Genomic DNA, 115,048 nt, shown 5'->3' with positions numbered 1-115,048 from the left:
GCCGCCCACTATGCTGGCATTCCGTTTGAAAGCGTCGTCGTCAACACCTCGGCGGAACCCGAGAACCTCATCCATGCCAATCCACTCGGAAAAATTCCGACGCTGGTGACGGATGATGGCAAATCGGTTTTCGACAGCCGTGCAATCATCCAATATCTGAACCGGGTTTCGGGTAACAAGCTCTTCCCGCGTAATGCCGAAAAGCGCACCGATGCAGAGCGCTATGAAGCCATCGCCGACGGTCTCTGCGACGTGCTTCTGGCACATGTCTATGAACGCCGTATGCGTCCCGAAGAAAAGATTCATCAGCCCTGGCTCGACCTGCAATGGCGCAAGGCTGAACGTGCGCTCGATCTTCTGAACGAAGCACCGCCACGTCTGGCGGGCAAGCTGCATGGCGGTCATATCGCTGTCGCCGCCACGCTGGGCTATCTGGCGTTGCGCTTCGAGGGCAAATGGGAACGTAACCGTCCCAAGCTCAAGCGCTGGATGAAGCGCTTTCAGGAAGTGCATCCGGAATTGACGGAACTGCTGCCGCGCGGTTGATCGGTCTGGAAAGAAAAAACCCCGGATTTTCCGGGGTTCTTTTTTGCGGTCTATTGCTTCTTGTCGAGCGCCTGCAATATCCGATAGGCAGCCTTTACGCGCTCATCAATCGGATAGTTCCGGTTGGCAAGCAGAACAATTCCGGTCTTCTTCGCAGGAATAAAGGCCGCATAAGCGCCAAAGCCGTTGGTTGAGCCTGTCTTGTTGAGCCACACATCAGCTGACGGTTGGCTAGGTGTATCGAATTTCTCGATTTTGTGCGACTTCAGCGCCATGTCCGACGAGTTGCCCTCAAGAAGCGTCTTGAGCGCGGTCGGATAGTTGTAGAACTCCCAGCCAAGCCCCTGATTGTTCGCTCCGACATGGTAGTAACCGGTATGCGTTGCGGCGACGGCTTTCTGGAAATCAGGCTCCAGAGATGAGCTGTCGATGTTCAGTTCGACGAAGCGGGCAAGATCAAGCGCGGTGGTCTTGATGCCATAGGCCTGCGCATCCAGCGCGCCGCCAGACACCTGGATCGGCTTGTTGGCTTTGGAATAGCCGTAGGCGTAGTTCTTCATCTGGCTTTCCGGCACATTGATGAAGGTGTTCTTCAGGCCGAATGCAGGCAGAAGCGTTTGTTCCATCAAAACGTCGAACGGCTTGTCCATGCTTCGTGCCGCCAGATAGCCGAACAGGCCGATGCTGGGATTCGAATAGCGACGCTGCGTGCCTGCCGGATAGTCCGGCTTCCATTTCTTGAAATATGCCAGCATCGAACTGTCATCGGAGACAGCATCGGGAAACTGGAGGGGCAATCCGCCCGGCGTGTAGGTCCCAAGATCAAGCATGGTGATCTTGTCGAAGCTGCTGTCTGCCAGTTCGGGGGCCCATTTGGTCGCGGGATCGGACAGGGAGAACGCGCCTGTCGCCAGCCCGTAGCCGCCGAGCATTGCAGTGAAGGTCTTGCTGACCGAGCCGATCTCGAAAATCGTGTCTTCGGTGACTTTTTGCCCGCTTTCCTTCGATGCCACACCATAACCGAAGAAGTGGCTCTTGCCGTCGATGGTTATAGCGACGGCCATGCCGGGGATTTTCTGCTCGGCCATGAGCGGGCGCACCGTTTCATCGACAATACGGCGCAAGTCGCCATCATTCACCTTGCTCGCAGCCAGCGCGTCGTTATTCGGGATAATAGCGGCAGTGGTGAGGAAACCGATCAAAAGTGTCGTAGATGTTCTCATGACAGATAAATAAACCTCATGATTATGCGTTCCGCTGCATCTTTCTCAAGACATAGCCGGTATTGCGCGGTCCATTATATTGAAGCCCGCTTTGCGGGATATAAGCCTTTCAGGCCCAGCTTATATACGATGCTTGCACTGGCGCGACAAACGACGTTATCTAGCACTTGGCATTAGAAAAATTTGGGGCAACATGGTTCGACCGCATCTCCCGCTCAATTCCCTGCGCGCCTTCGAGGCATCGGCGCGCCATCTGAGCTTTACGAAGGCCGCGATTGAACTTTGCGTCACGCAGGCAGCTGTCAGCCATCAGGTCAAGAGCCTCGAAACCCGTCTGAACGTGACATTGTTCGAGCGCCTGCCCCGCGGGCTGATGCTGACCAGCGAAGGAGAAACGCTGCTTCCCACACTGAAGGACGCATTCGACAGGATTGCCGGAACGCTAGAACGTTTCGAAGCGGGGCATTATCGGGAAATCTTGCGTGTGGGTGCTGTCGGCACCTTGGCCGTCGGCTGGCTACTGCCACGTTTGCGCGATTTTCAGAATCGCTACCCGTTCATCGACCTGCGGCTTTCGACCAACAACAACCGGGTGGATATTGCGGCGGAGGGACTGGATTACGCGATCCGTTTCGGGAGCGGCGCCTGGCACGGCATCGACGCAACCCGATTATTGGAAGCGCCCCTGTCGCCACTTTGCATCCCGGAACTGGCGCGCGAATTGCGAACACCGGTCGATCTCGCACGACATATTTTGCTGCGCTCCTATCGTGCCGATGAATGGACGCAATGGTTTCAGGCAGCAGGCGTCACGGGCGACATGCCCCTGCCGCGAAGCATCATGTTCGATTCGTCGCTCGCGATGATGGAAGCCGCCATGCAGGGAGCGGGTATTGCGCTTGCCCCGCCACTGATGTTCTCCCGGCAATTGCTGTCGGAAACCATTGTCCAGCCGTTCGAGACGACGGTGACGATGGGCAGCTACTGGCTGACAAGGCTACAGTCGCGGACGGAAACGCAAGCGATGGCCGCATTTCGCGACTGGCTGACAGATGCCGCGAACAACTGAGCTAAACAGCGCAACAAAAAACCGGGCAGTTGCCTGCCCGGTTTTCCGTGTTCAATTATCAGATAATTAGAACTTGTAGCCAACGCCGACGCGGATGTCGTGGGTGTCGAGCTTGTTACGAACCGATTCGTTGCCGAGGTCGTAGGTCTTGTTACCGAATTGGGTGTAGCGGTATTCAACGCGGCCCAGGATGTTGTCCGTGAGCTTAGCTTCCAGACCGGCACCAGCAGTCCAACCAACGCGGAACTTGCTTTCGTCGTCAAAGCCGTTGTCGAGCTTGACCTGCGAACCGGCAACACCAGCCGTGATGTACGGCATAACCGGGTTCAGGTCGTAGCCGAGACGTGCACGCAGCGAGCCTTCGAAGCCCTGCTTAACTTCCAGACCATCCTTGGTCTTCTTGGCCCAGGAGTAGCCGGCGTCGCCTTCAACACCATATACGAACTGGTCCTGCTGGAAGTTCCAGCCAGCGTAAGCGCCAGCCTTCATATCGTCAGGCTTAACGGTGCCTACGGTGTCGGTCTTGGCCTTGTTCCAGCCGTAGCCGAGGTACAGACCGGTGTAGCCACCAGCCCAGCTGTACTGCGGAGCCATTTCGACCGGAGCCGGAACAGGAGGCTGTTCCTGAATGGCATCAGCAGCGAAAGCAGTCGCAGAGAACGGCAGCAGCGCAGCCGAGGCGATTACGAGAGACTTAAGAGTGCGCATAGCATTCTCCTTACACAAATTACCTTTAGCGCGGTCCCTTATCGGGCGGGCGATGTTGGGAGCAAATCGTCCATGCCGCGCTGACAGGATCGACATATCGGCGGTAATTGCGGCACGAAATGCCCGCTTCTGTGGAGAGAACCTGACGAGAACATGGCAAAAATACGATGTTGCATTATCGCAACGCCGAATTCAGCCACCTATATAGTGGGATAACGTCGATTGCAGTGACGGCAACGCGCGGCGAAGTGACACGAAGCCGCTGAAATCTCTACAAATTTGTCAGTTGTGAACATTGCAGGCGCTGTTTTTAGCTGCAATCTTCCGACCGAAATGGCATGAAATCGATTGAAGAATCTCGATAAGAAAGTGTTTACCGTGTTGAACGATCAAGAGCCTCGCCTGCTTGCTAAATGCCCGGTTCTGGTCACCGGCGGCGCACGGCGCATTGGGAAGGCAATTGTCGAAGACCTTGCCGCCCATGGCTTCCCGGTCGCCATACACTATAATCACTCCATCGATGAAGGCGCCGCCCTTGCAGCGTCTATAAACGAACAAGGCGGCAAAGCCTGTGTCGTGCGCGCGGACCTTTCGTCCGAATCTGATATTCGCAATCTTGTGCAAGATGCGTCGCGCCAGATCGGGCCGATCCAGCTCCTCGTCAATAATGCATCGCTCTTTGAAGATGACCGTATCGGCCAACTGGACATGACGCTGTGGGACAAGCACTTTGCCATCCACCTCAAGGCGCCTGTCCTGTTGGCTGAAGAAATGGCAAAAGCCCTGCCCGATGGTGAAGAAGCGCTTGTCGTCAATGTCATCGACCAGCGCGTCTGGAAGCTCAATCCGAACTTCTTTTCCTACACGCTTTCAAAGACGGCCCTCTGGAATGCCACCCGAACGATGGCACAAGCGCTTGCTCCGCAGATTCGGGTCAATGCAATAGCACCTGGTCCAACATTGCCGAGCGAACGGCAGAAGCCAGGCGATTTCGAACAGCAGGTCGAGAAACTTCTTTTGCAACGTGCGCCGGAATTGTCGGAATTTGGGCGTACTGTTCGCTATTTCTGGGAAAGCCGCTCCGTCACCGGCCAGATGATCGCACTTGATGGCGGACAGCATCTGGCGTGGGAAACCCCGGATATTGCAGGAATCACCGAATGACCGGAAACCGCAAGAACAATGAGGATGCCGTTGCAAACCTGCCGTCAGATGACGAGCAGGATGTGGCCGGTATTATCATTGGTGATGCGGAAACCGACGATGATGACGAGACGGACGATATAGTCGACGTTCCTGCCTCGCCGTCCGCTGCCGATTCCATTCAATGGGATTCTTCGGATGGCCTGCCGGACATTGAAGGCCTGAGCGGTCAGGACATCATCAATGCTTTCGTGAAGCGCCTGCCGAACAATCCGGGCGTCTATCGCATGTTCAACAGCGATGGTGACGTGCTCTATGTCGGCAAGGCACGCAATCTCAAGAAGCGCGTCTCCAATTATGCGCGCGGCATCGGCCATTCTAACCGCATAACAAGGATGATCCGCGAAACGGTGACGATGGAATTCGTCGTCACCCGGACGGAAACCGAGGCCTTGCTGCTGGAAGCAAATCTCATCAAGAGATTGCGTCCGCGCTTCAACGTGCTGATGCGCGATGACAAGTCGTTTCCCTATATTCTCCTGACTGGCGACCATCGAGCACCCGGCATTTTCAAGCATCGCGGTGCACGGTCCCGCAAGGGAGACTACTTCGGCCCATTCGCCTCCGCCGGTGCTGTCGGTCGCACGATCAACGCGCTTCAGCGCGCCTTTCTGTTGCGGACATGCACGGATTCGGTTTTTGAGACACGCACCCGTCCCTGCCTTCTCTTTCAGATCAAGCGTTGTTCCGGCCCCTGCACGCACGAGATCAGCGATGAGGACTATGCCGAACTCGTCAACGAGGCCAAGGCGTTTCTGTCCGGCAAGAGCCAGTCGGTAAAAGACCACCTTGCAACGGCAATGCAAGCCGCATCGGCTGATCTCGATTTCGAACATGCAGCGGTTTACCGGGATCGTCTGGCTGCGCTTTCACACGTCCAGTCACATCAGGGTATCAATCCACAGACGGTCGAAGAGGCTGACGTTTTCGCCATCCATCAGGAAGGCGGCATGACCTGCATTCAGGTTTTCTTCTTCCGTACCGGCCAGAACTGGGGCAATCGCGCCTATTTCCCCAAAGCGGACAGTTCGCTCGGCCCGGCAGAGGTTCTGGGGGCATTCCTGTCCCAGTTCTATGACGACAAGCCATGTCCGCGTCTGGTTCTCTTGTCCGAAACGGTTGAGGAGCAATCGCTTATTGCCGAAGCGCTCTCGACGCGAGCGGGCCACAAGGTGCAGGTCAACGTTCCACAGCGCGGCGAGAAAAAAGACCTTGTCGATCACGCCCTGACCAATGCGCGCGAAGCGCTTGGACGGCGGCTTGCCGAAACATCGTCACAGGCGCGCCTGTTGCAAGGCATGGCTGAGACCTTCGGCCTGTCCCAGCCCCCGCGCCGCATCGAGGTCTACGATAACTCGCATATCATGGGCACGAATGCCGTCGGTGGCATGATCGTCGCCGGGCCGGAAGGCTTTGTCAAAAACCAGTACCGGAAGTTTAATATCCGCTCGACCGACATTACGCCGGGCGACGACTTCGGCATGATGCGCGAGGTTATCGAGCGGCGCTTCTCACGGCTGGTCAAAGAGCATGGCACGCCGGAAGAGCCCGCTGACGCAGAAGTAACCGATACATTTCCCGCATGGCCCGATGTCATTTTGATCGACGGCGGTCAAGGCCAGGTCGGTGCGGTCAGGCAAATTCTCGGGGAGCTTGGAATCAGCCATCTCGTCAATGCAATCGGTATTGCCAAGGGCGTCGACCGTGAAGCGGGGCGCGAGCGTTTCTTCGTGGAAGGCAAACAGGCCTTCACGCTGCCGCCGCGCGATCCTGTACTTTATTTCATCCAGCGCCTGCGCGACGAAGCGCACCGGTTTGCCATCGGCACACACCGCGCCCGTCGCAAGAAGGAAATGGTCAAGAATCCGCTCGATGAAATTGCGGGAATCGGCCCATCGCGCAAGCGTGCCCTGCTGCACCATTTCGGGACTGCAAAAGCGGTTTCCAGAGCCGCGGTTGCCGATCTGATGCAGATCGAAGGTATCTCGGAGGCCATGGCCAAGACGATTCACGATCATTTTCGTGACAGATGACGCAATTTTGTCCGGGATTTATGCACAAGCGTCATTAGGTCCCGGCAGAACATATTCGCAGGTGTTGATTTTATCGGTCATCCCTGTTGATGTGCGCTAACAACGACGTGGCGGAACAATGCAGAAAAATCATACCCTCTCCTTGCCCAATATCCTCACCTACGGCCGGATCATCGCCGTTCCCCTTGTGGTATTGTGCTTCTTTGTCGAGGGGCGGCTGGAATCAAGCGATTTCGCCCGATGGACAGCTCTGGGATTGTTTATCGTCGCCAGCATTACAGACTTTTTCGACGGTTACCTCGCCCGCATCTGGAAGCAGACATCGACCATCGGTCGCATGTTGGACCCGATTGCCGACAAGCTGCTCGTATCCGCCATCCTGCTGCTTCTGGCAGCTGATGGCACGATCGCCGGCTGGACGCTATGGGCCGCAATCATCATCCTTTGCCGCGAAATCCTTGTTTCGGGGTTGCGTGAGTATCTTGCCGAACTGAAGGTCAGCGTTCCCGTCTCCCGTCTCGCCAAATGGAAGACTACAGCACAAATGGTTGCTCTCGCTTTTCTGCTCGCAGGCCCTGCTGGTGACAAAGTCGTGCCCTATGTAACCGAAATGGGTATTGTCCTGCTTTGGATATCGGCTCTTCTGACGCTTTATACGGGCTGGGACTATTTCAAGGCGGGCCTCAAACACGTAATGGATTGATCCAGTGACGGTAAAACTCGTCTATTTTGCATGGGTGCGCGAGAAAATCGGCAAGGGTGAAGAGTTAATCGAACTTCCCTCGCCCAAAACGACAGTGGCTGACCTGATCAGCCACCTGAAATCGCGCGGTGATGAATATGAAGCCGCCTTCGAGCACGAACATGTCATCCGTGCCGCGATCAATCAGGAACATGCCGAGCACGTTGAACTCGTGAATGACGGCGATGAAGTTGCGCTCTTTCCGCCCATGACGGGAGGATGAAGTGAGCGGGCAAGAGCATTTCCAGCAAAAGTGCGGAGCGGTTTTGCGTAGGATAATGCGTAAAAGAAAAACATAGGCCATTTTCAATGATTCAAGCAAAACTGGAAATGCCCTAATGACATGCCCACTTTTCGTCGGCATAAGAAGTGAAGACTTCGACACGGCAGCGGAACTGCGCAAGCTTGAGCATGGGCGCACGGATATCGGCGCTATCGTCACCTTTATCGGGTTGTGTCGCGATGAAAGCGGCTCGCTTTCCGCTCTGGAACTGGAGCATTATCCGGGCATGGCCGAAGCTGAAATCACCCGCATCGCCCGACAGGCCATCGAGCGCTGGCCGATAACAGCCCTCACGATCATTCACCGTTATGGACTCATCAAACCGGGCGAAAACATCGTTTTGGTTGCAGCAGCGTCGTCGCATCGACATGCGGCTTTCGAGGCCGCCTCATTCCTGATGGACTACATGAAAACCGACGCCCCCTTCTGGAAGCGGGAACATCTCGCAGATGGTTCGGTTGGTGGCTGGGTGTCGTCCAAAGAGGAAGACGAAAAGATCCGCGAACGCTGGAAACAGTCGTAATCTTTCGATTGCCAGCTATTCTGTTGATCTCTATTTCTCATTTTAATCGTGAATTAACTATTTAACCCCCTAGAATAATGACTAATTTAGGTGGTGTGTTCTTGCGCTGCCACAATTTTCACATGAAGATTTCGCTAATGTCGGCATGATGAATCAGACGCTGACAAGCGATAATGAAAGACAGATTGGAAACCGCATCAGCGCCATCTGTCTTGCAACAGATGACGCGTGCGGGAACGGAAGTTTCGGGCTTTGACGATGCGAAATGGACTGGCAAAAACCCTTTCAATTGCTGCGGCACTCGTGGTCGGCATTGGCGCGCTTGGTGGCGCTGCCTTGTTCCTGACCACGTCGATGCCGACGAGCAGCATTGCCGCGGAAAAAACCGTCAGCGGCAAGGTGATGTATCGTGAGCGTATCGCGCTGCCACCGGAGGCAAACCTGACGGTTCAGCTTTCCGATGTCTCGCTGGCCGACGCTCCTTCCAAAGTCATTGGCGAAACGCGGATTGAATCCGTTCAGGGATCGCCGATCCCGTTTGCCATCAATTTTGATACGGACCAGATTCAGCCCGGTCATACCTATGCCCTGCAGGCGCGCATTTCGGCAGGCGATACGCTATGGTTCGTCAATGACGAGCGCTATACCATCGATCCGGAGAACCCCGGAGAACCGGCAGAAATCAAGGTTGTGATGGTTCGCAAGAGCGGTGATGAAGGCGTTGCCATCGGCATCGAGGGCAAGGACTGGCTCGCGGAAGACATTCAGGGCGGCGGCGTGATCGACAATGCCCAGACGACGCTGACGGTTTCGAGCGACGGTGCCGTCAGTGGCTCAGGCGGCTGCAACCGTTATTTCAGCAAGGCGGTCGTGACCGGGGAAAACATTTCCTTTGCCGATATCGGATCGACCTATGTCCAGTGCCCGCCTGCCCTCATGAACCAGGAACGCAAGTTCCTCGATGTGCTCGGCAAAACCAAGTCCTACAAGATCGACATGGGCAAGCTTGTTCTCTTCGATGACGAAGGGAAAGAGATGGCAAGGCTCGCACAGAGCCTCTGAGATTTGCTTCTGCGCGTCATCCCACCCAACAAAAAAAGCCCGGCAATGCCGGGCTTTTTCTTTGAATTCTCGTTGGGATTAGCCGACGATTTCGGTGCCCGAGAACCAGTAAGCGATTTCTTCTGCAGCGGTTTCCGGAGCGTCCGAACCGTGAACCGAGTTTTCGCCGATCGACAGGGCGAATTCCTTGCGGATGGTGCCTTCGTCAGCGTTGGCCGGGTTGGTTGCACCCATGACTTCGCGGTTCTTGGCGATGGCGTTTTCGCCTTCCAGAACCTGAACGATCGTTGGGCCGGAAGACATGAATTCGGTCAGTTCGCCGAAGAACGGGCGATCCTTGTGAACAGCATAGAAGCCTTCAGCTTCACGCAGGCTCATCCAGACGCGCTTCGAAGCGACGACGCGCAGGCCAGCTGCTTCGAGCTTGGCGGTGATTGCGCCGGTCAGGTTGCGGCGGGTCGCATCGGGCTTGATCATGGAGAAGGTACGTTCGATTGCCATTATGACACCTTGTTCGCTGGAATTTTTAGAAAAGTGAGGCTCTATACCGTCGATAGGCCGAATTGCCAAGAGGCCGTTCAATTTAGAACACATCGCATACCGCCTAGCAGCTTGAGACGACGGAAATTTGAAGGCATAGATAATGCCACTCTGATTCAGGCTATCGGGTAGCGGGGAACTTGTATGGAACAGCATTTTCAAATGTTTGCGTGGTACAATCGCTGGGCCAACGAACTGCTCTATGCCGCTGCTGCCGATCTGAGCGACGAGGAATACCGGCTCGATCTTGGGCTGTTCTTCGGTTCGATCCATCGCACGCTCAACCATCTTCTGGTCACCGACCGCATCTGGATGAAGCGGTTTACCGGCGAAGGCGACCATCCAAAGCAACTCGACGCCATCATCACCGACAATTTCATCACGCTGCGCGATCTGCGTCATGCCGAAGATGAACGCATCTGCCGGTACACCGACTCCTTGAACGCCGACAAGCTTGCTGGACGTTTTACCTATACGACCGTTTCGGACATGCGCACGATGAGCCAGCGGCTTGCGCCTTCGCTGGCGCATCTGTTCAATCACCAGACCCATCATCGCGGCCAGATCCACGCGGCATTGACGCGGCTCGGTACCGACGCTCCGTCGCTCGACCTCTCACAATTCCAGCGAACCGAAGGCGGACGCCGCTTCGCCTGACTGATGTTGATACTTGCGGAAACGCTTCAAGCCGTGCAAAAGCGATTTCACCATGCTTATCCTTGACGACATCTCCGTACGAATTGCCGGACGCCTCTTGATCGACCACGCCAGCGTAACGCTGCCTGCGGGGTCGAAGACGGGTTTCGTCGGCCGCAACGGCACCGGCAAATCCACGCTGTTTCGTGTGATCACGGGCGATCTTGCGCCGGAAACAGGTAGCATCTCGCTTCCGAAAAATACTCGTATCGGTCAGGTGGCGCAGGAAGCGCCCGGCACCGAGGACGCACTGATTGAAATCGTCATGAAGGCGGACAAGGAGCGCACAGCACTTCTTGAAGAGGCCGACACGGCAACCGACCCGCACCGCATTGCGGAAATTCATACACGCCTTGCCGATATCAATGCGCATTCGGCGGAAGCTCGCGCAGGCGCCATTCTGTCCGGTCTCGGTTTCAACGCCGAAGCACAACGCCAGCCTGCGTCCGCGTTTTCCGGCGGCTGGCGCATGCGCGTCGCTCTGGCAGCGGTTCTTTTTGCCGAGCCGGACCTGCTGCTGCTCGACGAACCGACCAACTATCTCGACCTTGAAGGCGTGCTGTGGCTGGTCGACTATGTGAAGCGCTATCCGCACACCGTCATCATCATCAGCCACGACCGCGATCTCCTGAACTCGGCGACCAGTTCGATCATGCATCTCGACCAGAAGAAGATCAGCTTCTGGCGCGGCAATTACGATCAGTTCGAGCGCCAGCGTCACGAAATGCTGGAATTGCAGCAGAAGGCCCACGCCAAGCAGGAAGCCCACCGCAAGCACATGGAATCCTTCGTGGAACGGTTCCGTGCCAAGGCCACCAAGGCCCGTCAGGCACAATCGCGCATGAAGGCTCTGGAAAAGCTCAAACCAATCGAGCTTTATGTTGAAAGCAATGTGCAGCCGTTTCGTTTTCCAGACGCTGACAAAAAGACGGCATCGCCTGTCATCGCGCTTGATAATGCCGATGTCGGTTATGTGCCCGGCAAGCCGGTCCTTCGCAATGTGACCTTGCGCATCGACAATGACGACCGCATCGCCCTCCTCGGCTCGAACGGTAACGGCAAATCAACGCTTGCAAAGCTGATTGCCGGTCGCCTGACGCCGGAAAAAGGCACGCTCACGCTTTCGCCGAGCCTGAAAGTCGCATTCTTCGCACAGCACCAGATGGACGATCTGATTCCTGAAGACAATGCCATCGAGCATGTGCGCAAGCTGATGCCGATGGAACCGGAAGCGAAGGTGCGCGCGCGCGTTGCGCAGATGGGCCTGTCGACCGAGAAGATGCTGACGCCGGCCAAAGACCTGTCCGGTGGCGAGAAAGCGCGCCTCCTGATGGGACTTGCGACCTTTCATGGTCCCAACCTGTTGATCCTCGACGAACCGACCAACCATCTCGACATCGACAGCCGCGAGGAGCTTGTGCATGCGCTCAACGCTTTCAACGGCGCGGTTATCCTGATTGCCCACGACCGCCATCTTATCGAAGCCACGATGGAACGACTCTGGCTGGTCCGCGAAGGCGGCGTGAAGGCGTTTGAAGGCGATCTCGATGAATACCGACAGATCGTTCTTGCTGATGCCAAGGGAGAACCGGCTGCCGACCGCGACGATAACGCCAAGGTCAACAAGGCTGAACAGCGAAAGCTCGCCGCCCAGAAGCGCGAAGCCATGGCGCCGCTGCAGAAAAAGATCAAGGAAACCGAAGCCTTGATTCAAAAACTGCAGAAACAGATTCAAGGCTTCTCGTCGCAACTGGAAGACCCGGCGCTTTACGAGAAGGAACCTCAGAAGGCGGTCCGGATCAACAAGGACATGAGCGATACCCGTTCTGCACTTGCGGATGCAGAGGACAAGTGGCTGGAGCTTTCCACCGAATATGAAGAAGCTATGGCCGATTAAAAATCGGCCTTCTGTCTGTCGGCAGAGTCCTACGTGAACATAAGCAAGATCACGACCCCCAACACGATCCAGCCGATGACACGCATGGCAACCGGCAGAGGACGGGGCATGAACCGCACCGCGAGAAGCGCGAAAATGACGGTCAGAACGGGAAACCCGAAATAAAGGGCGGCGTAACCGCTCTGCCCTTCAAAAGAAGAGCCGAAGACGCCAAGCTTTTCGAGCGGTATCAGCGCAACCAGCGCTGCAAGAGCCGAAAGCAGCAACAGCAGCAACCTGTCGGAAATTTTGCAGAGCATCGTCATCAATCAGCTCTGGGGACGCAAACGCGTGCGCATCAAAGCATAAAGACCGAATGCACCGAGGATCAGACCTATGGTCGTATAGACCTCGTCCGGCGTTTCCGCTCCCCGACGCAATACGAGATCGGCTTTTGAAAGCTGAAGCCCATCCGTGTTTCCCTGCACCAGACGGAACGCATAAAGCCCCGGAATGACTGGATCGATATCGCCCGCACTCTGGCGCAGAACGCTGCCATCCTGCGGGCGGTCCGTATTGATGGAACCGCTCGTCGAGGCGAAATCGAGCCCCTGAGAGAGAACCGGCTGGCCGTCGCGGCTGACCGCAAGGGTCACCGCCGAGCGCCTTTCCGCAGGTACGTAACCCGGCAAAGGCGTTGCATCAATGAACACACGCACCGGCCCATCGTCCGCCGACAGCCTGACTTCCTGTATCTTGAAGCCGCTTTGGCGGTTTTCAAGCATGGTCCAGCGCCCGATTTCGCTGCCAGTGAAATGGCGCATATACCAAGGATAACCGATGGCGAGCCCAAAACCGGCGACGATCATCAAAATGAATAGCACTCGCGTCACGCTTTGCGCTCCCAACGGCGATCGGGCGTCTGCTGCCAGTAAGTCAAGTCGTGGCCCCCCGCCTTGAAATTTTTCCACTGCCCTCGGGCAATATCGAGCTGATCCTGATCGTGGCCATCGAACATGACGACAAGACGTTCATAGGCATCCGCCCGTTCCAGTCCTGCGCCTTCAACGAGAAAGCGCACCGTCGCTCCATTCGGATTGGCTTCACTGGTCGTCAGCAGAACCGGCTGGTGTTCGGGATGAGGCTCTTTATCGGTGCCATGCGCCACGAAGGACGTATCGGAGAAGGTCCAGAGCAAACCATCCAGCGCATCGCGTCTTTCCTCGCTGACAGTCTGGATCGTGACGCGCCAGCCGCGCCCGAGCGAGCGCTCGACCAGACCGGGCAAGGCCTCATCGAGTGTCGATTCCGTCAGATGGTAGAAGAGAATTTCCGCCATGCACTATCCGTTTCGGGAATGGGTGAAGAAATTGATTCCGCTTCTCCACCCATCCTTTTGTTTGGAAAAGATTTTAGCTTTCAAAATGATCCCGGACAAGGCGGTCCAGCAGGCGGACGCCATAGCCGGAAGCCCATGTCTGGCTATACTCGTTTGCTGGCGACCCCATAGCCGTTCCGGCAACGTCGAGATGCGCCCAAGGGGTTTCGCCGACAAAGCGCTTCAGGAACTGTGCCGCCGTGATCGATCCGCCGTAACGGCCAGCGCTGTTCTTCATATCGGCAAACTTCGAATCGATCATCTTGTCGTATTCGGTGCCGAGCGGCAGGCGCCACAGCTTTTCGCCGGTCAACTGGCCTGCATCATAAAGCTGATCCGCAAGCTCGTCGTCATTGGAGAAGAGGCCGGCGTGATACTGGCCGAGAGCAACCATGACAGCGCCCGTAAGGGTGGCCAGATTGATGATGAAGCGCGGCTTGAAACGGTCATTCGTATAGTGCAGCGCATCGGCGAGAACGAGACGGCCTTCGGCATCGGTGTTGATGACTTCAATCGTCTGTCCCGACATGGATGTAACGATGTCACCCGGGCGCTGGGCATTGCCATCCGGCATGTTTTCAACAAGGCCGATAATGCCGATGGCATTGACCTTTGCCTTGCGTCCAGCCAGAGCGCGCATCAGACCAGTAACGGCTGCCGCGCCACCCATGTCGCCCTTCATGTCTTCCATGCCAGCAGCAGGCTTGATGGAAATACCGCCCGTATCGAACACCACGCCCTTGCCGACAAAGGCAACCGGCTTTTCCTTGCTCTTCGCGCCCTGCCATTCCATGACAACCAGTCGCGGCGGGCGAACGGAACCCTGTGCCACGCCGAGAAGCGCGCCCATGCCGAGCTTCTTCATTTCCTTCTCGCCGAGAACCTCGATCTTCACGCCAAGCTTTTCGAGCTTTTCAGCTTCCTGTGCAAATTCGACCGGGCCGAGAATGTTCGCAGGCTCATTGACGAGATTGCGCGCCTGGATAACACCGTCCGCAACCGCTTCAGCAACTTCAAAAGCCCGCTTCGCCGTGTGCGGATCAGCGACGCAGATGCTGATCTTGGCAGCGTGTTTCGGATCGCCATTTTCCTCATTGTTCTTGCGCGTCTTGTAGCGCTCGAACTTGTAGGAGCGCAGAATCATACCAAGCGCGAGATCAGCTGCTTCGTCACCGGCAATGGTGGTTTCAGGCAATGCAAGCGTCACCGTTGCGCGCTCGGCTTTACCGATTCGTGAAAATGCAGCGCCGCCGATCTTCAACCAATCGTCATTGCCAAGCTTGCCCGGTTCACCGACGCCGACCAGAACAATCTTGTCGACACCGCTGGACGTGGTTTCGATCGCCTCAGCGGTCTTGCCGAGAGCACCGGTGAATCCGGAAATTTCGGCAATGCGCTTGATCTTTTCCGCACCGCCAGCAGCCTGAGCCGCCTCATCCGCAAAGCCGCCGCCCTTGGCGACGAGGACGATGGACACGCCTTTTTCCGGTGCTGCAAAATCGCTGAAAGAGATCGAAGGACGTTTAGACATGACAACTCCAAACTTGGTGTCGATTTGAGAATGACACGATTGTGTCGCGACTTTTCCCTACTCATGTGAGACGAATATGGCGAAACAGCAAGAGTTGATGCCAGATTGTCCAGTTTTAGCCCGAGGAAAACCGTGCAGGACACAATTGCAAACCCGTCTTACCTGCTCCGCACAAAAACTGGTTGCCATGAGCCGACTCATCGCTCATTAACAGGGCCCATTAATGGGAGTAGCAGAGCTGGCATCTTCCTAATGCTTTTAGTAGTCTGTTAACCGCGTTTATTGGGCCAATCTTAGCCAAGCGTCATTAAGTTTAATGATTATCACGAGTGCTGCTGCCCTTTCGGGTGCGCGCTCCTTCAACGGAACCGGGATGTAGACTCCACCTATGCGATTGATTGAGTTGTACATCTTGCGCCGGGTGGCGATCATGTTCCTAGCAGTGCTCGGGGCGGCGGTCGGTATTACCTGGACTGTGCAGGTGCTCCAGCGCATCGACTTTCTGACCACAAGCGGACAGACATTCCAGACGATCATCCAGTTCAGCTCGCTCTTGATCCCGTCGGCCATCCCTCTCGTGATGCCGTTTGCGCTGATTATTGCAATCACTCAGACGCTTTCGACCATGAACCAGGATTCCGAGCTTGTCGTCATCAATGCGTCGGGCGCACCGCGCAGCGCGGTCATGCGTCCAATCCTGATTCTTGCAGCCGTCATTTCCGTCGTCTCGTTTCTCGTCGCCAATTATGTCGATCCCTATGCGCGCATGAACATGCGCGCGATGATTGCCAATGCCAGCGCCGACCTGATGAATGTCATCGTTCAGGAAGGCAACTTCCGGAAACTGGCGGATAATCTCTATATTCAGGTGGCTGAACGACGCGCCGACGGCAGCATTGGCGGGCTTTTCATTGCCGATTCACGCGATCCGTCGCTCGACCTCATCTATTACGCCGCAGATGGCGCGATTGCGTCGACGCCGACCGGCGACATGCTTTTGATGCAGAACGGTGAAGTGCAGCGGCGTGATGTGTCGGATGGCACCGTCTCGATCATCAAGTTCAATTCCTACGCATTCGATCTCAGCCAGTTCGCCTCGGCTGGCGACGATTTCGTTATCTACGCGAAGGATCGTCCGCTTTCCTACCTGTTGAATCCGGACCCGAACGATCCGATCCTTCAGACCCGTCCATTGCGCTACAAGGCCGAATTGCATCGCCGTCTGACGCAATGGCTCTATCCGGTTGTCTTTGCAATGATCGCACTGGCTTTTGCTGGCGATTCCCGCTCGCATCGCGAAGCCCGCGTATCGGCGTCCTTCTCGGCGATCAGCACCGCCCTTCTCGTCTATTGGGCAGGCTATTTCGCGTCCGATCGGGCCGACAAGGATGCAGGCTATATCGTCGTTATGTATCTCGTTCCTGCCGCCGTCATTCTTGTGACGGGCTTTGCGCTCGCTACCGGGCGACGGATCGGCCTGCCGGACAAATGGAACGACCGTATTCTCGACAATTTCGACAATCTGAGAAACAGTGTCTCAGAACGCTATGCCCGTCTCACTGGACGTTCGCGCAATAAAGCCGGAGGTCAGGCATGATTGGCTGGACGCTTGGACGCTATTTCTTCATCCGCTATGTGCAGATCACACTCTATTTTCTGCTCGGTATCTTTGCATTGTCCCTGCTTCTCGATTTTACCGAGAATGCGAGCAAGCTTTCAAACCTGCCGGACTATTCGGTATGGGCTGCGCTTGGCCTTTCCGCCATGCGCGTTCCGTTCATCATGCAGCAGATGATCCCGTTCGTTGCCCTGTTCTCCGCAATGGCGACACTCATCTCGCTCAACAGGAAATACGAACTCGTTGTCGCCCGCTCCGTCGGCGTTTCCGCCTGGCAGTTCCTTCTTCCTGCCTGTTTCGGCGCTTTCCTGTTTGGCCTTGCCACGATCTTCATCCTCAATCCGTTTGCTGCCTACGGCTTTGCCAAGGCCGACGAGATTGCATCGACATGGAAGACCGGGAAGGTTACCGACGTTTCCGCCTTGCGCGACCCATGGCTTCGCCAGAAAACGGATGAAGGTGAAACCATCATCGGCGCAAAAAGCATTCTGGATCAGGGCGCTACGCTTGCTGACGCGACATTCATTCAGTTCGATGAAAAGAAGAACATCAAGGTCCGTTACGATGCGCGGACTGCGCAGCTGAAGGACGGTCATTGGGAGCTTACCGACGTGACGCGATTCGCGCGCGGCGAAGAACCCCAGAAAATGGCGAGTTTCCAGATAGAGACGCAGCTGCGCCCGGAATATGTGGAAGAGAAGCTCGCGACGCCCGACACGATCCCCTTCACGCAGTTGCGTCACAAGATCGAAGTCGCGCGTTCGTTCGGTTATTCGGCAAACGCATTTGACATGCAATACCAGTCACTTCTGGCATTGCCGGCATTGCTGATGGCGATGACTCTCATTGCTGCAACAGTGTCGTTGAAATTTGTGCGATTTGGTCAGTCAGGAGCGATGATTCTGGGTGGCGTTATCGCAGGCTTCATGCTTTATGTCGTTTCGGTGCTGGTGAAGGCATTCGGGAATGCGGGATTCGTTCCGCCGTTCGTGGCTGCCTGGGTTCCGGTTGTTATCGCGACATTCTTTGGTGTCTCCTTTCTGTTGCATAAGGAGGATGGTTAGTGGGTTTGAGTAACGCCCGCATGGTATTGCCCCATTTGCTCTCGCGTCTTGCGCGCGGGACGGCCTTGGCGTGCGTCCTTGCTTTACCTTTCATTTCTGTCGCAGCCCTGCCCTCTCCTGCATCGGCACAGGACGCTCTCGCATCCAATTATGAGAGCGATCCGAATGCGCGCATGCTTCTGCAAGCAGATGAGCTCGTCTATGATCGCGACATCAATACCGTCACGGCTCAGGGCAAGGTGCGCATCGAGTATGACGGCAACCATCTCGTCGCAGACAAGGTAACATATAACCAGCAGACGCGGCGCATGACCGCGACGGGTAATGTTGAGATCGTCGAACGCGACGGCAACAAGATCTACTCCGAACATATGGATGTCACCGACAGTTTCCGCGACGGCTTCGTAAACGGCCTTCGCGTCGAGACGACGGACAACACCCGCTTTGCCGCCGAAAGCGCTGAACGCAGCAACGGCGAAATCACAACATTCAACAACGGCGTCTATACGGCCTGCGAACCCTGCGCGAAGAATCCGGACAAGCCTGTTCTCTGGCAGATCAAGGCACGCAAGATCATCTGGAACAGCACGACGAAGACGGTCCGTTTCGAACATGGCCGCTTCGAGTTCTTCGGCATGCCACTTGCCTATTTCCCGGCATTCGAGATGGCAGACCCGACAGTGAAGCGCAAGAGTGGTTTCCTGTTTCCGGGCTTCTCCTACAAGGACGATCTCGGCTTCGGCATCAAGAACTCGTATTTCTGGGCACTTGCGCCGAATTACGACGTGACCCTTTCCACAACCGCTTACACCAAGCAGGGCTTCCTGACCGAGGCCGAATGGCGTCATCGCCTGGAAAACGGCACCTACAATCTTCGCATCGCTGGCATTCACCAGAACAAGCCGGGCGAATTCGATGTGGACACAGTTGACCGCGAAGAAGACAATCGCGGCATGGTCGCATCGAAAGGCGATTTCAATCTTAATTCGCGCTGGCGTTTTGGTTGGGATGTGATGGCACAGACCGACCGGAATTTCAGCCGCACTTATTCTCTTGACGGCTACGGTGCCGAAACTCAGGTTTCCAAAATATACCTCACGGGTATTAATAACCGGAATTATTTCGACCTGAACTTCTACCGTTTCAATGTGCAGGAATCTCTCTTGTCGGATAATCCGAACGAGATGCATTCGAAGCAGCCTTGGGTTTTCCCAAGTCTGGATTATTCCTACACGATGCCTGAGCCGGTCTATGGCGGTGAGCTGAACTTCAATACCAATCTGCAGGCTTTGTATCGACAGAATGCAAATTATACGGTGAAGCCGAACAATGATTTGCCTTACTACGCTCGTATTCCCGGCTTTAGCGGCACTAATGTTCGCCTGACCACCGAAGCGGAATGGAAGCGCACATTCATCACGCCTGCCGGTCTGGTCATCACGCCGTTGCTGGCACTGCGCGGTGACGCCATTGGCGCCAATACGAACTTCAATCTGGCAGATGCTGGCTATACGGATGCACTCGTGCGTTCGGAAGCGCTTCGCGCCATGGCAACCGCAGGGCTTGAACTGCGCTGGCCGATCCTGTTCTCGACCACCAGCTCAACCCATATCATCGAGCCGATTGCCCAGCTTTATGTTCGCAACAACGAACGCTATGCAGGCGAGTTGCCGAATGAAGATGCCCAGAGCTTTGTCTTCGACGCGACGAACCTGTTCTCGCGCGACAAGTTCTCCGGTTATGATCGTGTTGAAGGTGGCACCCGTGCCAATCTCGGCGTCCGCTATTCGGGCAACTTCAACAATAGCGATTGGGCGCTTTATGCTCTCGGCGGTCAGTCATTCCAGCTGGGTGGCGTAAACTCCTACGGCACAAGCGATTTCGTGAATGTCGGCGCAGATTCCGGCCTGCAAGATGCCCGCTCCGACTATGTTGCCATGATCGGCACGTCCAACTCGACAGGACTTGCTCTGGCTGCGCGCGGACGTTTCGACAAGGACAGTTTCGCAGTTCAGCGCGGCGAGCTTGAAGCCCAGCAGAGCTGGCAAAAGCTGACAGTTTCTGCACAATACGCCTATATCGCGCCGCAGCCGGCCTACGGATATAGTGATCTTCGTCAGGAAGTTACGGGTTCGGCAACAGCGCGTATCAATACGAACTGGCGCGTTTTCGGCTCAGGCACCTACGATATGGTATCTGAAACCTTGGTCCGCGCATCGTCAGGCCTCGCCTATGATGATGAGTGCTTCACGTATTCCATGGCTTATGTCCAAACCCGCAATCCGGGTGATGATAAAGCGTCCCATAGCGTTGGCTTCAACATTTCGCTGCGCACCCTCGGCGACATAGGCAGCGGTAATCAGACTTTCTAATCTTGATGGACCGGAAGCGTTGGAAATGCTTCCGGTCTTTCCATTTAATGCGACAAAGAAATTTGCTCATCAAAGCCTGATTTGGCATCCATTCTTCAGTATTCAGACGATACAAGCTTCCTAAAATAGCTTTTGGGTCATTGTTTCGCCGCACTAGCTCATCTATACAGGCAGCTTATGATCAGCCGCTGATATGATTGCTTGTTGGGCTGAATAGCGGCAATGACTATAATGGGATATGTCCGGTAAGGATTGTCGTTCGTCGACCGGAAGGAATCGGGAAAGAAAGATGATGATTGCAAGACCTCTCTTCGCCTCCATGCTGAGCGCCGCAGTTTGCCTGACGACGCTTGGAACCGTTGCGGTTCCGGCATTTGCTGCAGGTGCAGGGTCCGAGGTCAAAGTCATCGTTTCCGGCAATGCCATCACGAACAGCGACATTCAGCACCGCGTCGCGTTCCTGAAGCTGCAACGTAAGGGTGGCAATCTCAGTCAGGTCGCGAAAGAAGAACTGACCGATGAAATGTTGAAACGCATCGAAATGAAATCGCGCAGCATCAACATTACCGACCAGCAGGTCGATGAGGCTTATGCCGGGTTTGCCAGCCGCAACAAGATGAGCCTGGCTCAGCTCAATCAGTTGATGAACCAGTCAGGTGTTACGCCTGACCATTTCAAGAAATACATCATGGTCCAGATGGGCTGGGGCCGCCTCGTCAGTGCCCGTTTCCGCGCGACCGGCATGGTCAGTGAACAGGAAGCCGTTCAACGCATGTTGAAGGATGGCGGTAAGAAGCCTGTGGCAACCGAATATCGCCTTCAGCAGGTCATTTTCGTGATCCCCGCTTCCAAACGCTCTCCTGCCCTGCTTTCCAAGCGCAAGCAGGAAGCCAATGCGCTTCGCTCGCGCTTCCAGAGCTGTGACGCAACCCGTCAGCAGGCCAAAGGCATTCTTGACGTGACCGTCCGTGATCTCGGCCGCATCATCGAACAGCAGTTGCCGAACGAGTGGGCGAAAGCGGTCAAGGCAACATCCGTCGGTGGCACGACCCCGCCACAGGAAACCGAAAAGGGCGTGGAATTCCTGGCAGTCTGCTCGACCCGCCAAATATCGGATGACCGCGTTGCTCAGTTCGTCTTCTCCATGGAAGGTGCGGATTCCCCTGCCGGCCAGGAAAAGAAAGCCGAACAGCTCAGCGAGAAATATCTGAAGGAACTGCGCGAAAAGGCGACAATCGTTAATCGCTAAACCGACCGGACGGTTCATCCGTCCTCCATGGAATATGACGTGATGTCCGCCGCACCTGTTCCTCCCCTCGCCATCAGCATTGGCGACCCTTCTGGCATCGGCCCCGATGTTGTGCTTGCAGCCTGGCTTCGGCGCAGCGAGCTTTCGCTGCCGCCTTTCGCCTTGCTGGCAGATCCGCTGCAACTGGCTGCCCGTGCGCGACACCTCGGTCTTGATGTTGAGATAGAGGTTATTTCCGCTATTTCTGCCGCAAGCGGTGTCTTTTCTCGTGCGTTGCCGGTGCTTCCGCTCGGGAACAAGCTGACGGATAATGTCGGCAAGCCGTTGCCAGAAAACGCTGCAGGCATCATCGAAGCCATCGAGCGCGCGGTCGCGCTCACACTGAATGGTGAGGCTTCGGCAGTCGTTACCTGCCCAATCTCGAAGAAGCCGCTTTATGAAGCCGGGTTTCAGCATCCCGGCCATACGGAATTTCTGGCGGAACTGGCAAGCAAACATCTTGGAAAGCTTGTTACGCCGGTCATGATGCTGGCCGGGCCACAGCTTCGCGCCGTTCCGGTCACCATACACATTCCGCTTTCCGAAGTACCCGTACGCTTGCGTACTGCCGATATCATCGAAGTATCGCGGATCACCGCCACCGAACTGCGCGAACGGTTCGGCATCGCATCACCCCGTCTGGCTATATCCGGACTCAACCCGCATGCGGGCGAAGGCGGAGCCATGGGCAAAGAGGATGATGCCGTCATCCTTCCCGCAATCGAGGCGTTGCGCCGTGAGGGGATCAATGCGCGCGGCCCCCTGCCCGCTGATACGATGTTTCACGCGCCAGCCCGCGCAACCTATGATGCTGCGGTCTGCATGTATCACGATCAGGCTCTTATCCCTGCCAAAGCGCTGGCTTTCGACGAAACCGTGAATGTGACGCTCGGGCTTCCCTTCATTCGCACATCGCCGGATCATGGCACGGCCTTCGACATTGCGGGCAAAGGCATCGCTCGCCCGGACAGCCTTGTCGCGGCTATTCGCCTTGCGCAAGAACTGGCTGAGAATGCAGCCAACGGACATTAACGAGTACAAATGGCATGAGTATTGATGGCCTTCCCCCGCTTCGCGAGGTAATCGAACGGCACGATCTGATGCCGAAGAAATCGCTCGGCCAGAATTTCCTTTTCGATCTCAATCTGACATCGAAGATCGCCCGGCAGGCGGGCAATCTGCAGGACCAGCCCATCATCGAAGTTGGTCCGGGTCCCGGCGGACTGACCCGCGCACTTCTTGCCCAAGGCGCTTGTGTCACGGCGATCGAGCGCGATGAACGATGCCTTGATGCTCTTGCCGAAATTGAGGCCCATTATCCGGGTCGTCTGCGCATCATCTCAGGCGACGCTCTTGAGCAGGATTTTTCGACATTATTTCCAGATGGGCCAAAGCCGCGCATCGTTGCCAATCTGCCTTACAATGTTGGCACGCAGCTTCTGCTCAACTGGCTGCTGGTCGAGCCATGGCCACCTTTCTATTCGTCGATGACGTTGATGTTCCAACGGGAGGTCGCCGAGCGTATCGTCGCGACGCCTGACAGTGATCATTATGGACGCCTTGGTGTGCTTGCCGGGTGGAGAACTGTTTCGAAGATCAGCTTCGATGTGCCGCCGCAAGCATTTACACCACCGCCGAAAGTGATGTCGTCGGTCGTCCATATCATTCCGCGTGAAGACCCGCTGCCTTGCAATGCGAATGCGCTCGGGCAAATTACGCAGGCCGCCTTTGGACAGCGCCGCAAGATGTTACGCCAGAGCCTGAAACCGGTTGGCGGGGCCGAGCTTCTTGAGAAGACAGGCATCGACGGAACACGCCGTGCCGAAACGCTCAGTGTGGAAGAATTCGTCGCGCTGGCAAACGCCTATCGCCCGATCAAATAGTTAGAGCGGTTTACTCCTCTAATGACGGTCACTTTTCCCGGTGGCTGCCTTCGCCGCTTCAGGCGCAGCAGGCATGACTGGCAGCTTCATTTCATTGACGATCTGCCCCACGTGGTCGATCTCTTCACGGAAGCTGTTCAGGGACGAGCCAGTCAGTTTTTCACCAGCGTTGAGACGCGCCGTCAACGGATTGACATACTGATCGCCGACCTTGAGCTCATAATAGAGGTGCGGGCCTGTTGAATACCCCGTCGACCCGACATAGGCGATTACTTCACCCTGCTTGACGTGTTCGCCAACCTTCAGGTCTTTTCTGGACGCTGAAAGATGCGCATAGGTCGTGCTGTAGCCACCCTGATGACGGATACGGACATATTTTCCATATCCCTTCTGATACGAGATAAGCTCCACCACACCGTCACCCGCCGCAACGATGGGCGAGCCGATCGGCGCATCGTAATCCACGCCATTATGGTGTTTGCGAACATGCAGAACGGGATGTATGCGCCAGCCAAAACCATCATTGAGACGGCCATTCGGAAGAGGTTTCTGCATGAGATATTTCGTCATGGAGGAGCCGTCTTCATTAAAGTAATCCGCACCGCCATTGCCTTCATGACGATACAGGCGGCGGCTATTCCCATCCGTTGTGAACTCGACAAAAACCAGTTCCGGTTCCGTCTCCGCACTTTTGCGGAAAAGAAGGTCGATCAAGTCCGGCCTTTTACCACCATTCAGCGAAATACCATTCTGTGAAGCCAGCCTCTCGACTTCACCGACGATTGCTTTCGGTGCGCCCGCCTGTGCCAGCCGGGACGGAATGGAGCCGCTACTGCTGACCTCATTTTGTGGGTGGTAGGCTGTCAGCATCGCATCGCGCGACAGTCGTGCAAAAAGGCGTTCATTGCCGGTAGCGCGAAAAACGCCATCGTCGGCACGTCCGTAGACAGCTTTATCGATATCGCCATGCTCGAAGCGCGCAAGCGCGATGTGCTGTTCGCCATCAGCGCCAGCGTCTTGCCCCGATTTATCGACCAGCAGTTCCAGACTGTCACCGGGTACCAGTTCAGTTCGAGCCAGAGCCTCCTCAAGCCGCTTGCTGTCCTCGATTGCTATGCCTGCTGCCTGCAACAACGCGCCCAATCGTTCGCGTGACTGCGGCGCGACGATAATCTCATGAACCTTGGCTTCTGTTCCTACGGCCGGTCTGGCGAGACTGACATTGACCGGAATACCCCGCTCCATTGCTTCTTCGGCTGGTTCCGAACGAGATTTCAGCGAGGAAATTCCTCCGCGAAGCGCATCATCAATCACGGCGCGTTTCGAGCCTTTGACGTCAAGAACCACGTGCTGGTAGGTGTAAAGGCGCGCGTCGCCGTCCTCGACGCCTTCAGCTATGTCGATGCGTCTTGATACCCGACTTCCGGGGGTAATACTCCCTTCCGGCACCAGTCGTGCTTCTTTCGGTGCAGCGCGGTTCCTTCTCAGTGTAGTTGTATTGAACATGACCGGTTGTGCAGGCCGCCCATGCCGCACCAGCCGCCCTGTCGTAAACAAAAATCCGCCCCCGGCAATGACGGTAGCGGCTGCCAGTGCCAGACAGAACCGCAGATGTGTATGCAGGGAAAACCGGACCTGCCGGAATGGTCTCAGACTGTGGGAAGAAAGTGGCTCGCCCTTGAGGGCAGCTCCGAAGGACGCAAAATCTGGCTCCGCCGTCGCAGCAACTAGTCTTTCGTTTGCTGGCGCTGACCAGAAGACCATTTTAAATAATTCTCCGCCAAGGATTATCGGCGGAAGAGTGGCAAAGACAGCGGCCAAAATAAGGCTTCTGGCGGGATATCCACCAGAAGAGAATCACATTCAGCGAATTGTGAAGATCAGGCCTTCACCCGTCCCCGGCGATGTTCGACCAGCATCGACCACGTATAGAGCGCAAGACCGGCCCAGATCAGCGCGAAAGCACCGAGCTGTGCTGTCGAGAACGGCTCATGGAAGATGAAAATCGCAAAGAAAAACAACATCGTCGGCGTCATGTACTGCATGAGGCCGAGCGTCGTATAGCGCAGCAATTTGGCACCACCTGCGTAAAGGATCAACGGGATGGCTGTGAAAGGCCCGGCCAGAAGCAGCATTGTCACGTTAAACGCTGGGCCGGTCGAGAAATGGTCCTGACCGTTTGCGGCCAGCCACAGCACATAGCCCAGCGCCGGAATGCACAGGATGAGCACTTCAAGTGTGAAGCCCTGCAACGGCGGCATTGGCAGTGACTTGCGGAAGAATCCATAGAGGCCGAAAGTCAGTGGCAGCGCCAGCGATACCCATGGCAGACCACCTGCATTGACGGTCAGCAGTATCACTGCAGCGAAAGCCAGTCCCACGGCAACATATTGAACCCTGGTCAGCCTTTCGCCGAGGAAGAGACCGCCGAGGACGACATTGAACAGTGGATTGATGTAATAGCCGAGCGCTGCACCCATCACCTGATCATGAGCCACAGCCCACACGTAGATCGACCAGTTGATGGTGATAAGCCCGGCTGTCAGAGCGGCCATGGCCAGCATGCGTGGCTGGCGTACAGCGCTGAGAATGCCTTTGAACTGACCCAGAGCCAGCAAAAGCAGCAGCGCGACCGGAACCGACCAGATCACGCGGTGCGATACGACTTCCATTGCCGGGATGTGGCCAAGCGCCTTGAGATAGAACGGCAGTGCGCCCCAGAGCCCATAGGCTGCCAAAGCCATCAGAAAACCGCGCGACCCGTCAGAAAGGCGCGTATCGGTGATGGTCTGGTCGGACATGCCTCTCTCCTCGGCGAAACTGAAGATGTCGCAAACCGATTGCGGCAGGCGAAGCATCAAACTTCACCTGCTATGCGCCCAACAACCCATAAAATCCATTCAATTAAACTGATCGAAGCATCAATCGCCGTGAACAGATGGGTTTACTCAGCAGCAGCCAGTCCGGCCATCGCGCGGTTCTTCATCAGCTTGTAATTGACCGAATCCATCAGTGCCTGGAAGGATGCGTCGATGATATTGTCCGAGACGCCAACCGTGCGCCAGCGGGCACCGGTCGCATCTCCGGATTCTATCAGAACGCGCGTGATAGCCGCCGTACCGCCATTGAGGATACGCACCTTGAAATCCACCAGTTCAAGATCCTCGATATCGGCCTGAAAACGCCCAAGGTCCTTGCGCAATGCAATATCGAGCGCGTTGACCGGGCCATGTCCTTCGGCGACCGACATGCGAACCTCGCCATCGACCTCAACCTTGACCACGGCCTCGGAAACGGTCTTCAACATGCCGTTGGCATCGAAACGACGCTCGACGAGGCAGCGGAAGGATTCGACCTTGAAGAATTCCGGCTGTGGCGTCAGCATATTGCGCGCAAGCAGCTCGAAACTCGCATCCGCGCCTTCATAGGCATAGCCTTCGGCTTCGCGTTCCTTGACCACGGCAATCAACGTATCGAGACGCACATCGTCCTTCGCAACGCGAATGCCCCGGCGTTCCAGTTCGGCGATGAAATTGGACTTTCCACCCTGATCCGACACCATGACACGCCGGCTGTTACCGACGGATTCCGGTGGCACATGCTCATAGGTCTGCGGTTCCTTGAGCAGCGCGGAAGCATGGATTCCGGCCTTGGTCGCAAATGCGGAAGTGCCAGTATAGGGCGCTTGCTCCGTCGGCGGACGATTCAGGATATCGTCGAAGGCGCGCGAAATCCGCGTGATCCCCTTCAGCGCAGCTGGCTTGATCCCCAGCTCAAAACGCTCGGCCCAATAGGGTTTCAGCGCCAGTGTAGGGATCAGCGAAACGAGATTGGCATTGCCGCAACGCTCGCCTATCCCGTTGAGGGTCCCCTGCACATGGCGAACACCCGCATCGATAGCTGCAAGCGAGACGGCGACCGCCTGCTCGGTGTCGTTATGGGCGTGGATGCCAAGGCTCTCTCCTGGAACTACAGCCGTCACGGCGGCAACAATTTCGGCGATTTCCGACGGTTGCGTGCCGCCATTCGTATCGCAAAGCACAACCCAGCGCGCACCTGCCGAATAGGCAGCCTTGGCACAGGCAAGCGCATATTCGGGATTGGCCTTGTATCCGTCGAAGAAATGCTCGCAATCGACCAGCGCTTCCCGTCCTGCCATACGCGCAGCAGTGACGGAAGCGGTGATCGACTCCAGATTTTCCTCATTGGTACAGCCCAGCGCCAAGCGGACGTGATAGTCCCAGCTCTTGGCAACGAAGCAAACAGCATCGGCAGAGGCCTGAAGCAGACTGGAAAGGCCGGGATCATTGGATGCCGAAACGCCTGCACGCTTCGTCATGCCAAAGGCCACGAACTTGGCGCGAGCGGTCTGGCGACGCTTGAAGAAAGCGGTATCAGTCGGGTTGGCTCCCGGATAACCGCCTTCCACATAATCGACGCCGAGCTCTTCCAGCAGCGCGACAATCGACTTCTTGTCCTCCACGGAAAAATCAATGCCGGGTGTCTGCTGTCCATCCCGCAGAGTGGTGTCGTAGATATAGATGCGTTCGCGTGCCATTATTCTGCTCCCCGCATTCGGGCTGGACAACAACCTCCCGTTTCAAGTTTTGTCCGTCCTCGCACGCTTCGCGGCTGCGGGCGGACGGTAAGCGTCTGCTGCCCATCCCGCAAAGTGGTGTCGTAGATATAGATGCGTTCGCGTGCCATTATTCTGCTCCCCGCATTCGGGCTGGACAGCAACCACTCGTTTCAAATTTTGTCCGTCCTCGCACGCTTCGCGGCTGCGGGCGGACGGTAAGCGTCTGCTGCCCATCCCGCAGAGTGGTGTCGTAAATATAGATGCGTTCGCGTGCCATTGTGCCTGCCTGTCGGTGGGTCTGCGGTCCGGTCAACCTTGCTGTTGCGGCCAGCTTTCAGTGTCGTAATCGGGATGCTGGTAGGAAATCATCGTTCGTACAAATTCGATGGTCTCCGGATCGCGTTCCGTTGTGTAGCCGGGAAGATTTGCAAGTTCCGGCACATAGGGCAGCTGCTTTTCGATGCCCCACTGAACCGTCGGCTCGATTTCCTCCGGCGCATCGAAAGCGCCTATGGCAAGCGCGATCCCGTCGGGCGCTTCGTAGGTAAGCGGCGTGCCGCATTCGGGACAAAAGCCCCGCTGTACATGATTGGACGAACGAAAGCGCTTCGGCTCGTTGCGCGTCCATTCCAGTTTCGCATCGCTCACCGAAACCAGCGGCGCATAGAAATTACCGAACGCTTTCTGGCACATGCGGCAATGGCAGATCGATGCAGCGCCCATCGCGCCGTCGACGCGAAAGCGAACCGCACCGCACTGGCATCCGCCGGTATAGATCGGTTTGTTATCAAGCGTCATATCATCCTCCCTGCTCCATAAGCTTGTTAGCCTACCACATCCCAGCTGGTTGTGCGTTCGCCCGTTGCCGGGTCCTTGCCATCCTTAAGCTGAACACCTTCCTGAAGCAGTTCGTCGCGAATGCGATCAGCCTCGGCCCAGTTCTTCTCATTGATGAAGCGCAGACGCTCCGCGATACGTGCTTCGATGGCTTCACGATCCACTTCCGCCTTTGCAAAGACAGGAATATCTTCAGCCATAACGAAATGCGGATCCAACAAGCCCAGCAGCGCCATGCCCTCGCCTAATCCGGTGATATCGCGTGCTTTGAAAGCCTTGCGCAATGCGGTGATCGCCGTCCAGCTGTTCAAATCGTCAGACAAGGCCTCAACGACTTCACCAACTGCAGTCAGCGTTTCCGGTACAGTGAACTTCCTGTCGCGCAGCAAGCCATACCAGCGATGCAGTTCGTCGGCGGATTCTGCCAGACGCTGCGCCGTCCAGTTGATCGGCTCACGATAATGCGTCTGTAGCATCGACAGGCGTGCCGCCAGACCGATCCAGCGATCACGCGCATCAACGTCATCCCATACGCCCAGTTGCGGCAGGCCTTCGTTCAGCACATCGCGAATGGTGATGAAATTGCCGAGCGATTTCGACATCTTCTGCCCTTCGACCTGCAAGAAGCCGTTATGCATCCAGATGTTTGCCATCCGCTCAGTGCCGAATGCGCAGCATGACTGCGCAATTTCGTTCTCGTGATGCGGGAAGACGAGATCGATGCCGCCGCCATGAATGTCGAACTGGTTCTTCAGCGGATCATCGCACTTCAATCCGCCACCAAACGGCTCAAGCAGCTTGGCCATCGACATGGCCGAGCACTCGATGTGCCAGCCCGGCCGGCCCAGCACCGCAATCCCCGCAGGAGACGACCAGCCCGGCTCGCCCTCTTTCGACGGTTTCCACAAGACGAAATCCATTTCGTCCCGTTTGTAAGACGCGACGTCAACGCGGGCGCCAGCCAGCATTTCATCCAGCGAACGGCGGGCGAGCGCACCATAGCGCGGCCCCTTCCGTTCATTCATGGCGGACGGCGAGAAGAGGACATGGTCCTCAGCCACATAGGCCACACCAAGCTTCACGAGACGATCGATCATCGCGCGCATCTCGTCCATATGCTCGGTTGCACGCGGCTGAACACTGGGCTGCAGATTGCCGAGTGCCGTCACGTCAGCCTGAAACTGCGCATTGGTGCTTTCCGTCACCCGACGAATGGCTTCATTGAAGGCAAGATCAGGGTAATCCCGCGCGGCACGGGCGTTAATCTTGTCATCAACGTCGGTAATGTTGCGCGCATAGGTGACATGTTCTGCGCCATAGACATGACGCAGCAGACGAAACAACACGTCGAAAACGATCACCGGACGGGCATTGCCTATATGCGCGAAGTCATAAACCGTTGGTCCGCAGACATACATGCGCACATTGTCAGCATCGAGAGGAGAAAACTCCTCCTTCGTGCGGGTCAGCGTGTTGTACAGACGCAGTTGTGGCGCATAAGCCATTGTAAATATTCCCCAAATAGACCTGTGAAATCAGTGCGCAACTGACCGCAGCCGACTGGCCGGGGCGTTATCATCCAATTTTTATGAAAGGGAGACGAAAACGGCCGGGCCAGCAAACTGCTAGCCAATAATAATCGCACAAATACAAATGATCGTGGTCGGCGTTTTCATGGCTGCACTTATCCTCAGCAGGAGTGCTTCCGTCAAGAACTTTCGCTAAGCGGCTGATAGTTTAGTGAGATCACCAAGCATGTTGTATTTTTGCAACCTGCATATCCCCCTTTCCCGCGTTAACCGGAAAACCGCAAAACCGGCTCCAAACAGCCTTCATTCGGTCTCAATCAATCACAAAATGGTGAGCAGGCATTATCGAAAGGAAGGACCAATGTCTAAGAGTGAACTGCAACCCCGCCAAGACCGACTGGTTGATAAATACCGCGAAATCGGGCCTGCCGTGCTTGTTGCAGCATTGCTGAACGCAACGCGGCGCAGCAGCGACGGTCGTAACGACAATCGCCGGCGTTCCATTCTCGCCGTCAAGAAGACAGGCTGAAGAAGCTGATGTCGTTCAGCGCCGAGCCGCGCAGGCTCGGCAATCAGAGTCGGTGGATGCGTAACAAATAGCGCCAGTTCAGCAAGACTGGCGGTCACGGTCAGAACATCGAAAGCTGCCCGCCATTTCCGTCATCGGTTTCGGGCTTGTTCTTTCGCTTTGGCTTTGCATGCTCCGAAGGAACCTGTTCCTCTACACGCTCCTGCAAATCGGGCGTTGTGTTGGCCACCTTGTTGACCTTGTCCGACACCGGAATTGCTTCAAAGAAATCATCCTGAGCCGGACGCATGATATCCGCTACTTCGCGCGGCAGAAAACGTTTGCAGTCCAGCCAGCGGGCAAAATCTTCCGGCTGCACAACAACAGGCATCCGTTCATGGATCGGCCGCAACAGGCCGTTGGCACTCGTCGTCAATATGCCTCCGGTATCGATCTGCGATCCGTCCGCACTGCTCCATGTCTCGATCAAGCCGCCAAAAGCGACAATTCCGCCCTTTCGCGGGCGCACCCAGTAGGCTTGAGCCTTGTTCTTCCCCTCACGGCGCCATTCATAGAAACCCGATGCCGGGATCAGGGCTCGCCGATGGTTCAGCGCCGCACGGAACGAATTCTTCTCTGCAGCCGTCTCGGAGCGGATGTTGAACATGAGCGGCCAGTCGTTCGGGTCTTTGACCCATGACGGGACAAAGCCCCATCGCACCAGCAAGCCGACGCGATCCGGCCTGTTGCTGCCCGGCGGTAGCGTTTCCCCGCCCAGAATAGTCAATATGGGTTGCGTTGGCGCGATGTTGTATCGTGGAGGAAAATCCTCTGCGATCAATGCGGCCGCGAAGGCTTCCAGCTCCTCCCGGCTTGCAGTCAATGAAAAACGTCCACACATGGTAGCCATGTTTAGCGTTTTTCTGCGCCGGTCAAGGGGTGCTTTTCCATTACCAACGGTGTAGCTCTAGCGTGATGAAAACAGTTCCCGTAGTTCCGATACCTCTGAAGATTCATGGTGTTTCGCTGATCTGCAGACGCGAAGGGCGCTTCCTTCTGGTCGAGCGCGGGAAGGAGCCGTGGAAAGGCTGGCTTGCCTTTCCGGGAGGAAGTATCGAACCGGGCGAAACACCCGAACAAGCCGCGATCCGCGAACTCAAGGAAGAAACGGCGCTTGATGCAAGGGCGCTATCTCACGTCATTACTGTAGATCTGGCGCTTGAGGGAAAGGCATATGACAAGAGCTATTATCTGTCTGTGTTCCGGGCCATCGAAGTTTCGGGGCAGGAAATTGCCGGAGACGACGCCGCATCCATTCACTGGCTGACAATAGAAGAAATGGCGTCCGCAAAGGTGACGGACAGTACCCTCGATGTCGCCCGCACGGTGGCGGAAAATGAAGACGAGCGCTTGGATATTAATCCTGTTTAGCGATCTGCCTTGAAGAGGCCCCGATTTATAGCAATAGCTCATTTTCAGGTGAGAGGTTTTCGATTGAAAAGCATTCCGTTTTTTCGACCGGCTATCTGCTTCTCGATCGCTTTATGGGTCGGGGCGGCATGTCCGGCTTCCGCTCAGGACGCGCCCTATGAAGGGAAGATGTTGCGGCTCGCCGAAATTCTCGGCTCGCTTCACTATCTGCGCAATCTGTGTGGCGAAGCTGGCAGCGAATGGCGCGATCGGATGGATGCGATTGTGACGGCGGAAAAGCCTTCCGAAGCCGAACGGGTGCGGCTCATTTCGAGCTTCAACCACGGGTATCGCGTGTTCAGCGACAATTATACCCGCTGCACCCCTTCGGCGCTTGCGGCGATTGATCGCTACATGAAAGAAGGCGAGGACTTGTCGAACGAGATCATCTCGCGCTATGGAAATTAACCAATCATTCACTCTTGTGCGGATTGACAGGATTAGTTCGTTCAAATCCGTGATAATCTGTTAACACTGTCTTAAGAAGGCAGTCACGTTGCCAGATGGTTGAGCTCCCGCGAAACGGTGAGACACCGACAGTGCAACAGAAAGGCGAAAGCCAGGATGAAGTCTATGGAACATGCACCGGCCGATCTGGACGAAATGATTGCGCGCGAGAAGAAACTCGTCGCGATCGAATATCACAACGAGGCCTGGGCAGACGGTATCTCTGAAGGTATCGAACCGGAAATCCTTGCCGAAGCAGCCTTTACGACCGCGCTTACTGAACTGATCCGTGAAGCGGGCGACGATTGTGCGCTGGAGCTGATTGAGAAAATGCGCGAACAGATTGTAGCGGGAACCTTCCTGCCGCAGCGCATTCTTCAATAGCATCGATAGAACGCCGGTCGCGGGACCAGACCGGCGTAGCAGTTCCCTCCCGGCGTCCCTCTTCTTGCGCCAAATGTCATTCCCGATCAGGAACTTCGCCTCGCTCCGAGCTTTATTGGCCGGGTTATTCCTTGCCTGTGGCATTGCCTTGCCCGCAGCCGCGGCAAGCTCTTTTGACCTCGCGCTGGCGGACCAGTCGGACTTCCTGCAACGCCCCGGCGGCCGTGCAGTGACGGATGAAAGCGACAGCTCTTCCCCTATTCCCCTGCCTGGCGCGCTTCCTCGCGCGGTGCCAAGAGTGTCGCCGGACAACGCACCTGCCCCGGCTGCATCCTCCAAGCCCATGCCGGAAATCCACCGCGATTTCGACAAGCTGCCCGAGCCTGTGAGGCTGACGCGTGAGCGCATGCTGGAAGCTGCCCGCTCCGGCGACATTGAGCAATTGCGACCGCTCCTCGGCGTCGAGGACAAGGCCACCCAGCTCTCGCTTGAGGATCATGAGGAAGACGTTATCGATTTCCTCAAATCGCTGTCGGGCGACGAAGCAGGCCGTGAAGTTCTGGCAATCATCGTCGATCTACTGGATACCGGCTATGTGCATCTGAATGCAGGCAAGGACGACGAGGTTTATGTCTGGCCCTATTTCTACGCCATGCCCCTCGACAGACTGACGCCGCCGCAGATCGTGGAGCTTTTCGAAATCGTCACCGCCGGTGATTTCGAGGATATGAAGAAAGCAGGCGGCTATATCTTCTACAGTATCGGTATCGGGCCGGACGGTAGCTGGCGCTTTTTCACTGCGGGTGAATAGTCAGACCCCGAAACGTACCCGGCTCGGCGGCTCGTTGTAGATGCGTTGCCAGACCCGGCGAAACTGCCGTGCGGAAGCAAAACCCGCTTGCGCCGCTACATTCTCGATATCGAGCTCGGAATTCAAAAGCATCTCGCGCGCAAGGCTGATCTTGAGACGATTGACATAGTCGGTCACCGTCATTCCGGCATATTCATTGAACAGACGCGAGAAGTTGCGCGGACTCGCACCGCCAATATCCGCCAGTCGTTCCACCGACCATTCCGCCGCCGGATCGTGCGCGATGGCATCCTGTGCGCGATGCACAACCGGATTCATATGGTTTCGCCCATCAAGCCAGGGCGATAGTTGCGGATCACTGCCACTGCGCCGCAGATAAACGACCAGATAACGCGCAACCGCCAGCGCCGTGGCGTGATCGGTCAGCCCTGCAACGATGTGCAGCATCAGATCGATGCCTGCAGTGATGCCCGCGCTCGTCAGCCGCTCGCCGTCTTCAACGAACAGCCTGTTCTCATGCACGCGTGCAGCAGGCGCCAGCCGTTCGAGTTCACCAAGCGTTAGATGGTGCGTGGTGCAGGAATAGCCGTCGAGTAATCCCGCGCGCGCTGCGAGCAGCGCACCGGAACAGATCGTCACCAGCCGCACACCGGGGCGAACTGCCCGGCGAAGCCATAGAACGATTTCATTTTCCAGTGCCGCATCAGCGGATCGGTGGATCTCCGCGTTTCCAAGCGGAATATCGGCAGCACCCGAAACAATGACCAGTGCGTCATCTGGCAAGGCTTCTGGCAAAGGCTCCACCCCCGCCACTGGCAGACCGATGGAACTAAGCACGGTCGATGCTGGCCCGATATAACAAACGTCGAACCGTAACTTATGCTGTTCAAGATTTGCCTTGCGCAAAACCTCCAGCGGTCCCGCCACGTCGAGCAGAAGCACACGCGGCGGGATTACGACATAAACCGGAACTACCCGGACAATGTCCGCTTGGTCACTCATGCTGCCTTCCGTTCTCCGGACGTGGCGAGCGCCTGTTCCACAGTTACGAGACGAGCAAAGCGATTGACCAGAACAAGCTCCGTGCGAGCCTTGATGTCCGCAGCGCTCCACTCATGGCCGCTTGCGTCAGTCATGGGAAAGGTCAATGTCGCTTCACTGACGAAATCGACGTGATATCCAAAATCCGATGCCTGCCGTGTTGTCGTCTCGCAGCATTGCTCTGTGCGGATACCCGAAACCAGCACACGGCGGATACCATTGGCAACCAGCCACACATCAAGCCCGCTTCCCACCAGCGCGCTGTGGCGACGCTTGCGGAAAACCGCGTCGGGTTCAATCGACAGGGGCGAAATCGCCTTCACCAGACCCGATGCTTCCGAGAATGGGCCTTCATTCTCGACATGGAAAATCTGCACCACCGGAATACCGGCACGCTTGGCGCCATCGATCAGCGCCTGCTGGCGTTCAATATAGGCGCCAACCTCTTCGTCCCGGTAGTAAGGCCGGTGGCGGAATGACTCCTGAGCGTCGATAACCAGCAAAGCAGTATCTTGAGCGGACATTTTTGTTCTCCTGGTAAAAAGACTATAGGGAGAGAATACGCCTTGCAACTTGGATCAAAAGCCACCTGACGGACAAAGAGCGGACAGATTACGCCAATAGGTTACCAGCTCCTTACCTTAAAGAAGATCACCAAGAGGAGGCGCATACTTTGCTGGCGTAAACTCGACGACGTCATAAGTTGCCAGTCCGTGTTGCCTGAAAGGATCAAGCCTCAGTATCGCGTCCAGCTCGCTCTTGCTGACTTTACCGCTTGCGAGGATCACGCCGCCGTCTCGTGGGTTTTTCGGCCCGGAAGCCAGGAAGACGCCATCCGCATATTGCCGGTCCAGAAATTCCCGATGCGCTTCGAGATGCCTCCCGATCTCCTCAAGAGGCTTGATGTAGGTCAGGTTGACAACGAACATGAGACGACCTTCAGCGATGCGGCAATGCCTCGAGGAATTCCACCGGCTCGCCCTTGTTGGCGTTGACGATCTCCGCTTCCCACATCACCTTTATGCCGCGCACGAAAGTGCCAATCGGCCATCCGGTAACAGTCTTGCCATGATAGGGTGTCCAGCCGGCTTTCGAACCGGCCTGCTCATGCGTGATCGTTTCGCGGCGCTTCATGTCCACGATGGTCAGGTCGGCATCGTAGCCGACTGCAATACGACCCTTGCGCGCCATACCGAAAATACGGTTCGGGCCATGGCTGGAAAGATCGACGAAGCGCTCCAGCGTGAGCCTGCCCGCATTGATGTGATCAAGCATGATCGGCACCAGTGTCTGCACGCCTGTCATGCCGGACGGGGAAGCCGGATAAGGCTTCTGCTTTTCTTCGAGTGTATGCGGAGCGTGGTCAGAACCGAGCACATCGACAATACCCTGATCGATGCCCTTCCATACGCCATCGCGGTGACGCTTGTCACGGACAGGCGGGTTCATCTGGATGAGATTGCCGAGCGTCTTGTAATCGTCTGCCGACAAGGTGAGATGATGCGGCGTTGCTTCGCACGTCGCGACATCCTTGTGATCTTTCAGGAAGTCGATTTCTTCGGCTGTGGAGATATGCAGTACGTGAATGCGGGCGCCGGTATCGCGTGCGATGCGCACAAGCCGTTCCGTGCATTGAAGTGCTGCAACTTCATCGCGCCAGACCGGATGGCTCGACGGGTCACCCTGCACGCGCAGGCCTTCGCGTTCTTTCAACCGGAACTCGTCTTCAGAGTGGAAGGCCGCGCGACGGCGCGTATTCTTCAGGATCGAACGAACGCCATCATCGTCTTCAACAAGCAGATCGCCGGTGGACGATCCCATGAAAACCTTGATCCCGGCAGCGCCCGGCAAGCGCTCCAGTTCAGCAACGTCGTTTGCATTGTCGCGCGTACCACCGACCCAGAAAGCGAAATCGCAATGCATGCGATGGCGGCCACGACGAATCTTGTCTTCCAGCGTCTCGGCGGAAGTGGTGAGCGGCTTGGTGTTCGGCATCTCGAACACGGAGGTCACCCCACCCAGCACGGCTGCGAGTGAACCGGTTTCGAGATCTTCCTTGTGTTCAAGGCCAGGTTCGCGGAAATGGACCTGGCTATCCACCACGCCGGGCAGAATATGCAGGCCGGTGCAGTCGATCACCTCACCTGCCGTATGTGTGGAAAGAGAGCCTATGGCAGCGATGCGACCATTGCGAATACCGACGTCGCGTTGGCCTATACCGTCGTGATTGACGATGGTTGCACCCTTCAAAATCGTATCGAATGTTTCGGCCATAGTTGTCTCCTGCCAGATTGATAGGACTTGCGAGCCTTTCCATTGGGGCTTACGTAACGAAGGCGCGAAAGGCAAGGACGAAGCGATGACGACGGCAGTTGAAGTGGTAAATCTTTCAAACAGGGCTTTGGTTCATATCACTGGCGAAGAGGCGGAAAAATTTCTGCAGGCTGTGATTACCACCGACCTCGACAAGCTTGGACCGGACAACCTGAAACCGGGAGCATTGCTCGCTCCGCAAGGGAAAATCCTGTTCGATTTTCTCGTTTCACGCATTGATGGCGGCTTGCGTTTCGATCTCCCGGTAAGCATTGCCGCCGATTTCATCAAACGTATCACCCTCTATAGGCTGCGTGCGAAAGCCGAAATAACGCAACTACCAGAATCGCTTGTCAGTGTTTCCTGGCAAACTGAATCACATCCTTCACAGAATGATTCAATCAAGCGGGACAGCCGCTTTCCGACCGAGCTGAACGTACACCGGATTTACGGTCCGGCCGATGGCACGACCGATGAAAGCGCATGGACAAAGCTGCGCGCAGAGTATGGCATAGCGGAAGGCGAAACGGATTTCGCTTATAATGACGTATTCCCGCATGACGTCAATTTCGACCAGACCGGCGGCGTTTCCTTCCCGAAAGGCTGTTTCATCGGGCAGGAAGTCGTGTCGCGCATGCAGCATCGCGGTACGGCTCGGCGGCGCGTTCTGGTGGCACACTCCGATGGAAATCTGCCTCCGATGGGTACGCCTATTACCGTTGATGGGCGCGAGATCGGCACGACAGGAAGCTCCGCTGACACTATCGGCATCGCGCTTGTGCGCATCGATCGCGCCAAGGATGCGATAGATGCGGGTAGTCCGATTCTGGCTGGCGAAGCGCCCATAACACTTACCTTGCCGCCTCACGTGCGGTTCGGGTTTCCGGAAGCTGAAGCGGGTAACGCCTGATGGCAAGCGCCGACCGATCTTCCGGCAAGACACGTGCCTGGCAACGCATGTTGTCGGGACGCCGTCTCGACCTGCTTGACCCCTCGCCGCTCGATATTGAAATCGAAGATATTGCTCACGGCCTTGCCCGTGTTGCGCGCTGGAACGGTCAGACTGTTGGTGAACATGCTTTTTCGGTCGCACAGCATTCGCTGCTCGTGGATCAGATATTCAACCGGCTGGTGCCCGATGCCAGCGTTGAATGGCAGCTATTGTCACTCCTGCACGACGCACCGGAATATGTGATCGGTGACATGATCTCGCCCTTCAAGGCGGTGATGGGTGGCAACTACAAGATAATCGAAACGCGGCTGGAAAACGCAATTCACCTGCGCTTCTCGCTGCCGGTAACTGTGCCTGCGCAGCTCAAGACGCTGATCAAGCGCGCGGATCAGGTTGCCGCTTTCTTTGAAGCCACGCGACTTGCCGGTTTCACCGAGACCGAGGCCGTTAAATATTTCGGGCGCCCGCGTGGCTTCGACCCCGCAGGGCTGGATATCGCACCGCGCCCCACACAAGACGTGCAGATGGATTTCCTGGCGCGATTTGCGGCATTGGACAAGGCACGACACCCCCGATGAGCCGGATCGTCGTGACGCCCTTGTCGCAACTGGCAACACAACTCGCATCGCACCAGCCCAGCCATGTCGTGACGCTTGGAAGCGAGGCCCCGGCGGCTCTGCCTGATGGCTACGATGCCGTCCGTCTGTCGCTGACATTCAACGATATTATCGAATTGCGCGAGGGGTTGGTCGCCCCCGATGAAACCCATGTGCGGGGACTTCTGAACTTCGCGAAGAGCTGGTCCATGGATGCGCCTTTGCTCATCCATTGTTATGCTGGCATTTCTCGTTCTACGGCCGCGGCTTATATCATCGCTTCGGCTTTAAACCCGGCGCTGGATGAAAGCGAGCTTGCCGCGCTTGTTCGCAGCCTGTCACCATCTGCGACGCCGAATATCCGGCTCATATCGCTCGCAGACGAAGTTCTGGGGCGAAACGGACGAATGACTGCGGCCATACGCGCAATCGGACGCGGAGCGGATGCCTTCGAAGGTGAGGTTTTCAGCTTGCCTGCGAGACATTGATCGCTCGCCCGAGAGCATTCAAAAACCCGCCGCGCGCATCAGGCGGTGTTACAGCACGCGGCTCCCAGACATGCCGCATCAGAAAATAGCCGGTCATCGTGAAGGCATGATCGATGTCGTCATAGGACGACGCGCGAACAGCAGTATTGTTGACGAAGCCGGGCAGCAGCAGCAGCTTGTCGGCCCAAGGCGCCCCGGCATCACGGCAGACCGCGCGCCCGGATTTCGGCGACACATAGATCAGGTCTTCCTTGACGCCTGTTGCCGCGCATTTCTTGAGATCAAGGCCGAAGCCCAGCTCTTCAAGCATCATCACTTCGAAACGCAGCACCAGTTCGCCAGAGGCCAACGGATCGTCAAAATGTTCGATGATGAGCCGCAATGTCTCATAGAGGCCGCGATGCGGATCGCGTTCCGGCAGGAGACGCAAATGGGAAGCCGCCAGTTGGATACCGTATAACGCCACTGGCGTTTCGATGAGGCGGGCGGCGGCAAATTCCAGCGGTTCGATGGTAAAACTGCCCATATGCTCGTCCAGCCGCGCCCACCATGTCACGTCCACATGATTGCCCGGCTGTAGCAAAGGCTGCATGCGGCGGGAACGCCCGCCGCGCACCATACCCATATGGCGGCCATGCTCACGGGTCATCACTTCCACGATGGCGCTTGTCTCGCCATGGCGTCGTGTCCCGAGAATTATGCCTTCATCGCGCCATTCCATGGCCGCCAGTCTTATAATTTAGGTTGGAAAATCAAGACCCATTTCACGATAGCGTTCCGGGTCGTTGCCCCAGTTCTCACGCACTTTCACGAAAAGGAAGAGATGAACCGTCTGTTCCAATATCTCGGAGATTTCCTTGCGCGCGGATTGCCCGATTGCCTTGATCGTCTCACCCTTGTGGCCAAGCACGATCTTCTTCTGGCTTTCGCGCTCGACATAGATCACCTGCTCGATGCGGACTGATCCATCCTTGCGCTCTTCCCAGCGTTCGGTTTCCACCGTCGACGAGTAAGGCAGTTCTTCATGCAGGCGCAGATAGAGCTTTTCGCGCGTGATTTCGGCTGCAAGCTGCCGCATCGGCATGTCGGAAATCTGATCTTCCGGATAATACCAAGGACCGTTCGGCACGTTCTCTGCGAGATATTTCGCAAGATCCTTGCAGCCCGATCCGTTCAGCGCCGAGATCATGAAGGTCTGGTCGAATGCGACCAGCTCGTTGGCCTTGCGGGCAAGGTCCAGCAAAACCGGCGGATCGACACGATCAACCTTGTTGAGCACCAGAACTTTCTTCTGGCGCACGTCCTTCATGCTCGAAAGCAGCGCTTCGGCGTTCTCGTTCAAACCGCCTTGCGAATCGAGAAGAACGAGAATGATGTCGGCATCTTTCGCACCGCCCCAGGCCGTGGTGACCATGGCACGGTCGAGCCTGCGCTTCGGCCGGAAAATACCAGGTGTGTCCACCAGGACGATCTGCGCCTGATCTTCAATGAATATGCCGCGCACAAGAGCGCGTGTCGTCTGCACCTTGTGCGTGACGATAGAAACCTTCGTTCCCACAAGCTGGTTGACCAGCGTGGATTTCCCCGCATTCGGCGCCCCGATCAACGCCACGAAGCCGGACCGGGTCTGGCCTGCCTCGTTTTCGCCGTCAGCCGGCGTCGTCCGATTGTTCATTTTTTATCCTTCCAGACGATATTTCCTTGCAGAACGCCGCCGTCCCCTGCGTACGGCATTCCGGATACGACAAAACCGCCGACGAAAGCGACACATCGTAATTGATTGATTATAACCGATCTCGACTTAAAAAACGCCAACTCTTGCATCAAGCGGAATCGTCACGCTTCCAGACGCCTTCGCGATAAAGCATCGCTTCCGCCGCATTCTGTTCGGCTATTCTTTTGGAACGCCCCTCACCCGTTTCCGTGGCAAAGCCCTTGACCGTAACCTCCACCGCAAACAGCGGATCATGGTCCGGACCGGTGCGGCTTATGATGGCGTATGAAGGATGGACGTTGCCCTGCTGGTGTGCCCATTCCTGCAATTCCGTCTTGGCGTCACGGCGGGCAGCGCCCGTTTGCAGAGACCGCTTCTCCCAGTAGCGCTTGACGAAAGGCCGCACGGCCTCCAGTCCGCCATCGAGATAGATCGTGGCGATCAGTGCTTCGACAACATCGGCGCGGACATTCAAAAGACGCTTGTCATTCAGCGACTTGATATCGGAACCGGTATGGATGAGGTTAGCGAGACCGATCTCATCGGCAATCGCCGCACAGGTTTCTGCGTTCACCAGCGCATTGAGGCGAACCGACAGTTCACCTTCGGATGCGTCCGGAAACTCATCGAACAGCATTTCCGCGACGGTCAGTCCCAGAACGCGGTCACCGAGAAATTCGAGACGTTCATAATTTGCGCGCGATGGCGCCTGCACACTTGAGTGGGTGAGCGCACGATCCAGCCGTTTCAAATTGAGAAAACGGTGTCCGGTGCGCTCCTCCAGGATTGCTGCTGCCTGATTTGCCGAAGCCATTTCAGTTTCCGGTTACAGCTGTATGCGGCGCGGCATTGACTGAACTGAACAGTCGGCCAAAGCGCACATCAGTCGGCCATTTCCAGATTTCCAGCGGGCTCGCCTTGTCGGCAATGGAGAAGAAGATGATGTTTGCGCGCCCGACAAGATTCTCAAACGGAACATAGCCAACGCCGAAACGGCTATCGAGCGAGTTGTCACGATTGTCGCCCATCATGAAGTAATGACCGGCCGGAACCTCGAAAACACGCGTATCGTCACCGATGGAGTTTGGCGACAGATCAAGCGTGTCGTAGGTCACGCCGTCCGGCAAGGTTTCACGATAGACTTCGACGGGGCGGTTCTGTTCGGTGACATCGGGATTGTTGATCGTGCCGATGCGATCGCGCTTGACCGCCTGATCATTGATATAGAGCACACCACCGCGCATCTGCACACGATCACCCGGCAGGCCGATCACGCGCTTGATGTAGTCGACGGAAGGATCGCTCGGCAGCTTGAACACCACCACGTCACCACGCTTCGGTTCGGCACTCCAGATGCGACCTGAAAACAAATCCAGTCCGAACGGCAGTGAATAGCGCGAATAGCCATAGGCATATTTCGAAACAAACAGATAATCGCCTTCGAGAAGCGTGGGGCGCATGGAGCCCGACGGTATGCTGAAAGGCTGGAAAAGAAGGGTGCGGATGACCAGTGCCAGCAGCAGCGCCTGCACGATAACGCTGATGGTTTCGCCAAGGCCGCCGGATTTTTTTGTCTCACTCTTGCTGGACACGCTCATTGTATCTCCGCTTCCGATAACGCGATCTAATAACGACTATGAATGCATGACGCAATCAGGCCACCGGCAGAACGCCGGTTTATCGCACGATTATGAGCAGGAGTTTACCTGTCACAACCACAACTATTTCGTCTCTGTGCCTGATCCAAAAGCCGCTATGCCTTGCTGCAAATGGCATTTTTCTGCGCTTCCGGTGCTCATGTACCTTTAAGTACACTGCGCTCCGGTTCTCGAAAATCACCATTCTCGCTGCCGCCTGACGCATTTTGATTCAGACACTCAGGCAGGGCTTCGATGATCACGAACGCCTGCGCGAGAGGAAAATCATCGGTAATTGTCAGATGTATGGCGGCGCGTGTTCCGGCGGGCAAGAGTTTCTGCAGCTGCTTTGCGGCACCACCGGTCAAATGCATGGTGGGCTTTCCGGAAGGGGCATTGACCACGCCCATGTCCCGCCAGAAAACGCCCTGAGCTATGCCAGTTCCAAGCGCCTTCGCACAGGCTTCCTTCGCCGCAAAGCGCTTTGCATAAGATGCAGCAAGCTGCTTGCGCCCGTCCGATTTTTTCTGCTCGACCTCGGTAAAAACCCTGTTGCGAAAGCGATCGCCGTGTCGTTCCAGCGCGCTTTCGACACGACGAATATCGATGAGATCGCTGCCTATACCGACGATCATACTTTCTGAAGCTCCTGTTCGCGGTGCAGGCGATGTTTTTCGGCAAGGCGTTCGATACGGCGACGGCGGAAGGCCGAAACGGCAAACCGGGTAACGAAATAGACCACGACAGCGAATGCTGCGCCCAGAATAGTTGAGCCGAATAGCATCGGCTTCAAAAGCGGCGTCCAGATTTCATCGAAATGCATGGTTTCCAGTGCCCGCCCGAGATGAACTGGCGGAGCATCGTCGATGCTTCCATTCATGATGAAGCGGCCCAGCTCGAATGTGCTGCCCCAGATGAATGGCAGGGTCAGCGGATTGGCAAGCGTCGTGCCAAGTGCCGCGGCGGCAATATTTCCGGCAAGGAAATAGGCCAGCACGATTGCGATGATGAGATGGAAGCCAAAGAAAGGCGTGAACGCCGAAAACACGCCCACGGCCAGACCGGCTGCGACAGCATGAGGCGAGGCAGTGATGCGCAGAATCCGCTTTCCACCGTACCGGAAGGAACGGGAGAAGGAGCGGCGCGGCCAGACCAGAAGCCTTAAGCGCTCTTTTCTGGTCGGAGGATTACGGCGTTGAAACAGCATGCGCTTCTATTAATGCTCTCCCATCGCGGAGACAATTGTTATTATTCGGCCAAAACTGCGGCGTTGTCGCTGCGCTCAAACGGAACAGTGTCCAGTCGAGGCAAATAAAACCGCGGCGAAACACCGAGCATCCTGCGGAACATCGTCGTGAAAGCGGAAACGCTGTCATAACCCAGATCCAGTGCCACGCTCGTCACCGCCTCCCCTTCTGCCAGGCGGGGAACTGCCGCAAAAAGACAGGCCTGCTGGCGCCAGACTGAAAGGCTTACGCCAGTCTCCCGTTGGAAATGCCGGGTGAACGAGCGCCGGCTCATCGCCATCCTGTCCGCCCAGTCATCAATTGTGGCGCGCGAAGAAGGCTTTTTCACGAATTCACGACACAGTTTCTGCAAGCGCGGATCCGATGGAAAAGGCAGGCCCAGCGAGCGTTGCGGCAATGTGTGAAGGTCCCGCAGGATCAGTTCGATTACCAGAGCATCGCGACTATCCGGTTCCGGCGTGCTGTCCTGCGTCGTTGCATCCGTTATGAGGCACCGCATGAGATCGGTAAGCCCGACCACGTGGAGATAATCCGGTACGCCCGAGACGGCATCGACGCAGATGTAAATCGATCGCATAAAGACTTCGCCGAGGATTTCAACCGAGTGCTCCACACCTGCCGGTATCCACATGGCGTGGTCACTGGGAATCATCCAGCGTCCAGCATCCGTCGTCACCAGCACCACTCCTTGTGAGGCGCAGAGAAGTTGTGCCCGGCTATGGCGGTGGCGCGGCACAAAATAGCCGTCGGGATAGCGTGTCGGCAAGGCAATCACTGGCCCGCTCATGCCCTCCAGCATGGCAATACGCTGCTCGTGGAACTTCTGCAGCTCCTCGCTTCCCGGCAGTAAAAGCCCCGGCGGAGACTTTGGTTTCATTGCAGTTCTGCCCTGCGTTTGGCCCACTCTCGAAACTACTGGACCAAATCACGAAAGCGGGCGAGAGGCAATAGTCCTATTAATGGCTTGCTGAGAATGGGTCGCGACATTCGCTGGCGGAATGAATTTGACGTTTGAATCGGACAAGTACCGGTTCAGACGTCAAATTCGTGAATTTTCGTTGGTTCCTCATCAACACCCCGTAATTTTCTTGAGGGTCTTGTTTCCTGTTTTCGGATGGTATCTGCAGGAAATATGCCTGAGAGCCTGGATCAAAAAGCGTCATGTGTGTGCGAAAATGGTGATTTTCGAGTACCGGAGCGCAATGTACTTCTAAGCATGGTCCCGAAAAGTTGCAGACTTTTCGGGTAAGACTACGCACCAGAGAAAGCTACATGAGCACCGGAACGCAGACAAATTGCCATTTGCAGCCACACAGGGCGACTTTCGGAACAGGCTCTGAAGACCGGCTTTCATCTTCGGAGAAGTAGTATGAGCATGAGTGCTGCACAGCAGCCATCAAACAGCGGCGCGGATAATACTGTCCTCGCTATTATTCTGGCCACAAGCATGGGCCATTTCCTGAACGACATGATGCAGTCGCTCCTTCCTGCCATCTATCCGATGCTGAAGGATAACTACAGCCTGTCATTCTGGCAGATCGGCCTCCTGACATTCACTTTCCAGATGACGGCATCGATCCTGCAGCCGCTCGTGGGTATCTATACCGACCGCAAGCCGATGCCTTATTCCCTGCCTTTCGGAATGGGCTGTACGCTTGTCGGGCTGATCTTTCTGGCAACGGCACATCACTATTCGATCTTGCTTCTGGGGGCGGCTTTTGTTGGTTTCGGCTCGTCCGTCTTCCATCCGGAAGCAGCTCGCGTGGCGCGTCTGGCCTCGGGCGGGCGTCATGGCTTTGCGCAATCCCTGTTTCAGGTGGGCGGCAATTTCGGCTCGTCGATTGGCCCGCTTCTGGCAGCGTTCATCGTTCTGCCTTTCGGCCAGATCAGCGTGTCGTGGTTCTCCGTCGCCGCACTGATCGGCATGATGCTGCTCTGGTATGTCAGCAACTGGTATAATCGCTACCGGATTGCCAATGCCAGCAAGGCGAAGCCCGACAAGACCCTTCCGCTTCCACGCAACAAGGTTCTGGTGTCCGTTGGCGTTCTGGCAATGCTGGTCTTCACCAAGTACATCTACATGGCCAGCCTGACGAGCTACTACACCTTCTACACCATTAGCCATTTCGGCGTGACGGTGCAGGCATCGCAGCTGCTCTTGTTCCTGTTCCTCGGTGCGGTAGCTGCGGGAACGATCATAGGTGGCCCGATCGGCGACAAGATCGGTGCGCGCAAGGTGATCTGGGCATCGATCCTCGGCGTCCTGCCGTTCACGCTGGCCCTGCCCTATGCGAACCTGGAAATGACGGCGATCCTGACGGTTATCATCGGCCTGATCCTCGCCTCGGCCTTCCCGGCAATCGTGGTGTTCGCACAGGAATTGCTGCCAGGACGCGTCGGCATGGTGTCGGGCCTGTTCTTCGGCTTTGCTTTCGGCATGGCCGGTATCGCAGCCGCCGTCCTCGGTATCGTGGCCGATCACAAGGGCATCGAGTATGTTTACACCATCTGCTCGTATCTGCCGCTGCTCGGCTTGCTGACGATTTTCCTGCCCAAGCTGGAAAAGAACCGCAAGGCCTGACCCATATGAAAACGCACAGCCCGAGAAGCAATTCACGCTCCTCGGGCTGTGCTCAAAATAGTGGAGCACCGCACGTCCCCCAACGGCGGTGCTCCCATGCTACTGACCTTTTGACGGCCCGGTGCAGCAGCATTCTCTTGATAGAGCATCTTCCGCTCTATCTCTTTGTTCCAACGCAAGTTCAGACGGCGAAACTGAAGCCGTGCATCGTCTCCCTGCGAAATTCATCGAAAGCAGCCGCAACCAGACGGATCAGCGGCTTGCCGTCGCTTGTTGCGCTGATGACACCACTGCGGACTTCCACCAGACCATCAGCCACCAGAGGCCGCAACAAGGCCAGCTCGTCGGAAAACTCCACGCCCGGCGCCGTGGTATTCAGATCGACCCGGAAATTGCACATCAGGGCTGTGATGATTCCGGCACGGATACGGTCACTTTCGCGCATGGCATAACCGCGAACCGTTGCAAGGTCGCCCGCTTCAACCCGCTTGGAATATTGCTTCACGTCCGAGATATTCTGGGCATAACCACCGGGGAATTGCGAAATCGATGACGGTCCGAGACCGATCAATGTCTGGCAGCGATCATCCGTATAGCCCTGGAAATTCCGGTGCAGCGTTCCATTGCGCGCAGCGACGGCCAGATTGTCATCCGGCAATGCGTAGTGATCGATCCCCACCGGCTCGTAGCCGAAACCGATGAAGCTGTCCGCCACCACACGTGCCTGAGCGAAGCGCTCGTCAGCATCGGGCAGAAGGCTTGCATCGATCAGGCGCTGATTGGCGCGCCGCTGCGGAAGATGCGCATAGCCATAGCAGGCAACACGGTCAGGCTTGAGCACCGCAACCTTTTCACAAGTCTCACGCAATGTCTCGACGGTCTGCAACGGCAGGCCGTAGATAAGATCGAAGTTGAGGCGATCAATGCCGACTTCCCGCAGCAGAGTTGCAGCCTTAGCAACCGTTTCTATCGGCTGAATGCGACCGATGGCTTTCTGAACCTCGGCATCGACATCCTGTACGCCGAGGCTGGCGCGGTTGACTCCCATGAGCGCAAGCGTTTGCACCAGCTGTGGGGTAACCGTGCGCGGGTCAAGCTCGATGGCGTGTTCCATCTCAGGCGCAAAATCGAACGCAACGCGCAGAGCGGCCAGAATGCTCGTAAACTGACGCGGGTTCAAAATTGAGGGCGTACCACCGCCCCAATGAAGATGGACGACACTGGGCCGTGCTGTCAGGCTCTTGCTGACAGTTTCGATTTCGCTGAGCAAAGAAGTGCTGAAGTTTTCGACCACGTCGTTGCGGACCGCCATCTTGGCATGACAACCGCAATAATGGCAGAGCTGCCGGCAATAAGGCACATGGATGTAAAGGGAGACGCTTTCTTCCGGTCCGATCTGGCGCAACCAACGATGAGTCGTATCGACCCCCACAGGCATGAAATCAGCAGCTGTCGGAAAGGACGTGTATCTGGGAACCGCCAACGCGGCGTAGCGTCTTATCGCTTCTTCATGCATAGCGCGTCCACCTTAAGCGTCGGGCGCTCCGGCGAGGCCCTGCCGGATATGCGCGCACCAGAACCGGGGCGACATTCCGCGGGGCAAGACGGCATGATGCGGCAAGGAAGCCCGCATGCATGACAGCCGATATTGCAATTCCCAGCCACAACAGCACCTGTTTTCCCCATTTTGAACGTGCAATCCTGCAACGGATCGCATCAATCTCTATGATCAGGAATAGGCTGTTCTGCCGGGTGCTGCATTGATTTGAATCAACGGAAATACACCCGGCTTTTAGGGATGGCAGCTTGAATTCAGAGGTTTTCCGGGTCCATTCCGGCAACGGCCGCCAAAGACCGGCGGGACAGGATCTCAACCGTATTGGCGTCAAGCAACTGGATCAGCCCCTGAGTCTTCAGCTTTGTGAAGCTCCGGCTGACAGTTTCAATGGTCAGGCCGAGATAATCGGCAATATCGGTACGGTTCATCGAGAGATGCACCGGGTTCGGCTTCTCGCCGCGCTTTTCAGCCCGCGCGGACAACATCAGAAGAAAGCTCGCAAGCTTTTCCACCGGTGCAAGGCGCCCGAGAACCAGCTGATTGTCGCGCGCCGTGCGAAGAGCTGCCCGCGTCATCTGGTGCAGACGCTCCTTCAATTTCGGGAAACGCTCCATCAGATCATCCATCTCTCTGGTGGAGAAGGCGCACAAAACCGACGGTACGACCGCTTCAGCAGACTGGGAGTACGTCTCGTCGTCAGCCAGACCGAGATAGTCGCCAGGGAACAGGAAACCTGCAATCTGCCGACGTCCATCCGGAAGCGACGTGTAGATTCGCAGCATGCCGGAGGTCAGGCTGAAGACACGGCGCTTCGGCTCCCCCTCTTCCACCAACTGCTCATTGGCATCGAGACGCTTAGACGTCATGATTGCTTCGAGAGCACCGAGATCGCCGTCGTCAAGTGCCGCACAAACCGCCGTTCGTCGGACATCGCAATCCACGCATACCCCACATGGCGCACGGTAAAGCGATCTGGGGTCGAATCTGATAGGCGCTACACTCACGATGGAACCCTGTTTGTGGAAGCTGGAAGAACGTTTTTGCAGTTACCCCTTAAATAGGTAACTAGAACGCGTCCTGCAAAGCGGAATTTCGCCGCAGGGGTGTATCGTCCCCCGCAGCGTTTCAAAAGCCGTCGGTGTACTTGTTTAAATGTTGCGGCTACCGGGCTTCACAGCCGGAATTGCAGCAAGCTCCGGCGGCAATTTATCCGCAGGATAGGCCGGAACTTCATATTCGGCGAGAGCAATCAGCCTCGTGCCAACATCCGCCTTGCCCGCCGAGCGGTCGACGATGCAGGCCGCAGCCACAACTTCAATGCCGAGGTCCTTCATGCAGTCGATCGTTTCGCGGATGGAAAGTCCGGTCGTGACGATATCTTCCACGATAACGACTCGCGCGCCCTTCGGCACATCGAAACGACGCAGGCGGAACACACCGTTCTCGCGCTCTACCCAGACCGACGGAACACGCAGATGGCGTGAAGTTTCGTAGGAGGGAATCAAGCCACCAATTGCCGGACCAACCACATAATCGATAGGTCCAAGATCTGCCGCCTGGATTTTCTCTGCAAGCGCTTTGCATAGCTTTTCCGTCTTGTCGGCATGCATGAAAACACGCGCCTTCTGAAGGAAAACAGGACTGCGCAGGCCTGACGTAAGAATAAAGTGGCCTTCAAGGATCGCTCCCGCTTCGCGGAAGACGGCAAGCACATCTTCGGTGTTCATCTTAGTCCTATCCGTTCACGCGTTTCGCGCCGCTGACGCTCGCGCTTTCTTTCAATTGGGAAATGATACGGTTGAGATGCTTGAGGTCCCAAACCTCGACATCGATAATCATCTCGGTGAAATCCGGTGCGGTGCGTACCATGGAGAGATTGTGAATATTCGCGTCGTTAGCAGCCACGATCTGCGCGATCTCCGCCAGAGAGCCGGGCGAATTGATGGCCGATACGCTGACGCGAGCCGGGAAACGCTCACTCATCTGATCATCGATGTCCCAGCGCACGTCGATCCAACGTTCCGGCTGATCGTCATAGGCTGTCAACGCAGGCGACTGGATCGGATAGATCGTTATACCGGCGCCGGGCTGCAGGATACCGACGATGCGATCTCCTGGCACGGCCCCCTCCGGGGCAAAGCGCACCGGCAAATCCGAGTTGGTGCCGCGTATCGGCAGCGCCTTTTTCCCGGGCTTCGCCACGGCATCCGCATCGGTCTTCGCTGCATCCTCACTGCCCTCAGGCACCTTGAAGATCATGCCGGCAGCGTTCTGGATGTTGAACCAGCCCTTTTCGCCAGTCTTCGCCGGACTATTCTGCGATGTGACGCGTGTGTCCTGATAGTCCGGATAGACCGCCTTGACCACATCGGTGGACGGCAGCTCTCCGCGTCCGACTGCGGCCAACACATCCTCTACATCCTTGCGTGCCAAACGCGGAAGTCCTGGCTTCAGAATATCCTTGCTGAACGGCTTACCGGCACGTTCGAATGCGCGTTCCAGAATGCGCATGCCAAGCCCCGAATACTGTTTGCGGACAGCCGAGCGGGTCGCGCGGCGAATGGCTGCGCGCGCCTTACCGGTTGCAACAAGCGACTCCCATGCCGCAGGGGGAACCTGCGCCTTGGAACGGATGATATCGACCTCATCGCCGTTCTTCAGTTCGGTCATCAACGGCATGATGCGCCCGTTGACCTTCGCACCGACGCAGCTGTCACCGATATCGGTGTGAACGGCATAGGCGAAATCGATCGGCGTCGCACCACGCGGCAGAGCAATGAGGCGGCCCTTGGGCGTGAAGCAGAAGACCTGATCCTGAAAGAGCTCTAGCTTAGTGTGTTCAAGGAACTCTTCCGGATTATCGCCTTCTGAAAGCTGCTCGATTGTCTGGCGCAGCCATGCATAAGCATTGGTCTCGGTCGACATTTTGTGCGGATTATTGGCGCTGCCACGATCCTTGTAGATCGAGTGGGCTGCGACACCAAACTCCGCAATCTCATCCATTTCGCGTGTGCGAATCTGCAGCTCGATACGCTGGCGCGACGGACCGATGATGGTGGTGTGGATCGACCGGTAATCGTTCTGTTTAGGCGTTGAGATATAATCCTTGAACCGGCCCGGAACCATCGACCACGTCGTATGAATGAGACCGAGCGCCCGATAGCAATCCTGCGTGGTGTCGACCATCACGCGGAAACCAAAAATGTCGGAAAGCTGCTCGAATGAGAGTCCCTTGGTTTCCATCTTGCGGAAAACCGACCACGCTTTCTTTTGGCGGCTCTTCACACTGGCCTTGATGCCATGCTTCTCGAAAATCTCGGACAGGTCCTTTTCGATCTTCTGCAGCAGGCCGCGGTTCTTTTCCAGAAGCTCGGCCAGGCGATCCGTCACGGCGCGCCATGCATCCGGATTAATATAGCGGAAGGCCAACTCTTCGAGCTCTTCCCGCATATCCTGCATACCCATGCGGCCAGCGAGTGGCGCATAGATATCCATCGTTTCCTCGGCAATACGCAGGCGCTTGTCTTCCCGCATCACGCCCAGCGTGCGCATATTGTGCAGACGATCCGCAAGCTTCACCAGAAGCACGCGGACATCTTCTGAAATCGCCAAAAGCAGCTTGCGAAGGTTTTCCGCCTGCACTGCTTTTTTCGAAACGAGGTCGAGCTTTTTGAGCTTGGTCAGTCCCTCGACGAGCTTGCCGATTTCAGGGCCGAAGAGCTGATCGATTTCCTGACGGGTGGCCGTCGTATCTTCGATCGTGTCGTGCAGGAGCGCGATTGCAATCGTCGCTTCGTCGAGATGCATATCGGTGAGGATCGCAGCAACTTCGAGCGGATGGGAGAAATAGGGATCGCCGGAAGCTCGTTTCTGACTGCCATGCTTTTGCATGGCATAGACATATGCCTTGTTGAGAAGCGCCTCGTTCACGTCAGGCTTGTATCGCTGAACACGCTCCACAAGCTCATATTGGCGCATCATCTACGAGAACTCCCTTTCGAAACCGGTACTTGTACCTGCACACATATCGGGCATTGTGACCCAAAATCGCCGAAAATCGAATAGTTCTCGACGTTTAGGCTTAACTTTCTGCCGACAATATTAATTTCCGACAGAAATCGCTCGTCATCTGGCCGTTTCAATCAGCAACAAGCGCTCCAAACCGTCGCCACCGGTCAGCCGACAGGACCGTCGTCGGCGCATAAAAACATGCGCCGCGACTGGAAAGTCGCGACGCATGCAAAAGAGACATAATTCGAACGACGATTAGAAGTCGTCGTTCTTCTCTGGTGCGACGAGGCCTTCGATACCGGCGAGCAGTTCTTCTTCCGACATACGGTCGAAAGCAACCACATCTTCCTCAGCAGCGTCTGCAATGCCTTCTGCAACTTCTTCCGAAGAAGAAGCAATCTGTGCAGGCGCAGCGGCTTCCGGCTCGTCGACTTCCACATGCTTCTGCAGCGAGTGGATGAGATCTTCCTTCAGATCATCTGGCGACAGGGTTTCATCAGCGATTTCGCGCAGCGCAACAACAGGATTCTTGTCGTTGTCGCGGTCGATGGTGATCTGTGCACCCTGGGAAATTTGGCGAGCACGGTGACCAGCAAGCAGAACCAGTTCAAAACGGTTCTCGACCTTATCTACGCAGTCCTCAACAGTGACGCGGGCCATGTGCGGTCCCTTTCATTTCTCGAACTTTATTGGATTTTTCCCCACATAACGCTTGTGGAGCCAAATTACAAGCAAAAGCGGAATTGCTCGTGCCTCACCTCATGAAATCTGCCAAAAGAACGTCAATTTCATGGATTCACCCGATAAAACACGGTGGCGCGTCAAAACGGCACAATATTTTGCAAGCCAGAACGGGATTACTGAGACAAGACTCACTTATAGGTATTTTAGTGCAGGCAAATAACAACCCATGGTTGCTTGTTTTTCTGTGATATATCCTTAGAAGGCAATAAACGCATTGGTAAAATTTGATACCACCCGCCGTTTAGAAAACAAACTGATAAGCGGTCGTCGGTCCACTCCCGTCCGGCCGTAGAGTGGATATATTGCACGATGTTCGATTCTCGTGAAAAAATTGCCCTTTTTATTGATGGCGCCAATTTATACGCCGCCTCGAAAACTCTGGGGTTCGATATTGATTATCGGAAGCTTTTGAAGGCATTTCAGAAGCGTGGCTATCTGCTTCGTGCATATTACTATACAGCATTGGTTGAAGATCAGGAATATTCCTCGATCCGCCCGCTGATCGACTGGCTGGATTATAACGGCTACAAGGTCGTCACCAAGGCTGCCAAGGAATTCACGGATTCCACCGGGCGTCGCAAGGTGAAGGGCAATATGGACATCGAACTGACAGTCGATGCCATGCAGCTCACCGATACAGTCGACCATTTTGTGATTTTCTCAGGCGACGGCGATTTCCGCTCACTTGCCGAAGCTCTTCAGCGCAAGGGCCGCAAGGTTTCGGTTGTCTCGACCCTCACCACCCAGCCGGCCATGATTTCCGATGAACTGCGCCGCCAGGCCGATCATTTCATCGATCTGGTCTCGCTCAAGGCTGAGATTGGCCGCGATCCGTCGGAACGCGCACCGCGCCGCCAGGATGACGATCTCGACGACAGCTATTGACGCCGTCGTCGAGCCGGTTCATGCAGGGGCATGATTTCCGAACCATCTCCCAACTGTGATATCTGCCCAAGGCTGCACGCATTCCTGCAGGAATGGCGCCGCAAGGAGCCTTCGTGGCATAATTCACCGGTTCCACCGTTTCTGCCAGCGCATGATGACGATGTTCGGCTCCTGATTGTGGGGCTGGCGCCAGGTTTGCGCGGCGCCAATAGAACCGGACGCCCCTTCACCGGCGACTATGCCGGTGATCTGCTCTACAGCACACTGTGTGAATTCGGTTTTGCCACTGGCAAGTTCGAGGCTCGTCCTGACGACAGTTTGCGCCTGCTGGATGCCAGCATCGTCAATGCGGTGCGCTGCGTGCCGCCGGAAAACAAGCCCATCGGCGCCGAGATCAACAATTGCCGACAATTCCTGTTGCCGATGCTGACCCGATTTCGGAATCTGCAGGCAATCGTCACACTGGGAACGATTGCGCATCAATCGACGGTTCGTGCACTTGGTGCGCCGGTTGCGCGACATCCCTTCGGTCACGACCGGGCAAGCGACATTGGCAGCCTGCGCATTTTTTCCAGCTATCACTGCTCGCGCTATAACACGAATACCGGGCGGTTGACGGATACCATGTTCCGAACCGTATTCCGGAATGTATGCGACTATCTGAATCAAAAGAGCGCCTGAGGCGCTCTCATACTTTGCTGATCTTTATCCCTTATCCCGCATCAAGCGAGCCTTTTCACGATTCCAGTCGCGCTTCTTTTCCGTCTCGCGCTTGTCGTGAGTCTTCTTGCCTCGCGCCAGCGCCAGTTCCAGCTTCGCGCGACCCCGATCATTGAAGTAAAGCTTCAATGGCACCACGGTCATCCCGTCGCGTGATACCGAGTTGAACAGGCGGGACATTTCGCGTTTGCTGATGAGCAGTTTGCGCAAGCGCCGCGGCTCGTGGTTGAAACGATTGCCCTGCGTATATTCCGGAATATAGGAATTGATAAGCCAGAACTCGCCATTCTCAAAGCTCGCATAGCTCTCCGCTATGTTGGACTGATTGGCGCGCAGCGACTTGACCTCGGTGCCGGTCAGGACGAGACCGGCTTCGAGCGTATCTAGAATTTCAAAATTGAAGCGCGCCTTGCGGTTTTCCGCGATGATTTTGCGCACAGGAGAATTCTTGGGCTTGTTCATGATGGCACCATATAATGTGCAATGCCTGAAATGAAAACGCTCCCGAAGCTACGGGAGCGTAAAAATCAGCGAAAGCGGTAAACTTGACGGGTCAGTTGACCAGACCCGCATGCTTCATGGCCTGATCGATCTTCTCTGCCGTCGCGGCTTCCACAGTCACCATCGGCGAGCGCAAGGCATTTTCCACGCGGCCGAGGCGCGACAGCGCATATTTCGGGCCTGACGGGTTTGGCTCGATGAAGAGTGCCTTGTGCAGCGGCATGAGGCGATCCTGCAATTCGAGTGCCTTGGAGAAATCGCCTGCCTGACATGCATCCTGGAATTCGGCGCAAAGACGCGGCGCAATGTTGGACGTCACCGAAATGCACCCTACCCCGCCATGGGCGTTGAAACCAAGAGCCGTTGCGTCTTCACCGGAAAGCTGGATGAAATCCTTGCCGCAGGTTGCGCGTTGTTCGGATACGCGCTCGATCTTGCCAGTCGCATCCTTGACGCCCACAATGTTCTTGTGATCGCGAACGAGTGCGCCCATCGTTTCCGGTGTCATGTCGACGATCGAACGACCGGGAATATTGTAGATGATGAGCGGGATCGAAATGGAGCGGGCCACACGCGAAAAATGTTCGTAAAGACCACGCTGGTTCGGCTTGTTGTAGTAAGGCGTGACGACGAGAACGGCATCAGCGCCAGCCTTTTCGGCATGTTGCGCCAGTTCGATCGCTTCCACAGTATTGTTGGAACCTGCACCGGCGATCACGGGAACGCGACCAGCTGCAACCTCAATGCAAACCTCAATGACGCGCTTGTGCTCGTCATGCGACAGGGTCGGTGTTTCACCAGTCGTGCCGACTGGGACGAGCCCTTTGGTGCCTTCTTCGATCTGCCAGTTTACAAATGCGCGAAAGGCTTTCTCGTCGAACGCTCCTTCGGAATCGAATGGCGTGACAAGCGCGGTAATTGAGCCCTTCAGCATTAGTGAACTCCTGAAAAAAGAAAGACTGGACCTCATTCCACCGATCAGCTTGGGATCACTCTGGGGCTTCTGACCGGGTTGAGGCGTTGCACAATAGTCTTGCCACACGAGTGGAGCAAGCGGGGTATACAGGCAAAACAAGGGCAATACGGCAGTTTTGCGACAAAATTTAAAGCGATCCCCAAGCTCCACCGGCTATTCGCTCGATTGCCTTTAGAAACATCGGCGGCCCGAAACAACTAAGATGCGGCAACACCGAAGCGATAACGCTTTATTAAGGATAGATTCATTCCTTGAGCCTATCCTCATCATTGAAATAGCCAGTCAAAAACCGGGCTAAGAAAAGCCGGATTTCAACAACATATTGCACATCAACCAAGTCTTTGTTCTAGTTAGCCAATGTCAAAACAAGTCGCAGCGATATCCCTGAAAAGAAAAGCTCTCCTCGCGAGTTGCTTTGTTGCGGTTGCTCTGCAGCCGGTGATTTCGCTCGCCCAATCCTCGCTGCCGTCCGGCGTTCCCACCCCGCTTGCGCGTCCCTTTGCACCGACGACGACACACCAGTCGCCGATGAATCTGGTGACACCGAAACCGCGTCCGGCCACGCCTGATCCGGTCGTGACGTCAGCAGTCAGCCGTATGGAAAACCCGGCAGCGATTGGTGGAACGCTGAAAAGCGGGCTTGATGCCCTTTCCTCCCGTGACACGGCAAGTGCTATCGCATTCCGCAACGGGATGCCTCGTGGTTCGCTTGACCGCCAGATTCTGACGTGGGCTATCGCGACATCCGGTCTTGATGGTGTGCCGAGCGCTGAAATTGCAGCGGCGGCAACAGATTTGCGCGGCTGGCCGGGGACATCGGTTCTGCGCCGTAACTCTGAACGGGCCTTGTTCAAGGAAAATCCAGCTCCTGCGACCGTAATCGCAACATTCGGCAATACGCGCCCGCAGACTACAGAAGGCATGATTCTTCTTGCCCGCTCCTATGTCAGCACTGGAAATGCGGGCAAAGCGCGCGAACTGCTTTCACCATGGTGGGCTACACAGCGCTTATCAGCCGATGACGAGCAAAAGATCCTGAAAGAGTTCTCTGACGTTCTGACGCGCGAAGATCATCAGCGCCGTATTCTGCGTTCTTTTTATAATGACCGTATGCAGTCCGCAAAACTGCTTGCAGGTCCGGCACAGGCCCAATCGCTTTACAACGCTTTTGCGGCAGTAGCACAGAAGTCTCCGAATGCCGCCAAGGCGATAGCGGACGTCGACCGCACGTGGCAGGGAAACGCCGCCTATCAGTTCCTGAAGATTCGCTATCTGCGTCGCGCCGAACGCTATAACGAGGCGACAGACCTCATGCTCAAGGCACCACGTCAGGCGTCGGCGCTTGTCGATCCGGATGCCTGGTGGGTCGAACGCCGCATCCTGTCACGGGAACTGCTCGACCTTGGCAAACCGCAGCTCGCCTACAAGCTGGTTTCGGCCCACGCCGCCGAATCGCCCACAATGGCCGCAGAAGCGGAATTCCATGCCGGATGGTATGCACTGCGCGCCCTGAACCAGCCGAAGACGGCTGCGCCACATTTTGCCAAGATCGCAGAAATCTCCTCGCGTCCGATTTCGGCGTCTCGTGCTTTCTATTGGCTCGGACGGTCGGCCGAAGCAGGTAGCGGTGGCGATGCGCGCGACTATTATCGCCGCTCCGCCCATTTCGGCACAACATTTTACGGACAGCTTTCGGCAGCCAAACTGAGCGAAAAAGCACCTGAGCTTATCTATCCAAGACCAACGGAAGCGGATCGCGCGCGGTTTGCGGGCCGTCCCGCCGTGCAGGCAATCAAGCGGCTGGAACAGGTCGGCTATAGCAGTCGCGCAACGACGCTCTACAATCAGCTTTCGCAGGAACTCGACAGTGTCGGCGAACTGGCTCTGCTGGCGGTCATGGCCGAGCGCGACGAGAACCACTATCTGGCGCTGCGCGTCGGCAAAAATGCTGCATTGCGAGGTCTTGATGTTGGTGCTCTCTCGCATCCGCTTGGCGCAATTCCCGCCAATGCCAATATAAGCGGATCAGGTAAGGCTCTAGCCTATGCTATTGCCCGGCAGGAAAGTGAATTCAACGTCGGCGCGGTTTCAAAAGCTGGCGCACGCGGTCTGCTGCAACTTATGCCAGCAACGGCCAAAAGCGTGGCGACCCGCAACGGCATGAGCTTCTCCGCGCCACGCCTCACGACGGATGCAGGGTATAATGCGACGCTTGGCGCCCATTTCCTCGGCGAGCAGCTTGACCGTTTCAATGGGTCTTACGTTCTTACCTTCGCCGGTTACAATGCAGGCCCTCGCCGCGCATCCGAATGGGTCGAGAAATATGGCGATCCACGTGGCAAGCCTATCGATCAGGTCGTCGACTGGATCGAACGTATCCCCTACTCCGAGACACGCAACTATGTTCAGCGCGTGATGGAAAACTACGAAGTCTATAAGGCCCGCCTGACCGGAAGTGCGGATATACAGACCGATCTGATTTACGGTCGCCGCTAGAGCGGTTCCGGTTAAAACGAAGTCGCTAGAACCGCTCTATCTCTTTGTTTTCACGCATGTCTTTATCCCAAAACCGGTTCCCACTTTTGGGAGACATGCTCTAAAACATCTCGCGCCTATATTGAGATGGTAGAAATGCTCTGAAATGAAAAAGCAGGCTATTCGCCTGCTTTTTTTGTCCGTCGCGATTTTGGTTTAGCGGCTGTTTTGCCGGGCTTTTCCGATTTCCTTGCGCTGGCTTTATTTGCTGCATTCGCCAGTTTCGTGGCTTGTGCGATCCAATCCTCGCGCTCCACGCGGCGTGGAAAACCTATACTCCGTTCGATCCAGCGTGATTCGTCATCGTTCCAGCTGGCAATCTGGTCGTAGTGAAACACGCCGATCCCGTTGAGCAGCCCCTGAACTGCCCCACCAATACCCTTAACGACTGTCAGATCATCAGGCTTTCCAAGGCGTGCAGCATCCAGAAGCTCTGGACGCCCCGGATCCTGATCCGGTTCCGTATTCACATCCGGCTTTTCCGTTTGCGAAGGCCAATTTCCGACGACTTCTGCGTCCGGCACGGCTTTCATTTGAGGCTTCTCTGGTTCGCTCGGCTGGGGCGAAGCCTTGGGTTCTGCAACCTTCTCCGGTATTTTGGTCTGCGTCACCGCTTCCGGCTTTTGATCGACAGGCAATGTAGCATGCGCCGCTGCAATGATCGTGCGCTCACGGTCTGGTATCGACGCACCTCTGCGCCGCACGAACCGGCCCAAAAGACAGCCTATAACGAAAGCGATGGCGACAAGAACAGCCAGTTGAACAATCAGCAACGGCATATGGTTTCCTCGTACTCCAAATTACTCAAATCCGACGAACATATTCGCCGTCAATTTTCCCCGCCCCAATTTGCCGCCACTACTTCGGACCGGTCAACCAGCCCACGCCCGCACCGATAAGAACCGCCGCAACGAGAACCGGCCAAAACGATACGGCTAGATAAAGCATTGTCAGGCCCGCCTTCTGTTCCGGAAACGGAAGATATGATCCGCTATGCCTATTCATAAAGAGAAAGGAAAGGCCCGAACAGGCGGACTGTCAATTCCGAACAGAAAACTAACGGGGGACGAGGATCCAAATCTGCTCAGCCCTCCCTGCGATTTAATCAAGGTTCGCGAATTTCGGCTCGTTCCAATTTCAGGCCAAAGGGCAGCGGCTGGTCCAATTGGGCTTGTATCTTTCGATAGCCGGCATTGTCTGCAGTCTCGCCCTTGATCGAGATATTGAGATCGGACATCTCGATCTCCCCTTTCGTCAGGTCAGAAACGAGTTGCAAAGCAAACTCCACCGAATCAACAAAGTTTGCGGGACTGCCTCGCCCTACAGCCATCTCGTCATCGAGCGGAATGCCAGGAGCCGCGCTTTCGGCGATCGTCATGATACGGTCTCTAACATCGTTGTCCGGTACTGAACCAGACAGGACTATGCCGTCGGCACTCTTCTTTATCTGTAGCTGGTAGGGTGAAACGAGCGGCAGAACACTCGTCAAGTCGGTGATCTCCCGAATCCCTCTTACCTTTTCAAGCGCATCCCGCGCAGCGGATTGCGTATCTGGATCGGGCGCTATGCCTTTCAGCGTGACGTCGCGACCATCGACGTCGAAACCGGTCCATATAAAAGGAGTGAGTGCTTCGCCAGTACGTGTTGCGATGTCCGTCTTGACCCGGTCTGCACCAAACCAGAGCGCCAGCGCTGTTAGCGCTGCGGTCCACGTTACACCGGGCCAAAACCATTTGAACATATCGTGGCGTCTCCACGCTGGAAATCATCGGATGCAAAGCGGCGAACACGTCCCGCTTTCTATTCGTACAAAGACCGAGTTTCCCGCAAAGGCAAGATCACAAACGTAAAAATCGGCAAACAAAAAACCCGGCAGCGATGCTGCCGGGTTCTTTTTGAACAATCCCAGAGGGATTAGAACGAGCGCTGGAAGCGGATCATGCCCTGGAAAGCATCTTCGCCGTCGAGGCTGATGTTTTCGTCATCCCACTTGGTGTAGGAAACTTCCGGGGTGATCGTGAAGCCAGGAACCAGTTCGTAAGCAACGTTTGCGGTTGCTGCGAAGGTCTTGGTGTCGTCGTAAGCGAGCTGCAGGTTGAAGGTAGCCTTTTCGGTTGCCTTGAATGCAGCGCCACCCCAGACAGCCCAGTCGCCGCCCCACGTGCCGTAGAACGAGTCGATTACGCGGTAGGAATAACCAGCGCCGTCAACTGCATAGGTGTCGTCGTTGGACTTGTAGCCGCCCTGTACCCAAACCGAGAAACGGTCCGTGATGTTAACGTCGCCGCGAACCTTACCAGCCCACTCTTCGTTACGAGCGTCGTAAGCTGCAACAGCTGCGATAGAGCCCCAGCCACCAGCGTACTTCAGACCGCCAACGATGTGCGGCGTGTAGTCGTTCAGCGTTACGTCAACGTCGGAGTCGCCGTTGCCGCCTTCTTCGAGCGACAGGATAGCCGAGAAGCCGTTGCCGCCGGTGAAGGTGTAGCTGATGAGGTTGGTGCGGTAGCCGCCAGCGAGGATCACGTCGTCGTTGATGACGTTGCCGAGGTAACCAGGGAAGGTTACGAAGGCCGATTCATCGAGACCAACGCGCAGGCCGCCGAGCTGGATGTAAGCATAACGCAGCGAGCTGTTTTCGCTCGAGCCGTATGCGTCTTCTTCGCCGTCGCCGCCGCCGTTCCAGTTGTAACGCAGTTCGGTGAAGGTCTTCAGAGTGCCGAGCTCGGTTTCCGAAGCGGTCGAGAAGCGGAGCGTTGCACGGGCGTTCTTGCCCCAGGTGTCACGGTCCAGATCGCCAGGCGTACGAGCGTAAACGCGATCGCCACCCTTTGCGTCGTAACGAACATAACCATGGATACGCAGGCAGGTTTCGGTGCCTGGGATGTAGAAGTAGCCAGCGCCGTAAGCATCGCAGACGCGGACATATTCAACGGCTTCTGGCTCTGGCGCGACGATTGCGTCGGCAGCCTGAGCGCCGGAAGCTGCAACCAGAGCTGCAGCGGAGCCAAGGAGAAGGCTCTTGATGTTCATTTCTGACCTCCAGTCAAAGTTAAAAATGGGTCTGGGCATTCTGATTTGGCTGAAGGACAACCTGTCCCCATCCCCTTTTGAAAAAGTCGCCCCGAAGCGCTCCTTCTTCTGGATGTGAAGATACTCGCCCGTTCCTTCGTTTCAACATCGAATACACTCTCCCAACCTTTCTGGTGCTTCTATGAGGGAGGGTTGTTGCAGAAAAGACACGAAATTGCCCGTTTCAGGGTGGGCTATTTAGGGTTTATTAACATGAGTGAACGCGAATTAACGGGTCTTAACGCTTGAAAACACGCGATATTTGGCATCGTTGCGGTTTTCAGCCCGCGAATCCATGACTTCCCGTGCTCCGAGTGGAGTATATGTCAAAGCACCGTCGCGTACTGCCACATTAGCTGATTTGGGTGCGAATCTTTCTTTGTTATACAGCTCGAAATGAGGCTGCCGACGCCTGGTGAAAGCGGCCGATTCCACGCATATTCCTGATTGCGTATATATAAAGTGCGATAATTCGCAGGAAATTTTACCAGTTGGCGCGCAATTCGCTTGAAATGACAAAGCGTACCAGCTATCTCGCCCTTACCGGAGAGGTGGCCGAGTGGTCGAAGGCGCTCCCCTGCTAAGGGAGTAGACCTCATAAGGGTCTCGTGGGTTCGAATCCCATCCTCTCCGCCAGCTGCCTCAAGCAAATCTCTTCATAAAAATCAGATCCAGATTGCCACGCGATGTGCGATTCCGTGCTTTTACGCCCCGTATTCGACGCATGTCGGATCACTTCCGATTTGCTGACTTTTTGAGTCCCGAATCTGCAAACTCTATAACACATTGAAAATACTTATTTATTTCGAAAGCCTCCGATTCTTGACTGGAGGTCAGAAATGAACATCAAGAGCCTTCTCCTTGGCTCCGCTGCAGCTCTGGTTGCAGCTTCCGGCGCTCAGGCTGCCGACGCAATCGTCGCGCCAGAGCCAGAAGCCGTTGAATATGTCCGCGTCTGCGATGCTTACGGCGCTGGCTACTTCTACATCCCAGGCACCGAAACCTGCCTGCGTATTTCCGGTTACGTTCGTTACGACGTAAAGGGTGGCGATGATGCCTACTCCGGCGTTGAACTGGGTGGCTGGGTGAAGCGTGCACGTTTCGCACTGCGCACGCATACTGCGACTGAAACGGAACTGGGTACTCTTCGTACGTTTACCGAAAACCGCTTTCAGTGGGATGCCGTTCCAGGCAATCTCGGTGACACCGGTTTTGAAGGCTATGGTGCTGATCGTCAGTCGACCACGCTGCAATTCGCTTACATCGAACTGGGCGGCCTTCGCGTAGGTCTCGACGAATCGTCGTTCCATACGTTCACTGGCTATCTTGGCGATGTCATCAACGACGATGTTGTAGCTGCAGGTGCTTATCGTACTGGCAAGATTTCTTACACCTTCACTGGTGGCAACGGCTTCTCGGCAACTGTTGCTCTTGAAGAAGGCGGCGAAGGCTACGTTGTCAACGATTATGTTCCGCACGTTGTTGGTGGCGTGAAGTATGCCGGTGGCTGGGGTGCGATCGCAGCTGTAGTTGCTTATGACTCCGTTATTGAAGAATGGGCGGCTAAAGTTCGCGGTGACGTAAACCTCACCGACCAGTTCTCTGTCTGGGTACAGGCTGGTTATTCCTCGGAAGAGTCTGACGATCAGATGTATGGTCAGTGGGGCGGTGACTGGGCCGTCTGGGGTGGCTTGAAGTACAAGGCCTCTGAAAAGGCTGTCATCAACGTGCAGGCTGCATACGAAGACTGGGGCAAGACCGCAGTTACCGCAAACGTTGCCTATCAGCTGGTTCCGGGCTTCACCATTACGCCTGAAGTCTCTTACACCCGCTGGGACGATGACCATCCTCTGCGTGTTACCAAGGATGCATTCCAGGGCATGCTTCGCTTCCAGCGCTCGTTCTAATAAGAACGACGTTGAAAAAATGCGCCAACGGGAAACCGTTGGCGCTCATCCATTTGAAACACCGCTTACGATTAAGTGACACGATCCTTTCGAACAGGGAGTTTCGAAAAGGATCGATAAACGAGGGGAATTCGGGGACGACAGAAAGCTGGGGGCAAACATGGTCTTTTAGAAAGGTCCAATCATGTCTCCGCATAAAGTTAGCTCACTTATCTTGTGCTCCGGGAATTATTTCATTAGTTGTACGTCCTACAAGAAGAAGGGGGGCGTGCAATGATCGTCGTTGGGGAAACGAAGATCGACACAGGCGACAAGTTTGCGCCGATAGTCGACTACAACTTAAAGTACACATCCAGCAAAAGTCCGAACCACCGGCTTGTCGAGCAATTTTCGGTGGCGGAACTGACGGGGAAATATGTCAACATCCTGTGGGATGATGGATCACACAAGTATAATGTGAAGTCGTTTCTCGGCGAGATTGATGAGATTTTGAAGGGCGAACGCTTTTCAGGTTTCGATCAGCAAATGCTTGATTCCGTCATCGGTTCGCTTCGTGAGCGTGGCAACAGCAATGCAACCATCAATCGAAAGATGGCTGCGCTGAGCAAGCTGCTGCGAAAGGCGCACAAGATGGGAGATATCTTTAATCTACCGGAATTCGTCCGGCAGAAGGAGCGTGTGGGACGTATTCGATTCCTCGAATATGAGGAAGAAAAGCGCCTGTTCGCCGCGATCAAGTCGCGCTGTGAAGACAGTTATCGGCTTTCCCTTTTTCTTGTCGACACGGGCTGCCGCCTTGGAGAAGCAATCGGTGTCACCTGGAACGATGTTCAAGATCAGCGGGTTACGTTCTGGCTCACCAAATCAAATCGCAGCCGCACTGTCCCACTCACCCGCCGTGCCCGCAAGGCTGCACATATCCCGCATGAGAAGCTCAAAGGCCCCTTCTCCATGCTCAATCAGGTCCGGTTCCGCCAGATCTGGAATGAAGCGAAGATGGAAGTCGGTCTTGGTACGGACGATCAGGTCGTTCCGCATATTTTACGTCATACCTGCGCATCCCGTCTCGTCCGGGGCGGGATCGATATCCGTCGTGTTCAGATGTGGCTGGGGCACCAGACACTCCAGATGACCATGCGTTACGCCCATTTGGCGACACATGATCTCGATTCATGCGTGAAAGTGCTCGAGGTCCACTAAAACGCATCTCGGAATGGGTAAACCGGTTTCGGACAAGGTGCGATATGGTTGAATGCTTGGAACGTCGATCTGATTCAATCAGATCGACAGGCGTTTTTGATGGCTCCGGCACTGCGCGTTGTGCTTGTGGTTGTGAGACACCGACGGTGCGCACGCGCGCCTGAGGCGTGCAGATGTTCGGGTTCCGACCCGTTTCACTCTGCAGATCCTTATCGTTTAACTCGATCGGCGGGCAGCAAGCCTGATCGTTCGCTTGGATTATTCAATCGACTAGAATCATTGTGATGGCACCAGTCACTACAAGTTGCTATGCCTTCCGAGCTGGACAGGCGTAGGTGGATAAGATTTTCTCCAGCTCTTCGACTGCCCTCCTCACACGTTGATGGACTGAGAATCGACTGGAAATCGCCATGGGATCGCCTCGCCTTACACCACTCGTCGCAAGCTTGCCTTCTACTGTTCCTTTTACCGGCCCCGAAACGCTGGAGCTACAGCGCGGAAAGCCTTTCAAGGCACGGGTCGGCGCGAATGAAAGCAGTTTTGGTCCAGCGCCGTCTGTCCTTGATGCAATTCGGACCGAAACGAGCGAAATCTGGAAGTATGGCGATCCTGAAAACTATGAACTGCGCCATGCCATTGCCGCACATCACGGCGTAAAGCCGCAACACATAATGCCGGGAGCAGGTGTCGACGCCTTGCTCGGGCTGGTAGTCAGACAATATGTTCAGGAAGGTGACAGGGTCATCAACTCGCTGGGCGGCTACCCAACCTTCAACTACCACGTTGCGGGTTATGGCGGAAACCTGGTTACTGTTCCTTATATCAACGACAAATCGAACCTCGACGGCCTGCTCGATGCGGCCCGCAAGCAAGATGCTGCAATTCTGTACCTCGCCAATCCGGACAATCCGATGGGAACCTGGCATATGGGTTCGGACATTCAATCCTTCATCGAGCGCGTTCCTGAAACCACCCTCCTCATTCTGGATGAAGCTTATTGCGAAACAGGGCCAGCGTCCGCCTTCCCGCCTTTTGAAACCGACCGACCCAACATTCTTCGGATGCGCACCTTCTCCAAGGCTTATGGTCTAGCGGGAATCCGATGTGGATATGTTGTCGGCAGCGCCGAAACCATCAAGTCTTTCGACAAGATTCGCGATCATTTCGCAGTGAATCGCCTTGCGCAGGCAGCAGCTATCGCCGCCCTCAAGGATCAAGCTTATCTGCGTGACGTAGTCGCGAAAATACAGGCAGGGCGCGATCGCATCGCTGCAATCGCTGAGGCAAACGGCCTTACAACCGTCCCATCTGCCACGAATTTTGTTGCCGTCGATTGCGGTAAGGATGGAGCATTCGCCACAGCAGTTCTCAACGAGCTAATCGCGCGTGACATCTTCGTGCGCAAACCCGGGGCACCGGTTCTCGACCGCTGTATTCGCGTGAGCGTCGGCATCGATGAGCAGCTCGATCTCTTTGAAGCTGCCCTACCCGCCGCTTTGGAGGATGCGCGCAAACACGCAGATACTCGTGAAACTGCCTGAACGGTGGAGCCATAGATGCAGATTCGATCCGATAGCCAGTATCCCAACATTCTTTTCAGCACGCTTGCCGGACTGTGCGGTGCCCTTGCAATTGCCGCTTATGCGGGCGCCGCCCACGGTGGAGAGAACCATCTGGGCAACATCGCTCCCCTGCTCCTCGGCCATGCGCCCGCGTTTCTGGTCCTATCTCTCATTGTACCTTTCAGCCGTACCGCTTATCTGGGCGGCGCATTACTTGTGATCGGTCTCGCCTTATTCTGCGGCGACCTCTTCATGCGTGATATGATAGGCGACCGGCTCTTTCCAATGGCCGCGCCGACAGGTGGATCGTTGATGATACTTGGCTGGCTCGCAGTCGCGGTCGCGGGCTGGTTCTCACGAACCAAATAAGAAGGGGCCAATAGGCCCCTTCTTATTCGAATAGTCCTGATCAGATCAGGAATTGCCTTTCAGGCGTGCATTGCAGAGGCTGTAGTAACCGCCACCTTTTTGAATCCACTTCAAACCACCCAATGCATTGGCATCTTTCAGCCTATAATACTGCTCAAGGCAGGTGTGCATACGAGCCTTGCCAGCTGATTCGTTCGAAAACTTTGCAGAAACTGCCGTTGGAAATTTGACGCCTCTGGGCGCCGCAACCGTTGGGGCAGTTGGTTCACTGGTACCGTCGGTGCTGAAGGCAACTGGATCTGCACCAGGTCCGCATTCAGCCTTGCGGAAATCGTTCCATTTTGCAACATTGTCAACACCAGCGTCTTTTGCCGCCTGATACTTGGCGCTGCACTGCTTCATCGTTAAGCCCTTGGCGCTGTCATCAGCAGCAGTGCTTTTTGCCGTTTTCTTAGCTGGAGAAGCAGGTGCAGGAGCTGCGGCGGCATTTGCACCGCATTGCGCCTTGCGGAAATCGTTCCATTTCATGCCGCCAAGCGTGCCAGCATCTTTGGCAGCTTGATATTTCGCGCTACATTCCTTCATTGTCAGGCCCTTGGCACTGTCGTCTGCGGCAGGGGCGGCTGCACTCTTGGTTGCCTTTTTGGCTGGAGCTGACGGTGCTGCGGCAGCATCTGCGTCGTCTCCACATTGCGCCTTGCGGAAATCGTTCCATTTCATGTCGCCAAGCGTGCCAGCATCTTTGGCAGACTGATATTTTGCGCTACATTCTTTCATCGTCAGGGCGTTGGCGGGCGATGAAAAGGCAAATGCAGCAGCACTCATGATGATGGCGGTGCCGGCCATGGCGGTGATGGTTCGAATTGACATCTTGTCACTCCCTATCGAATGCAGCTCTTTCGATCACTCGGTACCTTTTACGCCTTGCGATCTTACTAATATAGAGGAACGGTAGATGTCATTGTTGCTCTGACCCGTTCCGTTTATACGCCAACATTGCGCTCCACAAAGTTGACTGTCAATCATTCGGTGAATATTACCTTCAGCTCAATACAAATTTTCTAACGGGCTTTCTTTGCTCGTTATGGTCATGCAGGTGCCATGAAGTAAAATTATAGTACTTCCTACCTCATGTCCGATTTTTATTCGAACAGAGTTAAAATCCGGAGACGATGCAGGTGATAGAGCGGATCATGATCATAGGCGGCGCCGGTTCGGGAAAATCAAGCCTTGCGCGTAGGCTAGGCGAGATTACCGGCTTACCGGTCATTCATATCGATACCCTCTACTGGCAACCGGGCTGGATAATGCGCCCGCGTGACGAGATCGGCCGTCTTACCAACGAAGCAGCAGATCAGGACACATGGATATTCGAGGGCAATCATAGCGAAACTATGATTTATCGTGCATCGCGAGCCGATACTCGTTTTTCTCGATATATCGACCGTGCGTCGCCTGTGGCGTGTATTCAAAAGAACCATAATCCATTACGGACGCTCACGCCCGGATATGGCGGAAGGTTGTGTGGAGCGTTTCGACTGGGGCTTCCTGAAATGGGTGGCAGGCTATCGCAAGAACGGTCGCATTCGCGCACTGGCCTTTCTGGAAGGTGCGCCTCAGCATCTCGCCAAGCGTCATTTGCGCAGCCCGCTTGACGTCAAACGCTTCCTCGCGCAGATGACGCACGAAATAAATCAAAACAAACAGCCGTCGCAATTGCGATAAATCTACAAACACGACCGTGAAATAACAATATTTCAAGCGGTGCGAAGCGTCGAAACCGCTGTTATATTTAACCGTCTCCCAAGACTTGACGCCGCGTGCTTTGACCCAACCCTCTGCACAGCGCGAATGCATGACAAGCCGGAATTCATTCCGGCACCGTAATCTATTTGCCGGATTACCGGCTTCTCGCTGTTCTGGAGTTTCCACGTGGCCGATATCGCTGATAACGCCGCCCCGCTCATCGATGCGTCGAAAGCCGCCGCATCAGACCGTCACCGCCTCTATGAAGATGCGATGGCTATGCTGATCGGCACGTCCTTCATTGCGCTCGGCATTACGCTTTATAGTCAGGCTATGCTGATGACCGGCAGCACGGCTGGTATCGCCCTTCTCATCCAGTATGCAACAGGCACGGAATTCGGATTGCTCTATTTCCTGATCAATCTGCCATTCTATTATTTCGCCGTGCGTCGAATGGGTTGGGCGTTCACCATCAGAACCTTTGTCGCAGTGGCCATGATGTCGGGCTTTGCTCGACTGATGCCCATGAGTGTCGATTTCTCAAGCGTCAATCCGCTCTTCGCAGCACTCATGGGCGGCACCCTGATGGGTATGGGGGTGCTGGCACTTTTCCGGCACCGCTCCGGCGTCGGCGGCGTCAATATATTGGCGCTCTATCTACAGGACGCTTATGGGATAAGAGCCGGCTGGTTTCAGCTCGGCCTCGATGTCCTTATCATGCTGATCTCGCTGTTCTTTATCCCGTGGGAAAACATGGTGCTTTCCCTGATCGGAGCGATTGCCATGAACCTCATCATCGCAATCAACCACAAACCGGGCCGGTATCTCGGTATAAGCTGAGTCAACAAAAAAGCCGCCTTGAAGGCGGCTTTTTTCATAACGACTATCTTGCCAGTCAGTGGGCGGTCATCCACTCACGCGCACCGCGCAGCGCTGCTGCCAGTTCGCCCTTGCTCATCGTCGCTGCCACCTGATTGCGCATACGGGCGGCCTTCTCGCTGCCGCGGATGGCGGCAATGTTCAGCCACTTGTGGGCTTCCACCACGTCGATCTCGCAATCACGGCCGATGGCAAATTTCATGCCCATTTCGAGAAGAATGCGATCCTGTGCGACTGCGTTGTGCGTATTCGAGAAGCTCTGAAACTGTGCCATTTTTCTCTGTCCCTGTTAAATCCCGAGAACCGTCCAGTCTTTATTTTCAAAGCCTGATTTCATTGCTTTGAAACTGCCGTCTCTGTCGTTCCGTTCATGCTCTCAAATCTACGGGAAAGGGTTGAAATGCGCGTTAAACCAGATGCTTAACGAGCAACCAACAAAATCCGAACAAGGGGTAAACTTGGGATTTTGTTAAACATGCAAGTGTCGCCGATTGCTTGATTTTTGCAAAAATTCGATTCAAATCCGCACGGTCGAACGAAACCAGTTGCTAACTATAGACAACATTCGAATGCGGCTGTGTGTGTAAAAAGGGCAGTATTTCAGGTGCCAAGCGAGACACAAATATCCCTCTTCCGCTTCGCCAAAAACTGGTTTACGTTTACGTTTGCGTAAGCTTGACGGATGTTCGAGGAGGGCTTCTGTCTCAAACTTCAAAACGCATCACAGCGGTTTCATCGTTGCGACCGGCAAAGCCGGGACTGGCGGCGATTTGGGAGGAAAGAATGATCCGCACACTTATTCTTGGAATGACGCTTGCAGCCACTTTTGCCGCCCCTGCCCTTGCCGACGAAGGGATCGTCGGCACGTGGAAGCGCCCGAACGGCACGATCATCAGCTATGCGTCCTGCGGCGCCAACAAGTTCTGCGGTACGGTGCAGACCGGCGAGTACAAGGGCAAGTCCATCGGCACGATGTCAGGCACGGGCGGCAGCTACAAGGGTGAGGTCAACAAGCTCGACGAGGGCAAAACCTATACCGGCAAAGCCAGCGTCAAGGGCAACACGCTTTCACTTTCCGGCTGCGTGATGGGCGGCCTGATCTGCAAGAGCGAGAGCCTCACGCGCCAGTAATATTCAGTGGCATCCAGAATAAGAAAGGGCAGCCTCGAAGCTGCCCTTTCTTTTGATCGCTTATTCAGCGTGCCTTTTGGCCAAAGAGAATTTTCTGGGCTTCCTTGTCCGTCGCCAGATTGGATTTTTCTCGCTCTTCTTTCCCGACAAGCAGACCACGCTGAACCGCAGGGCGCGCATTCATTGTCTCATGCCAGCGCTTCAGATTCGGGAAATCATCCAGGTTCTGGTCGTAGTTCTTATGGGCATTGATCCAGCCGATCGAAGCCATGTCGGCAATTGAATATTCGCCTGCAATGTATTCCTTGCCTTCAAGCTGCGTGTTCAACACACCATAGAGACGGTTAACCTCGTTGGTATAGCGGTCGATGCCGTACTGAACCTTTTCCGGCGCATAGACACGGAAATGCCCGGCCTGCCCGGACATCGGGCCGAGGCCACCCATCTGCCACATCAGCCATTCGTCAACTGCGACGCGCTTGCGTTCGTCGGTCGGATAGAACTTACCGAACTTCCGCCCGAGATACTGCAGTATAGCTCCAGACTCGAACACCGAGATCGGCTGGCCGCCCGGCCCTTCCGGATCGATGATGGCGGGCATACGGTTGTTAGGAGCAATCTTCAAAAAGTCCGGCTGAAACTGATCGCCCTTGCCGATATTGACATACTTGACCTCGTAGGGAACGCCCAGCTCTTCCAGCATAATGCTGATCTTGAAACCGTTCGGTGTCGGCCAATAATACAACTCGATGGGCTTGGTCTGTTCGGCCATGGGCTCTCTCCCGCTGATCCTGACGTTGAGCGGGACTTATGTTCCCGCATTCCAATGATGGAAAACATAAGTCCCTTTCCAGCAGGCACAAGAGCCACACACCGCAATAAACGGAACATCAATATTTTTGAACGCCGCATGAACGACCCTCTCAGGGAGGGTTCAGGCGCAATGGCTAAATTGATGAGGGAGAACAGAAATCATTACGGCTTTGGGGGCCAACCGGTATGCTTCGACGTTTAACAATTGTCTGCCTGATGATCGCTGGCTTTGCCGCAGTTGCCAGCATTTTCGCTGACCAGAGGTACAACCTCTACCGGGATCAACCGGTAATCGGACCTGTCGCCGCGTTCACCCAGAAGCCTGTCGGAGAGCGGCCATGAAAAAAACCCGGACCATCGCCGCAATCGCCCTTCGGGTTTTCTTTTTCACCGCCATTTTCACCGGTCCGGCAGCCACCTTCGCCTACACGCAGATTGGCCAGCATTCCCAGATGAGCGGCGTCGGCCTCGTACTTTATGTAAGCCTGCAGCGCGCCGCATAAACTGGGTCATGTAACGGTCATCGGTTTTGCTATACTAGTGTCCTGATTCTGAAATTTGCATTAGGAATGATATCAAGCGAGATGCAAATTTCAGAATCAAAAGGACACTAGCAGCTTGGTTTCCTAGTGTCGTTTCGATCTCGAAGTTCGCTTACGACTACGATATCGAAACACAGGCGAACTTCGAGATCACGACACTAGGCCATGACACAGCGAATCGAACATCCATTTTTGACCGAGATCAAAACACCTCCGACTGTTGACCCGGAGGTTTTCAACGACGCCGGTGCGGCGGTTGCCGCCCTGCAAAAACTATATGATCGCAATACCGCCTTCCTGCGCGATGCGTTCGAGAAGGTTGCGCGCGGCGAAATTCCACCGCAGCGTTACCGCGCTTATTATCCCGAGATCTGTCTATCCACATCCAGCTTCGCTCATGTGGATTCACGGCTGGCCTATGGCCATGTCTCGACGCCAGGTGATTATTCCGCAAACATCACGCGGCCCGACTTGTTCGATCATTATCTGAACGAGCAGATTCGCCTCCTGATGCGCAATCACGGTGTGACCGTGACCGTGAAGGAATCGTCGACGCCGATCCCGATCCATTTTGCCTTCAAGGAAGGCACCTATGTCGAGGCTTCCGTCGCCAACGCCTTCACGCATCCGCTGCGTGATCTGTTCGATGTACCCGATCTGGCGGCGACCGACGACAAGATCGTCAATGCCGATTTCGAGCCCGCCCCCGGCGAACCGATGCCGCTTGCACCATTCACTGCCCAGCGCGTCGATTATTCACTGCATCGGCTGGCGCACTACACGGCGACAAGCCCGGCGCATTTCCAGAACTTCGTGCTGTTCACAAACTACCAGTTTTATATGGACGAGTTCTGCGCCTATGCGCGCGAATTGATGGCAGAAGGCGGCGGCGGTTATGAACAGTTCGTTGAACCGGGCAATCTGATTACGCGCGCGGGCGAGACCGAACCAAGCAGTGGCAGCCCTCTGCCCCGACTGCCGCAGATGCCAGCTTATCACCTGCAACGGGGCGACCATTCGGGCATCACGATGGTCAATATTGGCGTGGGACCGTCCAACGCCAAGACCATAACCGACCATATTGCGGTGCTTCGCCCCCACGCCTGGTTGATGCTTGGTCATTGCGCTGGCCTTCGCAACAGCCAACAGCTTGGCGATTACGTTTTGGCACACGCCTATATGCGTGAGGATCATGTTCTCGATGACGATCTGCCCGTCTGGGTGCCATTGCCGGCACTTGCGGAAATTCAGGTTGCGCTGGAAGAAGCCGTCGAGGAAATCACCGGTCTCGAGGGATATGACTTGAAACAGATTATGCGCACCGGCACGGTCGCGACCATCGATAATCGCAACTGGGAACTGCGCGACCAGCGCGGCCCGGTCCAGCGTCTTTCGCAGGCGCGTGCTGTCGCACTTGATATGGAGTCAGCGACAATTGCGGCCAATGGTTTCCGTTTCCGTGTGCCTTACGGCACCCTGCTCTGTGTTTCCGACAAACCGCTGCACGGCGAACTGAAACTGCCGGGCATGGCGACCGAATTCTACAAGCGGCAGGTGGCGCAGCATCTGCGCATCGGCATCCGCGCGATGGAAAAAATCGCGGCCATGCCGGATGAGCGGCTGCATTCCCGCAAGCTTCGCAGCTTCTACGAGACGGCTTTCCAGTGACACTAGGGGAATAGGGTAGTAAGGCAGTAGGGCCATATGTTGGTTAGCAACATATGATGCTCTTAGCATACTGCCTTATTTCCCAACTTCCCAATTGCCTTCACCTCCATCATCGCGCCGTATTCGATAGCTAGAGGCATTTCATGTCGAAAAGCCGTGAGAACCTTTCATTCCTGTTGCTGCTGGCTGCTGTCGCGTTGTCGGTTCCGCTCGTGCTGGGATTTCTTGGAGCGGTGCACCCGGCTCTCGATTCCTTTTCGCATTTTCGAGCTCATCTGTCCGTCCTGCTGGCAGTGCTGACCATTCCCTTGCTTTTCACCAAGATGCGGCGTGAGGCGGCGATGCTGCTACTCTTTGCCGTCATGGCTCTAAGCACGACTGTTGGTGCTGCACGCGATTTCCTGAGCGGCTCCACCGGCGCCCATGCGCAGGAACAAGGCGGCGCACGCTACCGTCTCGTCCAGATCAATTTGCGCGAAGACAATCCCGAACCGAAACGCATTCTCCAGATGATCGCGCGGGAGAAGCCGGACGTCATCACCTATGAGGAGGCGAGCGACCAATGGACCAAGTGGCTCACCATTCTCCAAGGCTCCTATCCCTACCATCTCAATTGTGCTGATGATCCCAACACATGGGGCGTGGGCATCCTTTCGAAGCGGCCTTTCAGCGAAGATGCACAGACGGCCTGTGTCGGCGATGGTTTGCTCGCAATTGCGCCGATCAATTTCGGCGGAACGACCGTGCATGTCGCAGCACTGCACTTTTCATGGCCATGGCCGCGCTGGCAGCCCTATCAACTCCGCTACATCGAACCAGAACTGCAGAAGCTGAAAGGCCCTCTGGTCGTCGCCGGTGACTTCAATGCAGCGCCGTGGAGCAATGCCGTTCGCCGCGTCGAACGTGCCTCAGGCACCCGCCATATGACCGGTATTGGCGGCACGTGGATGACGCACCTACTGCCTGTTAAGCTCGCTCCTTATATCGGCCTGCCGATTGATCAGATACTCGTAAGCCCTGAAATCGGAGGGGCGGAGGTTTCGGCTCGCGAAGATGCCGGCTCCGATCATCTGCCAGTGCGGCTCGATTTTTCCGTTCCACCACCCGTTCGGCCAGATGAAGAAGAACCGGAAACCCAGTCCGTCATGCTGCAATAAAAAAGGCGGTCCCAGACCGCCTTTTTCTCGTGTCATCACGTAAACATTACATGTTCACGTAAACAGGTCCCTCACCACCTTGTGGCGGAACCCAGTTGATATTCTGGTTCGGGTCCTTGATGTCGCAAGTCTTGCAGTGCACGCAGTTCTGAGCGTTGATGACAAACCGCACATCCTTTGCCTGCGGATCAGCTGCGGAGTTGCCGTCGGCATCCACCCATTCATAAACACCCGCAGGGCAGTAACGCGTCGACGGACCAGCGAAGACGTCGTGTTCGGAAGTCTGCTGCAATTTCATGTCGCGAACCTGAAGATGCACAGGCTCGTTCTCGTCATGGTTCGTGTTCGACAGGAACACCGACGACAGACGATCAAAGGTCAGAACGCCATCCGGCTTCGGATAATCGATCTTCGCGTGTTTTGCAGCCGGCTCAAGCGACTGCGCATCGGTCTTGCCATGCTTCAGCGTTCCAAAGATGGAGAAACCGAAAAGCTGGTTGGTCCACATATCGAGACCACCGAGCGCCACGCCGGCAATCGTGCCGAACTTCGACCACAGCGGCTTGACGTTGCGCACCCGCTTCAAATCCGTGCCGATCAGGCTTGAACGCCAATTGCTCTCGATCTCGACCGGCTCGTCATTGGCGCGGCCTGCGGCAATTGCCTCGGCGATCTTGTCGGCAGCGAGAATGCCAGAAAGAACCGCATTGTGGCTGCCCTTGATGCGCGGCACGTTGACCAGACCAGCCGAGCAGCCGATGAGCGCTCCACCGGGGAACGACAGCTTTGGCACCGACTGGAAGCCACCTTCGGTAATCGCACGTGCGCCATAGGAAAGACGCTTGCCACCCTCGAAGACGTCCTTGATGGCCGGATGCGTCTTGAAACGCTGGAACTCTTCAAACGGCGACAGGTACGGGTTCTTGTAGTTGAGATGCAACACGAAGCCGACCGCAACCATATTGTCTTCCAGATGATAAAGGAACGAGCCGCCGCCCGTCTTCATGTCGAGCGGCCAGCCGAAGGAGTGCTGGACCAAACCCGGCTTGTGCCTGGAAGGATCAACCTGCCATAGTTCCTTGAGGCCAATACCGTATTTCGCCGGTTCACGGCCTTCGTCGAGCTTGAACTTGGTGATCAGCTGCTTGGCAAGCGAACCGCGCGCGCCTTCGCCGACCAGCGTATATTTGCCGAGCAGCGCCATGCCGCGCGTGTAGTTCGGACCATGCGTTCCGTCGCGCTCGACGCCCATATCGCCAGTGGCGACACCGATGACCGCGCCCTCGTCATTGTAGAGCACTTCGGTTGCTGCAAAGCCCGGATAGATTTCTACGCCAAGTTCTTCGGCTTTGGTGCCGAGCCAGCGGCAGACATTGCCCAGAGACACAATGTAATTGCCATGATTGCTCATCAGAGGCGGCATCGCGAAATTCGGCAGGCGCACTGAACCTGCGGGCCCCAGCACGAGGAAATGATCGGCAGTAACCGGCGTCTTGAAAGGGTGCCCCTCTTCTTCGCGCCAGCCCGGCAGGAGCTGGTCGATACCCACCGGATCAACGACAGCGCCGGAAAGAATATGCGCGCCGACTTCCCCGCCCTTTTCGAGGACGACGACGGACAGCTCGGGATTCGCCTGCTTCAAACGGATTGCCGCAGCAAGGCCCGCAGGGCCTGCGCCGACGATCACAACGTCGAATTCCATGCTCTCGCGTTCGGGAAGCTCCTGGTTCGCATATTCTGGGGCTTCAGACATTCATCCCTCCGTCCGGTGTAACATCGTCTTCTCACTAAGGTAGCCCAGACGACGCATCCAATTGTTTTTGTGCATGATCTAATCGCGAATACCCATGAACCGACTGCCCGTCAGCACTGGCGGTACGAAAAGATCGCCGTTTCCCCGTATTCTGCCTTACCCTGTCGCAGAGTTGGAGACTGTCGCAAATGCGTCCAATTGTCCAAAACAGGCATCCTACGTCCTCAAATTGATTTACCTTAACGTAAACGTCAAATTCATTCCATTCAAGAAGCCGCGATGAAGATTTGTTTGTGATGGTAGAAGAAGCATGTCCTCATGTCATGTCAGGACCATGTTCGCACCTTGCCTGGTTATATGCGCATCAAACAGGGTATGAACTGTCACTAACAGGCCAAACGAACCCTAAATCCAAACCGGGCTCTTGCATTCACCTGCAAAATTCGCCACCTCAGAGGTGAGGTAGATAATGGCTGATAATCGCGAAACGCTGGATATTGAAGGTTTGCTCCGCTTCTATGCGGAGGCAGGCATTGACATGCCGCTTTCCGAAACGCCGATAGACCGGTTTGCAGAGCCTCAACGCCCTGCCTCTTCGCAGCCAACCGCGCAGATGCCGAATTCACCTGAGCGCGCCCGGCAGCAACAACCGCGCCCAGCGCCGGCACCCGCCCCCACCAGCAAGCCTGTGCAAGCCGCAGCCGACCTTCCCGATACGGCGCAGATTGCGCTCGCACGCGAAGCGGCGGCACAGGCTTCAACGCTGGAAGAATTGCGGGAGAAGCTTGCGGCATTCGACGGCTGCAACCTGAAATTCACGGCGAAGAACCTTTGTTTCGCCGATGGTGATCCGTCATCCGACATCATGTTCATCGGTGAAGCGCCCGGACGGGATGAGGATATGGAAGGATTGCCGTTTGTCGGAAAATCCGGACAGCTTCTCAATCGCATGATCGAATCCATCGGCCTGAAGCGAGAAAGCGTCTACATCGCCAACACGATCCCGTGGCGTCCGCCCGGCAACCGCACGCCGACACCGCTTGAGACGGAACTTTGTCGGCCATTCATCGAACGACAGATCGAGCTTGCCTCACCGAAAGTTCTGGTTGCCCTGGGCGGTCCTGCGGGCAAGGCCCTCACCGGCGCGACGGAAGGCATCCTTCGCCTGCGCGGCAACTGGAAAATTCATCATACGCCCAACGGCCTCGAAATTCCTGTCATGCCGACCCTGCACCCGGCCTATCTTCTACGAACGCCGGCACAAAAGCGTTTTGCATGGCGCGATTTTCTGGCTGTGAAGCTGAAATTGGCCGAATTGATGAGTTGAAATCTTTTTAGTTCAGTGGCATCGGCAGGCGACGCAGGCGGCATTGTCACCAACATGCCGCAAACTTGTTCTATTTCGCCGCTTGCCAAACCGCCTTTCGGCGACAAGTAGCCCTAAATTCAGTTTCCCCATGGGATTTCACTGTGGAGTTTTTCATGGCTGGCCAGCTCCTGCCCATAGCCGCTTTGCTTGCAAGCACCTTTCTGATGCTGCTCGCCGGTGGCCTCGCGGGTATTCTTCTGCCCCTGCGGGGCGGCATGGAAGGCTGGTCGACCACGACCATCGGCTGGATGGGTACGAGCTATTCCCTCGCCTTCACGATCGGCTGCATTGTGGTGCCGCATCTGGTGCGGCGCGTCGGGCATGTTCGCGTCTTCTCTTCGCTTGCGACGTTGCTTTCGATGGCGCTGCTTTTCCACGCACTGGTCGTCAATCCTGTCGCATGGATGATCTTCCGTGGCGTTGCGGGCTTTTCGCTCGCAGGCAGCTATATGATTATTGAAAGCTGGCTGAACGAGCGCGTAACCAATGAATCGCGCGGTCGCATCTTTTCGATCTATATGATCATCACTATGCTCGGCCTGCTCTGCGGGCAGTACATCCTGCCGTTCGGCGATGCGGGAACGCAGACGCTCTTCATCATTTGTGCCATCATCTATGCAAGCGCACTCCTTCCAACCGCCCTTTCAAGCGCGCAGTCACCCAATCCGCTGACGCAGGTTTCGCTCGATTTGAAGGGACTTTATCGACGGTCACCTGCTGCGGCTGTTGGCTCGCTGATTGCAGGTATCGTTGCGGGCACCTGGAACTTCCTCGCCGCGATTTACGGTGAGATGAATGGCCTCTCCACCTTCGGCATCGCCACAATGCTTGCCTGCGCCATGATCGGTGGCGCTATCTTCCAGTACCCGCTCGGACGAGGATCGGACTTTGTCGATCGTCGCTATGTCATGGTGATCGCCGGTGTCATCGGCTTTGCTTTGTCGATGGTGATGGTGCTGTTCCATCCCACCTCGCCCTATGCGCTTTACGCGATGATGTTTCTGTTCGGTTCGGTGATTTATCCGATCTACAGCCTCAACGTCGCTCACGCCAATGACTACGCAGATGCCAGCGAATTCGTGAAGGTCTCCGGCGGGTTGCTGATTATTTACGGCGTGGGCAGTGTCATCGGGCCTGCCCTTTCCGGCCCGTTGATGGATCTGATTGGCGCATCGGGCTTCTTCGTAACCATGGCCATCGCCTACGGCTTATACGGCCTGCATGCCTTTTGGCGCATCCGTCGCTTCGAGCGCCCGGCGATCAGCGACCAGAAGACCGAGTACAAATTCCATACGCCGGACGGCCAGTCCACGCCGGAGACCATGCAGCTCGATCCCCGTGCAGAAGGCACACCCGGTCAAAGCTGAATTCATTGCGTCTGCGGTGCGTTGACTTTGTGGGGCGCAATCGAAAGCTTGTGCTCGCGGTAAATGATGAAACCGCCTGCCGCCATGACGATGGCACTACCGGCCAGCATTTCGAAGGTCGGAATATCGCCGAACAGCAGAAAGCCGATGGCTAGTCCCAGCAGCATCGACGTGTATTCGAAGGGCGCGATCGTCGACATCGGCGCATGGCGATAGCACTCGGTCAGAAGAATCTGGCCGACGCCCCCGGCAAAACCAGCACCGACCAGCATGGCAAGCTGCGACCAGTTCGGCACGATCCAGCCAAAAGGAAAGCTCACCAAGGAAATGACGCTCGCGGATATGGAAAAGTAGATCACGATGGTCGAGGTGCGTTCCGTCTGCACGAGGCGACGTACAAGCATCATCGCCACCGCAGACAAGATAGCCGCACCAAGAGCGGCGAACGCACCCATGGCCTCGTCATGCCCCATACTACCGCCGGAAAAAACCGTCAGCCGCGGCCAGATGATAACCATCACGCCACCAAGCCCGATGAGAACCGCGCTCCAGCGATAAAACCGCACGACTTCATGCAGGATGACCGCGCCAAGAATGACGGTAATCAGTGGTGAAGCGTAGTTGATCGCGATTGCTTCGGGCAGCGGCAGCTTGGTGAGAGCGAAAAAGCTCATCGACATGGAACAGACACCCACCAGTCCGCGCCAGAAATGGCTGAAACCGTTCTGGGTGCGGAACACGCCAGAAAGCTGCCCGCGCCACCCCAGATAGAGCAATATAGCGAAGATTGCGAAGAACGACCGGAAGAAGATCAACTGTCCGACAGGCACGCCTTCAGCCGCCTTCAACAAGGTGGACATGGCGACAAAAACGGCAACAGAAGCGATTTTGAGACCGATGCCGAGCATCGGGTTGGTTTCAAGATGGGCAGCCTCGACAGGCGCGCTCGCATGAGCGTTCACAACGCAATTCCTTAAAAACACAAAGCGCAGGTTCGCCCAAAATATTCGAGCGCCTGTTTTCTTATTCCTGTTTGTGAGACAGCACCAGTAGCACAAAGGTCCCGCTGAAAATTATTTGGCAAAGCGCCTGTCGTTTGTTTGTCGCATTATCCGACGCATCGAAGCGGGAATAGAAATCAATCCAGTGAACTGATTTCCCCGCGCAGACGCTTCGCAGTTTTGCTGGAAATGCTCCGGTCATAAAAGGCCAGTTGGTTGTTCTGGAATTGAGTTTCCCTTGGCGACAATTTTAGGTACGAATCCAACATCGTGAGTTCAATGAGAGTTCAGGGAGAGAGTTTCGCTATGCGTACTGAAACCGGCCAGACATTCCGTCTCGAAGATTATCGTCCGACCCCATACGCCATACCCGAGACGAAACTGGACTTCTCCCTGGAACCGGAAAAAACCATCGTCCGTGCGACCCTCACGATTGAGCGTCGCGATGGCACTGCAGCTGGTACGCCATTGATTCTCGATGGTGACGAACTGAAACTTGTCAGCATCGCCATCGACGGGAAGCAGCTCACCGACAACAGCTATATCGCAACGCCCGATCAGCTCGAAATCAGCGACCTGCCAGAAGGCAAGCGCTTCACGCTTGAAGTCGTGACGGAAATCAATCCGACCACCAACCGCCAGCTATCCGGCCTCTATCGTTCAAGCGGCGTCTATTGCACGCAGTGCGAGGCAGAAGGCTTCCGCCGCATTACCTATTATTATGATCGCCCGGATGTTCTGTCAGTCTATACCGTGCGGGTTGACGCTAACGAACAAGCCGCTCCTATTCTTCTGTCCAACGGCAATCCGGTCGAGAGCGGATCGGTCGAAGGCACGCCGGACCGGCATTTCGCCATCTGGCATGACCCGCACCCAAAACCATCTTATCTCTTCGCGCTCGTTGCCGGATCGCTCGGCGTCGTGAAGGATCACTTCACCACGAAGTCAGGACAACCGGTCGATCTGGCGATCTATGTCGAGCATGGCAAGGAAGGCCGCGCACTCTACGCGATGGATGCATTGAAACGCTCCATGCGCTGGGATGAGGAGAAGTTTGGTCGCGAATATGATCTCGACGTCTTCAACATCGTTGCCGTTTCCGATTTCAACATGGGCGCGATGGAGAACAAGGGGCTCAACGTCTTCAACGACAAATATGTGCTGGCCGACCCTGAAACCGCTACCGACGTTGACTATGCGGGCATCGAGGCGGTGATTGCACATGAATACTTCCACAACTGGACCGGCAACCGCATCACCTGCCGCGACTGGTTCCAGCTCTGCCTCAAGGAAGGCCTGACGGTCTATCGCGATCACGAATTCTCCGCCGATGAGCGCTCGCGCCCGGTTAAGCGCATCGCCGAAGTGAAAATTCTCAAGGCGCAGCAATTCCCGGAAGATGCCGGGCCACTCGCCCATCCGGTACGCCCGCGCGAATATCGCGAGATCAACAATTTCTATACGGCGACCGTCTATGAAAAAGGTTCGGAAGTCGTGCGCATGATCCGCACAATCATTGGGCCTGAGCTATTCCGCAAGGGCATGGACCTCTATTTCGAGCGCCATGACGGGGAAGCCGCAACAATCGAGGATTTCATCAAGGTCTTCGCCGATGTTTCCGGTCAGGACTTTTCACAGTTTGCGCTCTGGTACGATCAGGCCGGAACCCCGAAGGTGGAAGCTGCTTTCTCCTACGATGCTGCGAAGGAAACCTTCTCGATTGAACTGGCACAGTCGCTGGCGGCAACGCCCGGACAATCGGTCAAGAAACCGATGCATATCCCGATCACCTACGGTCTTATTGGGTCAGACGGCGAGGATATGGTTCCAACATCCGTCGAAGGTGGGGACGTGCGCGGCGACGTCATTCATCTGCATCGTCCGTCCGAAACGATCGTCTTTCATGGCATCAAGGAACGCTCTGTTCCGTCGCTGTTGCGCGGGTTCTCGGCTCCCGTAAACCTGTCGGCGCCCCTATCGGACGATGATCGTGCATTCCTGGCCCTGAACGACAGCGATCCGGTCGCCCGCTGGCAGGCATTGACCGGAATTTTCAACCAGGCTCTGCTTGAAGGCGCCAAGCGTATCCGCGGTGGTCATGCACCGGCAGTTGACGATAAAATCATCGAACTTGCCGGAAACGTTGCTTCCGACGAAACGCTTGATCCAGCCTTCCGCGCGCTCTGCCTCACGCTGCCGAGCGAAAGCGATATCGCGCGCGAAATGGGCAGCAATGTCGATCCGGATGCGATTCTCGCCAGCCGAAACCATTTCGTGGACGCCATTGCCGCCCGTTATGCTGGCGATTTCACCACGCTCTACGATGCCCTGAAACAGGACGGCGCCTTCTCGCCAGATGCAGGCGCGGCAGGCAAACGTGCCTTGCGGAACGTGCTGCTCGATTATCTGAGCCGTCACGAGAAAAGCCAGAAACGGGCCACCAGCCAGTTCGCCAATGCGGATAATATGACCGACCGCTTCGCGGCACTGGCCGTGCTGGTACACCGCTTTGGTGATACGAACGAGGCAAAGGACGCACTGGCAAGTTTCGAACGCCAGTTTGGTAAGGATGGTCTTGTGATGGACAAGTGGTTCAGTGTGCAGGCGAGCCGTCCCGGCGACGAAGCCTTGCAGGCCGTGCACGATCTTACGAAACACGCCCTCTTCTCGCTCGACAATCCAAACCGCGTCCGCTCGGTGATTGGTTCGTTCTCGGCATCCAATCCAACCGGCTTCAACCGCAAGGATGGTGCGGCCTACGAGTTCTTTGCAGATACGATCCTGTCCATCGATCCGGAAAATCCACAGCTTGCCGCACGGCTTCTGACGGCGCTTCGCTCCTGGCGTTCGCTTGAAGATACCCGCCGCGAACATGCAAGGGCAGCGCTGGCGCGTATTTCGGGCGCGGGCAAACTGTCTACCGACCTGCGCGATATCGTGGACCGCACTCTCGCCTGATTCGCGACCTATCCTGATCGTTGTGATGATTTGCTCGCTCCGACTGCTTAACCGGCAATCGGAACGAGCCTTTTCATGCTGATGAACCCAGAGGCGGTGGACAGTCAGCTTTCGTGAGTCTTTTCATGCCTTTAGGCGAATCAGATGCAATATCGATTCCACTTAAGAGCTTGAGATTCATGAATAAATCGGCTGATGAAAACCCTGATTTTTACGCCTCGTTAACGAATTCGCTGGACAGCGCGAATCACTTTTGATTCATTGATGACATTCGGAGGTGGCGTATTCCGAATCACTTCACTCGCAGGGAATTCACGAGGGACCATTATATGGCGAGCACCGACGCGTATGGCGCGCCGGCGGGGACGCATTGCGAATCCGGTCGGAAAAGAAGGAAAGGCAAGCTTTCGGGCCATGTCAGTCTTCTTGCTGGTCCGGCCTATGGCAAGTTCATCTCAATCGAGCCTATCCTGCGACGCCTCGTTCCAGCGCTCATCATTATCTTTCTGATTATTCTCGGCGTAGCGCGCGTCTTTTCGATGCTGGCGTGGCGGGAAGATATCGAGCAACAGCATAAGGCATTTCTGTCGGCTGCAACCGCCAATCTTGCACAGATGATCGAACGTGTTGCCAACGGCACCGACGCGGGCGCACAGATCGCCGCGAAGGATATTCAGGACACAATAGCCGAGTTTCGTTCGCGTGGGCTGTCCTCGTCCGGCATGACGCTTGCCGTCATCGACCCGCAATCCTCCGTGGTCGCAATATCCGGCCCGATATCCGATCTGTCCGGCAAGCCGGTCGATACGATCCTTACCGAAGCGCAGCCGCTATTCCTGTTTGCAGAACGTGCAGGCGTGCTGAAAGTCATGCTGCAAGGCGAACCGGCTTTTGGCGCCTTGTCCAAGCCGATGACCCTGCCCTATTCCGTTATCGCCGTCGAACCGGAAAGCACGATCTTTGCGGAATGGCGCCGGGCAGTGTCGCTCAATGTGACGCTCTTCGCAGGCACAACCGGCGTGATGTTCGCCATCCTTTACGCCTATTTCAGCCAAGCGGCGCGAGCTCGCGAGGCCGACGACCTTTCCGGCCAGATCCAGCGCCGTATCGATCTGGCGCTGGGGCGCGGTCGCTGCGGCCTGTGGGATTGGGACATGGCACGCGGTCGCATTTACTGGTCGCGCTCCATGTATGAGATGCTGGGCTACGAAGCGCAGGATGCAGTGCTGCCTTTCGGCGATGTGGCTGCAATCATCAACACGGAAGATGGCGACCTCTATTCCATCGCCGAACAGGCTGCCGCGGGCGATATCTCGCACGTTGACCGCGTCTTCCGCATGCGCCATGCCGATGGTTCATGGGTGTGGATGCGCGTTCGCGCCGAGATCGCCAGCGAAGGCGATCTTCATCTGGTCGGCATTGCTTTCGACGTCAGCGAACAGCACCGCTTTGCGCAGCAGACGGCGGAAGCCGACATGCGCATCCGCGAAGCCATCGAGAATATTTCGGAAGCCTTCATCCTGTGGGATTCCAACAATCGCCTCGTCATGGCGAATTCCAAGTTCAGTGAATATGCTGGCCTTCCCGTCTGGACGCTGAAACCCGGCGTGCCGCGCAACGAAGTTGATGCCCATACACGCCCGTTCACTTTCGAACGCCGCATGGCCAATGAACATAACCGCGCCGGTGGTCAGACCTTTGAACGCCAGCTCAGCGATGGCCGCTGGCTCCAGGTCAACGAACGTCGCACGCAGGACGGCGGCCTTGTTTCCATTGGCACGGACATTACCCAGCTCAAATTGCATCAGGAACGTCTGGTCGACAGCGAACGCCGCCTGATGGCGACCATTCACGACCTGTCGATTGCGCGCAAAGGCGAACGGGACCGCGTGCGCGAGCTGTCCGAACTTGCCCGCAAATACGGTCAGGAAAAGGAACGCGCCGAGGCTGCGAACCGTGCCAAGTCCGAATTCCTCGCCAATATGTCTCACGAGCTGCGCACGCCGCTCAATGCGATCATCGGTTTCTCGGAAATGATCCAGGCAGGCACGTTCGGCCCGCTCGGTTCCGACCGTTACGAGGAATACATCAACGACATCCATACAAGCGGCAACTTCCTGCTTAATGTCATCAATGACATTCTCGACATGTCGAAGATTGAGGCCGGGCATTTCTCGCTCGACCGTGAGCAGATCGATCTCTGCCCGCTTATCAATGAAACGGTACGCATGATTTCGCTGCAGGCGGATGAGAAGAATATTGCGGTCAATACACGCATCGAAGAGGCAATGCAGCTCTATGCCGACCGGCGCGCGATCAAGCAGGTGCTCATAAACCTTCTCTCCAATGCGGTGAAGTTCACATCCTATGGCGGGCAGATCACGGTACGGGCGCGAAAGACCGGCTCAGCCCTCTTCATGACTATTCAGGATACCGGTGTCGGCATTCCAAAATCGGCAATCAAGAAAATCGGCCAGCCCTTCGAACAGGTGGAAAACCAGTTCACCAAGACCCATACCGGTTCCGGCCTCGGACTTGCCATCACCCGTTCACTGGCTGAGCTTCACGGCGGCTGGCTTCGCATTCGCTCAACCGAAGGCGTTGGCACCGTGGTTTCGGTCTGCATCCCTGATCGCAAGCCAGGTCATATAGGCAATCACAGCGCCGAAATTCACGCCGCCTGATTAGAACGGCTCCAGTTAAAAACAGAGCTGCTGGAGCCGCTCTAAGTCTTTGTTTCATCGCATTATCCCACGCAAAACCGCTTCGCACTTTTGCTGGAAATGCTCTAGATGTTCAAAAGCTTCTCAAAACTCGTACGCACGTCAACGGCGACTTCCGCCAGATGATGCTCGACGCGCTTTATGTCTGGCATGTCGGCCGCACGGCATAGCAGGTCGATCATGCCGGGTATGAATTCTTCACGTTTGGCATCGCTTCCAAGACACAGACGGATCGTCTGGCTCAGATTGGTATAGAGGCGATGGGCGCCGACAAGGCTATCGGCAAGCGCCGGATCAGCAAAAGACGGGTCGAGGGCCGAAAGGATTTCTTCTGTACCCAAGGGACGCGGTTTCCGGTCGAGCTTGTTTGCCAGCACGGCAAACTGGGCGATGAATTCCAGATCGACAATGCCGCCGGGCTTCAGCTTGAAATCCCAATCATCGGCAGGCGGCTTTTCCTGATAGATGAGGTCGCGCATCTCGCGCACATCCTTGGCGATCTTCTTCACGTCACGGGGAGAGACAAGAACCTCGTCGATCTCGCTTCTGATGTGATTCATAAACGCCTCGTCGCCATGAATCGGGCGCGCACGGGTCAAGGCCATGTGTTCCCATGTCCATGCTTCGCTGCGCTGATACTTGCTGAAGGATTCGATGTGGGTGGCAACCGGTCCCTTGTTGCCGGAAGGGCGCAGCCGCATATCGACTTCGTAGAGCACGCCCTCCGCCGTTGGCGCAGAAAGTGCCGCAATGAGCCGCTGGGTCAGGCGAATATAATATTGCGACGGAGCCAGCGGCTTTTCACCGTCTGATTCATCCGTCTCCTTGTCGTGATCGTAAAGCAGGATCAGATCGACATCCGAACCGGCGGTGAGTTCGCGACTGCCAAGCTTGCCCATAGCCAGAAGAGTCACCTTGGCGCCCTTAACCTTGCCGTGGCGTCGTTCCAGTTCGGCTTCGACAACCTCGAATGCCTTGCCGATCATCAGTTCAGCCAGATCGGAAAACGCGCGACCAGCGCGCACGCCATCAATGGCACTTGTGAGCAGGCGAATACCGATCAGAAAACGATGTTCGGCAGCGAAGATGCGCAGCCGGTCCAACACTTCCTCATAATCGGTCGCAGGTCCCAGAAACACGCGAAGGCGTTCTTCCAGATAGGCGCGTGTCGGCATTTCCGAGAAAATCGCCGGATCGAGCAAACCGTCAAAAACATGCGGGTTGCGCGTGATGATTTCGGCAAGCCGGGGGGCGGCGCTCATAATCATCACGAGAAGGTTCAGGAGACGGGGATTGGATTGCAACAGGCTGAAAAGCTGGATGCCCGCAGGCAGGCCCTTCAAAAAACCGTCAAAACGCAAGAGCGCTTCATCCGCGCGCTTGGTCTCGGCAAAAGCCTTGAGCAGAGCGGGCGTAAGCTCGGTCAGACGCTCGCGCGCTTCTGCCGATTGTGTGGCACGATAACGCCCGAAGTGCCACGTGCGGATCACGCGACATATATCGCTCGGGCGCTCATAGCCCATGGCCGCGAGCGTTTCCAGCGTGCCCGGATCATCCACATCGCCGGTAAAGACCAGATTGCCGGATGAGCTTCCAAGTTCGGGAGCCTGCTCGAACAGGGCCGCATAGTGCTTTTCAACGACCTTGAGCGCATCGAGAAAAACATCGGAAAAGGCCGCCGGATCAGCATAACCCATCATATGAGCGACACGCGCAAAGCCTTCATCGTCTTCCGGCAGAATATGCGTCTGCTCATCGGCAATCATCTGGATGCGATGCTCGACGTCACGAAGAAAATAATATTCCTTTGCCAAGGCATCGCGCGCCTTCTCGGTGATCCAGCCCCGCTCCGCCAGTCGTGCGAGCATCGGCACCGTCTGGTTGCCGCGCAATTCGGGAAATCGTCCGCCAGCGATGAGCTGCTGCGTCTGAACGAAGAATTCGATTTCGCGGATGCCGCCGCGTCCGAGCTTCACATTATGCCCGCGCACGGCAATATCGCCGTGGCCCTTGTGGGCGTGAATCTGGCGCTTGATCGAGTGCACGTCTGCAATGGCTGCATAGTCGAGATACTTGCGCCAGACATAGGGGGAGAGCTCCGCCAGCACCTGCTTTCCGGATTCGCGGTCCCCCGCAACGGGCCGGGCCTTGATCATGGCTGCGCGTTCCCAGTTCTGGCCGCGCCCTTCGTAATAATGAAGTGCTGCACCGACAGGAATGGCCAGCGGCGTGGAACCGGGGTCCGGACGCAGGCGAAGATCAACGCGGAAGACATAGCCATCGCCGGTGCGATCCTGCAGGATGCGGACAAGGCGGCGCGTCAGCCGTGAAAAAGTTTCGACGCATTCATACGGATCGCCGATGGCCGGTCTGGTTTCATCGATGAAGACGATGAGATCAATATCGGACGAATAATTGAGTTCACGCGCACCGAACTTGCCCATGCCGAGAACAATCCAGCCGCTGTCCTTGTCAGGCTGGTTTCGGTCAGGAAGTTTGATCTTGCCCGCATTATCTGCATCAAGCAGCAGAAACCGGACGGCAGCGCCGGTGCAGGCCTCCGCCAGATCAGTGAGCCAGCCCGTCGTTGCTTCCGTATTGAAAATGCCAGCGAGATCGCAAAGCGCGATAAGAACATGCGCCTCACGTTTCAGAACACGCAGGCTGGTCATGAGGGAGGCTTCCGTCACGTCTGCACTTGCAGCACTGACCGAGATTTCAGCCAGAATATCATGTAGTGCAGCCTCCGGCGCCTTGGCGACGATGCGATCAAGAATACGCGGATGACGGATCAGCGCTTCGCGAATGAATGGAGAAAGATCGAGAACGGCGGAGAAGAAACTTTCAGCTTCCGCCTTTTTCAACAAGGCTACGACACTTGTAAGTTCCTCTTCTCCGGCGCGCGCCGCAAGGTCGGCCAGGAAGGTTTCCGCCCTTGCGGGATCAAGCGGCGTCAAAGCACGGATCTCTCTCTCGAAGAATAGTGCCGTTGCGTGTTCTGCCGCCATGATCCCCTCTTAAGTCACGCCATTATTCGACCTTGTCCGATGGCAACGGGAACTCCAGCACGGCGCGCAGGCCCGGATCATTGCCTTCAAGACGAAGTGCGCCACCGTGCAATTTCATCACAGCCTTGGCAAGACTTAAACCGAGTCCCGAGCCCGGCTGTGTGCGGCTTTCCTCAAGACGGACAAAACGTTCCGTTGCCTGTTCGCGTTTTTCTTCAGGAATACCGGGACCGTTATCGGCAACGATGATGCGGACCCAGTTCGGATCACGTTCCATCGAAAGACTCACGGTCGCGGTCCGCTCATCACCACCCGCATATTTAATTGCATTGTCCACGAGATTGGAAATCGTCTGCCCGACCAGTTCGCGATTGATATGAAGCGCAACTTCATCGAGATCGCCAAGTGTCAGGTTCACGCCCACGTCCTCGGCAACGGGCTCATACATTTCGGCCACGTCGCGAAGGATCGGCGCTACCGGCATATTCTCCAGACTTTCGGACGAATAACCTGCTTCAAGACGCGAAATCATCAGGATCGCGTTGAAGGTCCGGATCAGTTGATCCGACTCGCCAATGATATCTTCAAGCGCTTCACGATATTCAGGCCCCGCCTTCTTGCCGGAAAGAGCTTCTTCCGCGCGGTTACGCAGACGCGTCAGCGGCGTTTTAAGATCATGTGCGATGTTATCGGAGACCTGTTTCAGCCCCTCGTTCAATTCCAGAATTTTGCCGAGCATGACGTTGAGATTGCTTGACAGGCGATCGAACTCGTCACCGGAGCCATTGACCGGAAGCCTCCCGGTCAAGTCGCCATCCATAATGCGCTGCGACGCGCGCGAAACTTCATCAATGCGCTTCAATGCACGGCGCCCGACTACCAGCCAGATCAAGAGCGCGCCAACACCCATGATGCCCAGCGCCAGCATCAGCGACTGGCGAATAACATCGCGGAACCGTTCTGGTTCACCCAGATCGCGCCCGACCAGAAGCCGCATGCCGTTCGGCAATGCAATAACGACTGCAATGGCGCGATGTTCCGTTTCCGTGCCCTGCTCGCCATAGCGCCGATATTTGAACCCGCGCTCGATAACGCCATCGGTGTCCAGAACACCGGGTTCTACGCTTTCAACATTGCCTGCAAGGATGCGGCCTGTCGGGTCGGCCACCAGATAGAGGTAAGCACCTGGCTGGCGTGAACGATAGTCGATTGTGCGCACGAGCTGCGGGATGCCGCCTCGCGCATAGCTTTTGCCGATGCTGCCGACTTCTTCGCCCAGCGACTGCTGGGTCTGCGCTGCCAGCATGGAGGCCGATAAATTGGTCATGTAGAAAACCAACGCTATCGCACCCACGATGAAGAGCAGCAGATAGAGCGTTGATAGTCGAACAGCGGTTGTGCGCATGAGCGCTGAGAAGCGGCTCATCAATCCACCTTGGCGGCTGCAGATTGTTTCGCTCGCCCTGCCTTCAACATGTAACCGGCGCCACGCACAGTATGAAGCAGCGGACCGTCAAAGCCCTTCTCGATTTTCGAACGCAGCCGCGAGATATGCACGTCGATCACATTGGTCTGCGGATCGAAGTGATAATCCCAGACGTTTTCAAGCAACATCGTGCGCGTGACGACCTGTCCGGCATGGCGCATCAGATATTCGAGAAGACGAAACTCGCGGGGCTGAAGCGTTATATCTACATCCTGACGGCGCGCAGTATGCGCAAGCCGGTCAAGCTCCAGATCACCGACGCGGTAGATCGTGTCCGCCTCACGCGGGCTGGAACGACGCTGCAGGACCTCGACGCGAGCCAACAGTTCGGAAAATGCATAGGGTTTGGTCAGGTAGTCGTCACCACCGGCGCGCAAGCCCGTGACGCGGTCATCCACTTCGCCGAGCGCGGAAAGGATCAGGACCGGGGTTTCCATACCCCTGGCGCGCAGACCAGCCACGACGGACAAGCCATCGCGCTTTGGCAGCATACGGTCGACTACGAGGACATCGTAGCTTCCATTCTCGGCCAGCGTATAGCCGGTTTCGCCGTCTCCGGCGATATCGGCGGAATGTCCGGCCTCGGTGAAGGCCTTCTCCAGATAGCGGGCCGCTTCGCGGTCATCTTCAATAACGAGAATCTTCATGGCGCTACTTATAATACCGTTTGATGATAAGGCGATGCCAGGCGGAGAACCGCCTGGCATCGAATAGCTCAGAGCCTTAAGGGGCTGCCGGTCATCATCCCTGATCGATCGGCAGGGCCACAAAGCGGCTCTGATCGTTGCTCTGCAATTGCAGCAGCACTGCCTTGCGACCCGACTTGGCGGCTTCGCTGATGGCGTTGTTGATATCCTTGGCGCTCTTCACCGTCTGGTTATTGACGCTCATGATGATATCGCCGGAACGGATACCGCGATCGGAGGCATCGCTGTCGGGATCGACATCGGTTACCACTACGCCGTTACCGTCTTCGGACGGGGTCACGGTCAGGCCATAGGAGTCGAGGGTCTCGTTCTGACCACCGCCATTGTCGCCCAAGGCGCTGGCTGCCTTGCCGAGATCGCCCGGCATCGCTTCAATGGTGATATCGACTTCCTCGGCCTTGTTCTTGCGCCAGACGGTGAGTGCCGCCTTTTCGCCAGGAACAATGCCAGCAACCTTGCGTGCCAGATCGCGCGGATCCTGCACGGTTTCGCCATTGACAGCCGTGATCACATCACCGGACTGGATGCCCGCCTTGGCAGCAGGACCGTCCTTCTGCGGCGACGCAACGATTGCACCCTTCTCTTCGGCAAGGCCGAGCGAAGCAGCAATATCCTTCGTCACCGGCTGAATCTGAACACCGATCCAGCCACGTTCCACCGAGCCCTTCTTGATGAGCTGGTCAACAACCTGCTTAGCGGTCGAGGCTGGGATTGCGAAGGCAATGCCCACGCTGCCGCCCGAAGGCGAGAAGATGGCGGTGTTGATGCCGATCACCTGACCAGACAGGTTGAAGGCCGGACCACCGGAATTACCCTTGTTCACAGCCGCGTCGATCTGGATGAAGTCATCGTAAGGACCGGCGCCGATATCACGGCCACGAGCCGATACAATACCCGACGTCACCGTGCCGCCAAGGCCGAACGGGTTGCCGACAGCCACGACCCAGTCGCCGACGCGAATCTTGTTGTCATCGCCAAATGCAACATAGGTGAACTTCTGCTTCGGATCGTTGACCTTCAGCACCGCCAGATCTGTGCGCGGATCGGTGCCGATCAGCTTCGCGTCAAGTTCCGTGCCGTCATCCATGACAACGCTATATGCATCGCCATCGGAAACGACGTGATTGTTGGTTACGACATAGCCGTCTTCGGAAATGAAGAAGCCGGAACCCTGAGCGACCGGACGTTCATGACCGGGGCGCGGGCCACGCTTGCCGGGGCCGCGGCGATCCGGGCGAGCGTCGGGACGTGCATCGCCACGCGGGTCCATGCCGAAATCACGGAAGAAGCGCTTCAGCGGATGATCGTCCGGAAGCTGATCAAACCCGGGAGGGCCCGAGAACTGGCCACTGCCACCGCGATCAGCAGTTTGCTGCACGTCCTTCTTTACACGAACGCTGACGACAGCCGGACGAACCTTCTCAACAAGATCGGCAAAACCCGCAGCCTGCGGTGGTGGCGTTACCTGCACGGCTTCCGCGCGGGCGTCATTGAGCGCACCGAGCGGGCCGGTCGCGACAAAACCACCGGCGAGAACAGCCGATAGTGCAATCGCGGCAACGCCTTTGCGATAGTTGGAAATCCTGGCTCTGGACATTTATTTCTCCTTACGAGCAGCAATCCGGCCGTCCCTGATCCTTCAGGAAACGTGGACCTGTGAAACCTTTATAGAGCGTAAGATAGTCAGGGCTACCTTACCGCTCCGTTTCCACAACATGAAAGTTTCGTAAGGTTACGAATAACAACCGCAGGCGACCAGCGCTTATTTTCCGTCCAGCAGACGCGCGAGTTCCACCTTTTCGCTTTCGGTGAGCGGTTTAGGCGCTTCGCCTGCCTGTTTGCGTCCGCGAAAGGCAACAACCAGCGCGACCGCACCGATCAGAAGCACGGCGACAGGAAAGCCCCACAGAAGCACTGTGCGCGCATTGAGACGCGGCTTCAGAAGCACGAATTCGCCGTAACGGTCGACGATGAAATCCATGACCTGTTCGTCGCTATCGCCTTCTTTCAGCCGGTCACGGACGAGAACGCGAAGATCGCGGGCAAGCTCGGCATTGGAATCGTCGATGGATTCGTTCTGGCAGACCATGCAGCGCAGTTCGCCGGAAATGGTTCGGGCGCGCTTTTCAAGCGCCGGATCGGACAGGACTTCATCCGGATTGACTGCGAACGCCGCCGTCCCTTGAATAGCCAGAGCAGCACCGAGCAGGAGCGCCGCAAATGCCGAGCGCTTTCTCATGCTGTGGCCTCCGCTTCTTTCGACGCGGACTTGCGACTGCGCGAAGGTGCGCCAACCCGCAGGCGACGATCTGCAAGGGAAAACAGCGCACCCACCATCATCACGAGAGCGCCATACCAGATGAGTGTCACGTCAGGCTTCCACCAGATGCGAACGACGGCTGATCCATCGCCCGGTTCATCGCCAAGCGCGACATAGACCTGACTGAACCACAGGGTTTTGATGCCCGATTCAGTTGTTGGCATCTGGCGTGCTGGGAAAAAGCGCTTGGACGGCTCAATCTGCCCGAGACTGCGCGAGCTGGAATCGAGCAGCGTGAAAGTGCCCCGGTTTTCGGTGAAATTCGAACCGGTCAGCGGGCGCAGGCCGTCGAAGCGAAGTGTGTAATTCTGCACCTTGGCCGTGTCGCCCGGACGCATGATCAACACATTCTCAGTGCCAAACGTGGTCACGCTCACAATACCGAGCAGCGTTACGCCAAGCCCGATATGGGCGAGCGCCGTGCCAAAGACCGAACGTGGCAAACCCTTGAAGCGCGCAACTGCCTTGCCAGCGGATACCTTGCCGATGCCAGACTTGAGAACAAGATCCGTCAGGCTGCCGAAAATCAGCCATACGGCAAGCCCGATACCGCAGGCAGCGAGAACCGATTTCGCCGATGTGCTCCACAGAACGATCGCCGCAGCCAGAAGCGAGAGCGCGAAAGCTGTCATCAGCCGCTGCGACACGCCGTAAAGATCACCGCGTTTCCAGGCGAGCAGCGGGCCGAAGGGAACCGCAAAAAGAAGCGGGATCATCAGCGGACCGAACGTCATGTTGAAGAACGGTGCGCCGACGGAAATCTTGTCGCCGGTCATCACTTCCAGCAGCAGCGGGTAGAGCGTACCGATCAGCACAGTTGCGGCAGCGGTCGTCAGAAACAGATTGTTGAAGACGAGCGCGCCTTCGCGCGAAATCGGGTGGAAGATGCCGCCTGCCGTCAGGCTCTGCACGCGAAATGCGAAAAGCGACAGCGATCCGCCAATGAAAATTGCAAGGATCGCCAGAATGAAAAGACCGCGCCCCGGATCGGTGGCGAAGCTGTGAACCGAGGTCAGAACACCGGAGCGGACAAGGAATGTACCAAGCAGCGACAGCGAGAAAGTGAGGATCGCAAGCAGCACGGTCCAGATTTTCAGCGCCGAGCGTTTTTCCATCACGAGAGCCGAATGAAGCAATGCGGTGCCGACCAGCCACGGCATGAACGAAGCGTTTTCGACCGGGTCCCAGAACCACCAGCCGCCCCAGCCAAGCTCGTAATAGGCCCAGTAAGAACCCATGGCGATGCCACCAGTCAGGAACATCCAGGCCACGAGGGCCCACGGACGTACCCAGCGCGCCCATGCAGCATCGAGACGCCCCTCGAGCAGTGCCGCTACGGCAAAGGAAAAGCATACCGAAAAACCGACATAGCCGAGATAGAGCAGCGGCGGATGGATCGCGAGACCGATATCCTGAAGGATCGGATTGAGATCGCCGCCCTCCATCGGAGCCGGAAAAATGCGGGTGAACGGGTTCGAGGTGAACACAATGAATGCCAGAAATGCGACACCGATCCAGCCCTGCACGGCAAGGACATTGGCGCGCAATGTTTCAGGCAGATTGCCAGAAAATGCAGCGACCAGCGCACTGAAAAAGGTGAGAATGAACACCCACAGCAGCATTGAGCCTTCGTGATTGCCCCAGACGCCCGTGATTTTGTAGAGGAGCGGCTTTTGCGAATGCGAGTTCTCAACCACGTTCAGGACCGAGAAATCCGACACGACATAGGCATGGACAAGCACCGCCGATGCAAGGCAGATCAACGCGAAGACTGCAATTGCCGTCGGCGCCGCGACTGACATGAGCTGCGTATCCCGGCGATGCGCACCAACCACCGGCACGATCGATTGGACAATCGACAGGGCCAGTGCCAGAACCAGAGCGAAATGGCCGATCTCGACACTCATCTGCAGTCTCCATCAAGCATTTCGTATCGGACCACCGGTCCGATACGAAATGCCCTAGTTTTTATTTGCCTTCCCAGACGCCCTTTTCCTTCAGGCTGTCGGCAAGGTCCTTGGGAACGTAATTCTCATCGTGCTTCGCCAGCACATTATCGGCGCGGAACATGCCATCGTGTCCGAAGCGCCCTTCGGCGACAACGCCCTGCCCTTCGCGGAAGAGATCAGGCGGAATACCCTCGAACACGACCTTCACGGTCTTGATCGTATCGGTCACTGTAAAGCGCAGCTCGCTGCCCTCGCGGCTGACGGACCCTTGCTCGACGAGGCCACCGAGACGGAACCGCGAGCCGGAGGCCATATCCTGTTCCGTCAGGTCGGCAGGTGTACGGAAGAAGCGAATGTCCTGACTAAAGGCCATCAGCATCAATCCAACCGCTACGGCCAGAACCGCCAGTGCGCCGCCGATCAGGAACAGGCGCTTGCGCTTTCTTTGGCTGACGGTTCGGGCAAAATTACCCGCCGGTTTGGCACCACGTGCGTTGTCTTCTGCGGTCGCGCTCATTTTTGTGCGTTCCCTGTCTCCAGTCCAAGACCGGCTGCGAAACTCTGCAAGTTCGTCCGGCTTTCGCCCTGAAGGGCTGTCATGCCGCGATTGAGAGCGTCCAGCGCTGCATCGCGACGGTTGAGGATCATATAGGAGCGCACGAGACGCTTCCAGCCTTCGACATCCCCACTATTCTGGCGAAGACTTTCATCAAGACGTTGAACCATGCCTTCGATCATCGCCTGCCGGTCCTCCGGGCTGAGCGACGAAGCGGCATCGACATCATCCGCTGTCGGCCCTTTCGGCTGCTGTTCACCGTTGGAAGCAGGGTTACGAAGCCGGGCGATAGCCTGTTCGATCTGACCGCGCCACGGCGCATCGGCCGGCGCCTTGTCGAGGAACGCCTGCAGGCGATTGGCGGCTATATCCATACGACCGTCCTGCATCTCGCCCTGTGCGAGGTAGAACTGCGGGCGAACATCATTCGGTTCGAGATCGGCAGCTTTCTTGAAAAAGCCTTCAGCCTCGGCGGTCACGGTGCCGCCCGAAGCGGTTGCCAGTGCTTCACCCAATCCCAAAACGCGTGGGAAATTCTCACCGGCGATGCGAATGGAGCTGCGATAGGCATTGACGGCATCAGCGGCGCGACCAAGCCGCAGATAGATCGGCGCCAGCACGTCCCATCCACGCACATCGCCCGGATTTTGCGCCAGATGCGCTTCGGCACGCGCTACCAGTTCATCGACAGAGCCGCGATCCGCACTGGCCGAAAGCCGTTCGGCGAGCGGCATGGAAGGCATGTCAGGTTTGCCGAAAAGCGGATAGATGCCCCAGGCGATCAGCGGCACTGCAAGCACGGCGATGAAAGCCAGCATCCGGCCCGGCACTGCCTTGCCCGCGGCTTCCGCAGCTTCCTTGCCGGACTTTTCAGCATTCAAAATGCGACGCGAGATTTCGATGCGTGCCTGTTCGGCGCTCTGCGGGTCGATCATGCCGCGTGCAGCGTCGGCTTCGACCTCGCGCAACTGATCCCGATAGACCTCAAGATCGTTCTTTTCAGCGGGCAAGAATGCCTGCTTGCGCCGCGTGAGAGGCAACAAAACAGCCAGAGTGGCTGCCAATGTCAGTAATGCTGCAATAAGCCAGAATCCCATGGCTACGACTTAAGCGCAGCCAAGGGAAAAACCAACTACTACCTGCAGTAAGTTGCTACCTAGGGCAATTCGCCGCAAAGGTAGGACGCGAGAGTTACGTCAGAGGAGTCCAGCTGCCGTCTGGATTGCGACATGCTGTTCCACGGGAAGTCTGCTGCGACCCGCCGATGTTGAAGCTGTGCGAATACTGGCGGCAATTCTGAGAGCCGACCTGATAAGGCTGCGCCGCCGTCACGTCGCCGGAATTCGACCCGCTCCCGCTCCAGGATACGGCCTTGCCTGCCGGTGAATATTCAAGCGCACGATATTCAGCCTCAAGGGCCTTCTTGCGGTCGGCTGCGTTCAGCTGATTTGCGGCGCTGCCAAGGAGACCGTTTCCAAGAGACGTCAACAGGCTGGTTTCGGGCTTCTGTGCCGTAGAACCACCGCCCAGCGAAGCAAGACCAGTGCCCTTGCCGGTCGTGCCACAGGCTGACAATGCGAGCGCCACGGCAAGCATCATCGAAGCGACTGAAACTGGGTGAGAAAACCTGGATACCATCATCATAACAACCGGCCTTCATGAACAATTAGCATGCACACTATATCGGCATGTGACTTTTTCAGTTTATCTTCTAGTTGGCTTTCGACCAAAAACAACCTTCAATCTTCCGTCAGCGGCAACACGATCCGAACACCCAATCCACCAAACGCACTCTTGCCCAGATGCAGGCTGCCGCCATATTCGCGAACGGTATCCTGCACGATTGCCAGCCCAAGCCCCGTTCCCGGTTTTGTTTCATCGACGCGGCTGCCGCGCTTCAGCGCTGCCTCGATACTGTCTGATGCCAGACCTGGACCGTCATCTTCTATCAGGACTTCAAACTGCCGTTGCTCCCCAGAAATAGGGGCAAGCCCGATATTGATACGTTTGCGGCCCCATTTGCCCGCATTCTCCAGCAGATTCCCGACGATCTCTTCCAGATCTTCCCTTTCGCCAGCAAAGACCGCATTGGGCAGTTCATTCCTGAAGTTAACGCTGAAAGCCGGATTGAGTTTCGCCGTGACGCGCTGCATGCGTTCGAGAACCGGCGTCACAGGTGTACGGAACACCACACTGTCACGCTGCGCGGCAATGCGCGCGCGCTGCAGATAGTGCTGTATCTGCACCTGCATCGCCTCGCTCTGTTCCTGAACAATGCGTCCATGTTCACCACCCATGTTTCGTGCTTCATTGACCAGCACGGAAAGGGGGGTTTTGAGAGAATGTGCAAGATTGCCGACCTGTGTTCGCGAACGCTCGACAATGCGCCGATTGTTCTCGATGAGCGCGTTCATTTCGGTTGCGAGCGGCGCGATTTCGACAGGTAGCGATGCGTCGAGCTTTGACGAGCGCCCCTCGCGAATATCAGCCAGCGCCAGACGCACTTTGTCGAGCGGACGCAGGCCGAACAGAATCACAGCGGCATTAATGAGAATACTGCCGATACCGAAGATCGCCAGATAGGTCGTGAGGCTGGTTCTGAAATCGGATATCTCCTTCAGGACCTCGCTGAGGTTGCCCATGACACGAAAACGCGCAATGCGATTGGCATTATCCAGCACCACTTCGGTCTCAACGATAAAAAGCTCCTCGCCATTGAGGCCGGGCAAGGTGTAGCTGCGCATGAACGAGCTGTCGAACGGTGCCTGCGTGATCGGCATTTCCGGCACGATGCGCCCGATGAGCGACGGCGATTGCAGCTTTCCGGTTAGGTTCGGCGTGACGGGATCGACAGACCAGTACCAGCCGGAGAGCGGGCTGGAATAGCGCAATTCTCCCAGTTCCGGACGTCCCTGCAGCACGCCTTCACCCGACGTGCTGACCGCACCGACCAGACTGAACAGGTGAGCAGTCAACAGGCGTTCAAAATTGCTGCGTGCCGCATCGCCATACAGTGACCCGATGAAAGTGGCCACCACCACAAGCGCCACGATGACCCAGATCGTCGAAAGCGTGACGACGCGGACCGCGAGCGAACGCAAGGGAGGAAAGACGCGAAGAAGCTTCAGCTGTCGTTGCCTTTCGTTTCGCTCTCAATCTCCCCTCCGGAGCGGATGCGATAGCCCATGCCGCGCACCGTCTCGATCAGGTCCACACCCATCTTTTTGCGAAGACGGCCGACAAAGACTTCAATCGTATTGGAATCGCGGTCGAAATCCTGATCGTAGAGATGCTCGACCAGTTCGGTACGCGAGACCACCTCGTCCATATGGTGCATCAGATAGGACAGAAGCCGGTATTCGTGTGAGGTGAGCTTGAGGGCAACGCCGTTGACACTTGCCTTCGACGTTTTCGTATCGAGATAGAGCGGCCCGCAGACGAGTTCCGACGAAGCATGACCCGCGGCACGGCGGATCAGGGCGCGTAGCCGCGCCAGCACTTCCTCGATATGGAAAGGTTTGGCCACATAGTCGTCGGCACCGGCGTCGATACCGGCAACCTTGTCGCTCCAGCGATCGCGGGCGGTGAGCATGAGAACGGGCATGGCACGCCCGCTGCGCCGCCAGCGCTCCACGACACTGATGCCGTCCATGCGCGGCAGGCCGATGTCGAGCACCACGGCATCATAAGGCTCGGTATCGCCGAGATAATGCCCTTCTTCGCCGTCATAGGCGCGGTCGACCACATAACCGGCAGCAGCCATCGCTTCGGAAAGCTGCCGGTTCAGGTCCTTGTCGTCTTCAACTATCAGGATACGCAAGCGGACATTCTCCCCTCAATTCATGTATAACAACGGTTAAAGCTGTTGTTATTGAGCGGGAACGGCCACTTCAACGCGGCGCGGACGCTCGCCATCGCGGCCCGGCACAAGCACCACAACCACACACACGGGGCGGCCGTTCTGAGTCGCAGCGGTTGCCTTGGCGAGCTGGCCGCCCTGCTGGGCAGCCACCTGTTCGCCGACCGCCGCGCAATCTCCGGCGGCAGCGACGATGAGATTGGACTTCTGCGGCGCAGTTATCGGCAGGGCACCGGCATCGACCGGCAGCAAGCCAATACTAACCGCGAGAAGCGCGAAAACTTTGAGTGCAGAATTTTGTTTCATCATGCCGCCTTATATAGCGCCCTACAGCTGAACGATGCATGAACAACCATTCCTCTTCCGGGCCCAAAGGAAAATTCCGCCTCTGACTATCACGCTTTGTGAAATTATGAAATGCGTGAAGTTACACCAATACGCCCGATTATCGTAACAATTCCGGCAATTGCAGTCGCCAATTATAGCAGAACATCCGTTAAAGCGCCCTGATCGATCAAGCCGGTTACAGGATCGAGAGCACATCAGGATGAAAGAAAACGGAAACGACATCGATTAATTCATATACTCAAAATACAGTCACGTATCTCAACCAACACCCCCACTCTTCTCAGATAATCATTGCCGAAATGCGGTCGACGACGGGTCCACCTGTCCGTTCCTTGTAACAATCCAAACAAAACTGAACTGGAAGCCCATAGCCGAGATCATTCCGTCTTTTCGTTTGCTCATAAGTGTCGACGTTTGACTAGTTCGCATTTATTACACCCCCGTAGGCGAGAGGCACGCGATATCCGAGAAGCTGCTGTCGGGCTCCCTCGAATGCCAATAAGAGCCTTTTAAAATTTCATCCATAATCAGGAATCGTCATCGCTCCTTTTTTCTTCGGGAAGCAGTCCGGGTATAGGCGCGTGTTTCAGCCGCTCGGACAAATGCTGAAAAACCCCGATCGCCGACCACGCCGCCAAGCTTGCAACCGCTGACCCTATCAACATCAATTCCGCCTGGCCAAGCAATCCGCCAAGAGCCAATACTTCGGAAATCTTGACGCCTGCCGCACCACCGAAAACCACGCCACAGATCACGCCGACCGCGAAACGGATCGCCGCGTCACGCTTTCCTCGCGGAAGGATGTAGGCGAGCGACGTGAAAGAGCCTGCCGTCGCACCGGCAATCTTGGCGAACCAGATCCACGTAACCTCTGAAGTAAATATTGTATGGTTAAGGATGGTCATGATGACTTCCTTTCGTGTTGCAGACCCAAATACGATCGAATGTCAACCGCACCATATTTTCTCTGTTTATGAAAAACCAAGCCCCAAGCCCCAAGCCCCAAGCCCACTGCCACAGTGAACTCCGTCCGACGTGTTTAATCGGGAATGGTGCTGCGCTTACCATGCGGCGCAAAATCATCTTTTCGTTGTCCCACGAAAAGAACACGCAACTTGCCCGATACCTCTTTACGTTTATTGCGGCAAAATCTGTATCCGCACCCTTCAGCCAAAAAAGACATCCAAAGGAGTACGCGTGAACAATCACATTTTTCCGACTGTATATAAAACCTAGCAAGGCACCGTTACGCAGTCAAGGATTATTTTCCTATTTTTTGACTTTTTTCCTATAAGCAAAAAGCTGCTTGTGTTTTAACCATTTCACATGAGCTGTTGCTTATTAATCTACTATGATGGATGGGTAAGTTCCGCCTGTCTCCGAAACCAACCATGCCGAAGTCAGTGAATATGCGTAAAACGGCAGAAAAAGATTCCGGAAGCGAGAAGCGCAAACCGTTCAGGGTTTCGCGCCTGATCGGATTCGACGCGTGGATCGATTCCACCCTCTACAGCCTGCGCTACAATCTCGGCGAATGGTGGGAGAACATTACCATTTTCTCACGGCGTTTTCGCGTGCGCGGTTTCCGGCGTTTTGTGGTCGAGGTTCTCGACGAAGGATTTACGCTGGGCGTGGGCGGCGCAGTTCTGATGCTCGTCCTGGCCCTGCCCGCTTTCGAGGAAACCAAGAAGGACTGGCGTGCGCAGGACGATTATGCCGTCACCTTCCTCGACCGCTATGGCAATGAAATAGGCCAGCGCGGTATTCTCCACCGTCAGGCCGTGCCGATTGATGAATTGCCGGATCACGTCATCAAGGCTGTGCTCGGCACCGAGGACCGACGCTTTTTCGACCATTACGGCATCGACTTCTGGGGGCTGAGCCGCGCGTTCAGCCAGAATATGCGTGCCAATGGCGTCGTTCAGGGCGGCTCGACCATCACGCAGCAGCTCGCCAAGAACCTTTTCCTGTCCAACGAGCGCACCATCGAACGCAAGATCAAGGAAGCTTTCCTCGCGCTCTGGCTGGAAAGCAATCTCAGCAAGAAGGAAATCCTGCAGCTTTATCTCGACCGTGCCTATATGGGCGGCGGAACTTTCGGCATCGCGGCTGCTTCGGAATTCTATTTCGGCAAGAACGTCAAGGATGTCTCGCTGGGGGAAGCTGCGATGCTGGCCGGTCTGTTCAAGGCGCCTGCCAAGTTCGCGCCGCATGTCAATCTGCCCGCAGCCCGTGCACGGGCCAATGTTGTGCTTTCCAATATGGTTGAAAGCGGCTTCCTGAGCGAAGGACAGGTGGCCGTTGCACGCCGTCATCCGGCAAGCGTCATCGACCGTGCGAAGAACGAAAGTCCCGACTACTTCCTCGACTGGGCTTTCGAAGAGGTGAAGAAGATCGCCGCCAATATTCCGCAGCACACATTGATCGTGCGCACCACGCTCGACCGCGACCTGCAGAAGGCGGCAGAGGAATCGCTCGAATATCACCTGCGCCAGTTCGGCAAGGACTATAATGTCTCGGAAGCGGCAACCGTCGTTATCGCCAATGACGGGTCCGTCCGTGCACTGGTCGGCGGGCGGGACTACGGCGAAAGCCAGTTCAACCGCGCCACCAAGGCATTGCGGCAGGCTGGGTCGTCCTTCAAGCCCTATGTCTATGCGGCTGCGATGGAAAAGGGCCTGACGCCCAGCACGATCGTTTCAGATGCTCCGATCAGCTGGGGCAACTGGTCACCGCGCAATTATGGCCGCAGCTTTGCCGGTCGCGTGGACCTGACGACGGCGCTCGTCCGCTCGTTGAACAGCGTGCCGGTGCGGCTAGCGCGCGATTATCTGACCACGGCCCCCATCGTTGCCCTGACCAAGGCGATGGGCGTGGAATCGCCGATCTCGTCACACAAGACCATGGTGCTCGGCACATCCGAAATGACGGTGATGGATCAGGCCACCGGCTTCAACGTGTTTCCAAATGCGGGCATGGCCGGCAACCGTCACGCCTTCACACAGATCGTTTCGTCGGAAGGCAAGGTGCTGTGGGATTTCGGGCGCGATGCCCCGAAGCCGCACAGGGCACTGTCGGAGAAAGCTGCACTCGAAATGAATTCCATGCTGGTGCAGGTGCCTGAACGCGGCACCGGACGCCGCGCAGCATTGCCGATGACACGGGTGGGCGGCAAGACCGGCACAACGCAGAATTATCGCGATGCGTGGTTCGTCGGCTTTACCGGAAATTTCACGGCGGCGGTCTGGTTCGGCAACGACAATTTCACCCCGATGAAGGAAATGACCGGCGGCGTTCTGCCTGCCATGGCCTGGCAACGCATGATGGCCTATGCGCATCAGAATATCGAACTGAAGCCCATACCGGGTGTAACCCCCCCATTCCCCGCGCCGCCCAAGAAGAGCGAGCCGCAAGTGGCGAATGCCAAGCCGGCAGAAACCATGGCTGCGCCGCCGCGCGTATTGTCTCCTCTATCGACAAAAGTTATCAAGGAACTGCATGACCGCTTCCTTGCGGCCCCGCCTCTGCCTAAGATCGCCGAGCGCACGAAAATATCGGTTCTCTGAGGGGCGATGTTCAAGAGGATATTCAACACGGCGATTGTGCTTGTGCTGGCGCTTGGCGGCGGCATCTGGAGCGTCGACAGGGTTCTTGACCGGTTTGAAGGTTTCGGTGAGCTCAAGGTCGGGGTCTGGAGCGCCTATCCGGCGGCTGGCACGCCCGATGCCGACCCCTATTCCAAGGCCCGCGCTGCCCGCAAGGCCTATCTGGCGCTTGGAACGGCGGAAGGTCTTCCGTTCTATGCGCGCAGCGACAATAGCGGGCGCGCCCTCCGGCGCGGCTGCACTTATCGCCTGAGCGGCATGACACCGCCTGCCCGCTTCTGGACCGTCTATCCCGCTACGCCTGATCTGGAACCGATCAGGCCGCGTGAAGGATTGCAGGAAGCGCTGCATTCCCGCGAAGTCCTGTATGACGATGACGGTAGCGTCACGATCACCATTGGCCCCGATGCAGCGCCGGGCAATTGGCTGCCCGTCGAAGGCAGCGGCGATTTCGTTCTTGTCATGACGCTTTACGACACGCCTGCGGCATCATCTTCCGGTCTCTCTGATCTGGTGATGCCAGGCCTCGCCCGTATTGCGGGTGCAATCAAGGGGGCGTGCAGTGGCTAGAACTTTGCGCCTCGTTCTCCTCGGCATCGTGGGCGCTGCGATTGTTCATATCGCGGTTCTCTTCCTCGTCCCCTTTTATTCAGACAAAAATGCGTGGTCGCGCATCGAAGCTGGAAGCGAGCCATATCGTTTCCACAGGCTGGACGAAAAGACCGGTCCGGTCAGCGACAGTGACCCGCTGGTGCAGCAAGCCACCTGCCGCTTCGATCTTGCCGACGGGCCTGTGCACATTACGACCGGGGCGAATGTGCCCTATTGGTCGCTCTCAATCTATGCGCCCAACGGGGACAATCTCTACAGCCTCAACGACAGCGTTTCCAACGAACGCAAGCTCGATCTGATCCTTGCCGATCCCATCGGCATGGCAAGTCTGCGCTCGGATGGTTCGCAGGCCAATGCACGTTCGATCCTGATCGAGCCGAATATCGGCGAAGGTGCCGCCGTGCTGCGCGTTTTCGTGCCTGACGCAACGTGGAACATGGAAGTGCAGCGCTTCTTTGCGGAGGCGGGATGCGCGCCGTTTGAAGGGCTCTAGCTGCCTGACCCAAATGCTGTTTCTTTATGGCACGGTTAATGAGTTGCTAAGGCTTCAACGCTACTATCCGGAATACCGACCCATGCGGGGTGCATTTGCGCATCAACCGGCTGCTGCTGGATGCGTGATCTGCAATTTGGGGCGGGTGAGTTGTGTGCCTACCGGAGTATTCTGCGTGACAAATGAACAGTTCCGCGCCCTGGAGGATATTTCAGGCCACCGGAGCCCGTCGAATTCAAAAGCGGGGAGCAGCAAGGCGGACGACCTGCTGGCGGCCGCGATTTCCGCGTTTGCGGGTATCACGCGCCCCGGACGGCAGGATATGCAGCAGCTTGAAGATCTTGCCATGCCACTTCTCCAATGCGCTTCCACCCGCGGCAAGCGCCATGCGGCCAATGCGCTGGCACAATTGGAGGACGCGCCGCGTCGTCTCATTCTGGCGCTGGCCGACGAACCCGTCGAAATCTCCGCGCCTATTTTGCTGCGCTCTCCCCTTCTACGCCCTTCCGACCTCATCGAAATCATCGGCAAGAACGGTCTTGCCCATGCGCGCGCCATTGCACGGCGCCAGTCCGGTGACATCCTTCTGCAAGGCGTGCTGCGCAGTTTCGCCGACCCGGTCATCGACCGTACGCTGACGCTTCAGGAAAATCTCGCCAACATCGAGGCCGAACCGCTCGAAAGGCCGGATGTACCCGATCTTTCTGCAGCCAGAGCGCCGCTGATGAAAGAAGACAGCTCCGAACGACTGGCGCGCGCACTGCAACAGCCTTTCTTCGAGGCTGGCGCGACCACCGGCTCGCAGCATCTCATCGACACCGCGCTTCTGATTGACAGCCAGTTTTTCCGCAATGCGCTGGCCGATGCGCTCGACCTGTCGTTTGAACGGTCCGACGCGATCATCGGGCAATGGCCGGATTCGCATCTGCCGATTGCACTCAAGGCGCTCGGATTGTCACCTGCCGAATGCTATCTCGTCATGACGGCCATTCTGGGTCCTATCGACACCAACCGCGATAGCCTGCGCGAGTTTGTGCATATTTATCGCTCCATCGACCGCGAAAAAGCGATGGCGCTCGTGCGGCGCTGGAAGGCCGATGACATGTCTGCCATGCTGCGCGGGAAACTGCGTGAAATGGCTGAATCCGAAGACGACACGCCGCTCGTGGATGCTGCCAATTCTGATCACCCGTCGCTTCAGCGATCAGTGAAATAGAGCATTTCCAGCAAAAGTGCCAAGCGATTTTGCGTAGGATAATGCGTAAAACAAAAGGATAGAGCGGCTCTACTGATTCCGTTTTTACTGGAACCCGCTCTATCCTCGCCAGTTTATATCGCTTCTCCGTCCTGCGAAATCGAGAACAGTGCCGATGCATCGGCCACATCTTCCAGCTCGACCAGCCACAGGTCGGGATCGAAGCGGGTTTCTCGCGCCATACAGTCGCCTGCCGCCATGTCATCAGCGTCGTGAAGAATACGCAGAAACATGCGTTCTCCGTCATTATCCTCTTCATAGGAGGTTTGTGGCGCAGGCGAATACAGGTCGCATGTACCGAAGCGTGAGCTTACCTTGATGAAAATTGCGCCCGCCTCCGGTGAACCGCGACGGGCGAGATAGGCAAAGCCGCCCTCGCCCTGCACCTTGCGGATCAATGCCGAAACCCAGAAATCGGATGTCAGGCGCATCGGGAATCCATCAGCTTATGAGGCCAATCTCGCGCATCTTGGCGATCAGCGTTGCATCGATTTCGCCGGTTACCGGCATGCTGAACAGCTTTTGAAATTCGCGCACCGCTTCCTGTGTCGTCTTGCCGGATTGTCCGTTCACCGGCACGGTGTCGTTGCCGAATGCCTTCAACCCGGCCTGCACGCGGATAATATCCTGCGAACTGACTTTCCCCGATTGCACGGCGGGCGTTGCTGCCATCTGCTTTTTCGGTGCCGGTTTTTCATAAGATGCGAGAGCGGGTTTTGGCTTGGAATCCGTCTCCGTCTTCAAGACTGCGGGCTGCGGACGCGGCGTCGGAACTGCTACCTCGATGGCTTTCGCCACATCGTCCTGAGCCGGGGTACTGTTTTGGGCATCGGCCTGCAACTGCGCGGGTATGTTTGCTTCCTGCACGCCGAGCTTCTGCTGCAAGGCGCGCCAGCGTTCCACTGCTTCACGCGTCTGCGGCCCAGTGAAACCATCCACCGGTCCCTTGTAAATTCCAAGTGTCGAAAGTCGCTGCTGCAAACGTGCGATTTCCAGATCGGCATTGGGCGCAAGTGCAGGCAGCATGTCGTCAACCGATGCGCTCATGTTCAGCCGGTCCGCCGACAGGCTGGCCGCTTCCAGCGGCTGGGCAGTCTCAGTGTTTGCGGAGCTTGCAGGTTCGGCTGAGGCCGTCGCGGTCGGTTTCGGGGCGCTATCACTTGCTGATGCCGTGCCCGGCAGGACTGCGCGTGGCGTCGGCTTGAACACGAAATCCGGTCTGGTGCGGAAGAACACGGCGTTGTGCGCCTCCGGCTGATACCAGAGCGCATTGGCCGAGACGAAACTCAACACAACCAGAAACGCAGTTGCCCCGCCGGTCAGGACGGGGTTGCGCACGATGAAATCTCCGGCGGCAATCGCCAGCGCGGAAGCCGATGTGAAGAAGAAGTGGAGGAGTCGCGAGCCGAGACTACGCCGTTTTGCGGGTTTGCGCATCTTTCTGCTCCCGGATTTGGCTGTTGTCTTCGTCGTTCTGCCAGTCATTACGCCTTTCCCCCTGGTGACGGTGCATGTCGATCACCGTGCCAAGTTCCTGATATTCATCGTCCCCCATGACAAACTGCGGGCCTGCCACCGGAAGGCGGAGCGTGACGATCGTGCCTTCGCCAGGGCAGCTCTTGAGTTGCATGCTCCCCTGATGCAGTTCCACCAGCCCCTTGACTACTGAAAGTCCGAGGCCACTCCCCTCCTGCGTGCGCGTATAGTTATTGTCGGCGCGCACGAATGGCGTGCCGATGCGCTGCATATCTTCCGGCTCGATGCCGATGCCCGTATCCGACACGATGATTTCCAGCATCGGGCGGCCTTCGGCCATAATGCGGGTTGCATCAATGGTGACGCAGCCGCCGCTTTGCGTGAACTTCACCGCATTACCGGCAAGATTGAGCAGAATTTGCTGGACGGCGCGACGATCCGCTACCAGTTCACCAATGCCTGTGCCAACGCGATGGCAGAAGGCAACGCCTTTCTTTTCAGCCTGCGGCAGCATGACGGCGGTGCACATTTCAGCCGCTTCACGGAAAGCGAAGTTCTGCGGGTCGATGCTGTAATTACCGGTTTCCAGACGCGAATTGTCCAGAACGGCATTCACGAGTTCCAGCAGATAATGGCCGGACTGATGAATGAGGCCCGCATATTCGCGCTGCTTCTCATTGGCCAGCTTGCCACCCATTTCGTGCGACAGCATATCGGAAAAGCCGATGATCGAATTGAGCGGCGTGCGTAGCTCGTGGCTGACGGCTGCAAGCAGACGGCCTTTGCCGATGCGCTCCGATTCCAGCTCGGCTTTCAGCGTTGCAATTTCATCCAGAAGCTTCTGTTCGCCTTCAAGCGAGCGGCCAATCAACGTGATGGCGTGAGCGCTTGCGGCACCTTCGAGACGATAAGTGCGGAAGATCGTATCGCCGTTTTCGATGGAACGCAGACGCACATCAATCTTGCTGGAAGCGGAACCGGCGCGAAGATCGGCCAGGAGCGAAAGATATTGCACACGGTCAGCCACATGAACGCGGTCGATGAGCGCCGTGCCTTCCAGCATTTTGGGCTGTACGCCCAAAAGCTTTGCCGAATTCGTATCGACCGAGGATACCACGCCATCCGAATCAAGACCGAACTGCACGTCGCCTGCGGCAACAGCAACTTGCGGCGCGTGGATCCTGAGCTGCGCGGGCCTGGCGGCGCTCACAAAACCGCGCGCAACTAGGCTTGCAGCATAAAGCATGAGAACAGCGACGGACACATAGCTGCCGCCGGAAATGGCGCCACCGCTTGCCGTCGCAAAATAGCCGAGAATCATGGCCGCCAATGCGGCGCCCGCTGCTGCGGCAGCAGGCTTGCGGGTCGCAAACCAGACTTCAAGCGGCAAACCCGCCACCATCAGCCACAAGACCGCATTGCCATGAGAAAAAGCGCCGATGGCGGCGAGACCCGCGCCATAGGCAGCGAAGTTCAGGCCAGCCAGAACAGGTGCGGCGACGCTCATCAGCGACAGCGCGCAAAGGATCATGGCGACACCTGCAAAACTTGCTGCAAGAATCGCAAATTCCGTAAAGCCCGGCGTTACGCCAGAGGCGAGCACGGCCGCACAAAGCAGGACCGGCGCGGTGATGACCGAACCGATGACACGTATGGAGGCCGCATCGGGACTGGATACCCAGCGGCGGCAGAAACGTTCGTAAAAACGGCTGATCGCCTGCACATTCGTGCGGACGGTCTCGGCTGTTTTCAAAAGAATGGCGTTCAACGTGCCGTACTCACTCAATACTCTTGCATGGTCTAAACCGGAAAACCGTTCGCCGTAACGACGCTCTCCCAGCCAGCAACAGATTGCAGCCGAGGCTTTAAAGAAACGATAAAGCGAGACCGTCCAAAGCGGATAAGTGACGCGTCGGGTCTGCTTTTCTGCCTATGGTAAACAGAGAGTAGCGATCAGGTGGCGAAACCACAGCCACGGCACAATTTTGACGTTCAAATGCTTTACCATGACACGTATCTTGTCCGAAAACAGTTTCACACTTTTCGGGATGCGCTCCAATAAACTGAACAGTTACGGAATCTTTTCCAATTCATCGGACATTGACGCAAACCGAGAGCACGCAACCGCAAGAAGGCAATGATCCGTTTTCTCCTCAAATCCGTATTCTGGCTGTCGTTGGCATTCATCGTGATGCCGCGCTTCTTCCCTGCGGATGAGCAAAGCAAGCCGCAGGAGAAGCCAGCTATTGCCGAGACGAAGCGGGAGCCGGATTCTATCGACCAGCTTCTCGCCAATGGCAAAACCGCCGTGGAACTGGGCAAGCTGTGCATCGACAACCCTTCCTTCTGCCAGAACGGCACCTCACTTGTTTCCAGCGCCGGAAGCGGCCTTCTGGAAGGAAGCCGCGCCGTGCTCGAATATCTGAGCGACCGTTTCGGCACAAAACCGCAATCGCCTGCGAGTGTGGAACCGGTTGCCACCGCACCTGTGCAGGCCGCAATCGGCATTCCCATCCCGACCTCGCGGGACGAAGCCCTGCGCGCACTGGACCGTCGCCTGACTGGTTCCATTCAACGCTAGAGCGTTTTTTAAACGCGCATCTTGTCCGAAAACCGTTTCACACTTTTCGGGATGCGCTCGAGTTTTCCGTGACCTTGCGGTGTTTCATGACTATATAAGCGGCAAGAAACTTCTTTCAGGCGAGTATCATGACCACGACCATCGATAGCATCATGTCCGATTTCGAATTTCTCGACGATTGGGAAGACCGCTATCGCTATGTCATCGATCTCGGCAAGGAACTGCCGCCCTATCCTGACGATGCGCGCGATGCTGCACACAAGGTTCAGGGCTGCGTCAGCCAGGTCTGGCTGAAGACGCTGCCGCAAGACGGCAACGATCCGGTTATCGAATTTCTGGGCGATTCCGATGCGCATATCGTGCGCGGTCTGGTGGCCATCGTGCTGGCGCTTTATTCGGGCCAAAAGGCTTCGGACATTCTCGCCGTGGACCCGGAAGCCATCCTGAAAAAGCTCGGCCTCGATGAACATCTGACACCGCAGCGCTCCAACGGACTGCGCGCCATGGTGGCGCGCATCCGTCGTGAAGCAGAGCTGGCGAAAGAATCAGCCTAAGAGTTTCTCGACCGACAAGGCTGCGGCAAGCAGCCTTTTGTCCGTGCCGCCACGTGCGCTGAGCATGAAGCCGGTCGGCAGCGTCATGCCCGGCATCGGCACAGTGATGCTGCACAGGTCGAACTGGTTTCCAACCTGCGTATCACGCAGCAACAGCCCTTCCACACGGTCATATTCAGCCTCGTCATTGCTGACCGAAGCAATCGTCGGCGCAACAATCGGCGTGGCGGGCGTTACGAACATATCGAAGCCGCTCAGGCGCTCGTCCATTTCACGAACAAGCGTTGCGCGCGTTTCCATGATCCCGCGATAGGTTTCCATCGGAACCTTGACGCGGACAGCCAGCGGGCGCTTCACGCGAATATCGACATTGGCATCAGGATCGCCAAGCCAGGTCGATGCATGGATGTGACTTGCCTCGATCCCGGCGATGGAGCCGACGCGGGTTGCCTCGCGCAGACGCTGGATCAGATCATCGACTTCCAGGTCGGCAATGATCGCTCCTGCTTTTTCAAGAAGCGCAACAGTTGCCTCGAAATGTCTTGCGACGTCCCGCTCCATATCGGCCAGAAGATAGCCTTTCGGCAGTGCAATGCGCAGCCCCTTGAGCGGCAGGGAGTCCGGCAACACGGGCGCTTCGCCTGCCATAATCGCGTCGGTTATAATGGCATCGGCCACTGTCCTGGTCAGCGGACCAACGGAATCGAGCGACGGCGCCAGCGGAAATGCACCGTCCAGCGGAATGCGCCGCGCAGTCGGCTTGAAGCCGACAATGCCGTTCAGCGCTGCCGGAATGCGCACCGATCCGCCGGTATCCGAACCGATAGCGATTTCGCTGGTGCCTTCCGCTGCCGAAACGGCCGCACCCGACGACGATCCGCCCGGAACACGCGTCGGATCAATAGCATTGCCCGGCTCGCCGTAATGCGGATTGAGACCGACCGGCGTGAAAGCGAACTCCGTCATATGGGTCTTGCCGACAATGACCGCACCCGCATCGCGCAGACGCCGGACGATCGTGGCATCCTGCGTTGCCGGAGCCACATCGCGTCGAATAACCGAACCGGCAAGTGTCGGCTCTCCGGCAACATCGAAGAGATCCTTGATCGAAACAATACGCCCATCGAGCGGGCTGACGGGACGCCCGTCGCGAAGGCGCGCATCGGCGGCATCCGCCTCAGCCCGCGCCTGTTGTGCATAGACCTTGCTGAAAACGTGTTCGCTTGCTGCCCGCGCTTCCAGTCGCGTCAGGATGCTTTCCAGCCGATTCCGTACCGAATTCATGTGATTTCTCCCCACTTCCCCAACGGGCACAGAGTCCCTTTGAGAAAGAGGCGATAGACCTGCCTCCGATAGCTGTCAATGAGGGGGCCGCCTCATCATCTCATATAGTCTGCGGTCGCATCTGCGGCCGGTAGTCGTCGGTTCCCCAATGCAGGACAACCGCTCTTCCCCGCTCCTTTTCGAGGTGAGGATTATAGTGCCGGTGCAGCGCGGCCAGACCGACCTTGAGCAGCATCTTGGCCGAGCGAACCGGCCATTGCCGCTCACGTTCCACGGTTTCGAGCCCTTTCAGAAAGCAGCAGACATCGACAAGAACACCGTTCAGCTCCGGTCCGACCGCTTCCAGTGCCCGCTCGACACGGATGCGGCTGGCCAGCGCGATATCCGTCAGCTCTGCCATGCCGCCTGGCCCGCTGCGCCCACCTCCGACGCGGGTGTCCCAGCGCATGGTGACGGATGGCATCAGCGATCCGCGTGTATAGTCAGCACGCAGTCTTTCACCGGCCAGAAACTCGCTTTCCGAAATGAAGGACGAACCATTCGCATTCTTGCGCCTGTAGAGCATGGCAAGCGGCGATTCCTCCAGATTGATCTCAACCCTTTCGCCATGCTCATAGTCGATGGTCTGCAGGGTTCTTGCCGGGCGGGATAATGACTTGCCGCCATTTTTCAAAGGCCGGTTGGCGGGCTGCGATAGAACAAGCCGCTCCTCCTCCCAATGCAGCAATCCCCTTTTTTGCATGGCCTCCAGCTCGGCGCGGGAGGCGGCAATGGATCCCTGTTCCGTCGCAAGCAAAACATGCGAAGCGCGAACGGAATCCTGAACCTCGCAATCGCCATTCTTCAAAAAACGCATGATTCTCGTTTCGGATGCCGGCAATTGGGTGGTCATGCCGCCATCCTCCAGGCCGTGAAGGCACTTTGCGCAATCCGTTCAAATGTCGAGACGATTGCATCGAAATCCGTATCGTCCCGCATGTCTTCCACCAGATGACAGGCATGCATGACCGTTGTCCGGTCCCGCGCAAATCCGGCGGCCACTTCGCGCATGGCCAGCCCGAAAGCCGTATGCGCAACATACATGCCGATCTGCCGAACACGGGCTACCTCACGCCTGCACCGCAGGGGCGACCGCAATTCAGCGCCGGAGACACCGAACATAGCCACAAGCAAATCGATAAGGGCATCACCGAGCACAACATTCTGCTGCTCCCGCGAACGGTCGGCGATACCCTCCACCCTTTCGAGGCTAAGGCTTCTCCCATGCCGCGCAGCAAGCACCTTCAATGCTTCGAAAGCTTCCGCCCGCGTATGAATGACATCCGATAGTTCCAAAGACATTCATCTTTCCTCGCCAGAATAGGAATATCTTCTTATACGGAGGAAAATGCAAGTGTGGATAAGTTTCGTGGAATAATTTGCCGTCTTTGGTTAGTTTCGACACTTCTAACATAAGCTAAGGCCTTGTCATCTCGGCATTAACTTGCTTCGGTCGATTGCGATCCATAACTATTTTAAAGAAAAATCCGGCAAAATATAGGAATATTATCCAACACAATTCTGCATGGCTCATGCTCTTTCGCATCAGGAAATGAGGATAATTGCCATGGAAGCGGATCTGAAACACGCCCGCACACTATTTTTTGCCCGGCAAAAACAGAATCAACTGACCGCGATGCAGCGCATTGCCTTGCAGATCATCGCCGGTATCGACCTCGATGAGGTTCTCACGGCACCGCAGGAAGAAAAAGAGCGCACCAAACGGCGGCTGACGCGCCTTATGGAAAGGGAACGTTTGAAAGGCATGTGTGGTCACCGGAGTTATGACCTGAACCGGCACATTGCGTTGAAACAGGCTTTCGACCGGATCGGTTGAAAAGACCACTTGCTTCCGAAAATGCTGAACCCAAAACAAAATGGCCGCTATCGAAAAGCATAAGCTCAACGATAACGGCCATTTCTATAAAGTTTTCAGAACAGATGCGGTAAAGCGCAGCTCGCTCGAAATATCGGAGCGATTAAGCGTCCTTAGGCTTGCGGCCCAGGCCCATCTTCTTCGCCAGACGCGAACGAGCAGCAGCATAATTCGGAGCAACCATCGGATAATTCGGATCGAGATCCCACTTTTCGCGGTACTGTTCCGGGGTCATGTTGTAATGGGTCATCAGGTGACGCTTCAGCGACTTGAACTTCTTGCCGTCTTCGAGGCAGATGATGTAATCGTCATGAACCGACTTCTTCGGGTTGACGGCAGGCTTCGGCTTCTCAACGACGACAGGCGCTTCTTCGCGTTCGACGTGACGCTTGAAAGCGGCATGTACTTCAGCGATCAGCAGCGGCAACTCGCCAGCGCGAATCGAATTATTGCCGACATATGCGGCTACTACATCTGCAGTAAGGCTTAGAAGCAGTTCTGCGCTCTCGTCGTGCGTGTCCAGATTTTCCATAAGGTAGATTTCCTTCTTACTTTTTATTGTTGCGTAATCGACAACTGGAGATCCCCGCCTGCCATCGTCGTTACGTATTCCAAAACTCTGCCCCATCCGTTCGCGATTGCGAATATCAGTTGATAATGTCATTTGCAATAGAATTGTCAAACCACATTACATTACCAACAAGTCTTTCTTCTTGAATCGGCAAATAGAAAAACTCGAACTCAACCTTACTAAGATAGGGAAACTTTGAATCGCGATGTGTTCGCGTCGCCGCCCCTGTCATTTATTGAAGGATATGGATGAAGCCGCAGTTCACTGCCGTGCTTCCTTTAATTTGCCCGGCCAGCGTTAGCAATAGTTTTCTCCCTCAAGTTTTCTTGTACGTCGTGCAAGACTAACATGTTTCCGTTACGTAGCTTTTGGCCGCAGAATCGGGCCTCAAAAAGGCATTGCTCAAATATATTTCAACGGAATCAACTCGCTTTCGCCTTTTTGGACAACTATATAAACACCAGTATCACCCGCTAGGCGGCGTGGACGAATTGGTTGACGAATTGATCGCAGCTTGATTCAAGACTGCTTTTTGGAGGCAGTCATGAGC

108 protein-coding genes, 1 tRNA gene and 1 pseudogene (1 of these 110 cut by a window edge) are annotated in these 115,048 nt (G+C 56.3%); 50 read left to right on the top strand and 60 right to left on the bottom strand.

Annotation, left to right across the window (positions count from 1 at the left end):
- Positions 1–546: the 3' portion of a glutathione S-transferase gene (locus KWJ32_RS20195; RefSeq protein ID WP_010661684.1), read on the top strand. Its footprint begins 54 nt before the window's first position; 546 of the gene's 600 nt are visible here — the last part of the coding sequence; its start codon lies off the left edge, out of view; it ends in the stop codon at positions 544–546.
- A 50-nt stretch (positions 547–596) separates the two neighbouring features.
- Here the strand turns inward: KWJ32_RS20195 and blaOCH are convergent, their stop codons facing one another.
- The gene (blaOCH, locus tag KWJ32_RS20190) at positions 597–1,769 is read right to left on the bottom strand and encodes an OCH family extended-spectrum class C beta-lactamase (protein WP_256886197.1); all 1,173 of its coding nucleotides are present in this window, start codon (positions 1,767–1,769) and stop codon (positions 597–599) included.
- A 193-nt stretch (positions 1,770–1,962) separates the two neighbouring features.
- Between blaOCH and gcvA the strand changes: the two genes are divergently transcribed.
- Complete coding sequence (gene gcvA, locus KWJ32_RS20185; protein ID WP_256886196.1) at positions 1,963–2,838, top strand: transcriptional regulator GcvA; 876 nt, start codon at positions 1,963–1,965, stop codon at positions 2,836–2,838.
- A 66-nt stretch (positions 2,839–2,904) separates the two neighbouring features.
- Here the strand turns inward: gcvA and omp25 are convergent, their stop codons facing one another.
- A complete protein-coding gene (gene omp25, locus KWJ32_RS20180; protein WP_010661681.1) occupies positions 2,905–3,546 on the bottom strand; it encodes an outer membrane protein Omp25 in 642 nt (213 codons plus the stop codon).
- 348 nt (positions 3,547–3,894) lie between these two features.
- Between omp25 and KWJ32_RS20175 the strand changes: the two genes are divergently transcribed.
- The 6 genes from KWJ32_RS20175 (at position 3,895) to KWJ32_RS20150 (ending at position 9,392) form a co-directional block, all read left to right on the top strand.
- On the top strand, positions 3,895–4,710 hold the full coding sequence (locus tag KWJ32_RS20175; RefSeq protein WP_036585760.1) for an SDR family oxidoreductase: 816 nt from the start codon (positions 3,895–3,897) through the stop codon (positions 4,708–4,710).
- Positions 4,707–6,782, top strand: coding sequence for an excinuclease ABC subunit UvrC (gene uvrC / locus KWJ32_RS20170; protein WP_010661679.1), 2,076 nt, complete (start codon positions 4,707–4,709; stop codon positions 6,780–6,782). The genes KWJ32_RS20175 and uvrC overlap by 4 nt, the downstream gene beginning before the upstream one ends.
- 118 nt (positions 6,783–6,900) lie before the next feature.
- Positions 6,901–7,485 (top strand): CDP-diacylglycerol--glycerol-3-phosphate 3-phosphatidyltransferase, encoded by a 585-nt coding sequence (gene pgsA / locus KWJ32_RS20165; protein ID WP_010661678.1) that lies wholly within the window; start codon positions 6,901–6,903, stop codon positions 7,483–7,485.
- A 4-nt stretch (positions 7,486–7,489) separates the two neighbouring features.
- Complete coding sequence (moaD, locus tag KWJ32_RS20160; RefSeq protein ID WP_010661677.1) at positions 7,490–7,747, top strand: molybdopterin converting factor subunit 1; 258 nt, start codon at positions 7,490–7,492, stop codon at positions 7,745–7,747.
- A 115-nt stretch (positions 7,748–7,862) separates the two neighbouring features.
- Positions 7,863–8,330 (top strand): molybdenum cofactor biosynthesis protein MoaE, encoded by a 468-nt coding sequence (locus KWJ32_RS20155; protein ID WP_256886195.1) that lies wholly within the window; start codon positions 7,863–7,865, stop codon positions 8,328–8,330.
- Between the two features lie 258 nt (positions 8,331–8,588).
- Complete coding sequence (locus tag KWJ32_RS20150; protein ID WP_010661675.1) at positions 8,589–9,392, top strand: YbaY family lipoprotein; 804 nt, start codon at positions 8,589–8,591, stop codon at positions 9,390–9,392.
- A 78-nt stretch (positions 9,393–9,470) separates the two neighbouring features.
- On the opposite strand, the gene ndk is transcribed toward KWJ32_RS20150, so the two are convergent.
- Positions 9,471–9,893, bottom strand: coding sequence for a nucleoside-diphosphate kinase (gene ndk / locus KWJ32_RS20145; RefSeq protein WP_010661674.1), 423 nt, complete (start codon positions 9,891–9,893; stop codon positions 9,471–9,473).
- A gap of 183 nt (positions 9,894–10,076) precedes the next feature.
- Between ndk and KWJ32_RS20140 the strand changes: the two genes are divergently transcribed.
- A complete protein-coding gene (locus tag KWJ32_RS20140) occupies positions 10,077–10,589 on the top strand; it encodes a DinB family protein (protein ID WP_010661673.1) in 513 nt (170 codons plus the stop codon).
- Positions 10,590–10,641: 52 nt separating this feature from the next.
- Entirely contained in the window at positions 10,642–12,525 is a 1,884-nt protein-coding gene (locus KWJ32_RS20135; protein WP_010661672.1) for an ABC-F family ATP-binding cassette domain-containing protein, read from the top strand.
- A gap of 29 nt (positions 12,526–12,554) precedes the next feature.
- On the opposite strand, the gene KWJ32_RS20130 is transcribed toward KWJ32_RS20135, so the two are convergent.
- The 4 genes from KWJ32_RS20130 to KWJ32_RS20115 all read right to left on the bottom strand — a co-directional run bounded on the left by KWJ32_RS20130 (position 12,555) and on the right by KWJ32_RS20115 (position 15,413).
- The gene (locus KWJ32_RS20130; RefSeq protein ID WP_012092387.1) at positions 12,555–12,830 is read right to left on the bottom strand and encodes a hypothetical protein; all 276 of its coding nucleotides are present in this window, start codon (positions 12,828–12,830) and stop codon (positions 12,555–12,557) included.
- Positions 12,831–12,833: 3 nt separating this feature from the next.
- A complete protein-coding gene (locus tag KWJ32_RS20125; protein WP_036564143.1) occupies positions 12,834–13,373 on the bottom strand; it encodes a hypothetical protein in 540 nt (179 codons plus the stop codon).
- Between the two features lie 20 nt (positions 13,374–13,393).
- Positions 13,394–13,843 carry a DNA polymerase III subunit chi gene (locus KWJ32_RS20120; RefSeq protein WP_256886194.1) on the bottom strand — a complete coding sequence of 150 codons (450 nt, stop codon included), beginning with the start codon at positions 13,841–13,843 and terminating at the stop codon, positions 13,394–13,396.
- Between the two features lie 73 nt (positions 13,844–13,916).
- Positions 13,917–15,413 (bottom strand): leucyl aminopeptidase, encoded by a 1,497-nt coding sequence (locus KWJ32_RS20115; RefSeq protein WP_036580666.1) that lies wholly within the window; start codon positions 15,411–15,413, stop codon positions 13,917–13,919.
- Between the two features lie 388 nt (positions 15,414–15,801).
- Between KWJ32_RS20115 and lptF the strand changes: the two genes are divergently transcribed.
- The 6 genes from lptF (at position 15,802) to rsmA (ending at position 23,638) form a co-directional block, all read left to right on the top strand.
- Entirely contained in the window at positions 15,802–17,010 is a 1,209-nt protein-coding gene (gene lptF, locus KWJ32_RS20110; RefSeq protein ID WP_125335008.1) for an LPS export ABC transporter permease LptF, read from the top strand.
- Positions 17,007–18,095, top strand: a complete 1,089-nt coding sequence (lptG, locus tag KWJ32_RS20105) for an LPS export ABC transporter permease LptG (RefSeq protein WP_010661666.1) — start codon at positions 17,007–17,009, stop codon at positions 18,093–18,095. The genes lptF and lptG overlap by 4 nt, the downstream gene beginning before the upstream one ends.
- 20 nt (positions 18,096–18,115) lie before the next feature.
- On the top strand, positions 18,116–20,467 hold the full coding sequence (locus KWJ32_RS20100; RefSeq protein ID WP_256886215.1) for an LPS-assembly protein LptD: 2,352 nt from the start codon (positions 18,116–18,118) through the stop codon (positions 20,465–20,467).
- A gap of 289 nt (positions 20,468–20,756) precedes the next feature.
- Entirely contained in the window at positions 20,757–21,716 is a 960-nt protein-coding gene (locus tag KWJ32_RS20095; protein WP_256886193.1) for a peptidylprolyl isomerase, read from the top strand.
- 42 nt (positions 21,717–21,758) lie between these two features.
- On the top strand, positions 21,759–22,787 hold the full coding sequence (gene pdxA, locus KWJ32_RS20090; protein WP_256886192.1) for a 4-hydroxythreonine-4-phosphate dehydrogenase PdxA: 1,029 nt from the start codon (positions 21,759–21,761) through the stop codon (positions 22,785–22,787).
- A gap of 14 nt (positions 22,788–22,801) precedes the next feature.
- Positions 22,802–23,638, top strand: a complete 837-nt coding sequence (gene rsmA / locus KWJ32_RS20085; RefSeq protein WP_029925230.1) for a 16S rRNA (adenine(1518)-N(6)/adenine(1519)-N(6))-dimethyltransferase RsmA — start codon at positions 22,802–22,804, stop codon at positions 23,636–23,638.
- 18 nt (positions 23,639–23,656) lie between these two features.
- On the opposite strand, the gene KWJ32_RS20080 is transcribed toward rsmA, so the two are convergent.
- From KWJ32_RS20080 to cysS, 6 genes are all read right to left on the bottom strand, one after another.
- Positions 23,657–25,402 carry a M23 family metallopeptidase gene (locus tag KWJ32_RS20080; protein ID WP_256886191.1) on the bottom strand — a complete coding sequence of 582 codons (1,746 nt, stop codon included), beginning with the start codon at positions 25,400–25,402 and terminating at the stop codon, positions 23,657–23,659.
- A 116-nt stretch (positions 25,403–25,518) separates the two neighbouring features.
- On the bottom strand, positions 25,519–26,439 hold the full coding sequence (gene rarD, locus KWJ32_RS20075; protein ID WP_029925235.1) for an EamA family transporter RarD: 921 nt from the start codon (positions 26,437–26,439) through the stop codon (positions 25,519–25,521).
- A 143-nt stretch (positions 26,440–26,582) separates the two neighbouring features.
- Positions 26,583–28,196 (bottom strand): citramalate synthase, encoded by a 1,614-nt coding sequence (gene cimA, locus KWJ32_RS20070; protein WP_256886190.1) that lies wholly within the window; start codon positions 28,194–28,196, stop codon positions 26,583–26,585.
- Positions 28,197–28,344: 148 nt separating this feature from the next.
- A complete protein-coding gene (locus tag KWJ32_RS28285; RefSeq protein ID WP_312196646.1) occupies positions 28,345–28,494 on the bottom strand; it encodes a 2-isopropylmalate synthase in 150 nt (49 codons plus the stop codon).
- 32 nt (positions 28,495–28,526) lie between these two features.
- Positions 28,527–29,015, bottom strand: a complete 489-nt coding sequence (locus KWJ32_RS20065; protein WP_256886189.1) for a GFA family protein — start codon at positions 29,013–29,015, stop codon at positions 28,527–28,529.
- A gap of 26 nt (positions 29,016–29,041) precedes the next feature.
- The gene (gene cysS, locus KWJ32_RS20060) at positions 29,042–30,559 is read right to left on the bottom strand and encodes a cysteine--tRNA ligase (RefSeq protein ID WP_256886188.1); all 1,518 of its coding nucleotides are present in this window, start codon (positions 30,557–30,559) and stop codon (positions 29,042–29,044) included.
- A 385-nt stretch (positions 30,560–30,944) separates the two neighbouring features.
- Between cysS and KWJ32_RS20055 the strand changes: the two genes are divergently transcribed.
- Positions 30,945–31,112, top strand: coding sequence for a hypothetical protein (locus KWJ32_RS20055; RefSeq protein ID WP_010661656.1), 168 nt, complete (start codon positions 30,945–30,947; stop codon positions 31,110–31,112).
- Positions 31,113–31,212: 100 nt separating this feature from the next.
- Here KWJ32_RS20055 and KWJ32_RS20050 read toward each other — a convergent pair whose 3' ends face one another.
- Positions 31,213–31,992: an SOS response-associated peptidase gene (locus KWJ32_RS20050; protein ID WP_256886214.1), complete on the bottom strand. Its 780-nt coding sequence runs from the start codon at positions 31,990–31,992 to the stop codon at positions 31,213–31,215.
- A 74-nt stretch (positions 31,993–32,066) separates the two neighbouring features.
- On the opposite strand from KWJ32_RS20050, the gene KWJ32_RS20045 reads away from it, so the two are divergent.
- The 4 genes from KWJ32_RS20045 (at position 32,067) to KWJ32_RS20030 (ending at position 34,203) form a co-directional block, all read left to right on the top strand.
- The gene (locus KWJ32_RS20045; protein ID WP_029376312.1) at positions 32,067–32,522 is read left to right on the top strand and encodes an NUDIX domain-containing protein; all 456 of its coding nucleotides are present in this window, start codon (positions 32,067–32,069) and stop codon (positions 32,520–32,522) included.
- A gap of 93 nt (positions 32,523–32,615) precedes the next feature.
- Positions 32,616–32,969, top strand: coding sequence for a TIGR02301 family protein (locus KWJ32_RS20040; protein WP_308669816.1), 354 nt, complete (start codon positions 32,616–32,618; stop codon positions 32,967–32,969).
- Positions 32,970–33,125: 156 nt separating this feature from the next.
- Positions 33,126–33,392 carry a hypothetical protein gene (locus KWJ32_RS20035; protein ID WP_010661652.1) on the top strand — a complete coding sequence of 89 codons (267 nt, stop codon included), beginning with the start codon at positions 33,126–33,128 and terminating at the stop codon, positions 33,390–33,392.
- Positions 33,393–33,465: 73 nt separating this feature from the next.
- Positions 33,466–34,203 carry a hypothetical protein gene (locus tag KWJ32_RS20030; protein ID WP_029925242.1) on the top strand — a complete coding sequence of 246 codons (738 nt, stop codon included), beginning with the start codon at positions 33,466–33,468 and terminating at the stop codon, positions 34,201–34,203.
- On the opposite strand, the gene KWJ32_RS20025 is transcribed toward KWJ32_RS20030, so the two are convergent.
- The 4 genes from KWJ32_RS20025 to KWJ32_RS20010 form a co-directional block, all read right to left on the bottom strand.
- Positions 34,204–35,205, bottom strand: a complete 1,002-nt coding sequence (locus tag KWJ32_RS20025) for a helix-turn-helix domain-containing protein (protein WP_036585787.1) — start codon at positions 35,203–35,205, stop codon at positions 34,204–34,206.
- On the bottom strand, positions 35,202–35,768 hold the full coding sequence (locus KWJ32_RS20020; RefSeq protein WP_256886187.1) for an isochorismatase family protein: 567 nt from the start codon (positions 35,766–35,768) through the stop codon (positions 35,202–35,204). Before KWJ32_RS20020 ends, KWJ32_RS20025 begins: the two co-directional genes overlap by 4 nt.
- Positions 35,769–35,885: 117 nt before the next feature.
- Positions 35,886–36,173 carry a YciI family protein gene (locus tag KWJ32_RS20015; protein ID WP_036585790.1) on the bottom strand — a complete coding sequence of 96 codons (288 nt, stop codon included), beginning with the start codon at positions 36,171–36,173 and terminating at the stop codon, positions 35,886–35,888.
- A 10-nt stretch (positions 36,174–36,183) separates the two neighbouring features.
- The gene (locus KWJ32_RS20010) at positions 36,184–37,518 is read right to left on the bottom strand and encodes a dihydroorotase (RefSeq protein WP_012092408.1); all 1,335 of its coding nucleotides are present in this window, start codon (positions 37,516–37,518) and stop codon (positions 36,184–36,186) included.
- Between the two features lie 85 nt (positions 37,519–37,603).
- Between KWJ32_RS20010 and KWJ32_RS20005 the strand changes: the two genes are divergently transcribed.
- The 3 genes from KWJ32_RS20005 to KWJ32_RS19995 are packed head-to-tail and all read left to right on the top strand — an operon-like array spanning position 37,604 to position 39,593.
- Entirely contained in the window at positions 37,604–38,467 is an 864-nt protein-coding gene (locus KWJ32_RS20005; protein WP_235916974.1) for a folate-binding protein YgfZ, read from the top strand.
- Positions 38,467–39,087 carry an HD family hydrolase gene (locus KWJ32_RS20000; RefSeq protein ID WP_029925250.1) on the top strand — a complete coding sequence of 207 codons (621 nt, stop codon included), beginning with the start codon at positions 38,467–38,469 and terminating at the stop codon, positions 39,085–39,087. The genes KWJ32_RS20005 and KWJ32_RS20000 overlap by 1 nt, the downstream gene beginning before the upstream one ends.
- On the top strand, positions 39,084–39,593 hold the full coding sequence (locus KWJ32_RS19995) for a tyrosine phosphatase family protein (protein WP_010661644.1): 510 nt from the start codon (positions 39,084–39,086) through the stop codon (positions 39,591–39,593). Before KWJ32_RS20000 ends, KWJ32_RS19995 begins: the two co-directional genes overlap by 4 nt.
- Here KWJ32_RS19995 and recO read toward each other — a convergent pair.
- From recO to KWJ32_RS19960, 7 genes and pseudogenes are all read right to left on the bottom strand, one after another.
- A complete protein-coding gene (gene recO / locus KWJ32_RS19990; protein WP_010661643.1) occupies positions 39,571–40,314 on the bottom strand; it encodes a DNA repair protein RecO in 744 nt (247 codons plus the stop codon). The two genes, KWJ32_RS19995 and recO, sit on opposite strands and share 23 nt — an antisense overlap.
- Positions 40,315–40,332: 18 nt before the next feature.
- Complete coding sequence (gene era, locus KWJ32_RS19985; protein WP_010661642.1) at positions 40,333–41,268, bottom strand: GTPase Era; 936 nt, start codon at positions 41,266–41,268, stop codon at positions 40,333–40,335.
- 148 nt (positions 41,269–41,416) lie between these two features.
- Positions 41,417–42,121: a ribonuclease III gene (rnc, locus tag KWJ32_RS19980; RefSeq protein ID WP_010661641.1), complete on the bottom strand. Its 705-nt coding sequence runs from the start codon at positions 42,119–42,121 to the stop codon at positions 41,417–41,419.
- A 1-nt stretch (position 42,122) separates the two neighbouring features.
- Complete coding sequence (gene lepB, locus KWJ32_RS19975; protein ID WP_010661640.1) at positions 42,123–42,905, bottom strand: signal peptidase I; 783 nt, start codon at positions 42,903–42,905, stop codon at positions 42,123–42,125.
- A gap of 281 nt (positions 42,906–43,186) precedes the next feature.
- Positions 43,187–43,579, bottom strand: a pseudogene (gene acpS, locus KWJ32_RS19970) (holo-ACP synthase); the annotation flags it as partial.
- Positions 43,576–44,151 carry a DUF2062 domain-containing protein gene (locus tag KWJ32_RS19965; protein WP_029925252.1) on the bottom strand — a complete coding sequence of 192 codons (576 nt, stop codon included), beginning with the start codon at positions 44,149–44,151 and terminating at the stop codon, positions 43,576–43,578. The pseudogene acpS and the gene KWJ32_RS19965, both read right to left, overlap by 4 nt.
- Before the next feature lie 41 nt (positions 44,152–44,192).
- Positions 44,193–45,038, bottom strand: a complete 846-nt coding sequence (locus KWJ32_RS19960; RefSeq protein ID WP_029376309.1) for a helix-turn-helix transcriptional regulator — start codon at positions 45,036–45,038, stop codon at positions 44,193–44,195.
- A gap of 522 nt (positions 45,039–45,560) precedes the next feature.
- On the opposite strand from KWJ32_RS19960, the gene KWJ32_RS19955 reads away from it, so the two are divergent.
- Positions 45,561–46,772 (top strand): MFS transporter, encoded by a 1,212-nt coding sequence (locus tag KWJ32_RS19955; protein ID WP_010661635.1) that lies wholly within the window; start codon positions 45,561–45,563, stop codon positions 46,770–46,772.
- Positions 46,773–46,953: 181 nt separating this feature from the next.
- On the opposite strand, the gene hemN is transcribed toward KWJ32_RS19955, so the two are convergent.
- From hemN to rpoZ, 5 genes are all read right to left on the bottom strand, one after another.
- Positions 46,954–48,288 carry an oxygen-independent coproporphyrinogen III oxidase gene (gene hemN / locus KWJ32_RS19950; protein ID WP_040129534.1) on the bottom strand — a complete coding sequence of 445 codons (1,335 nt, stop codon included), beginning with the start codon at positions 48,286–48,288 and terminating at the stop codon, positions 46,954–46,956.
- A gap of 296 nt (positions 48,289–48,584) precedes the next feature.
- On the bottom strand, positions 48,585–49,334 hold the full coding sequence (locus KWJ32_RS19945; RefSeq protein ID WP_151663445.1) for a helix-turn-helix domain-containing protein: 750 nt from the start codon (positions 49,332–49,334) through the stop codon (positions 48,585–48,587).
- A gap of 144 nt (positions 49,335–49,478) precedes the next feature.
- Complete coding sequence (gene pyrE, locus KWJ32_RS19940; protein WP_036585798.1) at positions 49,479–50,057, bottom strand: orotate phosphoribosyltransferase; 579 nt, start codon at positions 50,055–50,057, stop codon at positions 49,479–49,481.
- A gap of 7 nt (positions 50,058–50,064) precedes the next feature.
- Entirely contained in the window at positions 50,065–52,311 is a 2,247-nt protein-coding gene (locus KWJ32_RS19935) for a bifunctional (p)ppGpp synthetase/guanosine-3',5'-bis(diphosphate) 3'-pyrophosphohydrolase (protein WP_010661631.1), read from the bottom strand.
- Between the two features lie 285 nt (positions 52,312–52,596).
- Entirely contained in the window at positions 52,597–53,001 is a 405-nt protein-coding gene (rpoZ, locus tag KWJ32_RS19930; RefSeq protein ID WP_010661630.1) for a DNA-directed RNA polymerase subunit omega, read from the bottom strand.
- Between the two features lie 393 nt (positions 53,002–53,394).
- Here rpoZ and KWJ32_RS19925 point away from each other — a divergent pair, with 393 nt between their 5' ends.
- Positions 53,395–53,970 carry an NYN domain-containing protein gene (locus tag KWJ32_RS19925; RefSeq protein ID WP_012092419.1) on the top strand — a complete coding sequence of 192 codons (576 nt, stop codon included), beginning with the start codon at positions 53,395–53,397 and terminating at the stop codon, positions 53,968–53,970.
- A 30-nt stretch (positions 53,971–54,000) separates the two neighbouring features.
- A complete protein-coding gene (locus KWJ32_RS19920) occupies positions 54,001–54,651 on the top strand; it encodes a uracil-DNA glycosylase (protein ID WP_151610278.1) in 651 nt (216 codons plus the stop codon).
- 24 nt (positions 54,652–54,675) lie between these two features.
- On the opposite strand, the gene smpB is transcribed toward KWJ32_RS19920, so the two are convergent.
- Positions 54,676–55,152 carry an SsrA-binding protein SmpB gene (gene smpB / locus KWJ32_RS19915; protein ID WP_010661627.1) on the bottom strand — a complete coding sequence of 159 codons (477 nt, stop codon included), beginning with the start codon at positions 55,150–55,152 and terminating at the stop codon, positions 54,676–54,678.
- 91 nt (positions 55,153–55,243) lie between these two features.
- Positions 55,244–56,125, bottom strand: a complete 882-nt coding sequence (dapA, locus tag KWJ32_RS19910) for a 4-hydroxy-tetrahydrodipicolinate synthase (RefSeq protein ID WP_010661626.1) — start codon at positions 56,123–56,125, stop codon at positions 55,244–55,246.
- A gap of 399 nt (positions 56,126–56,524) precedes the next feature.
- Between dapA and KWJ32_RS19905 the strand changes: the two genes are divergently transcribed.
- Entirely contained in the window at positions 56,525–58,663 is a 2,139-nt protein-coding gene (locus tag KWJ32_RS19905; protein WP_185758007.1) for a lytic transglycosylase domain-containing protein, read from the top strand.
- A gap of 158 nt (positions 58,664–58,821) precedes the next feature.
- Here KWJ32_RS19905 and KWJ32_RS19900 read toward each other — a convergent pair whose 3' ends face one another.
- The 3 genes from KWJ32_RS19900 to KWJ32_RS19890 all read right to left on the bottom strand — a co-directional run bounded on the left by KWJ32_RS19900 (position 58,822) and on the right by KWJ32_RS19890 (position 61,735).
- Positions 58,822–59,481 (bottom strand): 50S ribosomal protein L21, encoded by a 660-nt coding sequence (locus tag KWJ32_RS19900; protein WP_012092421.1) that lies wholly within the window; start codon positions 59,479–59,481, stop codon positions 58,822–58,824.
- Positions 59,482–59,807: 326 nt separating this feature from the next.
- Positions 59,808–60,443: a BON domain-containing protein gene (locus tag KWJ32_RS19895; protein ID WP_256886186.1), complete on the bottom strand. Its 636-nt coding sequence runs from the start codon at positions 60,441–60,443 to the stop codon at positions 59,808–59,810.
- 173 nt (positions 60,444–60,616) lie between these two features.
- On the bottom strand, positions 60,617–61,735 hold the full coding sequence (locus KWJ32_RS19890) for a porin (protein ID WP_151607454.1): 1,119 nt from the start codon (positions 61,733–61,735) through the stop codon (positions 60,617–60,619).
- Positions 61,736–62,319: 584 nt separating this feature from the next.
- Here KWJ32_RS19890 and KWJ32_RS19885 point away from each other — a divergent pair.
- From KWJ32_RS19885 to KWJ32_RS19865, 5 genes are all read left to right on the top strand, one after another.
- Positions 62,320–62,410 (top strand) — tRNA-Ser (locus KWJ32_RS19885).
- A gap of 203 nt (positions 62,411–62,613) precedes the next feature.
- Positions 62,614–63,681 carry a porin gene (locus KWJ32_RS19880; RefSeq protein WP_040129537.1) on the top strand — a complete coding sequence of 356 codons (1,068 nt, stop codon included), beginning with the start codon at positions 62,614–62,616 and terminating at the stop codon, positions 63,679–63,681.
- Positions 63,682–63,954: 273 nt separating this feature from the next.
- On the top strand, positions 63,955–64,881 hold the full coding sequence (locus KWJ32_RS19875) for a site-specific integrase (protein WP_029925277.1): 927 nt from the start codon (positions 63,955–63,957) through the stop codon (positions 64,879–64,881).
- A gap of 410 nt (positions 64,882–65,291) precedes the next feature.
- Complete coding sequence (locus KWJ32_RS19870) at positions 65,292–66,422, top strand: pyridoxal phosphate-dependent aminotransferase (RefSeq protein WP_012092425.1); 1,131 nt, start codon at positions 65,292–65,294, stop codon at positions 66,420–66,422.
- Positions 66,423–66,437: 15 nt separating this feature from the next.
- Positions 66,438–66,812 carry a DUF423 domain-containing protein gene (locus KWJ32_RS19865; protein WP_012092426.1) on the top strand — a complete coding sequence of 125 codons (375 nt, stop codon included), beginning with the start codon at positions 66,438–66,440 and terminating at the stop codon, positions 66,810–66,812.
- A 45-nt stretch (positions 66,813–66,857) separates the two neighbouring features.
- Here KWJ32_RS19865 and KWJ32_RS19860 read toward each other — a convergent pair whose 3' ends face one another.
- The gene (locus KWJ32_RS19860) at positions 66,858–67,658 is read right to left on the bottom strand and encodes an antifreeze protein (protein ID WP_235784316.1); all 801 of its coding nucleotides are present in this window, start codon (positions 67,656–67,658) and stop codon (positions 66,858–66,860) included.
- 558 nt (positions 67,659–68,216) lie between these two features.
- On the opposite strand from KWJ32_RS19860, the gene KWJ32_RS19855 reads away from it, so the two are divergent.
- Positions 68,217–68,537, top strand: coding sequence for a hypothetical protein (locus KWJ32_RS19855; RefSeq protein WP_235823002.1), 321 nt, complete (start codon positions 68,217–68,219; stop codon positions 68,535–68,537).
- A 294-nt stretch (positions 68,538–68,831) separates the two neighbouring features.
- On the top strand, positions 68,832–69,398 hold the full coding sequence (locus KWJ32_RS19850; protein ID WP_308448015.1) for a YitT family protein: 567 nt from the start codon (positions 68,832–68,834) through the stop codon (positions 69,396–69,398).
- A gap of 55 nt (positions 69,399–69,453) precedes the next feature.
- Here the strand turns inward: KWJ32_RS19850 and KWJ32_RS19845 are convergent, their stop codons facing one another.
- Positions 69,454–69,711, bottom strand: coding sequence for a hypothetical protein (locus KWJ32_RS19845; protein WP_010661614.1), 258 nt, complete (start codon positions 69,709–69,711; stop codon positions 69,454–69,456).
- A 509-nt stretch (positions 69,712–70,220) separates the two neighbouring features.
- Here KWJ32_RS19845 and KWJ32_RS19840 point away from each other — a divergent pair.
- Positions 70,221–70,568, top strand: coding sequence for a DUF2147 domain-containing protein (locus tag KWJ32_RS19840; RefSeq protein ID WP_010661613.1), 348 nt, complete (start codon positions 70,221–70,223; stop codon positions 70,566–70,568).
- A gap of 64 nt (positions 70,569–70,632) precedes the next feature.
- Here the strand turns inward: KWJ32_RS19840 and KWJ32_RS19835 are convergent, their stop codons facing one another.
- On the bottom strand, positions 70,633–71,340 hold the full coding sequence (locus KWJ32_RS19835) for a glutathione binding-like protein (protein WP_012092429.1): 708 nt from the start codon (positions 71,338–71,340) through the stop codon (positions 70,633–70,635).
- A 379-nt stretch (positions 71,341–71,719) separates the two neighbouring features.
- Between KWJ32_RS19835 and KWJ32_RS19830 the strand changes: the two genes are divergently transcribed.
- The 3 genes from KWJ32_RS19830 (at position 71,720) to KWJ32_RS19820 (ending at position 74,748) form a co-directional block, all read left to right on the top strand.
- Positions 71,720–71,884, top strand: coding sequence for a hypothetical protein (locus KWJ32_RS19830; protein ID WP_167387075.1), 165 nt, complete (start codon positions 71,720–71,722; stop codon positions 71,882–71,884).
- A gap of 204 nt (positions 71,885–72,088) precedes the next feature.
- Positions 72,089–73,591 carry an AMP nucleosidase gene (locus KWJ32_RS19825; protein WP_040129540.1) on the top strand — a complete coding sequence of 501 codons (1,503 nt, stop codon included), beginning with the start codon at positions 72,089–72,091 and terminating at the stop codon, positions 73,589–73,591.
- A 143-nt stretch (positions 73,592–73,734) separates the two neighbouring features.
- On the top strand, positions 73,735–74,748 hold the full coding sequence (locus KWJ32_RS19820) for an endonuclease/exonuclease/phosphatase family protein (RefSeq protein WP_012092431.1): 1,014 nt from the start codon (positions 73,735–73,737) through the stop codon (positions 74,746–74,748).
- A 46-nt stretch (positions 74,749–74,794) separates the two neighbouring features.
- Here the strand turns inward: KWJ32_RS19820 and KWJ32_RS19815 are convergent, their stop codons facing one another.
- A complete protein-coding gene (locus tag KWJ32_RS19815) occupies positions 74,795–76,501 on the bottom strand; it encodes an electron transfer flavoprotein-ubiquinone oxidoreductase (protein ID WP_036585810.1) in 1,707 nt (568 codons plus the stop codon).
- 469 nt (positions 76,502–76,970) lie between these two features.
- Between KWJ32_RS19815 and KWJ32_RS19810 the strand changes: the two genes are divergently transcribed.
- Together KWJ32_RS19810 and KWJ32_RS19805 are read left to right on the top strand one after the other, a co-directional pair.
- A complete protein-coding gene (locus KWJ32_RS19810; RefSeq protein ID WP_094513285.1) occupies positions 76,971–77,828 on the top strand; it encodes a uracil-DNA glycosylase in 858 nt (285 codons plus the stop codon).
- 155 nt (positions 77,829–77,983) lie between these two features.
- Positions 77,984–79,237 (top strand): MFS transporter, encoded by a 1,254-nt coding sequence (locus KWJ32_RS19805; RefSeq protein WP_010661607.1) that lies wholly within the window; start codon positions 77,984–77,986, stop codon positions 79,235–79,237.
- 2 nt (positions 79,238–79,239) lie between these two features.
- Here KWJ32_RS19805 and KWJ32_RS19800 read toward each other — a convergent pair whose 3' ends face one another.
- Complete coding sequence (locus KWJ32_RS19800) at positions 79,240–80,199, bottom strand: DMT family transporter (protein WP_012092434.1); 960 nt, start codon at positions 80,197–80,199, stop codon at positions 79,240–79,242.
- 345 nt (positions 80,200–80,544) lie between these two features.
- Between KWJ32_RS19800 and pepN the strand changes: the two genes are divergently transcribed.
- Both pepN and KWJ32_RS19790 read left to right on the top strand, forming a co-directional pair.
- Complete coding sequence (gene pepN, locus KWJ32_RS19795) at positions 80,545–83,196, top strand: aminopeptidase N (protein WP_151615918.1); 2,652 nt, start codon at positions 80,545–80,547, stop codon at positions 83,194–83,196.
- Positions 83,197–83,525: 329 nt separating this feature from the next.
- On the top strand, positions 83,526–85,880 hold the full coding sequence (locus KWJ32_RS19790) for an ATP-binding protein (RefSeq protein WP_040129550.1): 2,355 nt from the start codon (positions 83,526–83,528) through the stop codon (positions 85,878–85,880).
- Between the two features lie 104 nt (positions 85,881–85,984).
- On the opposite strand, the gene KWJ32_RS19785 is transcribed toward KWJ32_RS19790, so the two are convergent.
- The 13 genes from KWJ32_RS19785 to KWJ32_RS19725 form a co-directional block, all read right to left on the bottom strand.
- Positions 85,985–88,927, bottom strand: coding sequence for a bifunctional [glutamine synthetase] adenylyltransferase/[glutamine synthetase]-adenylyl-L-tyrosine phosphorylase (locus KWJ32_RS19785; RefSeq protein WP_256886185.1), 2,943 nt, complete (start codon positions 88,925–88,927; stop codon positions 85,985–85,987).
- 22 nt (positions 88,928–88,949) lie between these two features.
- Positions 88,950–90,356, bottom strand: a complete 1,407-nt coding sequence (locus tag KWJ32_RS19780) for a HAMP domain-containing sensor histidine kinase (protein WP_029376305.1) — start codon at positions 90,354–90,356, stop codon at positions 88,950–88,952.
- Entirely contained in the window at positions 90,353–91,060 is a 708-nt protein-coding gene (locus KWJ32_RS19775; RefSeq protein WP_010661601.1) for a response regulator transcription factor, read from the bottom strand. Before KWJ32_RS19775 ends, KWJ32_RS19780 begins: the two co-directional genes overlap by 4 nt.
- 94 nt (positions 91,061–91,154) lie before the next feature.
- The gene (locus KWJ32_RS19770; protein WP_029925303.1) at positions 91,155–92,717 is read right to left on the bottom strand and encodes a Do family serine endopeptidase; all 1,563 of its coding nucleotides are present in this window, start codon (positions 92,715–92,717) and stop codon (positions 91,155–91,157) included.
- Positions 92,718–92,882: 165 nt separating this feature from the next.
- Positions 92,883–93,359 (bottom strand): cytochrome c-type biogenesis protein, encoded by a 477-nt coding sequence (locus KWJ32_RS19765; protein ID WP_012092441.1) that lies wholly within the window; start codon positions 93,357–93,359, stop codon positions 92,883–92,885.
- Positions 93,356–95,347: a heme lyase CcmF/NrfE family subunit gene (locus KWJ32_RS19760; protein ID WP_010661598.1), complete on the bottom strand. Its 1,992-nt coding sequence runs from the start codon at positions 95,345–95,347 to the stop codon at positions 93,356–93,358. Before KWJ32_RS19760 ends, KWJ32_RS19765 begins: the two co-directional genes overlap by 4 nt.
- 61 nt (positions 95,348–95,408) lie before the next feature.
- A complete protein-coding gene (gene ccmE, locus KWJ32_RS19755) occupies positions 95,409–95,906 on the bottom strand; it encodes a cytochrome c maturation protein CcmE (protein ID WP_256886184.1) in 498 nt (165 codons plus the stop codon).
- Positions 95,903–97,042, bottom strand: a complete 1,140-nt coding sequence (gene ccmI / locus KWJ32_RS19750) for a c-type cytochrome biogenesis protein CcmI (RefSeq protein ID WP_043062632.1) — start codon at positions 97,040–97,042, stop codon at positions 95,903–95,905. The genes ccmE and ccmI overlap by 4 nt, the downstream gene beginning before the upstream one ends.
- Positions 97,043–97,136: 94 nt before the next feature.
- A complete protein-coding gene (locus KWJ32_RS19745) occupies positions 97,137–97,589 on the bottom strand; it encodes a membrane protein (RefSeq protein WP_029376304.1) in 453 nt (150 codons plus the stop codon).
- A 95-nt stretch (positions 97,590–97,684) separates the two neighbouring features.
- A complete protein-coding gene (locus KWJ32_RS19740) occupies positions 97,685–98,995 on the bottom strand; it encodes a HAMP domain-containing sensor histidine kinase (protein ID WP_256886213.1) in 1,311 nt (436 codons plus the stop codon).
- Between the two features lie 74 nt (positions 98,996–99,069).
- A complete protein-coding gene (locus KWJ32_RS19735; protein ID WP_109987928.1) occupies positions 99,070–99,765 on the bottom strand; it encodes a response regulator transcription factor in 696 nt (231 codons plus the stop codon).
- Between the two features lie 48 nt (positions 99,766–99,813).
- Positions 99,814–100,110 (bottom strand): hypothetical protein, encoded by a 297-nt coding sequence (locus KWJ32_RS19730; RefSeq protein ID WP_061347242.1) that lies wholly within the window; start codon positions 100,108–100,110, stop codon positions 99,814–99,816.
- Positions 100,111–100,679: 569 nt separating this feature from the next.
- Positions 100,680–101,057, bottom strand: coding sequence for a DUF6107 family protein (locus KWJ32_RS19725; protein ID WP_256886183.1), 378 nt, complete (start codon positions 101,055–101,057; stop codon positions 100,680–100,682).
- Positions 101,058–101,543: 486 nt separating this feature from the next.
- On the opposite strand from KWJ32_RS19725, the gene KWJ32_RS19720 reads away from it, so the two are divergent.
- From KWJ32_RS19720 to KWJ32_RS19705, 4 genes are all read left to right on the top strand, one after another.
- Entirely contained in the window at positions 101,544–103,718 is a 2,175-nt protein-coding gene (locus KWJ32_RS19720) for a penicillin-binding protein 1A (RefSeq protein ID WP_256886182.1), read from the top strand.
- 6 nt (positions 103,719–103,724) lie between these two features.
- Positions 103,725–104,327 carry a DUF1214 domain-containing protein gene (locus KWJ32_RS19715; RefSeq protein ID WP_256886181.1) on the top strand — a complete coding sequence of 201 codons (603 nt, stop codon included), beginning with the start codon at positions 103,725–103,727 and terminating at the stop codon, positions 104,325–104,327.
- The gene (locus KWJ32_RS19710) at positions 104,320–104,862 is read left to right on the top strand and encodes a hypothetical protein (RefSeq protein WP_256886180.1); all 543 of its coding nucleotides are present in this window, start codon (positions 104,320–104,322) and stop codon (positions 104,860–104,862) included. The genes KWJ32_RS19715 and KWJ32_RS19710 overlap by 8 nt, the downstream gene beginning before the upstream one ends.
- Positions 104,863–105,037: 175 nt before the next feature.
- Positions 105,038–106,078, top strand: coding sequence for a DUF2336 domain-containing protein (locus KWJ32_RS19705; RefSeq protein WP_256886179.1), 1,041 nt, complete (start codon positions 105,038–105,040; stop codon positions 106,076–106,078).
- 113 nt (positions 106,079–106,191) lie between these two features.
- Here the strand turns inward: KWJ32_RS19705 and KWJ32_RS19700 are convergent, their stop codons facing one another.
- From KWJ32_RS19700 to KWJ32_RS19690, 3 genes are read right to left on the bottom strand one after another with little or no spacing between them, the layout of a single operon-like run.
- Positions 106,192–106,548 carry a DUF1491 family protein gene (locus tag KWJ32_RS19700; RefSeq protein ID WP_256886178.1) on the bottom strand — a complete coding sequence of 119 codons (357 nt, stop codon included), beginning with the start codon at positions 106,546–106,548 and terminating at the stop codon, positions 106,192–106,194.
- 10 nt (positions 106,549–106,558) lie between these two features.
- Positions 106,559–107,554 carry a peptidoglycan-binding protein gene (locus KWJ32_RS19695; RefSeq protein ID WP_256886177.1) on the bottom strand — a complete coding sequence of 332 codons (996 nt, stop codon included), beginning with the start codon at positions 107,552–107,554 and terminating at the stop codon, positions 106,559–106,561.
- A complete protein-coding gene (locus KWJ32_RS19690) occupies positions 107,529–109,361 on the bottom strand; it encodes a HAMP domain-containing sensor histidine kinase (protein WP_256886212.1) in 1,833 nt (610 codons plus the stop codon). Before KWJ32_RS19690 ends, KWJ32_RS19695 begins: the two co-directional genes overlap by 26 nt.
- A gap of 369 nt (positions 109,362–109,730) precedes the next feature.
- On the opposite strand from KWJ32_RS19690, the gene KWJ32_RS19685 reads away from it, so the two are divergent.
- The gene (locus KWJ32_RS19685; RefSeq protein WP_256886176.1) at positions 109,731–110,174 is read left to right on the top strand and encodes a hypothetical protein; all 444 of its coding nucleotides are present in this window, start codon (positions 109,731–109,733) and stop codon (positions 110,172–110,174) included.
- Between the two features lie 128 nt (positions 110,175–110,302).
- Positions 110,303–110,728 carry a SufE family protein gene (locus tag KWJ32_RS19680; RefSeq protein ID WP_061347215.1) on the top strand — a complete coding sequence of 142 codons (426 nt, stop codon included), beginning with the start codon at positions 110,303–110,305 and terminating at the stop codon, positions 110,726–110,728.
- Here the strand turns inward: KWJ32_RS19680 and KWJ32_RS19675 are convergent.
- The 3 genes from KWJ32_RS19675 to KWJ32_RS19665 all read right to left on the bottom strand — a co-directional run bounded on the left by KWJ32_RS19675 (position 110,720) and on the right by KWJ32_RS19665 (position 113,347).
- Positions 110,720–112,012 (bottom strand): amidase, encoded by a 1,293-nt coding sequence (locus KWJ32_RS19675; protein ID WP_256886175.1) that lies wholly within the window; start codon positions 112,010–112,012, stop codon positions 110,720–110,722. The two genes, KWJ32_RS19680 and KWJ32_RS19675, sit on opposite strands and share 9 nt — an antisense overlap.
- A 100-nt stretch (positions 112,013–112,112) precedes the next feature.
- Positions 112,113–112,904: a DUF6456 domain-containing protein gene (locus tag KWJ32_RS19670; RefSeq protein WP_256886174.1), complete on the bottom strand. Its 792-nt coding sequence runs from the start codon at positions 112,902–112,904 to the stop codon at positions 112,113–112,115.
- Positions 112,901–113,347, bottom strand: a complete 447-nt coding sequence (locus KWJ32_RS19665) for a helix-turn-helix domain-containing protein (RefSeq protein ID WP_256886211.1) — start codon at positions 113,345–113,347, stop codon at positions 112,901–112,903. The genes KWJ32_RS19670 and KWJ32_RS19665 overlap by 4 nt, the downstream gene beginning before the upstream one ends.
- 271 nt (positions 113,348–113,618) lie before the next feature.
- On the opposite strand from KWJ32_RS19665, the gene KWJ32_RS19660 reads away from it, so the two are divergent.
- On the top strand, positions 113,619–113,888 hold the full coding sequence (locus KWJ32_RS19660; RefSeq protein WP_256886173.1) for a cytoplasmic protein: 270 nt from the start codon (positions 113,619–113,621) through the stop codon (positions 113,886–113,888).
- 142 nt (positions 113,889–114,030) lie between these two features.
- Here KWJ32_RS19660 and KWJ32_RS19655 read toward each other — a convergent pair whose 3' ends face one another.
- Positions 114,031–114,459, bottom strand: a complete 429-nt coding sequence (locus tag KWJ32_RS19655; RefSeq protein ID WP_010661576.1) for a MucR family transcriptional regulator — start codon at positions 114,457–114,459, stop codon at positions 114,031–114,033.
- Positions 114,460–115,048 lie beyond the last annotated feature (589 nt).

It is taken from the genome of Ochrobactrum sp. BTU2 (assembly GCF_024539785.1).
Taxonomy (GTDB): Bacteria; Pseudomonadota; Alphaproteobacteria; order Rhizobiales; family Rhizobiaceae; genus Brucella; species Brucella anthropi.
Note: the sequence above shows the minus strand (reverse complement) of the source record. Positions and strands in the feature narration are given on the sequence as shown.

Coding starts and splice junctions, on each gene's coding strand:
- KWJ32_RS19835 (WP_012092429.1), bottom strand. CDS start 71,340: ATGGCCGAACAGACCAAGCCCATCGAGTTGTATTATTGGCCGACACCG.
- KWJ32_RS19895 (WP_256886186.1), bottom strand. CDS start 60,443: ATGTTCAAATGGTTTTGGCCCGGTGTAACGTGGACCGCAGCGCTAACA.
- KWJ32_RS19700 (WP_256886178.1), bottom strand. CDS start 106,548: ATGCGCCTGACATCCGATTTCTGGGTTTCGGCATTGATCCGCAAGGTG.
- KWJ32_RS19825 (WP_040129540.1), top strand. CDS start 72,089: ATGACACAGCGAATCGAACATCCATTTTTGACCGAGATCAAAACACCT.
- KWJ32_RS19920 (WP_151610278.1), top strand. CDS start 54,001: ATGATTTCCGAACCATCTCCCAACTGTGATATCTGCCCAAGGCTGCAC.
- KWJ32_RS28285 (WP_312196646.1), bottom strand. CDS start 28,494: ATGGCACGCGAACGCATCTATATTTACGACACCACTCTGCGGGATGGG.
- gcvA (WP_256886196.1), top strand. CDS start 1,963: ATGGTTCGACCGCATCTCCCGCTCAATTCCCTGCGCGCCTTCGAGGCA.
- KWJ32_RS19860 (WP_235784316.1), bottom strand. CDS start 67,658: ATGGCCGGCACCGCCATCATCATGAGTGCTGCTGCATTTGCCTTTTCA.
- rpoZ (WP_010661630.1), bottom strand. CDS start 53,001: ATGGCCCGCGTCACTGTTGAGGACTGCGTAGATAAGGTCGAGAACCGT.
- rnc (WP_010661641.1), bottom strand. CDS start 42,121: ATGGCTTCGGCAAATCAGGCAGCAGCAATCCTGGAGGAGCGCACCGGA.
- pepN (WP_151615918.1), top strand. CDS start 80,545: ATGCGTACTGAAACCGGCCAGACATTCCGTCTCGAAGATTATCGTCCG.
- KWJ32_RS19955 (WP_010661635.1), top strand. CDS start 45,561: ATGAGCATGAGTGCTGCACAGCAGCCATCAAACAGCGGCGCGGATAAT.
- hemN (WP_040129534.1), bottom strand. CDS start 48,288: ATGCATGAAGAAGCGATAAGACGCTACGCCGCGTTGGCGGTTCCCAGA.
- KWJ32_RS20115 (WP_036580666.1), bottom strand. CDS start 15,413: ATGTCTAAACGTCCTTCGATCTCTTTCAGCGATTTTGCAGCACCGGAA.
- uvrC (WP_010661679.1), top strand. CDS start 4,707: ATGACCGGAAACCGCAAGAACAATGAGGATGCCGTTGCAAACCTGCCG.
- KWJ32_RS20025 (WP_036585787.1), bottom strand. CDS start 35,205: ATGAGTGACCAAGCGGACATTGTCCGGGTAGTTCCGGTTTATGTCGTA.
- KWJ32_RS19765 (WP_012092441.1), bottom strand. CDS start 93,359: ATGAGAAAGCGCTCGGCATTTGCGGCGCTCCTGCTCGGTGCTGCTCTG.
- KWJ32_RS19905 (WP_185758007.1), top strand. CDS start 56,525: ATGTCAAAACAAGTCGCAGCGATATCCCTGAAAAGAAAAGCTCTCCTC.
- KWJ32_RS19685 (WP_256886176.1), top strand. CDS start 109,731: ATGATCCGTTTTCTCCTCAAATCCGTATTCTGGCTGTCGTTGGCATTC.
- KWJ32_RS19730 (WP_061347242.1), bottom strand. CDS start 100,110: ATGAAACAAAATTCTGCACTCAAAGTTTTCGCGCTTCTCGCGGTTAGT.
- KWJ32_RS19725 (WP_256886183.1), bottom strand. CDS start 101,057: ATGACCATCCTTAACCATACAATATTTACTTCAGAGGTTACGTGGATC.
- KWJ32_RS20010 (WP_012092408.1), bottom strand. CDS start 37,518: ATGGCCGAAACATTCGATACGATTTTGAAGGGTGCAACCATCGTCAAT.
- omp25 (WP_010661681.1), bottom strand. CDS start 3,546: ATGCGCACTCTTAAGTCTCTCGTAATCGCCTCGGCTGCGCTGCTGCCG.
- KWJ32_RS20065 (WP_256886189.1), bottom strand. CDS start 29,015: ATGACGCTTGATAACAAACCGATCTATACCGGCGGATGCCAGTGCGGT.
- smpB (WP_010661627.1), bottom strand. CDS start 55,152: ATGAACAAGCCCAAGAATTCTCCTGTGCGCAAAATCATCGCGGAAAAC.
- lptF (WP_125335008.1), top strand. CDS start 15,802: ATGCGATTGATTGAGTTGTACATCTTGCGCCGGGTGGCGATCATGTTC.
- KWJ32_RS20045 (WP_029376312.1), top strand. CDS start 32,067: ATGAAAACAGTTCCCGTAGTTCCGATACCTCTGAAGATTCATGGTGTT.
- KWJ32_RS19875 (WP_029925277.1), top strand. CDS start 63,955: ATGATCGTCGTTGGGGAAACGAAGATCGACACAGGCGACAAGTTTGCG.
- KWJ32_RS19785 (WP_256886185.1), bottom strand. CDS start 88,927: ATGGCGGCAGAACACGCAACGGCACTATTCTTCGAGAGAGAGATCCGT.
- ccmI (WP_043062632.1), bottom strand. CDS start 97,042: ATGGGATTCTGGCTTATTGCAGCATTACTGACATTGGCAGCCACTCTG.
- KWJ32_RS19805 (WP_010661607.1), top strand. CDS start 77,984: ATGGCTGGCCAGCTCCTGCCCATAGCCGCTTTGCTTGCAAGCACCTTT.
- KWJ32_RS19815 (WP_036585810.1), bottom strand. CDS start 76,501: ATGTCTGAAGCCCCAGAATATGCGAACCAGGAGCTTCCCGAACGCGAG.
- KWJ32_RS20000 (WP_029925250.1), top strand. CDS start 38,467: ATGGCAAGCGCCGACCGATCTTCCGGCAAGACACGTGCCTGGCAACGC.
- KWJ32_RS19880 (WP_040129537.1), top strand. CDS start 62,614: ATGAACATCAAGAGCCTTCTCCTTGGCTCCGCTGCAGCTCTGGTTGCA.
- lptG (WP_010661666.1), top strand. CDS start 17,007: ATGATTGGCTGGACGCTTGGACGCTATTTCTTCATCCGCTATGTGCAG.
- cysS (WP_256886188.1), bottom strand. CDS start 30,559: ATGGCTTATGCGCCACAACTGCGTCTGTACAACACGCTGACCCGCACG.
- KWJ32_RS19655 (WP_010661576.1), bottom strand. CDS start 114,459: ATGGAAAATCTGGACACGCACGACGAGAGCGCAGAACTGCTTCTAAGC.
- KWJ32_RS19790 (WP_040129550.1), top strand. CDS start 83,526: ATGGCGAGCACCGACGCGTATGGCGCGCCGGCGGGGACGCATTGCGAA.
- KWJ32_RS19965 (WP_029925252.1), bottom strand. CDS start 44,151: ATGCTGTTTCAACGCCGTAATCCTCCGACCAGAAAAGAGCGCTTAAGG.
- KWJ32_RS19695 (WP_256886177.1), bottom strand. CDS start 107,554: ATGCGCAAACCCGCAAAACGGCGTAGTCTCGGCTCGCGACTCCTCCAC.
- dapA (WP_010661626.1), bottom strand. CDS start 56,125: ATGCTGAAGGGCTCAATTACCGCGCTTGTCACGCCATTCGATTCCGAA.
- ccmE (WP_256886184.1), bottom strand. CDS start 95,906: ATGAGCGCGACCGCAGAAGACAACGCACGTGGTGCCAAACCGGCGGGT.
- KWJ32_RS19775 (WP_010661601.1), bottom strand. CDS start 91,060: ATGAAGATTCTCGTTATTGAAGATGACCGCGAAGCGGCCCGCTATCTG.
- KWJ32_RS20035 (WP_010661652.1), top strand. CDS start 33,126: ATGAAGTCTATGGAACATGCACCGGCCGATCTGGACGAAATGATTGCG.
- KWJ32_RS20155 (WP_256886195.1), top strand. CDS start 7,863: ATGACATGCCCACTTTTCGTCGGCATAAGAAGTGAAGACTTCGACACG.
- KWJ32_RS19670 (WP_256886174.1), bottom strand. CDS start 112,904: ATGACCACCCAATTGCCGGCATCCGAAACGAGAATCATGCGTTTTTTG.
- KWJ32_RS19680 (WP_061347215.1), top strand. CDS start 110,303: ATGACCACGACCATCGATAGCATCATGTCCGATTTCGAATTTCTCGAC.
- KWJ32_RS19840 (WP_010661613.1), top strand. CDS start 70,221: ATGATCCGCACACTTATTCTTGGAATGACGCTTGCAGCCACTTTTGCC.
- KWJ32_RS19935 (WP_010661631.1), bottom strand. CDS start 52,311: ATGATGCGCCAATATGAGCTTGTGGAGCGTGTTCAGCGATACAAGCCT.
- lepB (WP_010661640.1), bottom strand. CDS start 42,905: ATGAGCGTGTCCAGCAAGAGTGAGACAAAAAAATCCGGCGGCCTTGGC.
- KWJ32_RS20150 (WP_010661675.1), top strand. CDS start 8,589: ATGCGAAATGGACTGGCAAAAACCCTTTCAATTGCTGCGGCACTCGTG.
- KWJ32_RS20120 (WP_256886194.1), bottom strand. CDS start 13,843: ATGGCGGAAATTCTCTTCTACCATCTGACGGAATCGACACTCGATGAG.
- KWJ32_RS19870 (WP_012092425.1), top strand. CDS start 65,292: ATGGGATCGCCTCGCCTTACACCACTCGTCGCAAGCTTGCCTTCTACT.
- KWJ32_RS20055 (WP_010661656.1), top strand. CDS start 30,945: ATGTCTAAGAGTGAACTGCAACCCCGCCAAGACCGACTGGTTGATAAA.
- KWJ32_RS20030 (WP_029925242.1), top strand. CDS start 33,466: ATGTCATTCCCGATCAGGAACTTCGCCTCGCTCCGAGCTTTATTGGCC.
- recO (WP_010661643.1), bottom strand. CDS start 40,314: ATGGAATGGCGCGATGAAGGCATAATTCTCGGGACACGACGCCATGGC.
- era (WP_010661642.1), bottom strand. CDS start 41,268: ATGAACAATCGGACGACGCCGGCTGACGGCGAAAACGAGGCAGGCCAG.
- KWJ32_RS20140 (WP_010661673.1), top strand. CDS start 10,077: ATGGAACAGCATTTTCAAATGTTTGCGTGGTACAATCGCTGGGCCAAC.
- KWJ32_RS19675 (WP_256886175.1), bottom strand. CDS start 112,012: ATGAATTCGGTACGGAATCGGCTGGAAAGCATCCTGACGCGACTGGAA.
- KWJ32_RS20095 (WP_256886193.1), top strand. CDS start 20,757: ATGATGATTGCAAGACCTCTCTTCGCCTCCATGCTGAGCGCCGCAGTT.
- KWJ32_RS19850 (WP_308448015.1), top strand. CDS start 68,832: ATGGCTATGCTGATCGGCACGTCCTTCATTGCGCTCGGCATTACGCTT.
- KWJ32_RS19900 (WP_012092421.1), bottom strand. CDS start 59,481: ATGCCGTTGCTGATTGTTCAACTGGCTGTTCTTGTCGCCATCGCTTTC.
- KWJ32_RS20125 (WP_036564143.1), bottom strand. CDS start 13,373: ATGATCGTCGCCGGTTTTGGGCTCGCCATCGGTTATCCTTGGTATATG.
- KWJ32_RS19770 (WP_029925303.1), bottom strand. CDS start 92,717: ATGTCCAGAGCCAGGATTTCCAACTATCGCAAAGGCGTTGCCGCGATT.
- KWJ32_RS19925 (WP_012092419.1), top strand. CDS start 53,395: ATGTTCGATTCTCGTGAAAAAATTGCCCTTTTTATTGATGGCGCCAAT.
- KWJ32_RS19720 (WP_256886182.1), top strand. CDS start 101,544: ATGCCGAAGTCAGTGAATATGCGTAAAACGGCAGAAAAAGATTCCGGA.
- KWJ32_RS19660 (WP_256886173.1), top strand. CDS start 113,619: ATGGAAGCGGATCTGAAACACGCCCGCACACTATTTTTTGCCCGGCAA.
- KWJ32_RS20005 (WP_235916974.1), top strand. CDS start 37,604: ATGACGACGGCAGTTGAAGTGGTAAATCTTTCAAACAGGGCTTTGGTT.
- KWJ32_RS20050 (WP_256886214.1), bottom strand. CDS start 31,992: ATGTGTGGACGTTTTTCATTGACTGCAAGCCGGGAGGAGCTGGAAGCC.
- KWJ32_RS19890 (WP_151607454.1), bottom strand. CDS start 61,735: ATGAACATCAAGAGCCTTCTCCTTGGCTCCGCTGCAGCTCTGGTTGCA.
- KWJ32_RS19810 (WP_094513285.1), top strand. CDS start 76,971: ATGGCTGATAATCGCGAAACGCTGGATATTGAAGGTTTGCTCCGCTTC.
- cimA (WP_256886190.1), bottom strand. CDS start 28,196: ATGGCACGCGAACGCATCTATATCTACGACACCACTCTGCGGGATGGA.
- blaOCH (WP_256886197.1), bottom strand. CDS start 1,769: ATGAGAACATCTACGACACTTTTGATCGGTTTCCTCACCACTGCCGCT.
- KWJ32_RS20020 (WP_256886187.1), bottom strand. CDS start 35,768: ATGTCCGCTCAAGATACTGCTTTGCTGGTTATCGACGCTCAGGAGTCA.
- KWJ32_RS19865 (WP_012092426.1), top strand. CDS start 66,438: ATGCAGATTCGATCCGATAGCCAGTATCCCAACATTCTTTTCAGCACG.
- KWJ32_RS19845 (WP_010661614.1), bottom strand. CDS start 69,711: ATGGCACAGTTTCAGAGCTTCTCGAATACGCACAACGCAGTCGCACAG.
- KWJ32_RS19745 (WP_029376304.1), bottom strand. CDS start 97,589: ATGATGATGGTATCCAGGTTTTCTCACCCAGTTTCAGTCGCTTCGATG.
- pdxA (WP_256886192.1), top strand. CDS start 21,759: ATGTCCGCCGCACCTGTTCCTCCCCTCGCCATCAGCATTGGCGACCCT.
- KWJ32_RS19995 (WP_010661644.1), top strand. CDS start 39,084: ATGAGCCGGATCGTCGTGACGCCCTTGTCGCAACTGGCAACACAACTC.
- KWJ32_RS19715 (WP_256886181.1), top strand. CDS start 103,725: ATGTTCAAGAGGATATTCAACACGGCGATTGTGCTTGTGCTGGCGCTT.
- KWJ32_RS20130 (WP_012092387.1), bottom strand. CDS start 12,830: ATGACGATGCTCTGCAAAATTTCCGACAGGTTGCTGCTGTTGCTGCTT.
- pgsA (WP_010661678.1), top strand. CDS start 6,901: ATGCAGAAAAATCATACCCTCTCCTTGCCCAATATCCTCACCTACGGC.
- KWJ32_RS20015 (WP_036585790.1), bottom strand. CDS start 36,173: ATGTTCGTTGTCAACCTGACCTACATCAAGCCTCTTGAGGAGATCGGG.
- KWJ32_RS19830 (WP_167387075.1), top strand. CDS start 71,720: ATGAAAAAAACCCGGACCATCGCCGCAATCGCCCTTCGGGTTTTCTTT.
- rsmA (WP_029925230.1), top strand. CDS start 22,802: ATGAGTATTGATGGCCTTCCCCCGCTTCGCGAGGTAATCGAACGGCAC.
- KWJ32_RS20080 (WP_256886191.1), bottom strand. CDS start 25,402: ATGGTCTTCTGGTCAGCGCCAGCAAACGAAAGACTAGTTGCTGCGACG.
- KWJ32_RS20135 (WP_010661672.1), top strand. CDS start 10,642: ATGCTTATCCTTGACGACATCTCCGTACGAATTGCCGGACGCCTCTTG.
- pyrE (WP_036585798.1), bottom strand. CDS start 50,057: ATGAACACCGAAGATGTGCTTGCCGTCTTCCGCGAAGCGGGAGCGATC.
- KWJ32_RS19820 (WP_012092431.1), top strand. CDS start 73,735: ATGTCGAAAAGCCGTGAGAACCTTTCATTCCTGTTGCTGCTGGCTGCT.
- KWJ32_RS20100 (WP_256886215.1), top strand. CDS start 18,116: ATGGTATTGCCCCATTTGCTCTCGCGTCTTGCGCGCGGGACGGCCTTG.
- ndk (WP_010661674.1), bottom strand. CDS start 9,893: ATGGCAATCGAACGTACCTTCTCCATGATCAAGCCCGATGCGACCCGC.
- rarD (WP_029925235.1), bottom strand. CDS start 26,439: ATGTCCGACCAGACCATCACCGATACGCGCCTTTCTGACGGGTCGCGC.
- KWJ32_RS19760 (WP_010661598.1), bottom strand. CDS start 95,347: ATGAGTGTCGAGATCGGCCATTTCGCTCTGGTTCTGGCACTGGCCCTG.